97 protein-coding genes and 2 pseudogenes (2 of these 99 cut by a window edge) are annotated in these 114,065 nt (G+C 71.3%); 51 read left to right on the forward strand and 48 right to left on the reverse strand.

Going from position 1 to position 114,065, the window contains the following annotated elements; genetic code table 11:
* The 3 genes from ACFVUT_RS12420 to ACFVUT_RS12430 all read right to left on the reverse strand — a co-directional run.
* On the reverse strand, positions 1-224 hold the 5' portion of the coding sequence (locus ACFVUT_RS12420) for a thiamine-binding protein (RefSeq protein WP_389652068.1). It extends 28 nt beyond the left edge of the window; 224 of the gene's 252 nt are visible here — the first part of the coding sequence; the start codon lies at positions 222-224; its stop codon lies off the left edge, out of view.
* Between the two features lie 155 nt (positions 225-379).
* Positions 380-1,051, reverse strand: a complete 672-nt coding sequence (locus tag ACFVUT_RS12425; RefSeq protein WP_389652065.1) for a response regulator — start codon at positions 1,049-1,051, stop codon at positions 380-382.
* Complete coding sequence (locus ACFVUT_RS12430) at positions 1,048-2,451, reverse strand: sensor histidine kinase (RefSeq protein ID WP_389652062.1); 1,404 nt, start codon at positions 2,449-2,451, stop codon at positions 1,048-1,050. The genes ACFVUT_RS12425 and ACFVUT_RS12430 overlap by 4 nt, the downstream gene beginning before the upstream one ends.
* 598 nt (positions 2,452-3,049) lie before the next feature.
* Between ACFVUT_RS12430 and ACFVUT_RS12435 the strand changes: the two genes are divergently transcribed.
* Together ACFVUT_RS12435 and ACFVUT_RS12440 are read left to right on the forward strand one after the other, a co-directional pair.
* Complete coding sequence (locus ACFVUT_RS12435; protein ID WP_389652325.1) at positions 3,050-3,778, forward strand: hypothetical protein; 729 nt, start codon at positions 3,050-3,052, stop codon at positions 3,776-3,778.
* Between the two features lie 313 nt (positions 3,779-4,091).
* The gene (locus ACFVUT_RS12440; RefSeq protein WP_389652059.1) at positions 4,092-4,313 is read left to right on the forward strand and encodes a hypothetical protein; all 222 of its coding nucleotides are present in this window, start codon (positions 4,092-4,094) and stop codon (positions 4,311-4,313) included.
* A gap of 21 nt (positions 4,314-4,334) precedes the next feature.
* Here the strand turns inward: ACFVUT_RS12440 and ACFVUT_RS12445 are convergent, their stop codons facing one another.
* Both ACFVUT_RS12445 and ACFVUT_RS12450 read right to left on the reverse strand, forming a co-directional pair.
* Positions 4,335-5,942, reverse strand: coding sequence for an AMP-binding protein (locus ACFVUT_RS12445; protein WP_389652057.1), 1,608 nt, complete (start codon positions 5,940-5,942; stop codon positions 4,335-4,337).
* Positions 5,939-7,615 (reverse strand): AMP-binding protein, encoded by a 1,677-nt coding sequence (locus tag ACFVUT_RS12450; protein WP_389652054.1) that lies wholly within the window; start codon positions 7,613-7,615, stop codon positions 5,939-5,941. Before ACFVUT_RS12450 ends, ACFVUT_RS12445 begins: the two co-directional genes overlap by 4 nt.
* A 139-nt stretch (positions 7,616-7,754) precedes the next feature.
* Here ACFVUT_RS12450 and ACFVUT_RS12455 point away from each other — a divergent pair, with 139 nt between their 5' ends.
* Positions 7,755-8,597, forward strand: a complete 843-nt coding sequence (locus ACFVUT_RS12455) for a response regulator transcription factor (protein ID WP_389652051.1) — start codon at positions 7,755-7,757, stop codon at positions 8,595-8,597.
* A gap of 62 nt (positions 8,598-8,659) precedes the next feature.
* On the opposite strand, the gene ACFVUT_RS12460 is transcribed toward ACFVUT_RS12455, so the two are convergent.
* Entirely contained in the window at positions 8,660-9,817 is a 1,158-nt protein-coding gene (locus tag ACFVUT_RS12460; protein ID WP_389652048.1) for a winged helix DNA-binding domain-containing protein, read from the reverse strand.
* A gap of 131 nt (positions 9,818-9,948) precedes the next feature.
* Between ACFVUT_RS12460 and ACFVUT_RS12465 the strand changes: the two genes are divergently transcribed.
* The gene (locus ACFVUT_RS12465; RefSeq protein ID WP_389652045.1) at positions 9,949-10,824 is read left to right on the forward strand and encodes a DMT family transporter; all 876 of its coding nucleotides are present in this window, start codon (positions 9,949-9,951) and stop codon (positions 10,822-10,824) included.
* 218 nt (positions 10,825-11,042) lie between these two features.
* Complete coding sequence (locus ACFVUT_RS12470) at positions 11,043-11,462, forward strand: cold-shock protein (protein WP_389652042.1); 420 nt, start codon at positions 11,043-11,045, stop codon at positions 11,460-11,462.
* A 138-nt stretch (positions 11,463-11,600) separates the two neighbouring features.
* On the opposite strand, the gene ACFVUT_RS12475 is transcribed toward ACFVUT_RS12470, so the two are convergent.
* Positions 11,601-11,831: a DUF6296 family protein gene (locus ACFVUT_RS12475; protein ID WP_389652040.1), complete on the reverse strand. Its 231-nt coding sequence runs from the start codon at positions 11,829-11,831 to the stop codon at positions 11,601-11,603.
* A 365-nt stretch (positions 11,832-12,196) separates the two neighbouring features.
* On the opposite strand from ACFVUT_RS12475, the gene ACFVUT_RS12480 reads away from it, so the two are divergent.
* Positions 12,197-12,655 (forward strand): DUF5709 domain-containing protein, encoded by a 459-nt coding sequence (locus ACFVUT_RS12480; RefSeq protein ID WP_389652037.1) that lies wholly within the window; start codon positions 12,197-12,199, stop codon positions 12,653-12,655.
* A 113-nt stretch (positions 12,656-12,768) separates the two neighbouring features.
* Here the strand turns inward: ACFVUT_RS12480 and ACFVUT_RS12485 are convergent, their stop codons facing one another.
* Together ACFVUT_RS12485 and ACFVUT_RS12490 are read right to left on the reverse strand one after the other, a co-directional pair.
* Entirely contained in the window at positions 12,769-15,120 is a 2,352-nt protein-coding gene (locus tag ACFVUT_RS12485; protein ID WP_389652035.1) for an ABC transporter permease, read from the reverse strand.
* Positions 15,117-15,899 (reverse strand): ABC transporter ATP-binding protein, encoded by a 783-nt coding sequence (locus tag ACFVUT_RS12490; protein WP_389652032.1) that lies wholly within the window; start codon positions 15,897-15,899, stop codon positions 15,117-15,119. Before ACFVUT_RS12490 ends, ACFVUT_RS12485 begins: the two co-directional genes overlap by 4 nt.
* A gap of 160 nt (positions 15,900-16,059) precedes the next feature.
* Between ACFVUT_RS12490 and ACFVUT_RS12495 the strand changes: the two genes are divergently transcribed.
* From ACFVUT_RS12495 to ACFVUT_RS12510, 4 genes are all read left to right on the forward strand, one after another.
* Complete coding sequence (locus ACFVUT_RS12495; protein ID WP_389652029.1) at positions 16,060-17,424, forward strand: sensor histidine kinase; 1,365 nt, start codon at positions 16,060-16,062, stop codon at positions 17,422-17,424.
* A complete protein-coding gene (locus ACFVUT_RS12500) occupies positions 17,421-18,158 on the forward strand; it encodes a response regulator (protein WP_389652026.1) in 738 nt (245 codons plus the stop codon). Before ACFVUT_RS12495 ends, ACFVUT_RS12500 begins: the two co-directional genes overlap by 4 nt.
* A 164-nt stretch (positions 18,159-18,322) precedes the next feature.
* Complete coding sequence (locus tag ACFVUT_RS12505; RefSeq protein ID WP_389652023.1) at positions 18,323-18,691, forward strand: nuclear transport factor 2 family protein; 369 nt, start codon at positions 18,323-18,325, stop codon at positions 18,689-18,691.
* A gap of 245 nt (positions 18,692-18,936) precedes the next feature.
* Positions 18,937-21,351, forward strand: a complete 2,415-nt coding sequence (locus ACFVUT_RS12510) for an endonuclease/exonuclease/phosphatase family protein (protein WP_389652020.1) — start codon at positions 18,937-18,939, stop codon at positions 21,349-21,351.
* A gap of 100 nt (positions 21,352-21,451) precedes the next feature.
* Here the strand turns inward: ACFVUT_RS12510 and ACFVUT_RS12515 are convergent, their stop codons facing one another.
* The 4 genes from ACFVUT_RS12515 to ACFVUT_RS12530 all read right to left on the reverse strand — a co-directional run bounded on the left by ACFVUT_RS12515 (position 21,452) and on the right by ACFVUT_RS12530 (position 24,635).
* Entirely contained in the window at positions 21,452-22,369 is a 918-nt protein-coding gene (locus ACFVUT_RS12515; protein ID WP_389652017.1) for an alpha/beta fold hydrolase, read from the reverse strand.
* Between the two features lie 21 nt (positions 22,370-22,390).
* A complete protein-coding gene (locus ACFVUT_RS12520; protein ID WP_389652014.1) occupies positions 22,391-23,641 on the reverse strand; it encodes a beta-ketoacyl-[acyl-carrier-protein] synthase family protein in 1,251 nt (416 codons plus the stop codon).
* Positions 23,638-23,871 carry an acyl carrier protein gene (locus ACFVUT_RS12525; RefSeq protein WP_389652012.1) on the reverse strand — a complete coding sequence of 78 codons (234 nt, stop codon included), beginning with the start codon at positions 23,869-23,871 and terminating at the stop codon, positions 23,638-23,640. The genes ACFVUT_RS12520 and ACFVUT_RS12525 overlap by 4 nt, the downstream gene beginning before the upstream one ends.
* Positions 23,872-24,230: 359 nt before the next feature.
* A complete protein-coding gene (locus ACFVUT_RS12530) occupies positions 24,231-24,635 on the reverse strand; it encodes a nuclear transport factor 2 family protein (protein ID WP_389652009.1) in 405 nt (134 codons plus the stop codon).
* A gap of 181 nt (positions 24,636-24,816) precedes the next feature.
* Here ACFVUT_RS12530 and ACFVUT_RS12535 point away from each other — a divergent pair, with 181 nt between their 5' ends.
* The 9 genes from ACFVUT_RS12535 to ACFVUT_RS12575 all read left to right on the forward strand — a co-directional run bounded on the left by ACFVUT_RS12535 (position 24,817) and on the right by ACFVUT_RS12575 (position 36,298).
* Positions 24,817-25,545: a nitroreductase family protein gene (locus ACFVUT_RS12535; protein WP_389652007.1), complete on the forward strand. Its 729-nt coding sequence runs from the start codon at positions 24,817-24,819 to the stop codon at positions 25,543-25,545.
* Between the two features lie 268 nt (positions 25,546-25,813).
* A complete protein-coding gene (locus ACFVUT_RS12540; RefSeq protein WP_389652004.1) occupies positions 25,814-27,364 on the forward strand; it encodes a peptidoglycan-binding protein in 1,551 nt (516 codons plus the stop codon).
* Between the two features lie 360 nt (positions 27,365-27,724).
* On the forward strand, positions 27,725-29,179 hold the full coding sequence (locus tag ACFVUT_RS12545; protein WP_389652001.1) for an MFS transporter: 1,455 nt from the start codon (positions 27,725-27,727) through the stop codon (positions 29,177-29,179).
* Positions 29,180-29,273: 94 nt separating this feature from the next.
* Positions 29,274-30,848 (forward strand): FGGY family carbohydrate kinase, encoded by a 1,575-nt coding sequence (locus ACFVUT_RS12550; protein WP_389651998.1) that lies wholly within the window; start codon positions 29,274-29,276, stop codon positions 30,846-30,848.
* Positions 30,849-30,923: 75 nt separating this feature from the next.
* A complete protein-coding gene (locus tag ACFVUT_RS12555) occupies positions 30,924-32,597 on the forward strand; it encodes an FAD-dependent oxidoreductase (RefSeq protein ID WP_389651994.1) in 1,674 nt (557 codons plus the stop codon).
* Complete coding sequence (locus ACFVUT_RS12560; protein WP_389651992.1) at positions 32,594-34,147, forward strand: FAD-binding oxidoreductase; 1,554 nt, start codon at positions 32,594-32,596, stop codon at positions 34,145-34,147. Before ACFVUT_RS12555 ends, ACFVUT_RS12560 begins: the two co-directional genes overlap by 4 nt.
* A gap of 43 nt (positions 34,148-34,190) precedes the next feature.
* Positions 34,191-34,853, forward strand: a complete 663-nt coding sequence (locus ACFVUT_RS12565; protein ID WP_389651989.1) for a glycerol-3-phosphate responsive antiterminator — start codon at positions 34,191-34,193, stop codon at positions 34,851-34,853.
* Between the two features lie 6 nt (positions 34,854-34,859).
* Positions 34,860-35,162, forward strand: coding sequence for a putative quinol monooxygenase (locus ACFVUT_RS12570; RefSeq protein ID WP_389651986.1), 303 nt, complete (start codon positions 34,860-34,862; stop codon positions 35,160-35,162).
* Positions 35,159-36,298, forward strand: a complete 1,140-nt coding sequence (locus ACFVUT_RS12575) for a zinc-binding dehydrogenase (protein ID WP_389651983.1) — start codon at positions 35,159-35,161, stop codon at positions 36,296-36,298. The genes ACFVUT_RS12570 and ACFVUT_RS12575 overlap by 4 nt, the downstream gene beginning before the upstream one ends.
* 126 nt (positions 36,299-36,424) lie before the next feature.
* Here the strand turns inward: ACFVUT_RS12575 and ACFVUT_RS12580 are convergent, their stop codons facing one another.
* The 14 genes and pseudogenes from ACFVUT_RS12580 to ACFVUT_RS12645 all read right to left on the reverse strand — a co-directional run bounded on the left by ACFVUT_RS12580 (position 36,425) and on the right by ACFVUT_RS12645 (position 52,257).
* On the reverse strand, positions 36,425-36,838 hold the full coding sequence (locus ACFVUT_RS12580; RefSeq protein ID WP_389651981.1) for a nuclear transport factor 2 family protein: 414 nt from the start codon (positions 36,836-36,838) through the stop codon (positions 36,425-36,427).
* 105 nt (positions 36,839-36,943) lie between these two features.
* Complete coding sequence (locus tag ACFVUT_RS12585) at positions 36,944-37,522, reverse strand: dihydrofolate reductase family protein (protein WP_389651978.1); 579 nt, start codon at positions 37,520-37,522, stop codon at positions 36,944-36,946.
* A gap of 210 nt (positions 37,523-37,732) precedes the next feature.
* Positions 37,733-38,247: pseudogene (locus tag ACFVUT_RS12590) on the reverse strand (DinB family protein).
* Positions 38,248-38,325: 78 nt separating this feature from the next.
* Entirely contained in the window at positions 38,326-39,081 is a 756-nt protein-coding gene (locus tag ACFVUT_RS12595; protein ID WP_389651976.1) for an urease accessory protein UreD, read from the reverse strand.
* Positions 39,078-39,752 carry an urease accessory protein UreG gene (gene ureG, locus ACFVUT_RS12600; RefSeq protein ID WP_389652322.1) on the reverse strand — a complete coding sequence of 225 codons (675 nt, stop codon included), beginning with the start codon at positions 39,750-39,752 and terminating at the stop codon, positions 39,078-39,080. The genes ACFVUT_RS12595 and ureG overlap by 4 nt, the downstream gene beginning before the upstream one ends.
* 73 nt (positions 39,753-39,825) lie before the next feature.
* Positions 39,826-40,491: an urease accessory protein UreF gene (locus ACFVUT_RS12605; protein ID WP_389651973.1), complete on the reverse strand. Its 666-nt coding sequence runs from the start codon at positions 40,489-40,491 to the stop codon at positions 39,826-39,828.
* Positions 40,491-42,194, reverse strand: a complete 1,704-nt coding sequence (locus tag ACFVUT_RS12610; RefSeq protein ID WP_389651970.1) for an urease subunit alpha — start codon at positions 42,192-42,194, stop codon at positions 40,491-40,493. The genes ACFVUT_RS12605 and ACFVUT_RS12610 overlap by 1 nt, the downstream gene beginning before the upstream one ends.
* 1 nt (position 42,195) lies before the next feature.
* The gene (locus ACFVUT_RS12615; RefSeq protein ID WP_389651967.1) at positions 42,196-42,516 is read right to left on the reverse strand and encodes an urease subunit beta; all 321 of its coding nucleotides are present in this window, start codon (positions 42,514-42,516) and stop codon (positions 42,196-42,198) included.
* Complete coding sequence (locus tag ACFVUT_RS12620) at positions 42,513-42,815, reverse strand: urease subunit gamma (RefSeq protein WP_389651964.1); 303 nt, start codon at positions 42,813-42,815, stop codon at positions 42,513-42,515. The genes ACFVUT_RS12615 and ACFVUT_RS12620 overlap by 4 nt, the downstream gene beginning before the upstream one ends.
* 242 nt (positions 42,816-43,057) lie before the next feature.
* On the reverse strand, positions 43,058-46,816 hold the full coding sequence (locus tag ACFVUT_RS12625) for a S8 family serine peptidase (RefSeq protein WP_389651961.1): 3,759 nt from the start codon (positions 46,814-46,816) through the stop codon (positions 43,058-43,060).
* A 160-nt stretch (positions 46,817-46,976) separates the two neighbouring features.
* Entirely contained in the window at positions 46,977-48,128 is a 1,152-nt protein-coding gene (locus tag ACFVUT_RS12630) for an XdhC family protein (RefSeq protein ID WP_389651958.1), read from the reverse strand.
* Between the two features lie 256 nt (positions 48,129-48,384).
* Complete coding sequence (locus ACFVUT_RS12635; RefSeq protein ID WP_389651955.1) at positions 48,385-50,769, reverse strand: xanthine dehydrogenase family protein molybdopterin-binding subunit; 2,385 nt, start codon at positions 50,767-50,769, stop codon at positions 48,385-48,387.
* Position 50,770: 1 nt separating this feature from the next.
* Positions 50,771-51,364 carry a (2Fe-2S)-binding protein gene (locus ACFVUT_RS12640; RefSeq protein ID WP_389651952.1) on the reverse strand — a complete coding sequence of 198 codons (594 nt, stop codon included), beginning with the start codon at positions 51,362-51,364 and terminating at the stop codon, positions 50,771-50,773.
* A gap of 2 nt (positions 51,365-51,366) precedes the next feature.
* A complete protein-coding gene (locus ACFVUT_RS12645; RefSeq protein ID WP_389651949.1) occupies positions 51,367-52,257 on the reverse strand; it encodes an FAD binding domain-containing protein in 891 nt (296 codons plus the stop codon).
* Between the two features lie 257 nt (positions 52,258-52,514).
* On the opposite strand from ACFVUT_RS12645, the gene ACFVUT_RS12650 reads away from it, so the two are divergent.
* The 3 genes from ACFVUT_RS12650 (at position 52,515) to ACFVUT_RS12660 (ending at position 55,814) form a co-directional block, all read left to right on the forward strand.
* A complete protein-coding gene (locus ACFVUT_RS12650) occupies positions 52,515-54,260 on the forward strand; it encodes a PucR family transcriptional regulator (RefSeq protein WP_389651946.1) in 1,746 nt (581 codons plus the stop codon).
* 163 nt (positions 54,261-54,423) lie between these two features.
* Positions 54,424-55,209: a hypothetical protein gene (locus tag ACFVUT_RS12655; RefSeq protein ID WP_389651943.1), complete on the forward strand. Its 786-nt coding sequence runs from the start codon at positions 54,424-54,426 to the stop codon at positions 55,207-55,209.
* A 275-nt stretch (positions 55,210-55,484) separates the two neighbouring features.
* The gene (locus tag ACFVUT_RS12660; RefSeq protein ID WP_389651940.1) at positions 55,485-55,814 is read left to right on the forward strand and encodes a hypothetical protein; all 330 of its coding nucleotides are present in this window, start codon (positions 55,485-55,487) and stop codon (positions 55,812-55,814) included.
* Positions 55,815-56,026: 212 nt separating this feature from the next.
* Here the strand turns inward: ACFVUT_RS12660 and ACFVUT_RS12665 are convergent, their stop codons facing one another.
* Positions 56,027-56,878, reverse strand: coding sequence for a GntR family transcriptional regulator (locus ACFVUT_RS12665; protein WP_389651937.1), 852 nt, complete (start codon positions 56,876-56,878; stop codon positions 56,027-56,029).
* Between the two features lie 145 nt (positions 56,879-57,023).
* On the opposite strand from ACFVUT_RS12665, the gene ACFVUT_RS12670 reads away from it, so the two are divergent.
* Positions 57,024-57,872, forward strand: coding sequence for a (2Fe-2S)-binding protein (locus ACFVUT_RS12670; protein WP_389651934.1), 849 nt, complete (start codon positions 57,024-57,026; stop codon positions 57,870-57,872).
* Between the two features lie 192 nt (positions 57,873-58,064).
* Positions 58,065-59,132, forward strand: coding sequence for a DUF2637 domain-containing protein (locus ACFVUT_RS12675; protein ID WP_389651931.1), 1,068 nt, complete (start codon positions 58,065-58,067; stop codon positions 59,130-59,132).
* A gap of 42 nt (positions 59,133-59,174) precedes the next feature.
* Here the strand turns inward: ACFVUT_RS12675 and ACFVUT_RS12680 are convergent, their stop codons facing one another.
* The gene (locus ACFVUT_RS12680; RefSeq protein WP_389652320.1) at positions 59,175-59,537 is read right to left on the reverse strand and encodes an ATP-binding protein; all 363 of its coding nucleotides are present in this window, start codon (positions 59,535-59,537) and stop codon (positions 59,175-59,177) included.
* 341 nt (positions 59,538-59,878) lie between these two features.
* Here ACFVUT_RS12680 and ACFVUT_RS12685 point away from each other — a divergent pair, with 341 nt between their 5' ends.
* The 3 genes from ACFVUT_RS12685 (at position 59,879) to ACFVUT_RS12695 (ending at position 64,103) form a co-directional block, all read left to right on the forward strand.
* Positions 59,879-60,262 (forward strand): ribonuclease domain-containing protein, encoded by a 384-nt coding sequence (locus ACFVUT_RS12685; RefSeq protein WP_389651928.1) that lies wholly within the window; start codon positions 59,879-59,881, stop codon positions 60,260-60,262.
* Between the two features lie 93 nt (positions 60,263-60,355).
* Entirely contained in the window at positions 60,356-60,745 is a 390-nt protein-coding gene (locus ACFVUT_RS12690) for a barstar family protein (protein ID WP_389651925.1), read from the forward strand.
* A gap of 226 nt (positions 60,746-60,971) precedes the next feature.
* Positions 60,972-64,103, forward strand: coding sequence for an alpha-mannosidase (locus ACFVUT_RS12695; RefSeq protein ID WP_389651922.1), 3,132 nt, complete (start codon positions 60,972-60,974; stop codon positions 64,101-64,103).
* 76 nt (positions 64,104-64,179) lie between these two features.
* Here the strand turns inward: ACFVUT_RS12695 and ACFVUT_RS12700 are convergent, their stop codons facing one another.
* From ACFVUT_RS12700 to ACFVUT_RS12710, 3 genes are all read right to left on the reverse strand, one after another.
* Entirely contained in the window at positions 64,180-65,922 is a 1,743-nt protein-coding gene (locus ACFVUT_RS12700; RefSeq protein ID WP_389651919.1) for a pyruvate dehydrogenase, read from the reverse strand.
* Positions 65,923-65,987: 65 nt separating this feature from the next.
* A complete protein-coding gene (locus ACFVUT_RS12705) occupies positions 65,988-67,784 on the reverse strand; it encodes a protein phosphatase 2C domain-containing protein (RefSeq protein WP_389651917.1) in 1,797 nt (598 codons plus the stop codon).
* Positions 67,785-67,910: 126 nt separating this feature from the next.
* The gene (locus ACFVUT_RS12710; protein WP_389651914.1) at positions 67,911-71,675 is read right to left on the reverse strand and encodes a S8 family serine peptidase; all 3,765 of its coding nucleotides are present in this window, start codon (positions 71,673-71,675) and stop codon (positions 67,911-67,913) included.
* Positions 71,676-71,885: 210 nt separating this feature from the next.
* On the opposite strand from ACFVUT_RS12710, the gene ACFVUT_RS12715 reads away from it, so the two are divergent.
* The 3 genes from ACFVUT_RS12715 to ACFVUT_RS12725 all read left to right on the forward strand — a co-directional run bounded on the left by ACFVUT_RS12715 (position 71,886) and on the right by ACFVUT_RS12725 (position 76,022).
* Positions 71,886-72,875 carry a helix-turn-helix domain-containing protein gene (locus tag ACFVUT_RS12715; protein ID WP_389651911.1) on the forward strand — a complete coding sequence of 330 codons (990 nt, stop codon included), beginning with the start codon at positions 71,886-71,888 and terminating at the stop codon, positions 72,873-72,875.
* A gap of 128 nt (positions 72,876-73,003) precedes the next feature.
* Positions 73,004-73,486 (forward strand): DUF456 domain-containing protein, encoded by a 483-nt coding sequence (locus tag ACFVUT_RS12720; protein WP_389651908.1) that lies wholly within the window; start codon positions 73,004-73,006, stop codon positions 73,484-73,486.
* Positions 73,487-73,880: 394 nt separating this feature from the next.
* Entirely contained in the window at positions 73,881-76,022 is a 2,142-nt protein-coding gene (locus ACFVUT_RS12725; RefSeq protein ID WP_389652318.1) for a glycoside hydrolase family 95-like protein, read from the forward strand.
* An 8-nt stretch (positions 76,023-76,030) separates the two neighbouring features.
* Here the strand turns inward: ACFVUT_RS12725 and ACFVUT_RS12730 are convergent, their stop codons facing one another.
* Together ACFVUT_RS12730 and rsgA are read right to left on the reverse strand one after the other, a co-directional pair.
* Complete coding sequence (locus ACFVUT_RS12730; RefSeq protein ID WP_389652316.1) at positions 76,031-77,380, reverse strand: DNA-3-methyladenine glycosylase 2 family protein; 1,350 nt, start codon at positions 77,378-77,380, stop codon at positions 76,031-76,033.
* A 70-nt stretch (positions 77,381-77,450) separates the two neighbouring features.
* Positions 77,451-78,632 carry a ribosome small subunit-dependent GTPase A gene (gene rsgA, locus ACFVUT_RS12735; protein WP_389651905.1) on the reverse strand — a complete coding sequence of 394 codons (1,182 nt, stop codon included), beginning with the start codon at positions 78,630-78,632 and terminating at the stop codon, positions 77,451-77,453.
* A gap of 391 nt (positions 78,633-79,023) precedes the next feature.
* On the opposite strand from rsgA, the gene ACFVUT_RS12740 reads away from it, so the two are divergent.
* A complete protein-coding gene (locus ACFVUT_RS12740; RefSeq protein ID WP_389651902.1) occupies positions 79,024-79,524 on the forward strand; it encodes a DUF5949 family protein in 501 nt (166 codons plus the stop codon).
* Positions 79,525-79,687: 163 nt separating this feature from the next.
* Here ACFVUT_RS12740 and ACFVUT_RS12745 read toward each other — a convergent pair whose 3' ends face one another.
* The 6 genes from ACFVUT_RS12745 to ACFVUT_RS12770 form a co-directional block, all read right to left on the reverse strand.
* Positions 79,688-80,098, reverse strand: coding sequence for a rodlin (locus ACFVUT_RS12745; RefSeq protein WP_389651898.1), 411 nt, complete (start codon positions 80,096-80,098; stop codon positions 79,688-79,690).
* Between the two features lie 119 nt (positions 80,099-80,217).
* Positions 80,218-80,418 (reverse strand): hypothetical protein, encoded by a 201-nt coding sequence (locus ACFVUT_RS12750; RefSeq protein WP_389651895.1) that lies wholly within the window; start codon positions 80,416-80,418, stop codon positions 80,218-80,220.
* Between the two features lie 312 nt (positions 80,419-80,730).
* The gene (locus ACFVUT_RS12755) at positions 80,731-81,141 is read right to left on the reverse strand and encodes a rodlin (protein WP_389651892.1); all 411 of its coding nucleotides are present in this window, start codon (positions 81,139-81,141) and stop codon (positions 80,731-80,733) included.
* Positions 81,142-81,327: 186 nt separating this feature from the next.
* Entirely contained in the window at positions 81,328-81,618 is a 291-nt protein-coding gene (locus ACFVUT_RS12760; protein ID WP_389651889.1) for a hypothetical protein, read from the reverse strand.
* 313 nt (positions 81,619-81,931) lie between these two features.
* Complete coding sequence (locus tag ACFVUT_RS12765) at positions 81,932-82,165, reverse strand: chaplin (protein ID WP_389651886.1); 234 nt, start codon at positions 82,163-82,165, stop codon at positions 81,932-81,934.
* Positions 82,166-82,463: 298 nt separating this feature from the next.
* On the reverse strand, positions 82,464-82,865 hold the full coding sequence (locus ACFVUT_RS12770; protein ID WP_389651883.1) for a rodlin: 402 nt from the start codon (positions 82,863-82,865) through the stop codon (positions 82,464-82,466).
* Positions 82,866-83,286: 421 nt separating this feature from the next.
* Here ACFVUT_RS12770 and ACFVUT_RS12775 point away from each other — a divergent pair, with 421 nt between their 5' ends.
* Positions 83,287-84,030: a chaplin family protein gene (locus ACFVUT_RS12775; protein WP_389651880.1), complete on the forward strand. Its 744-nt coding sequence runs from the start codon at positions 83,287-83,289 to the stop codon at positions 84,028-84,030.
* 142 nt (positions 84,031-84,172) lie between these two features.
* On the opposite strand, the gene ACFVUT_RS12780 is transcribed toward ACFVUT_RS12775, so the two are convergent.
* From ACFVUT_RS12780 to ACFVUT_RS12800, 5 genes are all read right to left on the reverse strand, one after another.
* Positions 84,173-85,108 carry a dihydrodipicolinate synthase family protein gene (locus tag ACFVUT_RS12780; RefSeq protein ID WP_389651877.1) on the reverse strand — a complete coding sequence of 312 codons (936 nt, stop codon included), beginning with the start codon at positions 85,106-85,108 and terminating at the stop codon, positions 84,173-84,175.
* Complete coding sequence (locus tag ACFVUT_RS12785) at positions 85,105-86,103, reverse strand: oligopeptide/dipeptide ABC transporter ATP-binding protein (RefSeq protein ID WP_389651874.1); 999 nt, start codon at positions 86,101-86,103, stop codon at positions 85,105-85,107. The genes ACFVUT_RS12780 and ACFVUT_RS12785 overlap by 4 nt, the downstream gene beginning before the upstream one ends.
* Positions 86,100-88,067: a dipeptide/oligopeptide/nickel ABC transporter permease/ATP-binding protein gene (locus ACFVUT_RS12790; RefSeq protein WP_389651871.1), complete on the reverse strand. Its 1,968-nt coding sequence runs from the start codon at positions 88,065-88,067 to the stop codon at positions 86,100-86,102. The genes ACFVUT_RS12785 and ACFVUT_RS12790 overlap by 4 nt, the downstream gene beginning before the upstream one ends.
* Before the next feature lies 1 nt (position 88,068).
* Positions 88,069-89,019 carry an ABC transporter permease gene (locus ACFVUT_RS12795; RefSeq protein WP_389651868.1) on the reverse strand — a complete coding sequence of 317 codons (951 nt, stop codon included), beginning with the start codon at positions 89,017-89,019 and terminating at the stop codon, positions 88,069-88,071.
* A 156-nt stretch (positions 89,020-89,175) separates the two neighbouring features.
* Positions 89,176-90,771: an ABC transporter substrate-binding protein gene (locus ACFVUT_RS12800; RefSeq protein ID WP_389651865.1), complete on the reverse strand. Its 1,596-nt coding sequence runs from the start codon at positions 90,769-90,771 to the stop codon at positions 89,176-89,178.
* Between the two features lie 171 nt (positions 90,772-90,942).
* Here ACFVUT_RS12800 and ACFVUT_RS12805 point away from each other — a divergent pair, with 171 nt between their 5' ends.
* From ACFVUT_RS12805 to ACFVUT_RS12820, 4 genes are all read left to right on the forward strand, one after another.
* A complete protein-coding gene (locus tag ACFVUT_RS12805) occupies positions 90,943-91,674 on the forward strand; it encodes a FadR/GntR family transcriptional regulator (RefSeq protein WP_389651862.1) in 732 nt (243 codons plus the stop codon).
* Positions 91,675-91,857: 183 nt separating this feature from the next.
* Positions 91,858-92,868 carry an acetylxylan esterase gene (locus ACFVUT_RS12810; RefSeq protein WP_389651859.1) on the forward strand — a complete coding sequence of 337 codons (1,011 nt, stop codon included), beginning with the start codon at positions 91,858-91,860 and terminating at the stop codon, positions 92,866-92,868.
* 14 nt (positions 92,869-92,882) lie between these two features.
* Positions 92,883-94,178 carry a GDSL-type esterase/lipase family protein gene (locus ACFVUT_RS12815; protein WP_389651855.1) on the forward strand — a complete coding sequence of 432 codons (1,296 nt, stop codon included), beginning with the start codon at positions 92,883-92,885 and terminating at the stop codon, positions 94,176-94,178.
* A gap of 113 nt (positions 94,179-94,291) precedes the next feature.
* Positions 94,292-95,731: an exo-alpha-sialidase gene (locus ACFVUT_RS12820; protein ID WP_389651852.1), complete on the forward strand. Its 1,440-nt coding sequence runs from the start codon at positions 94,292-94,294 to the stop codon at positions 95,729-95,731.
* A 100-nt stretch (positions 95,732-95,831) separates the two neighbouring features.
* Here the strand turns inward: ACFVUT_RS12820 and ACFVUT_RS12825 are convergent, their stop codons facing one another.
* Positions 95,832-96,524: a FadR/GntR family transcriptional regulator gene (locus tag ACFVUT_RS12825; protein ID WP_389651849.1), complete on the reverse strand. Its 693-nt coding sequence runs from the start codon at positions 96,522-96,524 to the stop codon at positions 95,832-95,834.
* Positions 96,525-96,678: 154 nt separating this feature from the next.
* Between ACFVUT_RS12825 and ACFVUT_RS12830 the strand changes: the two genes are divergently transcribed.
* From ACFVUT_RS12830 to ACFVUT_RS12860, 7 genes and pseudogenes are all read left to right on the forward strand, one after another.
* Positions 96,679-97,638, forward strand: coding sequence for a dihydrodipicolinate synthase family protein (locus ACFVUT_RS12830; protein ID WP_389651846.1), 960 nt, complete (start codon positions 96,679-96,681; stop codon positions 97,636-97,638).
* A complete protein-coding gene (locus ACFVUT_RS12835; RefSeq protein WP_389651843.1) occupies positions 97,635-98,630 on the forward strand; it encodes an ROK family protein in 996 nt (331 codons plus the stop codon). Before ACFVUT_RS12830 ends, ACFVUT_RS12835 begins: the two co-directional genes overlap by 4 nt.
* Positions 98,627-99,307, forward strand: a complete 681-nt coding sequence (locus tag ACFVUT_RS12840; RefSeq protein WP_389651840.1) for an N-acetylmannosamine-6-phosphate 2-epimerase — start codon at positions 98,627-98,629, stop codon at positions 99,305-99,307. The genes ACFVUT_RS12835 and ACFVUT_RS12840 overlap by 4 nt, the downstream gene beginning before the upstream one ends.
* 64 nt (positions 99,308-99,371) lie before the next feature.
* Positions 99,372-100,838 (forward strand): sialate:H+ symport family MFS transporter, encoded by a 1,467-nt coding sequence (locus ACFVUT_RS12845; RefSeq protein ID WP_389651837.1) that lies wholly within the window; start codon positions 99,372-99,374, stop codon positions 100,836-100,838.
* A gap of 130 nt (positions 100,839-100,968) precedes the next feature.
* Positions 100,969-101,592, forward strand: a pseudogene (locus tag ACFVUT_RS12850) (CoA-transferase subunit beta); the annotation flags it as partial.
* A gap of 71 nt (positions 101,593-101,663) precedes the next feature.
* Positions 101,664-103,223, forward strand: coding sequence for a 3-hydroxyacyl-CoA dehydrogenase (locus tag ACFVUT_RS12855; RefSeq protein ID WP_389651834.1), 1,560 nt, complete (start codon positions 101,664-101,666; stop codon positions 103,221-103,223).
* Between the two features lie 155 nt (positions 103,224-103,378).
* Complete coding sequence (locus ACFVUT_RS12860; RefSeq protein WP_389651831.1) at positions 103,379-103,771, forward strand: VOC family protein; 393 nt, start codon at positions 103,379-103,381, stop codon at positions 103,769-103,771.
* Positions 103,772-103,790: 19 nt separating this feature from the next.
* Here ACFVUT_RS12860 and ACFVUT_RS12865 read toward each other — a convergent pair whose 3' ends face one another.
* Entirely contained in the window at positions 103,791-104,498 is a 708-nt protein-coding gene (locus ACFVUT_RS12865; RefSeq protein ID WP_389651828.1) for a DUF6597 domain-containing transcriptional factor, read from the reverse strand.
* Between the two features lie 100 nt (positions 104,499-104,598).
* Positions 104,599-105,774 carry a YihY/virulence factor BrkB family protein gene (locus ACFVUT_RS12870; protein WP_389651825.1) on the reverse strand — a complete coding sequence of 392 codons (1,176 nt, stop codon included), beginning with the start codon at positions 105,772-105,774 and terminating at the stop codon, positions 104,599-104,601.
* Between the two features lie 17 nt (positions 105,775-105,791).
* Between ACFVUT_RS12870 and ACFVUT_RS12875 the strand changes: the two genes are divergently transcribed.
* The 8 genes from ACFVUT_RS12875 to cysD all read left to right on the forward strand — a co-directional run.
* On the forward strand, positions 105,792-107,429 hold the full coding sequence (locus ACFVUT_RS12875; RefSeq protein WP_389651822.1) for an acyl-CoA dehydrogenase family protein: 1,638 nt from the start codon (positions 105,792-105,794) through the stop codon (positions 107,427-107,429).
* A 258-nt stretch (positions 107,430-107,687) separates the two neighbouring features.
* Complete coding sequence (locus tag ACFVUT_RS12880; protein ID WP_389651819.1) at positions 107,688-108,968, forward strand: GAF domain-containing protein; 1,281 nt, start codon at positions 107,688-107,690, stop codon at positions 108,966-108,968.
* A gap of 197 nt (positions 108,969-109,165) precedes the next feature.
* Entirely contained in the window at positions 109,166-109,756 is a 591-nt protein-coding gene (locus ACFVUT_RS12885) for a GNAT family N-acetyltransferase (protein ID WP_389651816.1), read from the forward strand.
* Between the two features lie 368 nt (positions 109,757-110,124).
* Positions 110,125-111,822 (forward strand): nitrite/sulfite reductase, encoded by a 1,698-nt coding sequence (locus ACFVUT_RS12890; RefSeq protein ID WP_389651813.1) that lies wholly within the window; start codon positions 110,125-110,127, stop codon positions 111,820-111,822.
* Positions 111,819-111,998, forward strand: coding sequence for a hypothetical protein (locus ACFVUT_RS12895; RefSeq protein WP_389651810.1), 180 nt, complete (start codon positions 111,819-111,821; stop codon positions 111,996-111,998). Before ACFVUT_RS12890 ends, ACFVUT_RS12895 begins: the two co-directional genes overlap by 4 nt.
* Positions 111,995-112,711 carry a phosphoadenylyl-sulfate reductase gene (locus ACFVUT_RS12900; RefSeq protein WP_389651807.1) on the forward strand — a complete coding sequence of 239 codons (717 nt, stop codon included), beginning with the start codon at positions 111,995-111,997 and terminating at the stop codon, positions 112,709-112,711. The genes ACFVUT_RS12895 and ACFVUT_RS12900 overlap by 4 nt, the downstream gene beginning before the upstream one ends.
* 23 nt (positions 112,712-112,734) lie before the next feature.
* The gene (cysC, locus tag ACFVUT_RS12905; protein WP_389651804.1) at positions 112,735-113,280 is read left to right on the forward strand and encodes an adenylyl-sulfate kinase; all 546 of its coding nucleotides are present in this window, start codon (positions 112,735-112,737) and stop codon (positions 113,278-113,280) included.
* A protein-coding gene (gene cysD, locus ACFVUT_RS12910) for a sulfate adenylyltransferase subunit CysD (RefSeq protein WP_389651801.1) crosses the window boundary here: on the forward strand, positions 113,277-114,065 show its 5' portion. 147 nt of this gene lie beyond the right edge of the window; 789 of the gene's 936 nt are visible here — the first part of the coding sequence; it begins with the start codon at positions 113,277-113,279; its stop codon lies off the right edge, out of view. Before cysC ends, cysD begins: the two co-directional genes overlap by 4 nt.

A 114,065-nucleotide genomic window follows, 5' to 3' on the forward strand; every position in this document is an offset into this window, starting at 1 on the left:
ACCTGGAGTGACACCCGCGTGGCACCTGATGCCAGGGTGCTGCGCAGCAGCGACTGCACCGCGCCGAGCACGTCGTCCACGCCGCCCTCCGCCGTGTTGCCGAAGGGGCCGACGTCCACGGCGTCCAGACCGGCGGTCCGGATGACCTCACGGGCCACGACCGCGTGGGCGGGCGCCTCGTCGAGATCGAAGGGTTCGGTGGTGAACTCCACTTTCAGGCGCACTGTGTCTCCCTCACGCGTTCGCCACGTCTCTGCGGAGCCGCGGCCCGGGCCCGACCCTAACGGACGGCGTTTCGCGGGATCGTCCGGTGGCGGTTTCACCCTCGGCCGCCGACGGGCACGGTGTCGATCAGGCACAGCGCGGGCCCGTCGCCCGCTCAGTAGCCGGTCGGGCGGACCAGGCCCGTCTCGTAGGCGAAGACCGCGGCCTGGGTCCGGTCCCGCAGCCCCAGTTTGGCCAGGATCCGGCTCACATGGGTCTTCGTCGTCTGCTCCGCCACCACCAGGCGCACGGCGATCTCCGCGTTCGACAGACCCTGTGCGACGAGGGACAGCACCTCGGTCTCCCGCTCCGTCAGGTCTCCGACACGGTCCATGAGCGGGGCGCGGGGTTTCGCGGTCACCCGGGAGAACTCGACGATCAGCCGCTTGGTGATGTTCGGGGCGAGCAGGGCATCGCCGGCCGCCACCACCCGTACCGCCCGCGCGAGTTCCTCGACCGACGCGTCCTTGAGCAGGAAGCCGGACGCCCCCGCGCGCAGCGCCTCGTACACGTACTCGTCGAGATCGAAGGTGGTCAGGATGAGCACCTTGGCCCGGGAGCCGGGCTGCGACGTGATGCGGCCGGTCGCCTCGATGCCGCCCAGCTCGGGCATGCGCACGTCCATCAGGACGACGTCCGGGGCGAGTTCGGCCACCTTGGCGACCGCGTCGAGGCCGTCCACGGCCTGTCCGACGACCTCGATGCCGGGTTCGGCGTCGAGCAGCACCGTGAAGCCCTGGCGAACCATCACCTGGTCGTCGGCTATCAGCACACGGATGGTCGTCACAGAAGGTCCTCGACAGGATCGGCAGCCGGGCCGGGACCGGCGGGACGACCGGGACCAACGGCCGTGCCGGGACCGGGGGTCGGTGCGGTTGCGGTTGCGGTTGCGGTTGCGGTTGCGGTTGCGGTTGCGGTTGCGGTTGCGGTTGCGGGCAGGATAGCCGTCACTTCGTAGCCGCCGTCCGGGGTGGGCCCGGTGACCAGTTCGCCGCCCAGCATGGCCGTGCGTTCACGCATCCCCAACAGGCCGTGTCCCATGGACCGCGCGGGCGCGGTGGGCCCGGCAGCGGTGTTGGCGATCCGGACAGTGAGGGCGTCCGCCCCGTAGGTGATCTCCACACGCACCCGGGCCCCGGACGCGTGCCGCATCGCGTTGCTGAGCGCCTCCTGGACGATGCGGAACGCCGACAGTTCGACGCCCGGCGGCAACGGGCGCTTCGCACCGATGAGGGCGACGGTGACCGTGAGCCCGGCGCCGTGCACGTTGGCGATCAGTTCGTCGAGCCGGTCGAGCGTGGGCTGCGGGGTGTGCCTCACTCCCTGCGACAGAGCGTCCTCGGAGCGCAGGACGCCGAGGACGTGGCGCAGCTCGGCGAGCGCCTCCACGGCGTTCTGCCGGATGCCCGCGAGGTTCTCCTTCAGCTCGTCGGACGGGTTCTCGACGAGGTGCGGGGCGACCTGTGCCTGGATGGAGATCACCGACATGTGATGGGCGACGACATCGTGCAGTTCGCGGGCGATGCGGTTGCGCTCCTCCAGGAGGGTGCGCCGGGCCCGCTCACCTGCGGTGAGCTCCTCCTGGACGACCAGTTGGGAGCGGGCCACGCGCAGAGCGCGCTGCGCGCTGCCGAGTACGACGGCGGCGACCAGGAGCGGAGTGCCGCGGCCGATGTCGTAGTTGTGCCCGCTGGTGAAGGCGGTGCAGGCCGGCCCGGAAAGGAGGGTGATCACGAGCGCCGAGGCCGCACGGCGCGGCGGCACCCGCAACGCGAGCAGGAACAGCGCTCCGCCCTGGAGGATCAGTCCGGGGATGGTCCAGGGGAAGAGCACATCGGGGCCGACGTCGGGCTCGGTGAACCGCATGGTGACGACCAGGAGGATCGTCGACACCCACCAGGCGGCCACCGGGCGGAACATCCCCGCGACGAGCGCCGCGCCCTGGGCCGTGCCGAGCAGCACCACGTACGTGGGCATGCCGCCGCCGTCGACCGGGCTCAGCACGCCCACGTGGAACGCGGTGAGGACCACCGCACAGATGAACAGTGCCATCGCGAACACCGGCCGCCAGACCGGCCACCCCGGCTGCCCCATGGCCGGCATCGGATCGGCGGGCGCCGTCAGATCCTCGAACACGGCGCGCGGCGCCTTCCGCAGGGCGGCCTTCAGCCGCTTCCCGTCTCCCATCGCCTCCCACCTCATCCGGCTCAGCCCAAGGACAGCCCAAGGACAGCCGATGGACAGCCGATGGACAGCCCTTGGACAGGGTGCCTCACGGACGCCGGCGGTGGATGCCCCTCACCGGACGGTCCGGCCGTCTGCCGTGCCTCCGGTGCAGACGTTAAGGAGCGCACCCTCTCGTCGGCATCACCCCAGGGAGGGCACCTTCCGCGTAGCTCTCACGTACTACGCGTAGGGGGAGGCGGCTCTTGCGGCCGGGGCGGGGCACGGTGGCGCGGCGGGGTGGTGGTGCGGACACGAGTGCGCGGGGGCGCGGGGCCCAGTGGCGCAGGGGCGCGGACCAGGGACTTCCCGTGGTCCGCCCCAGGTTCCGGTGGTCCGTCCCCCGCGAAGGCCGGCCGCACCGGGCCCGGCCCGGTGACGCGGATCGCCCCACGAAGTACGCCAAGTCGCCCCCAGAACCTCGCTCTTGGTGGACCATGGGGATACGGAGCGGAGCCGGCCCGTATCAGTCGGCGTCGGCGCGTTTCGGTGCGCCGCCGCGTCTCGGTGCGCCGGTACGGCCCGTCGCCCGGGGCGCGTCCGAAGCCGGAGGGAGTTCATGGTGGAGTCGGTGCCGGTACGCTGCCCGGCCTGTCGCCGCGACCACACGTACAGCCCGCCGGTCTACCCCTGCCCGTGCGGTGCGCCGACCGCCCCGCCCGTGCTGCGCGGCGCCCCGATCGTCCCGATCACGCACCGCACCTGGAACGACGACTGGGTGGCGGTGCGCTGTCACGCCTGCGGGCGCGAGGACCAGTGGCCGCAGCCGGAGCTGTGCTGCCCGTGCGGGGCGGTGCTGCGGATACCGGTCAGGCCGGTGGCGGAGACCGACAGCGCCCCCGAACCCGGTGGCCGGGCCCGGCCCGGCCGGCCGTCCCACATCCCCCTGCCGCGTACGGCGCCGCCGCCCAGACCGGCGTTCCGGCCCCTGCCCGTCCGTACGGCGGGCGACGCGGTCGCGAGCGCCGCCCGGTATCTCGAATGGCTGGGCTACCGCGATGTCGTACAGCCTGCGGAACGCACTCCCGCGCGGATCGACCTGCGGGCCGCCGGGCTGATCGCCCAGGTCGACACGGAGACCCGTCCGACCACTCCGCGCGATGTCGAGTGCCTCTGGCTGAACGCGCAGAGCGCGTCGGTCACGAGCGTCCTCTTCTCACTGGCGGGGTACGCGCCGGACGCCGAGGAACGGGCGGACGGCCTCGGCATCCCGCTCTTCCTCATGGACCTCACGGGAGCGCCGCGACCGGTCAACAGTCCGGCGGACGAGCTGATCAGCACCGGCGCCTGAGAGCCTGTCGGGTGGCCTCTGGCCGGAAAGCCTCTCGCACGTAGCGTGGAACGCGCCGGACCACGCCCGGCTCGGCCTCCGCACGCCGGGCGAGGCCGAACTGACCGACGGACTGCGGAAGATCAGGGCTGAGAAGGCCGAACACGGCCTGGACCGCCGGCCGAGGGTCTGCACGCGGTGCGGTCTTCGGGCCGCCGGGCGCGGCCCACTCCTCAGCGGAACCGAACGGCAACAGTGAGTGTTATCGGTCACGTTCGAGCCGTGGGCCACAAATGTTCGGTTGGTTGTCAGTGGCGGGCCTTAAGGTAGGGCCATGGTTTTAACTCCACGACACACCCCGCCTTTCGGCCCGTCGCGCACGACCCGTCCGACGTCCTCGTCCGCCGCCGAGGCGAACGAGGCAATACGGGCGCTGGTCGACGCACGAGCCGGACAGGACTGGTCCGCCGTGGAGTCCGCCGCCTATGAGGTTCTGCTGATCGAGTGGGCCGCGGCGACCCGGGGCGACGCCGGCGACATCATCGAGGCCGCCTGACGGCGCCCCTTCGCCCGGGTCCTACTGGCCGTAGCGCTCACGTAGTTCGATCTTGCGGACCTTCCCGCTGACCGTCATCGGGAAGGCGTCCAGGATCTGGAGCCGTCGCGGGACCTTGTAGTGTGCCAACTGTTCGTGGCAGAAGTCCGCCACCTCCTCCAGGGTCGGCGGGGCCGCCGGATCCACCGGGATGACGCAGGCCAGGATCTCTTCGCCGTAGGTGTCGTCCGGTATACCCACCACCTGCACATCCGCGACCTTCGGATGGCTGTGGAGGAACTCCTCGACCTCCCGCGGATAGACGTTCTCACCACCGCGGATGATCACGTCCTTGATCCGGCCGACGATCTGCACATAGCCGTCCTCCCGCATCACCGCGAGATCCCCGGTGTGCATCCAGCGGCCCGCGTCGATCACTTCCCTCGTGCGCTCGGGCTGCTCCCAGTAGCCGAGCATCACGCTGTAGCCCCGGGTGCAGAGTTCGCCCGCCGCGCCCCGCTCCAGAGTCACCCCGGTCACCGGATCGACGACCTTGACCTCAAGATGCGGCATGACACGGCCGACGGTCCCCGTGCGGCGCTCCAGGTCGTCGTCACGACGGGTCTGCGTGGAGACCGGCGAAGTCTCCGTCATGCCGTAGCAGATGGACACCTCGGCCATGTGCATCTCGGCGACGACCCGCTTCATCACCTCGGCGGGGCAGGGCGATCCGGCCATGATGCCGGTGCGCAGCGAGGACAGGTCGTACGAGGCGAAGTCGGGGAGGTTCAGTTCCGCGATGAACATGGTGGGGACGCCGTAGAGCGAGGTGCACCGCTCCTGCTGCACGGCTGCCAGCACCGCTTTCGGCTCGAAGGCGGGGGCCGGGATCACGATGCAGGCACCGTGCGAGGTGATGCCGAGGTTGCCCATGACCATGCCGAAGCAGTGGTAGAAGGGGACGGGCAGGCAGACCCGGTCCTGTTCGGTGTAGGTGACCAGTTCACCCACGAAGTAGCCGTTGTTGAGGATGCTGTGGTGGGAGAGCGTGGCGCCTTTGGGGAATCCGGTGGTGCCGGAGGTGTACTGGATGTTGATCGGGTCATCGCAGGACAACTCGGCTTCCCGTGCCGCGAGTTGTCGGTCCGTCACGGATATGGAGGATGCCAGCAGTTCGTCCCAGGACGGGTCGCCGATGTAGTGCACGGCACGCAGGTCCGGGCAGTTCACGCGGACCCGGTCGACCAGGGCGCGGTAGTCGCTGGTGCGGTGCGAGAGCGAGGAGACCAGGAGCGATATCCCGGCCTGGTTCAGTACGTACTCCAGCTCGTGCGCCCGATAGGCCGGATTGATGTTGACCATGACGGCGCCCATGCGGGCCGTGGCGTACTGCACGAACACCCACTCGGGGCAGTTGATCGCCCAGATCCCGACCCGGTCCCCCTTGGCCACCCCCGACGCCATCAGCGCGCGGGCCAGTTCCTCGACCACCGCGCCGAATTCGGCATACGTCCAACGTCGCCCCGAGGCGACGTCGACCAGCGCCTCGCGCTCACCGAACGCCTCGATCGCGCGGTCCAGATTGCGTCCTATGGTGTCGCCGAGCAGTGCCGTGGTGCCGGTGCCGTGCGCGTAGGACGGTTCACTCATCGCAGCTCCCCCTCGTCGTACTCGGTGCCGGTGCCCCGGGCCGTGCGCTCGCGCAGTTCGATGCGGCGGATCTTGCCGGAGACGGTCTTGGGCAGCTCGGCGAACTCCAGCCTGCGGACCCGCTTGTACGGGGCGAGGACCGCCCGGGAGTGCTCGAACAGCACCTTCGCCGTGTCCGGGCCGGGCTCCCAGCCCTCCGCGAGCACGACGTACGCCTTCGGCACGGCGAGCCGTACCGGATCGGGGGCCGGGACGACGGCCGCCTCGGCGACCGCCTCGTGCTCCAGCAGGGCGCTCTCCAGCTCGAACGGCGAGATCTTGTAGTCGGATGCCTTGAAGACGTCGTCGGCACGGCCGACATACGTGATGTAGCCGTCCTCGTCGCGGGAGCCGATGTCTCCGGTGCGGTAGTAACCGCCCGCCATGGCCTCGGCGGTCCGCTCCGGGTCGCCGTGGTAGCCGGTCATCAGACCCACCGGGCGCTCCGACAGGTCGAGGGAGATCTCGCCCTCGGTCGCGCCGGGCTCGCCGGTGACCGGGTCCAGGAGCTCGACCTTGAAGCCGGGGGTGGGCCGGCCCATCGATCCGGCCTTCAGGAGCTGCCCCGGGGTGTTGGCCACCTGGACGGCGGTCTCGGTCTGGCCGAAGCCGTCCCGGATGGTGACGCCCCAGGTGCGCCGCACCGTTTCGATGACCTCCGGGTTCAGGGGCTCACCGGCCGCGACGACCTCACGCGGCGGGGTCTTCAGCTGCGAGAGGTCGGCCTGGATCAGCATCCGCCAGACCGTGGGCGGGGCGCAGAAGCTGGTGACGCCGGAGCGGTCCATCTCGGCCATCAGCCGGCCCGCGTCGAAGCGGGTGTAGTTGAAGATGAAGACGGTCGCCTCGGCGCTCCAGGGCGCGAAGAGGTTCGACCAGGCATGCTTGGCCCAGCCGGGCGAGGAGATGTTGAGGTGGACGTCCCCGGGCTTGAGACCGATCCAGTACATCGTCGACAGGTGACCCATGGGGTAGGAGACGTGGGTGTGCTCGACGAGCTTGGGGCTGGCGGTCGTACCGGAGGTGAAGTAGAGCATCAGCGGCTCGTCGGCGTCGGTCTCGCGGTCCGCGGCGTACGTCTCCGGCTGGTCGTCCGCTCCGGTGTACGAGAGCCAGCCGGGCACGTCCGCGCCGACCGAGATCCGGGTGTAGTCGCCGGGCACCTCGTCGAACTTGGCGGCGTCGGTGTCCCGCACCAGGACGTGCCGGACCCGGCCGCGGTCCACCCGGTCACGCAGATCGACCGGGCCGAGGAGCGGGGTGGCGGGGATGACGACGGCGCGCAGTTTCATCGCGGCGAGTGCCGTCTCCCACAGTTCGACCTGGTTGCCGAGCATGACGAGGATGCGGTCCCCGGCACGCACCCCCTGGGCGCGGAGCCAGTTCGCGGCCTGGTTGGAGCGCGCGGACATCCGGGCGAAGGACACCTCGGTGCGACCGCCGTCCTCCTCCACGATGTGCAGCGCGGTGCGGTCGTTGTTCTCGGCGATGGCGTCGAACCAGTCGAGGGCCCAGTTGAAGTGGTCGGTCCGGGGCCAGCTGAAGCCTTCGTAGGCCGCGCGATAGTCCTCGCGGTGCTGGAGCAGAAAGTCCCGGGCGGCCCGGAACGTCTCCGTCGCGCTGGTTGCCGACATATGCCCTCCTCATTGCGGACCGGACCGGTCGCTTAACATGATGTAAACAGTGACTCAGGTCTCACCACCCCCGAACGGGGGGTGCGGCACGAGGGCCCGTCGAGCTCCCGCGGCCTGGACCGGGCAGAGAGGCGTCAGCGTGCCGGAATCCGTCGACGCGGTCGATATGCAAGCGGCGCTGCTGCGGCTGCGCCGGACCAGTGGACTGCCCGTGGCCTTCGGCGGACTGCTCTCGGACGCCCGTCATGCCCGGATCGCCGAGCTGAACGGGGCGCAGACCACCGCCCTGCGCGGGCTCGTCATCTCGGCGGGCAGCGGGCTCGGCGGCAAGTCGATCGCCCTGTCCCGGCCGTGTGCGGTGACCGACTACCACTCCTCCCGTCACATCAGCCACGAGTACGACATGGCGGTGGCGACGGAGGGCCTGCGCTCGGTGGTCGCGGTGCCCGTCGTCGTGCGACGCAAGGTACGCGGCGTCCTGTACGGGGCGCTGCGCGAGCCGCTGACGCTCGGGGACCGCACCTTCGACGCGGCGGTCGCCGCCGCCCGCGATGTGGAGCAGGCCCTGGTCGTACGGGACGAGGTGCAGCGGCTTCTCGCCGTGACCCGGGAGCAGGTCACGGATCCGAGCGCGGCGCCGGGGGCCTGGGAGGACGTCCGCGAGGTCCACCGTGAGCTGCGTGCCCTGATCCCGAAGGTCGCCGACCCGGCGCTGCGCGACGAGTTGCTTTCGGTGTGCGGGCGGCTCGCGTCGGCGGCCGGAGCGCGTACGCCGCGGGCCTGCGGGGTGCACCTGGCGCCGCGTGAGGTGGACGTGCTGGCCTGTGTGGCCGCCGGGGCGACGAACGCGGTGGCGGCGCAGCGGCTGGGGCTGCGGCCCGAGACGGTGAAGGGGTATCTGCGGGCGGCGATGCGCAAGTTGGGCGCGCGCACACGCCTGGAGGCGGTAGTGGCGGCACGACGCGCGGGGCTGCTGCCCTGAGAGATGGCGGCCGGACAGCCGGCCGCCGTATACATGTACGGCTCAACGGTTACGTGCGCGGCTCAACGGTCGAAGTCGACGAACGCCGCGAACCGGATGTCGTATTCATGCGTGTCGGCGGCTTTCGGCGTCATCGTGGAGAGCATCCGGACGGCCTCTTCCGTGACGGCGTCGCGATCGGCCGGGCTCATTCTGCCGAGCGGCTGCACGGTGAGGCCCGTCGTTCCCGGTCCGGTGGCGTCGGCGCCGCTCCCGAGCCGCCAGACCGCCGCGAGGAATCCGTCGACCAGCACCGTGCCGTACGCCTGGTTGCCGTTCCCGTTGCGCCCCCGGTACTGCGGCGGGATGACGCGTGTGCGGTCCGCGTGGCCGAGCAGCACGTTGTCGAACTCGGGCAGGAAGCGCGGCGGGGCGGGCGTGTCCTCGTCGGGGCGCGGGGCGTCGGGCAGGTCGAAGAGCTCGACGCCGTTCTCGTCCCGGAAGGTGATGAGCTGCGGCCGCAGCCGTTCGAAGACCTCCCGCAGCCGGGTCAGTCCGGCCCATGTCTGCATGTCCTGCACGGAGGCCGGCCCGAAGGCCCCGAGATAGCGCAGCACGGTGGCGTCGGGGGCGGGGACCGGCTCCGACGGGCTGCCCAGCCAGTGCTCCGCGGTGGTCAGCGCCACCTGACCACTCCTCCCCCACACCCCTCGCGGCGTGACCTGGACCAGCGGCAGCAGACAGCGTGCGGCCACGCCCAGGGCCTGCGGGTCGGCGTCGGGCCACTCGGCGTGCAACGCCTCGCGGAGCTCCTTGGGGGTACGGGGCCGCTCCTCGACGAGTTCTCTGCCGAGCGCCCGGAGCCGGTCCGTGTCCACCCCGACGAGCCCCTTGCGGAACGTCCTGAGCTCCCGGTCGCGCGCGGCCTGGACGAGCGGGCGCAGGGTGAGCGCGTCGGCCGCGGTGTGCAGGTGGATGGTGGAACGCAGGGTGACGATCCGGACCACTTGGCGGGACTCCATCAGCCCGGCGAGCTCGGCCGGGACGAAACCGTCGAGGCGGGCGAAGAGCTGGTAGTACGGCGGCTTGGTGTTCTGCGCCTGGAGACCGAGCAGGTGCCCGACGGCGTCCTGCGCGGACATCGCGGTCCGGCGGAGCAGCAGCTGACGCTCCAGCGTGGCGCGGCCCAGCGCGCGCGGCGAGAGTACGGCGGGTGCGGCGGAGTTCGTGTGCGCGACCATGGACGGCAGGCTACGGGGACTTGCGGACATCTTCTGTCCTCATTGCGGGCCGTGCTCCGGTTCGCGCGTGCCGCCATGCCGTCGGCACGCGGCAGCCCGGATCGTGGGCGGTCCGCCCGCATCATGGACGGGTGATCAGTGTCCTGTTCGCCATCCTGACCGCGATCAGCAACGGCGCCGCCTCCGTTCTCCAGCGCCGTGCCGCCCGCACCGTGCCCGACAGCCAGGCGATGCACCTGTCGCTGATCAGGAATCTGCTGCACCGGCGGCTGTGGCTCGCCGGGATCGGCCTGGTGATCGTCGCGGCCGTGTGCCAGGCCGTGGCACTGGCCACCGGACCGATCGCCCTGGTTCAGCCGATCTTCGTGATCGAACTGCCGGCCACACTGCTCCTGGCCGGCTTCGTCATGCGGGTCCGGATCTCCCGGGAGATCTGGCACGCGGTGATGGCCGTGACCCTGGGGCTGGCCCTCGGCATGGCCTCGGCGGCCCCGGGCGGCGGCAGCAGCTCCGTACCGGGCACGGCCTGGATCACGACGCTGATCCTGACCGGAATCTTCGAGGCCGTGCTGATCGGGACCGCCCTGAGCACACGCGGCAACCTCCGTGGAGCGTTGCTCGGTCTCTCCGCCGCCTGTGGGTACGCCCTCACCGCCGCGCTCATGAAGGACGCCATGGCACAGCTCGAAGGGAGCGGTGGAGGAATGGCGCTCCTGACGTCCTGGCAGCTGTACGCCACCGCCGCGGCCGGAGTGGGTGCGCTGTTCCTCCTCCAGAACGCCCTCCAGGCGGGCACGCTCGTCGCCGTCCAGCCGCCGCTCACCCTCGGCGACGCGCTGATCAGCGTTCTGTACGGGGTGATGCTGTTCGGCGAGGACGTGCGCACCGGGTGGTGGGTGCTGCCCGAGCTGGTGGCGCTCACCCTGATCACGGTGGGGTGTGTCCAACTGGCCCGCTCCCCGCTCGCGTCAGGAACCGCGCCGCTCCCCGAACGCAAGCTGCGGTGAGCCCGCCGCGGCCGCGCCGGGAGTCCGGGGCCGGCCCGGACGGTGAATCCCCGCTCGACCCGGACGATGAATCCCGGCTCGATCCGGACGGCGAATCCCGGCTCGATCCGGACGATCCCCCTCGCCGGGGTCGCGCCGCGCGGCCCCGCGGGACTATTCTCCGGACCAGCCTTGTGTGGCAGACGAGCAAGGGGCTCGTTTCTTTCTTGGGGGTTGGTGTGGTTTCTGGTCGCGTGGTGCGGTTCGACGGCGCACGGGGATATGGCTTCATCTCACCCGAACACGGCGGTGAGGATGTGTTTCTCCATGTGAATGATTTGTTGATCCCGGAGTCGTATGTACATACGGGTACGGCGGTCGAGTTCGAGATCGAGGACGGTGACCGAGGACTGAAGGCGTCGTCCGTACGGCTCGCCGAGGGGCCCGACGGGAAGCCACTGACTCCTCCGAGGCATGGCACGCTCCATTCCGGGGCGGACGACGACACCCTGTGCGACGTGCTCAGTGCGGCCGAGTTCACCAGGGACGTGACCGACGTCCTGCTGGAGTCGGCGCCCTCGCTGACAGGTGCTCAGATCCTGCAGATCCGGAGCGGGTTGCTGCAGTTCGCCAAGAACCACAGCTGGACCGAGGGCTGACGGGGCGGAGCGCGACAAGCCCGCTGTTCCGCGACACCCGGGCCGTTCCGGTCACGCATGGGCGCCCGGGTGTCCGTCCTGCTGCGGCACGAGCATGGGGGCCGTCCGGATCACGATCCGGACGGCCCCCATGCCACGTCACACACTCGGCTCCCGCACCACCAGCGGCGTCCCGAGCACCTGGTGCCCGCCGCTGGCCAGCATGCGCACCTCTCCCCGGTCGCTGATCTCGGCGCGCACGATTCCGGTCTCGTCCTCGTAGACCGGGTATCCACCCGCCCCCGACTGCGCCGTACGCCGGACGATCACCGTGTCGTCCTCCACTGCGGACGACTGAAATACCAGCTGGTAGCTCTCCGGGTAATCCATGGTGGATGTCCCTCGTCGCACTCCGGGCCGGGAAAGAGGCACCCCGGCCCGTCGGGATTTCGGATTCCTTCCACTCGTCGCGGACGATTCCGCCTCACCTCCAGTTTCCTCCGGCGCCCCTCGCACCGCATCCAGGAGATCCGGCGTCCGCCCGCCTCCGGTCCAGGAGATCCGGCGTCCGCCCGGACGGGCCCCCGCGCCCGGTCTGCGCCCCACGGCTGCGGGCTCGTACCCCGGCCATCTATCCTGAAGCCATACGGCCGGTTCGACGGCACTCGGGCGCATACCGGAGCTTTGCCCCCTTTCCCCGAGTCGCGTGTGCGGCGTGCACGCCCGGGATCCCCGAATCCGGGAAGGGACACACCATGAAGGATGCCGACATGGGAGACGATGTCTACCAGCCCCAGCGCCCTGAGGCCTCCGACCTCACCGAGCAGCTCGACATCGAGGACACTCTGGAGAACCGGGCGGGTCTGACCGACCTGCTCGATGAGGGCTACTCACCCCCCGAACGGCCGTGGGCGGTCGAGGACCAGGGCACCACGGCCGCCGAACAGCACAGGGGCGAACCCCTGGAGCGCCGTCTGGAGCGGGAGCTGCCCGAGGTGGACGAAGCCGACGGCGACGACCTGGGGGATCTGTCCGACGGTGACGGCGAACTCTGGGACGCGGAGGTCGGTACGGTACGCGCCGGCCGTCTCACCCGGCAGCTCGACATCAACGAGCCGGACACCCTGGCAGCCGAGGATGTCGGGATCGACGGTGCGGCGGCGTCGGCCGAAGAAGCGGCCGTGCATGTCATCTCTGACGCCCAAGGGCAATGAGCTCCGGAACTCCCGCTTCCCGCACGCCAGTTGGAGGGAACCGGCCGACCGGCCCCACCGCTCCCTGCGGTGGGGGTCGATGGCACGAGCTCTGAACCTGCCCTCCTGTTCGGCTATTCGGTGCGCAGGGCCGTGGCGGTCCGGGTCCTGGCGGCCCAGCCGGCGGGCAGGAGCGCACCGAGGGTGGCGATGAGCAGGCCGCCGAGCGCGAGCGGGAGCAGTTCGGCCCCGTGGTAGACGGCGATGACGGAATCGGGCAGGCGGAGCCCCACGCTGTCGCCCATCGCGGGCATGACCCAGCCGTGCAGGGCCACGCCGAGCGGCACGCCCAGCGTTCCCGCGACCAGTCCGGTCACGACGACCGAGGTGATGACCATCGCGACAGTCTGCCGGGGGGTCATGCCGAGCGCCTTGTGGACACCGAGTTCCCGGACGCGCTCGCGGGTGTCGAGCAGCACACCGATGAACACACCGAGCGCAGCGACGGCGACGAGCATCAGGGTGAGGAGCACGGACAGCGCGTTGAGCGTGACGACCACGTCGCCGCCGGCGTGGAGTCCGCCGGCCCGAGCTGTGGCCCCCAGCGGTGCCAGGTCCTTGTTCAGCGCGTCGACGTAGCCGGTCACGTCGGTGCCTGACGTGACCGCGATGTGATGGCTCGTCTCCGTCAGGTCGGGATGTGCGGCGGTGAGGGTCGAGGCGTCGGTGAAGACCTGCATGCCGTTGTTGCGGGGGTCGAGGACCTCACCGACGATCCGGACCGCGACCGGCTCGACCAGACCGTTCAGGGTGACGGTGTCGCCGACGCGGGTGCCGGTGGCGGCCAGGAAGGGGGTCGGGACCACGGCCTCGCCGGGCGTGTCGATCCAGCGGCCCGAGACCATCGTGTAGCCACCCCAGGAGGCGTCGCCGGTGAAGGCGACCACGTCGATGGTGCCGGTCAGGCCGGACACGGTCGCCCGTACCGTCGCGGCTCTGTAGTACTTCCCGGTTCCGGCGGCGGCCTCGATGGCCGCGGCGACCGCGGCGGGATCGACCTCGGGCTGCTTCTCGCCGGGGCCAGGGCCTTGGGGGCCGAAGTCCGGCAAGGGCGCAGGCACGACGACATCGGCGGCGTCGTGGGCCTTGGCTTTCATCACCTGGCCGAGCGAGGCGCCCATCCCCACGGTGAACGTGACGGCGATGGCGCCGAGCAGGATCGCCGTGCCCATGGCCAGCGCGCGGGCGGGCCGCGCGAAGGGCCGGGTCAGGCCCAGGGCGAGCGGCTGCGGCAACGGCAGCAGCCCGGCCAGGCGGGCCGCCCACCGGCCGCGCCCCGCCGAAGCGTTACGCCCGACGGCGAGTGCGTCGACCGTGCGCAGCCGCCCGGCCCGCCAGGCACTCGCCCACGCGGTCGCCGCCACCAGGCCGAGCACCCCGGCGATCACCGCCAGGTCGACCCAGGGGGCGATGGCCAGGGACGAGGTGCCGTAGACCTCCTCGGTCTCGGCCAGGACGGGCACGGCGAGCAGGTGGCCGGCGAAGATCCCGAGAGCCGTGCCGACGGCGGCCGGAATCAGTGCCTGGCCCACGTAGGCCCGCACGACCTGGGCCGGGGTGAGGCCGACGGCCTTGAGGATGCCGATGCGGCGCGTTCCCGAGCCGACGGCCGACGCGACGACGTTCCCGACGATGAGCACCGACATGACCAGGCCCAGGACACCGAACGCGATCAGGAAGGGAACGTAGAGGGCGGTGTCGCGCTCGGCGCTCTTCCTGACGGTGAGCCATGACTGTTCGCCGACGGCTGTTCCCGGCGGCAGGGATTTCGTCACGGCCTTGCCGCCCGCGGTGATCTGCGCGGCGGTGCCCGCGTCGGTGAAGCGGTAGAGCATCTGGTAGCCGCCGCTGCCGGGCGCGGTGAGCGCCGGCATCTGGGACGGAACCACCCAGGCGTCAGCGGTCCGGGTGACCGAGCGGGCCACACCGACCACCGTCAGTGCCGGGTCGCCGGGCAGATCGGGAAAGGCGAGCTTCATGCCCATGGTCGGGAAGAGCGAGGAAGCGGCGGACAGCACGATCTCGCCGGAGTGTGTGGGCCACCGCCCGTCCAGGAGTGCCACCCCATCCACGTCCCGGCCGGGATCGCCCCGGCCGACCACGGTCATCGGCCACCCGGGGCCCGCCCCGTCCGACCGCGGCGTGACCGTCGCCGTACGGAACGGCCCGGCCGCCCCGCTCACCCCTCCGGCGTCCTTGGACTTCGACAACTGCCCGGCACTCACCTTGCCCGCGTCGAACTGCACGGACAGATGCGCGCCGTGCTGCTTGGCGAAGGCGTCGTCGAAGGGCGCGCCGGACACCACGAGCAGCGATCCGCCGAGGACGGAGGCGGCCACCGCCATCATCGTGGCGAGCCCGATCACCAGCGTCTGCACCCGGCGTCGTCCCACCCCCGAGCGCACCACCTTGCCGAGCGCGCTCATCGGACGGCCTCCGAGGCGGCGGCCTGCGGATCGACGGACTGCGGGGCGACGGACTGCGGATCGACGGACTGCGGGTCGACGGACTGCGGGTCGACGGACTGTGACCGGACGTCTTCGGTGATCCGGCCGTCGGCGATCCGGACGGTACGGTTCGTGCAGGACCGGGCCAGAGCCAGGTCGTGGGTGACCACGACGATGGTCTGGCCCTCGGCGTTGAGGCCGGTGAGCAGCCTGCTGGCGTCCTGTCCCGCGGCCGTGTCCAGAGCCCCGGTCGGCTCGTCGGCCAGGAGCAGCGCCGGCCGGTTCATCAACGCCCGGGCCACCGCGACGCGCTGCCGCTCACCGCCGGACAGCCGCCCCGGGTAGGCGCGGGCGTGCCGGTCGATGCCCAGCTGTTCCAGGAGTTCCGCCGTCCGGCGGTCCGCCTCGCCACGTGCCATACCCGCAAGGCGCGCGGGCAGGACGACATTGTCGGTGACGGTCAGGTCGTCGAGCAGGTTGAAGAACTGGAAGACCATGCCGATCTTCGACCGCCGGTAGAGCGCCGATCCGGCTTCGCCCAGCTGGTCCACCCGCACCCCGTCCACGGTGACGGTTCCCGTATCGGGCCGGTCCAGGCCCGCGATCAGATTGAGCAGCGTGGACTTGCCGCTGCCGGAAGGGCCGAGGATCGCGACGGCCTCGCCGGGCCGCACGGTCAGCGACGCCTCGTACAGAGCGGGCGGGCCGTCGTCGTATCGGCGGCTCACCGCGCGCAGCTCGATCACCGGCGTGGTCATAAAGGACTCCTCAGGTACGGGCAGCTGGCTCCGCGAACGCTAGGAGCGGGCCCGCCCCGCACGCGTCGCCCGCCCGAACCCCTTGCGGTACCGCGCCGGGACGATCCCCGGAAACGTCATCCCTGCGATGTAGGCGGGTGATGTATCCGGTGCGGCGGGAATGGCCACCGGGACGGACTCGACGGGGCCGGGCGGCGGCGACAATGAACCGGTGAGGGACGTACGTACGACGCTGGGGCTGCTGCGGGAAGCCGCCCGCCGGACGGTCCGCGACGCCGGGCTTCCGAGTGGTCCACCGCTGCGGCCGTCCCGGCGCGCCTGGCAGTTCGACGTGCTGGTGGCACTGGTCATCGGCATCAGCACCGTCTACTACGGCATCGACAATGCCAACAACTTCGTGGTGCGTGAGATCGCACCCGGCGTGGAGCGCGTCATAGCGCGTCCGTCCGGCCCCGGCGGCCTGGCCTTCATGGTGACCCTCGCGGCCATCGCCTCGGGTGCCCTGGCGCTGCGCCGCCGCTACCCGCTCGCCGTGCTGTGCGTCGTGACGGCCGCGACACTGGCGACACCGCAGAGCGTCCTGCGGCTGACCTTCTACGCGTTCGTCATCGCCGTCTACAGCGCCGCTGTGTACAGCCCGTACCGGGTGGCGACCCTGGTGGCGCTGCCGGTGTCGGTCGTCCTGGTCGGCACCTCGGGGAACTCGGTGACACCGATCGTCCCCAACGAATACATCGCCCTGTTGATCCTGGTCCCGATGGCCGTGGCCGCTGTCGGCCTGCGTACCTGGAAACTCCGGACCGACGAGGGCCGCACCCGGCTCTCCGTCCTGGAACGCGAACAGGCCGAGGCGCTGCGCCGGGCCGTCGAGCATGAGCGGGCCAGGATCGCCCGCGAACTGCACGACGTCGTGACGCACAACGTCAGCGTGATGATCATCCAGGCGGGCGCCGCCCGCACGATCATGAGAACCTCCCCCGAGCAGGCCGGTGATGCGCTGCTCGCCGTCGAGGCGGGCGGGCGTGCGGCCATGACCGAACTGCGCCACGTCATGGGACTGCTCACCATGGCCGACGAGGACGAGGGGACGGGTGGAGGCGCGGACCGGGCCGATACGGCGGCGGAGCTGGCCCCGCAACCCGGCCTGGACCAGCTGGAAACGCTGGTCGGACGGGTCCGGGACACCGGGCTGCCCGTCGACCTGGCCGTGACCGGCCCGCCCCGCCCCCTCCCGCCCGGCCTCGAACTCGCCGCCTACCGCGTGGTCCAGGAAGCCCTGACCAACACCGTCAAGCACGCGTCCGGTGCCACCGCCGCCGTGACCGTCGAGTACGGTCCGGAACGGCTCCGGGTGGAAGTCACCGACACCGGTGGGCATCCGAGCGGGGGCGCGACTGCCGGAAACGGCCGGGGCCTGATCGGGCTGCGCGAGCGCCTCGCCGTCCACGACGGATCCCTGAACACCGGCCGACGCCTGACCGGCGGGTACCGTGTGGAAGCGCTGATCCCCCTGGAGGCACCGTGACCGAGCCGCTGCGTGTGCTCCTCGCCGACGACCAGACCCTGGTCCGCACCGGATTCCGGTTGATCCTCGGCGCTGACGGCATCGACGTCGTCGCCGAGGCGGCCAACGGGACCGAAGCGGTCGAAGCGGTCCGCCGCACACGTCCCGACGTGGTCCTGATGGACGTCCGGATGCCCGAGATGGACGGCCTGGAGGCCACCCGCCGCATCCTCACCGCTCCCCGGGCTCCCCACTCCGTTCGAGCAGGGGAGACCGCGTTCCCCGGCGAACCCCGCGTCATCATCCTGACCACCTTCGACCTCGACCGCTACGTCTACGCTGCGCTGTCCGCCGGGGCCAGCGGCTTCCTCCTCAAGGACGTCACCCCCGAGCATCTGACCGCGGCCGTCCGCACGGTCCGTACCGGCGACGCCCTCCTCTCGCCCGCCATCACCCGCCGCCTCGTGCAGCGGTTCGCCCGGCGCGGCAGCGACGCCGACGCCCTCCACCGCGACCTCGCCTCGCTCACCCCGCGCGAACTGGAGGTCCTCGGCCTGCTGGCCCGAGGGCTGAGCAACGCCGAACTCGCCACCCATCTCCACCTGGCCGAGGCGACCGTCAAGACGCACGTCGCCCGCATCCTCGCCAAGCTCAAACTCCGTGACCGTGTCCAGGCCGTCATCGTCGCCTACGAGACAGGGCTGGTCAGCGTCGGCGCACACGACGCCGCCCAGCAGCCGACCGAGCGGATGTAGACCGCGGCGGTGACGTGGGATCAGCAGGTCCGCGCACGCCCCGACAGGCCAACGGCCATGACCTCGGAGGTAATCGACGCCCTCGGCGGCATCGGACATCGTGTTCCTCGTCAGCGCATCGGAGCCCGGCCGCAGGGGCGGGAGGCGAGGAGAGGAACACCACGATGACCGCATATGAGGACGCCGTTCAGCGCTACTTCGCCGCCTGGAACGCGGCCACTCCCGAGGATCTGGAAAAGGCCGTCGCGGCCGCCTTCACCGAGTCGGCCACCTACACCGACCCGCTGGCGGACGTGCGTGGTCACGAGGAGCTGGCGGCCACGATCAACGGGGTCCACCAGCAGTTCCCCGGCTTCGAGTTCCGGCCGGCCGGCAGCCCGGACGGGCACCACGACATCGTCCGCTTCAGCTGGGAGCTGGCCTCCACCGCCGACGGCTCGGCGCCCGTCGCCGGCTCGGATGTGCTCGCCCTCGCCGACGACGGGCGCATCGCTTCGGTCAGCGGCTTCCTCGACCGGGTGCCCGGAGCCTGAACAACGAGTCGGTTGCCCTGGCCACTTCGCGTTCCCGGTCCTCTTCCACCCTCCACGGTAGGCAACCTTTCGGTTGCCCGGCGAACGGGCCCGGCCCGGTGTCTCCCCCACCGCACGTCCCGCCCCTCGCCGCAAACCCCCTCCCGGTCGCCGGAACGATTTCTCGAATTAACTTCTGATCTCTTGTCACCACTGGTTCTACGCGCATAGCTTTTGCTCTCACCACACTTCGGGAGCAGCTCACCGTGTACCTTTCCAGACCCCGTTCCGTCCTGCTGGCCTGCGCCGTCGCCGTGACGCTCTCGGCCACCGCGCTGCCCGCCGCCCTCGCGGCTCCGTCCTCGACCGCCGTGATCTCCGAGGTGTACGGCGGTGGAGGCAACTCGGGTGCGACATTCACCCACGACTTCATCGAGCTGGCCAACGCCGGTTCCGCCGCCTACGACCTGTCCGGTCTGACCGTGCAGTACCTGCCGGCCTCGCCTTCCGCGAGTTCGCTGTGGCAGGTCTCCGCGCTGAGCGGGTCCGTCGCCCCCGGCGGCCGCTACCTCGTCGCCGAGGCCGCGGGCACCGGCGGCACCGTGGCCCTGCCGACTCCGGACGCCGGCGGCTCGATCGCGATGGCGGCCGGCGGCGGAACCGTCGCGCTCGTCTCCGGCACGACTCCGCTGACCTGCAAGACGGCGGCCGACTGCGCGGCCGACACGCGGATCGTGGACCTCGTCGGCTACGGCTCCGCCGTCGTACGGGAGGGCAGCGGCCCGGCGGCCGGAGCGTCGAACACCTCATCGGTGGCGCGCGGTACGTCCCTCGCCGACACCGACGACAACGCCGCCGACCTGACCGCGGGAACCCCGACACCGGTCAACGCGGCGGGCGAGACATCCGGCTCCGGCCCGGAGGACCCCGGCGGTCCGACCGAGCCCGGCACCGTCCGGATCCACGACATCCAGGGCACCACCCGGGTGTCGCCGCTGGACGGCCGATCGGTGACCGGCGTCCCCGGCATCGTCACCGGAGTACGCACCACCGGTTCGCGCGGCTTCTGGATCCAGGACACCGAGCCGGACGCGGACGCCCGCACCTCCGAGGGCGTCTTCGTCTACACCGGCTCGGCCGCACCGGAGGTCGCCGTGGGCGACTCGGTGCTGGTCAGCGGCACGGTGGACGAGTACTACCCGTCGTCCACCACCCAGTCGGTCACCGAGATCACCGCCCCGAAGACGACCGTCGTGTCCTCGGGCAACACGCTGCCCGAACCGGTCGTGCTCGACGCGGCCTCGGTGCCGGACGCGTACGCCCCGTCGGCGGACGGCGGCTCAATCGACGCGCTGTCCCTCGATCCGTCGGCGTACGCACTCGACCTCTACGAATCGCTCGAAGGCGTCCGGGTCCAGATCTCCGACACCCGGGTGACGGGTGCGACGACCGCGTACGACGAGGTCTGGGTGACCGTCAAGCCGGACCAGAACCCGACCCGGCGCGGCGGCACGCTGTACTCCTCGTATGTCGACCAGAACTCCGGCCGCATCAAGGTGATGTCGCTCGACCCGGCCCAGCCGGTCCCCGTCGCCAATGTGGGCGACGTGCTGTCCGGGCAGACGACCGGCATCGTGGACTACGCGTCGTACGGCGGCTACAACCTCCAGGCGACCGAGCTCGGCACACTCACCGACCACCACCTCCGGCGCGAAGTCACCCGGAAGCAGAAGGGCGGCGAGCTGGCCGTCGCCACGTACAACGTGGAGAACCTGGACGCCCTCGACGAGCAGGCCAAGTTCGACACCCTCGCCGAGGGCATCGCGGTCAACCTGTCCTCCCCGGACGTCGTGTCGCTGGAGGAGATCCAGGACGACAACGGCGCGGTGAACGACGGCACGGTCGGTTCCGAGGCGACGCTGAAGCGGTTCACCGACGCGATCGTCGCCGCGGGCGGCCCGCGGTACGACTGGCGCTACATCGCTCCCGAGAACAACAAGGACGGCGGCGAGCCCGGCGGCAACATCCGTAACGTCTTCCTCTTCAACCCCAAGCGCGTCGACTTCGTGGACCGCGCGGGCGGCGACGCGACCACCGCCGTGACCGCGGTGAAGACGAAGAAGGGCGTGACGCTTTCCGCGTCGCCCGGCCGGATCGCCCCGACCAGCGACGCGTGGGCCGACAGCCGCAAGCCGCTCGTCGGCGAGTTCCGCTTCCACGGCCAGTCGGTCTTCGTCATCGGCAACCACTTCGGGTCCAAGGGCGGCGACCAGCCGCTGCACGGCCGGTACCAGGAGCCGCAGCGCAGCTCGGAGACCAAGCGGGTGAAGCAGGCGGCGGAGGTGAACACCTTCGTCAAGTCGCTGCTGGCCGCCGACGACTCGGCCCGGGTCATCACGCTCGGCGACCTCAACGACTTCGCGTTCTCCCCGACGATGGACGCGCTGACACAGGGCAAGGTGCTCAAGCCCCTGATCACCACGCTGCCCGCGAACGAGCAGTACAGCTATGTGTACGACGGCAACTCGCAGACGCTGGACCACATCCTGACCAGTCCCGGCATTCGCCGCTTCGACTACGACGTGGTGCACATCAACGCGGAGTTCGCCGACCAGGCGAGCGACCACGACCCGCAGATCGTGCGGGCGAACGTCAACGCCGAGGGCAACGGCGGGCACTGACCTCCGGGTCCGCGGGTGGGGTCGGCCGGTCGCCGGACGGCTCCACCCGCGTCATGCCCCGGTGGACCGGGGCGAGAGCGTGACCGCGTGGCTCCGTCGGTCATCCCTCGCGCACCGGCCGCACCCCCGCCGACTGGCGCGGGAGTGCGGCCGGGCCCGGCTCCGGCTCCGGCTCCGGCTCCGGCTCCGGCGCGCGGTCGGTGAAGAAGCGGGCCACGAGCTCCGCGACATGGTCCGGGCGTTCCAGGACGACCCAGTGGTCGGACTCCCCGATCGTGACGAACCTGCTGCCCTCGATCGTGTCGGCGAACGCGCGCTGTCGCTCGGGTGAGGTCACCGTGTCGTGCTCGCCCGCGAAGACGAGGGCCGGTACGCCGGCCAGTCCGCCGGAGAAGTCCGGCCGGTGCTCCAGCGCCCGGTGCAGCGACCGCGCCGCGTGCGGGGAGTGCGTCAGGGCGTACAGGAACGAACGGCGGACGTAGCGCTGCGCCAACTCCCGGCGGTGGACCGTGCGTTCCGGGTCCAGACACATCAGCTGCGCGGCGGCCAGGGTGGCGAGCCCCGCCATGTCACCGGCCGCCAGCCGGGCGACGGCGCGGCCCCACTGGATCCGCTGCCCTTCGCTGATGTGGGCCGGTACGCCTCCGAGTGCCAGCCGTGCGATGCGGCCGGGGTGCCGCTGCGCGCAGGCGAAGGCGATCGACGTGCCGTAGGAGAACCCGAAGAGGTTGACCCTGGGGACCTCCAGGTCGTCGATGATGCCGGTGACGGCGGCACGCAGGATCTCGTCCCCGGCGCCGGCCGGCAGCGGGTCCGCACCTCCCATACCGGGCAGGTCGGCGGTGACGACGGAGGCGAACGGGCCCAGGTGGTCGTCCATCTGGGGCCACCCGTACATCCCCTGGAGCGCGCCGCCGAGAACGACGACCGGCTCGGTGCACGGCGAGGGCTGCCGCAGCACCCGGTAGCCGTAGCGCAGTCCGTGCACCGTGAGGGTCCGGACGATCTCCTCGGCCATGGTGGTTCCCTCGCTTCCGGGTCAGGCCCTGGTCAGGACGAGTGCGGCGTTGTGGCCGCCGAATCCGAGCGAGGTCTTGACGGCCGCGTCGAACGCTCCCGGCCTGGCCTCCTTGCGCACCACGTCGAGGGGAATCCCGGGGTCGGGCACGTCGAGATTCACGGTGGGCGGGACCAGCCGCTGCTGGAGCGCGAGCACGGTCAGCGCGGTCTCGATGCCGCCGGCGGCGCCGAGGGTGTGCCCGGTCATCGCCTTCGTCGAGGTGACCAGGGGGTGCTCGCCGAGAACCCGGCGCAGCATCGTCGCCTCGATGAGGTCGTTGGAAACGGTTGAGGTGCCGTGGGCGTTGACATGCCCGATGTCCGAGGCGCCGACCCCGGCGTCCGCGAGCGCGGTGCGCAGCGCCCGCTCGATGCCGAGGCCCTCGGGGTCCGGGGCGACGGCGGAGTAGGCGTCGCTGGAGGCCCCGTATCCGGCGATGTGCGCGCGGACGGTGGCGCCCCGGGCCCGGGCGTGTTCCGGACGTTCCAGTACGAGGAGTCCGGCTCCCTCGCCGACGACGAAGCCGTCCCGGTGGGTGTCGAACGGCCGGCAGGCCGTCTCGGGGTCGTCGCGCCGGGTGGAGACGGCCTTCAGCTGGCAGGCGCTCGCGATCAGGAGCCGGGAGCAGACCGATTCGGCGCCGCCCGCGATGGCGATGTCGCAGGCTCCGGTGCGGAGCATCTGGTGTGCGGTGCCGAGGGCGACGGTGCCGGACGAGCACGCGGTGGAGACGGCCTGGCTCGGACCTCGGGCGCCGAGGTCCGTGGCGACGCTGCTGGCCGCTCCGTTGACGACGGTGAGGGGGGCGAGCTTCGGGGAGACGCGGCGTGCGCCGCGTTCGGCGAGGACGGCGTGCTGCTCGTCATGGAAGGGCAGTCCGCCGTGCGCGGAGCCGATGACGACGGCCACCCGGGCGCTGTCCCAGACCGAGGGGTCGAGGCCGGCGTCGGCGACGGCCTCGCGGGCCGCGAGGACAGCCAGTTGCGAGAAGCGGTCCATCAGCCGGGCAACGGCCACCCCGAGCAGGGCTCTCGTGTCCAGACCGGTGATGGTGTACATGAAGTCGCAGGGCAGGTCGTGGAGTTCGGGCCGTCGCAGGACAGAGGGCGGGGTGTCCGCCTCGCAGACCGCGCGCCAGGTGGCGTCCGCGCCCGCACCCGCGGCGGTGACCATCCCGATCCCGGTGACGGCGGCGGCGAACGGCGCGGGGCGCCACGGACGGGCCGTCATGCCGCCGCCTTGCCGTGCACCGCGGACACGAGTTCCTCGACGGTGTTCCGGGACGTCAGCTGGACATCGTCCAGATCGATGCCCATGCGGTCCTCGATGAGGAGCCGAAGTTCTTCCAGGGCCAGTGAATCCAGACTGAGTTGACGGAGCGACACCTCTGGCCGGACGGCGAGGGGGTCGGTTCCGAAGTTCGCCACCAGCAGGGTGGTGATCTTTTCCGCCGTGCTCATACGGCACTCCTGCGCTCTCGTACGCGGCGACGCCCTGCCGCGTGAGGTGTGAGTGCCGTTCGGGGGACGCCGGCTGATCCGGAGGAACCCTTTATACGCCTTCGTGAAGAGGACACCGGTCCGCGTTCCCCCGTGCGGAGGCGGTCCGGCCAGGTGTGCGAATTACCCGGTGTCTCAGGGTGCCGCCTGCCGCTTCGGTGGTGCCTGTGGTTCGGGTGTCGCCAGTGGTGCCGGTGGTGCCCTTGTCCTTCAGCGGGGGAGCCCGGCGGATTCGCTTCACTCTGCAGGCACCGTCGGTATCGACCCGGACGAGCCATGACCCGAGTGGGTGCGGTTGCGGCGCGGCCTTCGGCGCTGGGTCAGGTTCCGGCGATATTCCTGCCCGGCATCGGCTCCGCGAGTGCTGTCCGCCATTCAGGCGCACCGAAGGCGTCCGCGAAGTACTGCGTCTCGTGCACCACGTGCCCGTGGGCGAATTCCATGATGCTCACGGAGTAGCTGGGCACGCCGTCGTACGTGATGACACACTCGCTCACCCACAGATCGCCGCTGCCGACGATCCGGTGGACGGTGAAGTGCCGGTTGGCGGGGTGACCGCCCCGTTGCGCCGAAATCGTCGCGCGGCCCCGGAATCGTTCACCTGACTGGGGGTAGTCGAGGATCGCGTCCGCAGCGTAGATGGCGTGCTCGGCCTCGGTATCTCCACGCTCCGATGCCCGCCAGTGTTCCGCGAGTGCGGCCCTGGTCCGGATATCAGCATCCATCACGTTGTCCCTTCTGCAGACGACCGGAGCGATCCGGGCCTCCGGGACATGTCGTCGTGTCCCGGAGCCCGGACTGCGCCTTCTCTGTCTACGGGGCCGGTGGCGACCTGGCGACCTGGCGACCTGCTGGACTTTGTGGACGCTCACGAACCGTTGAAGACGGCAGGTAGGCTCCGCGATCATGACAACGGATATACCGACGCCTGCGACCGGTACCGACGCACCCGCGCTCTTCCCGACGATGTCCACCATGCGCGCCATGCGCCGTCTCAAGCCGGAGCCGGTGCCGGACGAGACGCTGGAGCAACTCGTCCAGGCCGCCGTCTGGGGCCCCAGCGGCGGCAACATGCAGTGTTACGAGTACGTGGTGGTGACCGACCGCGAGGTGATGGCGCGTCTCGCTCCGCTGTGGAAGCGGTGCGTGGACGCCTATCTGGCGACGACCGGGAAGTACGCGCCGAAGGGCATGGACGACGCGGCCTACGGCCGGATGGTCGCCGCGATCGAGTACCAGCGTGACCACTTCGCCGATACGCCCGCGCTGGTCATCCCCTGCTACCGGTTCCCGGAGCCGCGACTGGACGAGGAGGGCCTCCATGCCTCCGCGCAGGCGCTCGGCCCGGCCGGGACCGCGCACATGATGAACACTCAGACGCGGTTCCAGGCGCTCGCCGAGGGCTCCTGCGTCTACCCGGGCGTGCAGAACCTCCTGCTGGCCGCGCGGGCACTGGGACTGGCGGCGAACATCACCATCTGGCACCTGATGCTGGAGCAGGAATGGAAGGCGGCCCTCGGCATCCCCGAGGACATGCAGACCTTCGCCGCGATTCCGGTCGGGTGGCCGCAGGGCAATTTCGGCCCGGTCAGGCGACGGCCGGTGGCGGACGTCATCCACCGCGACCGCTGGTAGGACGGCGAGCACCCGCCCCGGGGGGCCGTCCCCGCCCAACCCCCGGGGCGGGGACCGCCCGATGAGTGAACGTGCCGACCGCTTCGTCACCGCCCCGGCGGAGTTCCGCTCCGTTCCTCAACCCCATTGGGGTGAACGGAAGTTCAACACGCCAGAAGATTGTTGTCATGCCCCGACCAGATCGATACTCTGAGCGGGCTTCGGCCCCTCGGCCCACCCCACTCGGGCCCGGGGGCCGTTCTCCTCCCCCCACAGAGCAGGAGCAGGTATGCCCAGACGAGCCGCCGTCCACACCAAGGCCGGTGCATCCGTCCTCGCAGCCCTCACCGTCACGGCCCTGGCCGCGACCGGCAGCCCGGCCTTCGCCGCTCCGGACACCGACCACTCCATGAACCGGGCGTTCGCGCGGGCGGCCGCGCAGTTCGACGTACCGCGTGATCTGCTCGCCGCCGTCGGGTACGGCGAGACGCGTCTCGACGGCCACTCCGGGCGTCCCAGCCAGGCGAACGGCTACGGCGTGATGCACCTGGTGAGCCGGCCCTCGAACCCGATGCTGGAACGGGCCTCCGCCCTCACCGGCGAACCCCTCGCCGACCTCCGCACCGACACCACGGCCAACATCCTGGGCGGCGCGGCAGTGCTGCGCGCCTACGCGGACAAGCTCGGTCTCGACGACCGGGAGCGCGACGACGTCAACGCCTGGTACCCGGTGGTCGCCCGGTACAGCGGCACCACGGGCAGCGCCGCGGCTCTCTACGCCGACACCGTGTACACGTTCCTGGCCAACGGTCTCTACACCGCCGTCCCCGGCGGCGAGAAGATCACGGTGACGGCCCGTCCGGTCTCGCCGCAGAAGGGCGATTCGGCCACCGCCGGCGTAAGCGCCCAGAGCGCCGACTACCCGTCGGCCCTCTGGGTTCCGGCCGACTCGCACAACTTCGCCGCGGGCCGGTCGGCCGCGATCGACAAGGTGATCATCCACGTCACGCAGGGCTCGTACGCGGGCTCGATCAGCTGGTTCCAGAACCCGACGGCGGAGGTGAGCTCCCACTACGTGGTGCGTTCCTCCGACGGCCAGATCACCCAGATGGTGCGCGACAGCGACACCGCCTACCACGCGCGGAGCCAGAACTCCTCCAGCCTCGGCATCGAGCACGAGGGATTCATCGACGACCCGTCCTGGTTCACGGACACGATGTACCGCTCCTCGGCGGCCTTGACGGCGTACCTGTGCGACCGGTACGGCATCCCGAAGGACCGGGCGCACATCATCGGGCACAGCGAGGCGCCGGGCAACGACCACACGGACCCCGGCCCTTACTGGGACTGGAACCGCTACATGGAGCTGGTCGGCGGGGACAGCGGCGGCGGCACCACCGGCGACGCCCTGAGCTTCACCGCGTACGCGACCCAGCGCAACGGCTCGACGGGCGCCCAGGTCAAGGCGGTGCAGCAGCTGCTGAGCGAGCAGGGCTACGCGGTGGCCGTGGACGGCAGCTTCGGCCCGGCCACGCAGAGCGCGGTGAGCGCCTACCAGACGACCCACGGCCTGACGGCCGACGGCGTCGTGGGAAGCAGGACCTGGACCGCGCTGCTGTCCGCCGGCACGACGACGCCCCTCGCCCAGGGCGACTCGGGCGACGCGGTGAAGCGGCTCCAGCGCTCACTGACCGCGGCTCTCGGCTCGACGGTCGGCATCGACGGAAGCTTCGGCCCGGCGACGGCGACAGCGGTGCGCAGCTACCAGACGGGCCGGGGCCTGACGGCCGACGGCATCGCGGGGCCCAACACGTGGGCGGCGCTCCAGTCGGGAAGCTGACCCCGGCACGGCACGGCACGGCACGGCACGGCACGGCACGGCACGGCACGGCACGGCACCAGGACGAACGGTCCGGTGCCGGGAGGATGCGGCGGCGGCTGTCACAGGCTGCCGCGGCACCCTGCCTCCCGTACCGTGGGGTTCCGCGTCACATTTAGGTAACCTGCCGGAAACCCTTGACGATTCTCCTGACTCGTTCTTAACCTCACTGCGTAGTTCGCACTTTTTGCAGTTCACGTGCTGCGGCGCTTTCCGCAGTGTTTTGACAGGCACAGACATAGACCACCTGTCGGTGGTTTCGTCATGCCTGTTTTTTTGTGCTCCCCGTGCCGCCGACGGGTCTTCCTCGAAGGCGGATTCATGGCACAACGTCCGAGCGTCAAAGGCGTCGCCGACGTCGTTGCGCTCATCGATGGGCTGGGAAAGATCACCGGCCGGGCGCAGGTCATCTGGTTCCTGGTGTTCGGTGGGCTGTTCCTCGATGCCTATTCGAACGCCGCGCTGAGCGCCGGTCTGGGGCCGATGACGTCCCAGATGGAGCTGACCAGTACCCAGGTCTCGATCCTCACGGCCACCGCTCCGGCCCTGGCGATCGTCTTCAACCCGGTCGGCGGCTGGCTCGCCACCCGGATCGGCCGTGTCCCTCCGCTGCTGCTCGCCAAGGTGTTCGCCATCGCGGGCGCCCTGCTCGCCGCCTTCGCCGGTGACTTCACGGTCGTCTGGTTCGGCCGGGTCCTGGTGGGTGTGGCGTACGGCATCGACTTCGCCGTCGCCATGGCACTGCTCGCCGAGTACACGCCCGCGAAGCTGGGCGGCCGGCTGAACCTGTGGCAGGCGGTCTGGTACGTCGCCACCACCAGCAACCTCGCGCTCGCACTGCTCTTCTTCAACCTGGACGTCGGTGCGGACATCTGGCGCTGGTCGGTCGGTTCGGCCGCGGTCGTCGCCGTCGCCCTGCTGCTGGGTCAGTGGCTGATGCTGCGGGAGAGCCCCACCTGGCTGGCGAGCAAGGGCCGGCTGGACGAGGCGGTCGTCAACCTGGACAGGATCTACAAGATCAAGGCCGTCGCCGGGAAGCCCGACGAGGCGACCCGCGCCGCCGCCGAGGCCCCGGCTGTCGGATTCCGCCAGGCCGGACTGCTCTTCAAGGGCGAGTACCTGCCGCGCACGGTCCTCTCCTCGGTGATCTCGCTCGGACAGTCGATGCAGTACTTCGCGGTCGGCTGGTACCTCCCGCTGATCAGTCTGACGATCTTCGGCGAGAGCTTCGAGAAGGCCACCATCGGCTCGATGGTCTTCAACGCCTTCGGTATCGCGGGCGGCCTCCTTTCCGCGTACTTCGGCCGCCGGCTCGGGCTGCGGCTCAGCTCCGCCGCCGGTTTCGCCGGGGTCTTCGTCGCCCTCCTCGCGATGGGGCTGACCTTCGAGAAGGTCCCCACGGCCGTGGCGTTCCTGCTGCCGGTCCTGTTCATCCTCTGCCACTCCGCGGGCCCGGGTGCCAACGGCAAGTCCATCGCCGCGCTGTCGTACAGCAGTGATGTCCGCGCGCTCGGCACCGGTGTCACCGGGATGGTCGGCAGCTTCGGCAGTGTCGTCGGCCTGTACGTCTTCCCGCAGATCAAGGACTCGCTCGGGCTCGCCGACACGTTCCTGGTGCTCTCCGTCGTACCGCTGCTCGGCCTGATCACCTGCCTGGCGATCAAGTGGGATCCGACGAAGGCCGCCTCGCCCGACGAGGCCGCCGGACAGGACCGTGCCACGGGCGGCGTCCTGGCCGGATCGACGGAATCCGCCGAGTCCGCGACCGCGCGCTGACCGGCCGCCGGACCTGCCGCATCACACGATGGTCCCCTCCCCTCCGTATCCCTATCCCTCCGCACAGCGCGATGCTCGCGATGAAAGGGCTGCAATGACGCAGACGTTTTCCGGCGCCCCCCGGCGCGGTGTGCTGTCCATCGACGAGGGCACCACGGGCACCCGGGCCGGAGTCGTCCTCGACTCGGGCGCCGCCCACGAGGTGTTCTACCGGTCGATCAAGGTCGGCCACCCGGACGACCTGTCGGTCGAGCAGGACCCGATGGAGATCTGGACCGCCACCGTCGAGGTGGCGCGCCGGGCCGTCGGCCGGGCCCGCGAGGAAGGCATCGAGATCACCGCGGTGGCGCTCTCCACCCAGCGGGCCACCGCGATGCTGTGGGACCGGATCACCGGGCGGCCGCTGCTGCCCGCCGTGGTGTGGCAGGACCGGCGGTACGCGCACGAGCTCACCGCGTACGAGGCGGAGTGGGACGCCGCGCTGCTGGCCCGCCAGGGCCGGCCGGTCGGCGCCCGTGCCCCGTTCCTCTGGGCGGCCCGGCAGATCGCCGCGCACCCGGAGGTGGCCGCCGCCCACCGTGCGGGCCGGCTGCTCTTCGGCACCGTCGACACCTGGCTGATCTGGCGTCTCACCGGCGGCGCCGTGCACGCCACCACCCCGACCAACGCCGCTTCCAGCGGTGGCTACCTGCTGGAGCGCCACGCCTGGGACGAGGAGTGGATCAGCCACCTCGGCTTCCCCCTCGACCTGCTGCCGGAACTCCGCTCCGACGACGCCGGATTCGGGACGACCGATCCGGCGGCCCTCGGGATCGCCGTCCCGCTGGCCGCCTCCATGGGCGACCAGCACGCCGCGCTCGTCGCGCTCGGCGGCCTCTCCGCCGGGCAGGGCATGTGCGTGTACGGGACCGGCGCCTTCGTCGACGCGGCGACCGGCACCACGCCCGCCCTGCCCCGGCCGGACATCTCCGGGGTGCTCGCCCAGCCCGGCCGGCGGCAGGGCGACATCAGCCACTACAGCCTGGAGGCCTACACCTCCACGGCGGGTTCGGCGCTGCGCTGGCTCTGCGACGACCTGGGTCTTTTCGCATCGCCGAAGGAGCTCGGCGAGGAGGCGGGCCGGGTTCCCACCCGGCCGGGCCGCACCCCGCGTTTCGTCCCGGCACTCGCCGGGGTCCGTACGCCGGTCTGGCACCCGGAGGCCACCGCGTCCCTCACCGGGCTCACCCTCGCCACCACCCGCGCCGATCTCGCGCGCGCCGTGCTCGACGGGATCGCGCACTCGGTGTGCGACCTGATCGACGGCGTCGCCGACACCATGGGTACCCCGTTCACCCGGCTCCGGGTCGGTGGCGGGGTCTCCGGCAGCGACCCGCTCATGCAGATCCAGGCCGACCTGACCGGTCTGCCGTTGGAGCGGGTCTCCGACTCCGCGACCGCCAGCCTGCGCGGCACCGCCTATCTGGCCGGTGTCGCCCAGGGCCTGTGGTCCTCGCTCGAAGAGGTCGTCGAAGCACAGCCGCACGGCCGGACCTTCGAGCCCGCGATCACGGCGGCCGACCGCGCGCAGCAGCGGTCCGCCTGGCGCGACGTACTGATCGCCCATCTGGACGACCCCGCGCTGCTCCCCCTGAAGAACCCCCCGAACGGACCTCGCACCCCCCACTGACGGCACCTCACCGTCGCACCGGCGGCCCGTACCCGACCACGCGGCCGCCGCATCGAAACACCAGGAGTTGATGTTGTGATCACCATGCCCGCCCGGAAACCGCGGCGCAGCGCCGCGGCGACCCGCCGAACGCCCCTGCTGCTCGACCGGGCAGCCCTCAAGCGCCGACTGGCCGACGACACGTACGACGTGCTCGTCATCGGAGGCGGCATCACCGGGGCGTACGCCGTGCTCGACGCGGCCTCGCGCGGGCTGCGCGCGGCGCTGATCGAGAAGGACGACTTCGCCTCCGGTACGTCGTCGAAGTCCTCGAAGATGGTGCACGGCGGCCTGCGCTACATCGAGCAGGGCAACGTCAACCTGGTACGCCACTCGCTCCTGGAGCGCCACCGCTTCCGCAAGAACGCCCCGCACCTGGTGCACCGCCTGCCGTTCCTCTTCCCGATCCTGGAGAAGGAGGGCATCTTCGACGCCCGCCTCGCCAAGGGCTTCGAGGGTCTGCTGTGGACGTACGACCTGGTCGGCGGCTGGCGGATCGGCAAGCTCCATCAGCGGCTCACCGTCCCCGAGGTGCTCGCGCAGGCGCCGACGCTGCGCGCGGAGAACCTCAAGGGCGGGCTGATGTACTTCGACGCCCGTACCGATGACGCCCGGCTCGTGCTGACCATCGTCCGCACCGCCGCCGCGCTCGGTGCGACGGTCCTCAACGGTGCCAGGGCCGAGGGTCTGCTGATGCAGATGGGCAAGGTCGCCGGCGCCCGGGTCTCGGCGGACGGCGACACCCTCGACATCCGCGCGCGGGCCGTCGTCAACGCGACCGGGGTGTGGACCGACGAGCTCGACGCGAAGGCCGACGACGGTCACAAGCCGCAGGTACGGCCTGCCAAGGGCGTCCACATCGTGGTGCCGTGGGACAAGGTCCGGATCAACTGCACGGTCACCGTGCCGATCCCCGGACGGGCCCGCCGCGCGACCTGCACCCGCTGGGGAAACAGCGTCGTGCTGGGCACCACGGACGAGGACTACCAGGGCTCCCCCGACGACGTGCACTGCACCCGCGAGGAGATGGACTTCCTGCTGGAGGGCGCCAACACCGCCTTCGAGGGGAGGCTCACCCCGGACGACGTGGTCGGCTCCATCGGCGGTCTGCGCCCGCTGGTCGGCGGCAAGGAGGGCGCGACGCTCGACATGCGCCGCGACCACCACATCGCCGTCGGCCGCACCGGCATGGTGACGGTGACCGGCGGCAAGCTCACCACCAGCCGGCACATGGGCGAACTCGTCATCGACAAGGTGATGACGGTCCTCGGCCGCAGGGGAAAGAGCCGCACCACCGACCTTCCCCTGCTCGGCGGCGCCGGTTACGACGCCGAGGCCGTCGCCGCGTCCGGAGGCATCGCCGCGCACCTGGGCGAGCGCTTCGGCACCGAGGCCCGCTTCGTCGGCGACCTGATCCAGGACGACCCGACGCTGGCCGAGCCCATCGTCGCGGGACTCCCGTACACCAAGGCGGAGGTCGTGTACGCGGCCCGCGCCGAACTGGCCCGCTCTGTCGACGACGTGCTCGCCCGCCGGACGCGCGCCCGCCTGTTCGCCCGGGACGCCTCCGCCGACGCCGCCGAGGCCGTCGGCGCGATCCTCGGCCAGGAGCTCGACCTCACCCAGGCGGAGGTCGACCGCTCGGTCTCCGACTACCTCGCAGCCGTCCGTCACGAAAAGTCCGTCCTCCTCGAAGGGGCAGCAGCATGATCAGCCGTCAGACCATCACCCACCCGTTCAACCGGGGCAACTACACCGTCGGCGCCCCCAGCTTCGCCAAGTGGGCGCAGAACACTCCGATCGGGGACGGCGAGGCCGCGCTCCAGGTGGATCCGGTCGAGGTCCCCGAGGCCGTGATCGAGGCGCTGCGCGGGGCCGCGCACGCGGTCCACACCTCCCGCGACGAGGTCGTCACCCGGACCCGTGACTGGTGGGCCGGTTCGATGATCGGCGAGACCGAGGGCCGTCCCGCGACGCCGAACGCCGTGGTGGTCGAGGCCGCCGACGCCGACCAGGTCGCGGCCGTGCTGCGGATCTGCCACGAGGCCGGCGTCCCGGTCACCCCGTCCGCGGGCCGCTCCAACGTCACGGGCGCGGCGCTCCCCGTGTTCGGCGGCGTCGTCCTGGACGTGTGCGGGCTGAACAGGATCACCGGCTTCGACGCCGAGTCGAACGTCGTGGACGTCCAGGCCGGCATGTTCGGCGACCTGTTCGAGAAGCAGCTCCAGGAGGAGTACGGCGTCACCACCGGCCACTGGCCGTCCGCGTTCGCCGTCTCCACCGTCGGCGGCTGGATCGCCTGCCGCGGTGCCGGTCAGCTCTCCACCCGCTACGGCAAGATCGAGGACATGGTCGTCGGCGTCGACGTCGTGCACGCGGACGGCACCCGCGCCACGTACGGCGACTACGCCCGCGCCGCGATCGGCCCGGACCTGCGTCAGCTGTTCATCGGCTCCGAGGGCACCCTCGGCGTCATCGTGTCGGCGCGGCTGCGGGTCCACCCGCTGCCGGAGTACGCGAGGGCCGTCGCGTACGGCTTCGCGTCCTTCGCCGAGGGCCTGGACGCCTGCCGCAGGATCATGCAGCGCGGTGCCACGCCGGCCGTCCTGCGGCTGTACGACGCACTGGAGTCGGGCACCCACTTCGGCCACCCGGAGACCAACCTCCTGCTCGTCGCCGACGAGGGCGACCCGGCCGTCGTCGACGCCTCGATCACGGTGGCGAAGGAGGTCTGCCAGGAGTACGGCCCCGAGCTGGACAGCCAGGCGGTGTTCGAGCGCTGGCTGGACGAGCGGATGCTGGTCGGCAAGTCCGCCGACGGCTTCGAGCCGGGTCCGGGTTTCGTCGCCGACACCCTGGAGATGGCCGCGTCCTGGACCGACCTGCCGGTGATCTACGACGAGGTGGTGGCCGCGATCCAGTCGGTGGACGGCACCCTGGCCGCCTCGGCGCACCAGTCCCACGCGTACACCGACGGTGCCTGTGTCTACTTCTCGCTGCGCGGCGACGTGGCGCCCGAGTCGCGCCGCGACTGGTACCGCTCGGTGTGGGACGCGGCCAACGCCGTGCTCATCGAGCACGCGGCGGCGCTCAGCCACCACCACGGCTGCGGTCTGCTGCGCGGCCCCTACCTGGAGGAATCCCTCGGGGCGGGCTTCGCGACGTTCGTCGCGGTGAAGAAGGCCCTGGACCCGGCCGGCATTCTCAACCCTGGCAAACTGGGCCTTCCCAGCCGATTCGGTACGTCTCCGCTGAAGTGACCTCAGCCACCACGGACCCTCCTTCTCCAGGCAGGCCCTTGCCATGAGCCCTTCCCCGTCCCGGTCCGGCGCCGCACTCGACCCCCGGCTCGCCTCCGCGCTCGCCGAGATCCCGGTCGTCGCGTCGGTCGTCGGCACCCAGCCGCTGCGGCAGTTCCTGACCGCACCGGCCAGGGTGTGCATCGTCGCGTCGCTCGCCGTGGGACAACTGCCCCAGGTCGTGCCCGCGCTGAGCCGGGCGGGAAAGACGGTGTTCGTGAACGTGGACAGCAGCCCCGGTCTGGCCCAGGACCGGGGCGCGCTGGAGTTCATCAAGAACATGGGCGCCCACGGCGTGGTCAGCACGCGCCTCTCCCTCATAGAGAAGGGGCGCCCGTTGGGTCTGCTGACGATGATGAAGGTGTTCGTCACCGACCGGTCCAACCTGCGCCGCTCCACGGACGCGATCGCGCGCGGGGCGCCGGACCTGGTCGAGATCATGCCCGCCCCGATCGTCGCCCGGATGAGCGCGCAGGCGCAGCGCGCGATGTCCCCGTCGATCGCCGCGGGGTTCGTGGAGACCCCCGCGGACGTGGCGCTGGCCCTGGCCCTCGGGTCCGTCGCCGCCGCCACCTCCGACCCCCGCCTCTGGCACCTGCGCCGGGACCAGCTGCCGCCGGTCCCGCCCACGGCGCTGAAGAGGCCCACCGCACCACCCCAGGAATGAGCCCCCATGAGTTACGTCGTCGTCGCCCGCTACCGCACCAAGGAGGGTGAGGAGCCCACCGTTCTCCCTCTGCTCGACACCATGGCCGCCGCCTCCCGCCAGGAGCCGGGCAATCTCGCCTACCGGGTCCACCAGGGCACCGAGGACCCGCGCGCGGTCGTGCTGTACGAGGAGTACGTCTCCGAGGCCGACTTCACCGCGCACTGCGCCACGCCGCACTTCCAGGACATCGTGCTCGGCAAGGTCGTCCCCCTGCTGGAAAGCCGTGACGTGCTGCGCTGCGCCCCGCGTCCGGAGGTGCGGGCATGAAGACCCGCGCGGTGGTGCTGCGCGGTGTGTCGACCGCCCGCCCGTACTCCCGAACCCGCCCGGTGGAGGTGGAGGAGCTGGAACTGGGCGCCCCGCGCGAGGGCGAGGTGCTGGTCCGGATCGCCGCCGCCTCGCTCTGCCACTCGGATCTGTCCGTCGTCAACGGCGACCGGGTCCGCCCGCTGCCGATGGCGCTCGGTCACGAGGCCGTGGGCGTCGTCCAGGACACGGGGCCGGGCGTCCGCCGCGTCCGCCCCGGCGACCATGTGGCCCTGGTCTTCGTGCCCAGCTGCGGATTCTGCGGCGACTGCGCTGCGGGCCGCCCGGCCCTGTGCGCGCAGGCGGCCAAGGCCAACGGCTCGGGCGCGCTGCTGCACGGCCCGTCGCTGCTGACGGATGCGTCGGGCGCCGTGGTCCACCACCAGTTGGGAGTCTCCGCGTTCTCCGAACACGCGGTGCTGGCCCAGGAGTCGGTGGTTCCCATCCCCCGGGACATCCCGTTCACCGTGGCGTCGATGTTCGGCTGCGCGGTCCTCACCGGCGCGGGTGCCGTCATCAATACGGCGGCACTGCGTCCCGGCCAGTCGACGGTGGTCTACGGCCTGGGGGGCGTGGGTCTTTCCGCGGTCCTGGGTGCCCGTGCCGCGGGGGCGTACCCGATCATCGCGGTCGACCCGGTCCGCGAGAAGCGCGACCTGGCCGTCCGGCTGGGCGCGACGCATGTCTTCGCCCCCGACGAGGCGGTGGAAGCGATCCGTGAACTCACGGGAGTTGGCGCCGAGTTGGCGGTGGAGGCAGTGGGCAGCCCGCAGGTGATGGCCGCCTGCCTGACCGCCGTGGCCCGGGGCGGCAGGGTGGTGTCGGTGGGCCTGCCCGCCCCCGACCGGATGCTGGAGGTCCCGGCGCTGGCGTTCGCGGGCGAGGGCAAGTCCCTGCTCGGCTCGTACATGGGCGACGCGGTGCCGCGCCGCGACATCCCGAGGTTCCTGGATCTGTGGCGGGCGGGCCTGATGCCGGTCGAGCAGATGCACACGGGGACGCTCCCGCTGACGGACATCAACGCGGCGATGGAGGAGCTGGCCTCGGGCCGGGCGATCCGTCAGGTCATCGACACCTCGGGGATGCTGGGCGCCTGACGGGCCGTCCCCTGCGACCGGCCGACGGTGCGGCCCGCCGTTCGCAGGGGCACCGTCGGTGGCCGTCGACGGCACGCGGGGACAGGCGCACCGTCGCCGCGGGCCGCCCCGGTCGAGCCGTCCGGGTCACGCCTGCTCGTCCGGGCCCGGCGGCTTCCGGCGGGCCGTGATCGTGCGACGGCTGATGCGCCATCCCTGTGCGCCGCGCACGACCAGGTCCTCGTACGTCACGCTTCCGCACGTGCCGTCCGCCCTGATGCCGATCCCCTTGGACCGGGCCCGCACCTGGCCGTCACCGTCCTCGGTGAGCACGATGTTGGTGACGTGGTGGGCGACGGGGCCGTGTCCGCCCATCGACCGGGCCGCGTCCCGGACGGCGTCCGGCCCGTGCATCGATCCGTGCCCCAGAGCCGAGGCGTCGTAGACGACATCGGCGGTGAACAGCTCCTCCAGCCGGTCGAGTTCACTCTCATCGACCAGGTGTCCGTGCAGGCCGATCAGTTCCGTGATGGCCATGCGGTCCTCGGTGCCGAGTGTCATCGCCGGTCCTTTCGTCAGTTCTCGCGACGGTGTGGCAGTGCTACGGACAGCAAACCCAGTCCTGGCCCGGTGGAGCGGCGAGGAGGTGAGCGCGGCTGGTGGGGTTCATTCCGCTGGAGCAGCTTCGGGGCGCTCGTGGCGCAGGAGTACGACTCCGTTGCCGAAGGTCCGCGTCTCGGCCAGACGGAGGGAGGTGCGGGCATCCGTGTCCGGGAACAGGCGCTTGCCCCGTCCGATGAGGACCGGGTGGACGTAGATGCGGTACTCGTCGATCAGGTCGTGCCGCACGAAGGACGCCGCGAGATCGGCGCCGCCGAGCGCCAGGTCGCCACCGGGCCGGGCCTTGAGAGCCCTGATCTCGTCGATGTCGACCTCGCGCATGAGGGTGGCGTTCCCGCCGGCCCGCTCCAGTGTCCGGGAGAAGACGAACTTGGGTGTGTTCCGCCAGATGGGGGCGAACTCCGCGACAGGTCCGGCGTTCGCCGGGTCGGCGTCGGCGGTCGGCCAGAAGTCCTCCATCAGCTCGTAGGTCACCCGGCCTTCCAGGAAGGCGCCCACGGTGCTGAGGTAGGCGTTGAAGTGCCGGTGCAGTTCGTCGTCGACGACGTGCCAGTCGATCTCGCGGTCCGGTCCCTCGATGAAGCCGTCGAGGGACACCGACAGCATCAGGACGATCTTTCCCATCTCGTTCCGCTCTCTCGGCGAGGGCCGCGCCGGACGGATGCGCGGCATCAGAACAGTCGACACCCGCGCCGCGCCGCGGGCAACACCCGACGCACCTCTCAAAGGGGCCGTCGAAGGACTCCCGCCGCGATCCGGCGGATCGGCCACCGCGCACGGGCGCACCGTCGCGCCGCGCGAGGCCGTCTCCCCGGCCCGCAGGACGCGCGCTGATCAGTAGTGGCCCGTCGCACCGTCCAGGATCTCCCTGATCGCGTCCAGATGCCCCGCGTGCCGCGCGGTCTCCTCGATCATGTGGAACGTGATCCAGCGCAGGGTCGCCGCCGAGGCATCGTAGTCCGGGTGCCGGCCCACGTCGTCGAGCGACCGCGACGCGATGATCTCGTTCGACACGACGATCTGCCGGTCGTACCGATCGAGGAGTTCCGCGAGCGGTACGCCCTCGACCATCATGTCGGCGTCCTCCGGCCCTTCGAACACGGCCCCACGGCCGGCCGGCCCAGCAGCACGACCTCGTACCAGAGGTGTTCGGCCCATCGGAGGTGCGACAGGAGACCCGCCACCGTCATCAGGGGCGACGCCGGGAGGACCGCCCGATGGGCGTCCGCCTCCGACAGTCCTTCGCACTTCCAGCGGGCGACGGCCCGTTGCATGTCCAGCCAGCCGACGAGCTGAGTCCGCTCGTCCGCGTCGTAGGCAGGGCGATGACGGGAAGGTGAGGGCGACATGGGCGCCGAGGCTACCCGCCGTACCGTCATGTCTTCGAGCGGATTTCCCGCCGCTGCGGTTCCGGTGCGCCCTTGTCCCTACGTGGTCCGACGGCCGCAGTCGGCGGTCCAGTCCTCCCAGACCGCCGCCAGTTCCGCTTCGACCGGCGGCGCCACCGTGTCCAGGAGCCTCACCTGGGCTCCCGGACCCGCCAGTTCCATGCGGTACGGGTGGACCGGGCCTCCCGGACGCACGCCGAGGGCGGTGACCGAGCCGATGACGCGGTTCGGGCCCAGCACGCCGGGGAGTTCACGCATCTCCGGGTCCGCGAGGTCCAGGTCCTCGACCAGCAGGTCGCGGCCGTCGTACGTGGCCCGCGTCGTCGCCCGCACGGCGCCGCCCCGTTCGCCCGAACGCCCCAGGACCAGGGTGTCGCGCCACAGCATCCGGGCACCGGCCGCCAGTGCGACCTCCATGGTGCGTTCGACCCGGGCGCCGTCGGAGATGACGAACGGCCGGGCTTCCCAGCGCAGTTCACCGCCCTCCGCGATGTCGACCCGGGCCCGCCAGGTCGACGTCCCGCCGCGATGGTCGTACGCGACCAGACCGGCCGGCTCGACCAGGTCCAGGCGGGCCCCGGGGCCGAGCGAGAGGTGCAGCAGCAGATCGTCGCCCGCCAGCAGCCCCGCCCGGGTGCCGACCAGGGCGATCCGCAGCCGGTCGGGCGACGGCAGCAGGGGGCGGGGGGCGAGGAAGGCGCCGGGGCGCAGGACCCGGGCGACGTGACGGCCGGCACTGTCACGCTCCACGGAGACGACGGTGGGGTCGGTGGGCGCGTCCGTCCGGCCGGTCACGCGTGGTCGTGGCTGTGGCTGTGGCTGTGGCTGTGGGGTGCCATCGGGCCCGGGTCGGTGGGAACGTGGCTGCCGGAGCGGTGACGCAGGAGCACCGCGCGTACCCAGTCGGCGAGTTGCGCGACCGACACCGGGTCGTTCTTGGAGAGCGCGAGAACCGGCAGCCCCTGGCGGGCGTTCCCGGCGTCGGCGACCATCGCGTCCACGTCGACCTCGACGTAGGGCGCCAGGTCCGTCTTGTTGATGACCAGCAGGTCGGCGCCGGTGATGCCGGGGCCGCCCTTGCGGGCGACGTCGCCGCCGCCCGCGACGTCGATGCAGAAGAGCTGGGCGTCGGCGAGGGCGGGGCTGAAGGTGGCGGTGAGGTTGTCGCCGCCGCTCTCGATGAGGACCAGGTCGAGCGGCCCGTACGCCTCCTCCAGGTCCTCGACGGCGTCGAGGTTGGCGCTGACGTCGTCACGGATCGCGGTGTGCGGGCAGGCGCCGGTCTCGACGGCGCGGATGCGCTCGGTCGGCAGGACGCCCGCCGAGCGGAGGAAACGGGCGTCCTCGTCGGTGTAGATGTCGTTGGTGACGACGGCCATGGCGAGTTCACCGGCCAGTTCGCGGCACAGGGTGGCGAGGATCGAGCTCTTGCCCGTGCCGACCGGGCCCGCGACGCCCAGGCGCAGGGCGCGTGGCTGGTTGAGCGGCTGGTGGTGGTGCTCGTTCGGGCCGTCGGTGGGCCGCGGGTCGCGCTGCTGGTCAGGCAAGGAAGAGTCTCCGTTCTCGTTGTGCGTGTTCGAGCGCCCACTGTTCGGTGAGCGGGGGTGTGCGGGCCGGCAGTCCGGCCGGTGTCCGTACCGCGAGGGCCTCGGCGACCGCGGCCGCGGCGTCCGGCTCGGCGGCCAGGATCCAGGCCACGCTGTCCAGCGGGTCGCCGGGCAGGAGTTTGAGCGCCGCGGAGGTGATGGTCTGGAGCTCGTCGTAGACGACGGCCCGTGCCAGCTCCTCCTCCGACACCTTCATGACGGCCCCGAGCGCGCCGAGCGTGACCGGCCGCAGCGGGCGCGGGCGGACCTCGGACAGGGCGGTGACCGCGGGATGGTCCGGGCTCAGCCGGCGCGCCAGTCGGTGCACGCCGCGGCCGAGTGCCGCCGATGCCTCGCGCAGCGGGGCGGCGGGGGTCCGGGCGGCGAGGGCCTGTTGTACCGGGCCGTAGTCCACCGCGTCCTGCCCGGCGGCCCGCAGCGCGAGTACGGCCGCTGCCGCCTCGGTGACGGCCGCGGTGTGCAGCCGGGCGCGCAGCAGTGCGGGCACGCGGTCACGGGTGAGGCCGGCCGCGACGGCCGGTTCCAGCCCCGCGCTGTAGGTGTACGCGCCGACCGGGAGCCTGCCGTCGCCGAGCAGGAGGGGTGCCAGGCCCGCCATCAGAACATGGAGTACCGCTGGGCGAGCGGCAGTTCGGTGGCGGGGGCGGGCTCGACGAGCTCTCCGTCGATCCGGATGGCGAAGGTCTCCGGGTCGACGTCGATGTCCGGGAGGGCCGTGTTGTTGGGCAGGTCCGCCTTGGTGAGGTGGCGGGTGGGCCGCACGGCGACCAGTTCACGTACGAGTCCGAGGCGTTCGGCGAGTCCGTCCTCCAGCGCCGCCGGGGCGACGAAGCTGACGGAGAGGTGCGGGGCTGCGTCGGCCGCGGCGGTGGGTCGCAGCAGGACGGGCTGGGTGGTGGGGATCGCGGCGTTGGCGTCACCGAGGGGCGCGTACACCACCATCCCGCCCTTGATCACGGCAGCGGGCCGGATACCGAAGAAGGCGGGATCCCAGAGCACCAGGTCGGCGAGCTTGCCCGGTTCGACGGAGCCCACGACATGGTCGATGCCGTGGGCGACGGCGGGACAGATCGTGTACTTGGCGACGAAGCGGCGGGCGCGTTCGTTGTCGGCGGGAAGTTCGCTGCCACGGTCGCCGAAGCGCTGCTTCATGACGTGGGCGACCTGCCAGGTCCGGCAGACGACCTCGCCGATGCGGCCCATCGCCTGCGCGTCGGAGGAGGTGATGGAGAGGGCGCCGATGTCGTGCAGGACGTCCTCGGCGGCGATGGTGGTGGCGCGGATGCGGGACTCGGCGAAGGCGAGGTCCTCGGGGACGCGCGGGTTGAGGTGGTGACAGACCATCAGCATGTCGAGGTGCTCGGCAACGGTGTTGACGGTGTGCGGGAGCGTCGGATTGGTCGATGCCGGGAGGATGTGGGGGTGGGAGGCGACGGTGATGATGTCGGGAGCGTGACCGCCGCCGGCACCCTCCGCGTGGAAGACGTGGATGCCGCGCCCGGCGATCGCGTCGAGGGTTCCTTCGACGTATCCGGCCTCGTTGAGGCTGTCGGCGTGCAGGGCGACCTGGAGACCGTAGGCGTCGGCCGCCTTCAGTGCGGCGTCGATGGCGGCGGGGGTGGCGCCCCAGTCCTCATGGACCTTGTAGCCGCCGGCGCCGCCGAGCGCCGCCTCGCGCAGGGCGTCCTCGCCGACGGTGGAGCCCTTGCCGAACAGCATGATGTTGAGGGGGATCCGGTCCAGGGACCGGTGCATCATCGCGAGGTTCCAGGCGCCGGGTGTGACCGTGGTGGCCTTGGATCCCTCGGTGGCGCCGGTGCCTCCGCCGATGACGGTGGTGGTGCCGGTGGCGAGGGCCTCGTGCAGGGTCTCCGGCATCAGGAAGTGGACATGGGTGTCGATGGCGCCCGCGGTGAGGATGCGGCCCTCGCCGGAGACGACGTCGGTGCCGGGGCCGATCACCAGGTCGGGGTGGACGCCGTCGGCGATGTCGGGGTTGCCGGAGCGGCCGAGGGCGACGATCCGCCCGGCCCGGACACCGACGTCGGTCTTGACGACGCCCCAGTGGTCGAGGACGACGACGTTGGTGATGACGAGGTCGAGGGCGCCGTCGGCGCGTGAGGTGGTGGCCTGTCCCATGGATTCGCGGAGGGACTTCCCGCCGCCGAACACGGTCTCGTCGCCGCCGAAGCAGCGGTCCTCCTCGACCTCGATCCAGAGGTCCGTGTCGGCGAGGCGGACACGGTCGCCGGTGGTGGGTCCGTAGAGCGACGCGTAGGCGGCGCGAGTCAGTTGCGCCATGTCAGATGCCGTCCGTTCGTGCGGTCCGGGTACCGGGCACGACGATGCCGGGCACCTTCCGGCGGCCTCCCAGCTCGACCAGGGTGACTTCGGCGCCGACTCCGGGCTCGAAACGCAGGGAAGTCCCGGAGGGGATATCGAGCCGGAATCCTTTGGTCAGCGACCGGTCGAAGGAAAGCGCGGGATTAGCGTCGGAGAAATGCAGATGCGACCCTATTTGAATGGGACGATCACCGTCATTGACCACGGTCACCTGAAGTCGAGCACGGTTCTCATTGATTTTCAGTACGCCGGATCCGGTCCGGACCTCGCCCGGGATCACGGGATGGGCGAGGTGATCGTGACGAGCTTGCGCCCGTCCGGGAAGGTTGCCTCGACCTGGACGTCACGCAGCATCTCGGGAACACCTTCGAGCACGTCAGCGCGGGTGAGAACCGTCCGACCCGCCGTCATCAGGTCACTGACCCGGGCGCCCTCGCGGGCGCGTTCCACGGCCCAGCAGGCGAGCAGGGCGACGGCCTCGGGGTAGTTGAGCCGCACCCCCCTCTCCCGCCGGTCACGGGCGATCATTCCGGCAACACTCAGCAGCAATTTCTCCGTGTCGGACGGAGTCAAAAACATGGGAAACCTCCATGGCGGCAGTCCCCGGAATTCCCGGAATCGCCTCGACCACGCTCCTCTTATAAGCCTCTCGGAGTCACCGTGGCAACTCGCACCGCACCGCGATAAGTCCCTTTCTCTCCTTATCGCCCGCCATATACGGGCAAAGCAGACAAATTTTGGTCATCAAGGGGGCACAAAAAGAGGCGGCCGCGCACCCCGGCCAGGGATGCGCGGTCGCCTCAGGAGCGGATCTCAGCAGGTCACTTCAGGCCGAACGCCCGGGTGATCTCCTGATCGATGCCCAGTCCGTCGGACGCCTCGGCGTGTGCCTTCAGCGAGACGAACGAGCTGCCCTTCTTCGGCGTCTTGAAGCGAGCGGTCCAGGAACCGGCCGCGTCCTTGCGCAGCTCCGCCGCCTCCCAGGACTTGCCGTCGTCGTAGCTGACCGACAGGGACGCCTTGGTGGCCTTCACGGCACCGTCCAGCCACTCCTGGGTGCCGGAGGTGAGCCCGACCTCGGTCCACTGCCCGGCCTTGACGTCACCGGCGAGGTCGGTGTCGACCTTGTAGTCCAGCTGAAGCATGGGGATGTCGGCCTGGTACGGGCCGTTCTCGTCCATGGCGCCGGAGACGAAGTTCCACTCGGTGTGCGTACGGGTGGAGGTCTTCCACACGTCGCCGTCCCGGGCGGAGTCGAGCACGAAGCGGTACGGCAGCTTCTCGGGTGAGACGTCCCAGGCGAATCCGGCCCGGCCCTTGACCGTCTTGATCAGGGTGTCGCCCTGGTAGAAGGCGGTGCTGGTGGTGTCGTACTCGTCCTGCGGCATGGCGCCCGAGTGGCCCGCGCCCGAGTCCGTCCACGGGGTGAAGTTGAACTGGATGTCGTTGTAGACGGAGCGGAACGGCCCCCAGTACCCGGTGCCCAGACGCGGCCGGGTGATCGGTGCGAACCACGCGGCGGGGTAGGTGCGTCCCGCCGTGTAGTCCAGATCGCCGCTGCGCATCTCCTGCGCGGTCTCTGATTCGGTGGCGTCGAAGATCGAGTGGTTCTCGTACCAGAAGGAGGCTCCCGGAAGCGGGGTGACCCACTCGTCGCGGGTGCCGGGGAACTTCTCGTACTCCTCGAAGCCGATGCCCGGTCCGTAGTCCGGGATGTCGTAGCGGTAGCCGGCACCGAGCGTGTCCTTGTGGCCGTAGAAGGTGTTCTCCACCTTCGCCAGCTGACGGGCCGACGGGGCGAATTCGAGGGAACGGTCCGGAACGGTGCCGTCGTGGCGGTCGACCAGGTCGTAGACGTAACGGGCGAACTTGCGCTGATCGACCGTCAGCTTGCCGCCGGCCTGTACGGACTTGATCAGTGTCTCGCCCGCCAGGCGCTGGACCGAGGCGACCGGGATGGCGGTCTTGGTCCCGTAGGGGGCGTAACTCTCCAGCAGCCGGCCGTCGCCGTCGTTGACGACGAACAGCGCCTCGGCTCCCGCGGCCACCGCGTTCGCGACCCGGTCGGCGGGGGCGACGGCGTCGCTGCGACGGATCACGACGGCCTTGCCCTTGACGTTCAGCTTGTTGTAGTCGGCCTCGGCGCCGTTGCCCGCGAAGACGGCGGCCAGCTTCTTGCTGCTGCTCTCGGCGACCGGTGAGCCCCCCTGCACGGTGACCGGCACGTCCCGGCCGTCCGCCGTCAGGTCGATGAGCTTCTCGCCCTGCCGCCAGCGGGTCAGGAAGGAGAAGCTGCCCTGGGTGACCTTCTTGGTGGGACTCGCCCACAGCTGGTCGTAGATCAGCGGGATCTGGTACGCGTCGCGCTGGACGGTGCCGTCCGGAGCGGTACGTGCCATGTCGTACCGCAGCTGCCGGGTCTCGGTCTCCTTCGGGGTGCGCACGTCGACCTTGTGGGCCTTGGACGCGTCGAGGGTGACCGTGGTCGCCTTCTCCAGGATCGTCTCGGGGGCCGAGAGGAAGGCGAGTGCCTTGGAGTCGGCGCGGTCGCCTGCGATCTCGGCGGTGGTCCACGCGGTGTAGTTGCCCGGGGGCAGCCGGAGCGTGGTCTCACCGGACACCTGGACGACGTCCAGGTTCGGGTCGCCGAGCGCGGCGATCACGACCTGGCCGTCCATCGGCTTGCCCGCCCGGTCACGGAGCCGGAGCGTCAGGTCGTACAGCTCGCGCTCCTTGTTCAGCGCGAAGCCGGTGTGCGCGACGACGGTGCCCGCCGCGTCCTTGGCGACGACCTGGCCCGAGAACTGGGTGTCGGAGGCGACCTTCGACGGGTCCAGCGAGAGCACGGCCTCGGCGGTGGAACCGGCCGGGACGGTCAGCTGCTCCACCGACAGGGTGTAGGCGTCGGCGTCCGTGTCCGTGGCCAGGTCGAGTGTGACGTCCTTCGTACCGGTGTTCCGGTACGTGATGGTCCGCTGGGCGACCGGGTCGGAGGCGGAGTGCGGCCAGTTGTAGGAGGCGACCGCGACGGATCCGGTGGCCTCGACGGTGGTGTCGACCGCCGCCTTCACGTCGAGCCGGCCGGTCCCCTGCTCGTACGGGGTGTAGTCCGGCAGTTCCTTGGACGAGCTCATCAGCGCGTCCTTGATCCGCTGACCGGACCAGTCGGGGTGACGCTGTTTCAGGATGGCGGCGGCACCGGCGACATGCGGGGTCGCCATCGACGTACCGGACATCGACTGGTACATCCCGCTGATGCCCGGCACCGCCTGCGAGGCGGCCGCGTTGATGTCCACACCCGGCGCGGAGAGATCGGGCTTCAGGCCGTGGGACCTGACGAGCGGCCCCATGGAGGAGAAGGCCGCTCGGTTGTCCTTCTTGTCGACGGCGGCGACGGTGAGCGCTTTGTCGGCCGAACCGGGCGATCCGATGGTGCCGGCGCCGTAGGAGTTGCCCGCGGCGATCACGAACAGCGGTCCGCCGTCGGCGGAGAGCGCGTCGACCGCCTGGGACATCGGGTTGGAGCCGTCGTCCGGGATGTCCGAGCCGAGGCTCATGGAGATGACGTCGGCACCTTCGGCCTTGGCCCACTCCATCGCTTCGATGATGCCGGAGTCCTCGCCGTAGCCCCCGTTGCTGAGCACCTTGCCGATGAGCAGGTCGGTGCCCGGGGCGACGCCCTTGTTGACGCCCTCCGACGCGGCGCCGGAGCCCGCGATCGTGGAGGCGACGTGCGTGCCGTGCCCGTTCTTGTCCAGGACCTCCTCGCCCGGCACGAAGCTCTTGCTTTCGAGAACGCGGTCCTTGACGTCCGGGTGGGTGGCGTCGATACCGGTGTCCAGGACGGCGACCTTGGTGCCCTTGCCGTCGTAACCCTCGGCCCATGCCTGCGGCGCGTTGACCTGCGGCACGGAGTCCTTCAGCGCGGCCTCGACCCGGCCGTCCAGCCAGAGCTTGGCGATGCCGTTGTCCAGCGAACGGGCCGTGGAAGTACGAGCGATGTCGCTCCAGAAGGTCCGGGCGGTGTCCTTGTCGGCCTTCAGCGCGGCACCGTGGATGCTCTCCAGGGTGTGGGTCTTCTCGGCGCCCCGAGGAGCGGCGGGCAGGGAACGGCCCTGGCTCGCCGCGTAGGTGGCGATCAGGGGTATGCCACCCGAGCTCTTGTCGTCGTAGCCCATCCTCGCGAGGGCGGAGACGTTGAACAGCCGACGGTCCAGCTTCCCGGCTGCGAGCAGGGATTCGGCCTCGTCGGGCAGGACGTAGAGGTCGTCACCGGCCTGCTGGACATGCACGCCGCCGACCGCACCGTCGGGGCGGTCCACGGTGACGGTGTCCTGCTTGCCGACGCCGTCCGTGTAGTGCACGACATCGCCCGTGACCAGAGTGATGTCGTAATCCTTGACGAGCCCGGCGGCCTGACGGTCGACGGGCCCCGACCGGCCCGCGGCGGCGGACGCGGAGCCCGCGGCGGGCAGCATCGCACCGCTCATCAGGGCGACCGAAGTCGCCAGGAGCAGAGCCCTGCGTCCGGCACGGGCGGGTCTGGCCCGGCCGGTGGCGGAGGAAGGTGTAAATGTCATGCAGCAGATCTAAGAGCCAAAAGCGCCTCCGCGGCTGGGTTCAGACCTGGCGTGAAGCCGCCGTGGCGGCAACCCGCCGAGGGCCCCCTCGGTTCGCGGAACGGTTCGGAGCCAGTCGGGAGGCCCTCGGTCGCCCGGTCAGAGGTCACCCGACAGGCGCTCAGGCCACGGACGCGGCCAGTCCGGCCACCGGCCGTCCGCCCTCGTGGTGGATCGGGGTGTGCGCACCCTTGAGCGGTACGCCGCTTCCGCCGCGCCGGTCGGCGACGATTTCGGCGGCGATGGACAGCGCGGTCTCCTCGGGGGTACGGGCGCCGAGGTCGAGGCCGATCGGCGAATGCAGCCTGGTGAGTTCGAGCTCGGTGACGCCGACGGAGCGCAGCCGTTCGTTGCGCTCCAGATGGGTGCGGCGCGATCCCATCGCCCCGATGTACGCCACCGGCAGTCTCAAGGCCAGTTCCAGCAGCGGGACATCGAACTTGGCGTCGTGGGTCAGGACGCACAGGACGGTCCGCGCGTCGACACCGGTCGTCGCGAGGTAGCGGTGCGGCCAGTCGACGACCAGTTCGTCTGCCTCAGGGAAGCGGGCCTTCGTGGCGAAGACCGGGCGCGCGTCACACAGGGTGACGTGGTATCCGAGGAACTTTCCCGCCCGGACCAGCGCCGAAGCGAAGTCGATGGCTCCGAAGACGATCATCCGGGGTGGTGGGACGCTCGATTCGACGAGCAGGGTGAGCGGTTGTCCGCAGCGCGAGCCCTCGGCGCCGACGGTGACGGGGCCCGTGCGGCCCGCGTCCAGCAGGGCGCGGGCGTCGGCCGCGGCGGTGCGGTCGAGTTCCGGGTGTCCGCCGAACCCGCCCTCGTACGAGCCGTCGGGGTGGACGAGAAGGGGACGGCCGAGGAGTTCCGCGGGGCCGTCGGTGATCCGCGCGACCGCCGCCGCCTCCCCCCGTGCGGCGGCACTGAGCGCGGCGGCGAACACCGCCCGCGCGGGGTCGTCCGCACGAACCGGTGTCACCAGGACGTCGATGACGCCGCCGCAGGTCAGTCCGACCGCGAAGGCGTCCTCGTCGCTGTAGCCGAACCGCTCGCGCACGGTGATGCCGTCGTCCAACGCCTGCCCGCACAGTGCGTACACCGCGCCTTCCACACACCCGCCGGAGACCGATCCGATCGCCGTGCCTTCGCGGTCGACGGCGAGCGCGGCTCCCGGCTGCCGGGGCGCGCTGCCGCCGACCGCCACGACGGTGGCCACGGCGAAGTCGCGGCCCTGCTCGACCCACCGGCTGAGCTCTTCGGCGATGTCCAGCATGGCGTCTCTCCTTCTGCGGGGGTGCGGACGGGCGAAGGAGCCGAGTCCGGCGGATCCTGTCCGGCTCCCGACGGGGCCGGGCGCGACGTGCACGGCGGACACACCGGTCAGCACCCGCAGGAGCGAGCCGACTTCACGGACCTTCCCCGCGCCGCGCCGATCGCGGCGCGGGAGATCACTCCGCGTGGTGCGCGCCTTCCGGGAACGTCACACGTCCACCGCCGGCACCGCCCGGGCTCCGGGAGGGAGCCGTGGCTCAGGTGCCCGTGATGTGTTCGGGGCGTACCGGCGTCCTGTTGAGTTCCAGGCCCGTCGCGTTCCGGATCGCCGCGAGGACGGCCGGGGTCGACGAGAGGGTGGGTGCCTCTCCTATACCGCGCAGCCCGTACGGGGCGTGGTCGTCGGCGAGTTCGAGCACGTCCACCGGGATGGTCGGCGTGTCGAGGATGGTGGGGATCAGGTAGTCCGTGAAGGACGGGTTGCGCACCTTCGCGGTCTTCGGGTCGACGAGGATCTCCTCCATGACGGCGACGCCCAGGCCCTGGGTGGTGCCGCCCTGGATCTGCCCTTCGACGGACAGCGGGTTGAGGGCCTTGCCGACGTCCTGCGCGCAGGCCAGCTCGATGACCTTGACCAGGCCGAGTTCGGTGTCGACCTCGACGACCGCCCGGTGGGCGGCGAAGGAGTACTGGACATGGCCGTTGCCCTGTCCGGTACGGAGGTCGAACGCCTCGGTGGGCCGGTGCCGCCACTCCAGCTCGACGTCGACCGCCTCGTCCTCCAGCACGTCCACCAGGTCGGCCAGTACCTCGCCGCCGTCGGTGACGACCTTGCCGCCTTCCAGGAGCAGTTCGGCGGTGGCCCAGGCGGGGTGGTACGAACCGAACTTGCGGCGGCCCCTCTCCAGGACCTTTTCGCGGACGGCCTCGCAGGAGTGCTTCACGGCTCCGCCGGTGACGTACGTCTGCCGGGAGGCGGAGGTGGAGCCGGCCGAGCCGACCCGGGTGTCGGCCGGGCGGATGGTGACCTGGGCGACACCGAGTTCGGTGCGGGCGATCTGCGCGTGGACGGTGACGCCGCCCTGCCCGACCTCGGCCATCGCGGTGTGCACCGTCGCGACGGGCTCGCCGCCGACGACCTCCATGCGCACCCGGGCCGTGGAGTAGTCGTCGAAGCCCTCGGAGAAGCCGACGTTCTTGAGACCGACCGCGTAGCCGATGCCGCGGACGACTCCTTCGCCGTGGGTGGTGTTGGACAGCCCGCCGGGCAGGGCCCGTACGTCGGGCTGCTCGCCGGCCACCTCCCACTGGCACTCGGGCGGCAGCGGTCTGGCCTTGACGCGGCGCAGCAGCTCGGCGACCGGGGCGGGTGAGTCGACGACCTGCCCGGTCGGCAGGGTGCTCCCCTGCTCCATGGCGTTGAGCTGCCTGAACTCGACCGGGTCCATGCCGAGTTCGGCGGCGAGCTTGTCCATCTGCGCCTCGTAGGCGAAGCACGCCTGGACCGCGCCGAAGCCGCGCATCGCCCCGCACGGCGGGTTGTTGGTGTAGAGCGCGATGGCCTCGATGTCGACGTCGTCGACGACGTACGGGCCGATTCCGAGCGACGCGGCGTTGCCGACGACGGCCGGGGAGGACGAGGCATAGGCCCCGCCGTCCAGCACGATGCGGCATTTCACATGGGTCAGCTTGCCGTCGCGGGTGGCGCCGTGCTCGTAGCGGAGCCTGGCCGGGTGACGGTGCACATGCCCGAAGAAGGACTCGAACCGGTTGTAGACCATCTTGACCGGCCTGCCGGTGCGCAGGGCGAGCAGGCAGGCGTGGATCTGCATCGACAGGTCCTCGCGTCCGCCGAAGGCGCCGCCGACCCCGGAGAGCGTCATGCGGATCTTGTCCTCGGGCAGGCCGAGGACGGGGGCCATCTGGCGGAGGTCGGCGTGGAGCCACTGGGTGGCGATGTACAGGTCGACGCCGCCGTCCTCGGCCGGCACGGCGAGCCCGGACTCGGGGCCGAGGAACGCCTGGTCCTGCATGCCGAAGACGTACTCGCCGCTCACGACGACATCGGCGCGGGCCGCCGCCGCGTCCGCGTCGCCGCGCACGATGGGCTGGCGGTGGACGATGTTGGGGTGCGGTACGTGCCCCACGTGGTGGTCGGTGCGGCCCTCGTGGACGAGCGGGGCGCCGGGGGCGGTGGCGGAGACCTCGTCGGTGACGACGGGCAGTTCGCGGTAGTCGATCCTGATCTTCGCGGCGGCGCGGCGGGCCGTCTCCGGGTGGTCCGCGGCAACGAGCGCCACCGGTTCGCCGTGGTGCCGGACCTTGCCGTGGGCGAGGACGGGGGTGTCCTGGATCTCCAGGCCGTAGTTCCGCACCGGGGTGGGCAGGTCGTCGTAGGTGAGTACGGCGTGGACACCGGGGGTGGCGAGCGCCTCGGAGAGGTCGATCGAGACGATCTCGGCGTGCGCGACCGTGGAGCGCAGGGTGTGGCCCCAGAGCATGTCCTCGTGCCACATGTCGGAGGCGTACGCGAACTCGCCGGTGACCTTCAGGAGGCCGTCGGGGCGCAGGGTCGACTCGCCGATGCCGCCCTTGGTGCGGGTGCCCTGGTTGATGCCGACGGGGTGGCCGGTGACGCCCATCTCAGACCGCCTCTTCCGCGCGGGCGGCCGCGAGGCGGACCGCGTCGAGGATCTTCTCGTAGCCGGTGCAGCGGCAGAGGTTGCCGGACAGCGCTTCGCGGATGTCCGCGTCGGACGGTTCCGGGTTGCGTTCCAGCAGTTCGTCGGCGGCAACGAGCAGGCCGGGGGTGCAGAAGCCGCACTGGACGGCTCCGGCGTCGATGAACGCCTGCTGGATCGGGGAGAGTTCGCCGGGTTCCCGGCTCTCCGCGGCGGCCGGCCGGGCCTCCCACTGCCGGGCCTTCTCGATCGGAGTGCCGCAGCCACCCGTGGCACAGCCGTGGCCGGGGTGTGCCCGGGAGCGGTGGGCGGCGAAGTCGGCGAGTCCTTCGACGGTGACGATGTCGCGGCCCTCCGCCTGGCCTGCGGCGACCAGGCAGGAGCAGACCAGGTCACCGTCCAGCCGGACCGTGCAGGAGCCGCACTCGCCCTGCTCGCAGGCGTTCTTGGAGCCGGGCAGGCCCATGCGCTCGCGGAGCACGTAGAGGAGGGACTCGCCCTCCCATACGTCGTCCGCCTCGTGCCTGCGTCCGTTGACCGTGAAAGTGACGCGCATGATCAGGCGGCTCCTTCGGTGCTGCGGCCGTTGCCTCGGTACGACTCCCAGGTCCAGCCGAGGGTGCGGCGGGCCATGATGCCGACGGCGTGCCTGCGGTAGCTCGCGGTGCCGCGCACGTCGTCGATCGGGTTGCAGGCACCGGCTGCGAGGTCGGCGAACTGCTTGGCGATGGACGGGGTGATGATCGCGCGGCTGTCCCAGAATCCGCCGTCCTCCAGGGCGGCGTCGAGAAATTCCTCGGCCGCCTTCGCCCGTACGGGCGTCGGCGCGGCCGAGCCGATGCCGGTACGGACCGTGCGGGTCTCGGGGTGCAGGGCCAGTCCGAAGGCGCAGACCGCGATGACCATCGCGTTGCGGGTGCCGACCTTGGAGTACTGCTGCGGCCCGTCGGCCTTCTTGATGTGCACGGCCCGGATCAGTTCGTCCGGCGCGAGGGCGTTGCGCTTGACGCCGGTGTAGAACGCGTCGATCGGGATCATCCTGGTCCCGCGCACGGACGCGGCCTCGACCTCGGCGCCCGCGGCAAGCAGCGCGGGATGGGCGTCCCCGGCGGGCGAAGCGGTGCCCAGGTTGCCCCCGACGCCGCCGCGGTTGCGGATCTGCGGCGAGGCGACGGTGTGCGAGGCGAGCGCGAGGCCGGGCAGCTCGGCGCGGAGATGCTCCATGATGCGGCTGTACGGGACGGAGGCGCCCAGCGTGACGTTCTCCCGGCCCACCTCCCACTCGTACAGCTCCGCGATGCGGTTCAGGTCCAGGAGGTATTCGGGCCGCCGGTGGTCGAAGTTGATCTCGACCATCACGTCGGTGCCACCCGCGATGGGCACAGCCGTCGGATGCTCGGCCTTGGCGGCGAGCGCTTCCTCCCAGCTGGCGGGGCGAAGGAAGTCCATGAGTGGCTCTCTTCTCGATCGGGTTGGTTCACCGGGGCCGGGTGCGGCCTGCCCTCGTCGGGTCGTTCATTTCTTGTTAACGCGATATGGGCCCCAGTACACAAGCCGTCCTCCAGTCGGTGCAGTCACCGAAACCATGAAGGAGTTGGCTGGTCGATCTCCTCGTCTTGTAGATTCGAACGAATGGCGGGGGTCAGTAACCTCACCGCAATACCCAGTTTTCACCCGCACCAACGAAAGAGATCGGCGGCGACGAGATGCGGCTGCGCGCACTGCTGGAGACCGATGCGCTGGGCCTGCGGCTGCTCGGCGGCGAGGACGAGCTGGACCGTTCCGTACGCGGCGTGATGACCACCGACCTGCGGGATCCCAGCCGCTATCTGTCGGGCGGGGAGCTGGTCCTGACGGGGCTGGCCTGGCGCCGGGACGCGACGGACTCGGAGCCGTTCGTACGGATCCTGGCGGGTGCCGGGGTCGCCGGACTCGCGGCGGGAGAGGCGGAGCTCGCCGACATACCCGGCGATCTGGTGGAGGCGTGCGGGCGGCACCGGCTGCCGCTGTTCGCCGTCCATGAGAGCGTTGCGTTCGCGACGATCACCGAGCACGTGGTGCGCCAGGTGTCCGGCCAGCGGGCGGGGGACCTGGCGGCGGTCGTGGACCGGCACCGCAGGCTCATGACGTCGGGCCCGGCGGGCGGCGGCCCCGAGGTGGTCCTCGATCTGCTCGGTTCCGACCTCGACCTGCACGCCTGGGTGCTCTCCCCCACTGGCCGGCAGATCGCGGGCGCGAGTGACGCCCCGCTGCCCGGAGAGGTCGCCGCGGCGCTCGCCGGCCATCATCTGGCCGCCACCCGCACCGGCCGCCGGGCCCCGCACCGGGCCGCGGTCGGCGACACCACGTATTCGCTCTTCCCGATCCGGAACGCCGGTCGGGGTGCGGTCCCGGCCTCCCGCGATGTGCGCGAGTCGCTGCTCTCCGACTGGCTGCTGGCGGTCGAGGCGGACGCGGGCGACTGGCCGCCCGCCCGGATCGACCTGCTCCAGGGCGTCACCCAGTTGATCGCCGTCGAACGGGACCGGCGCGACGCGGCCCGCACCGTCCGCCGCAGGCTGGCCCAGGAAGTCCTGGAGCTGGTCCAGACCGGCGCCGCGCCCGCCGAGATCGCCGCCAGGCTGCGGGTCGCCGCCCCGGTGCTGCTCCCGGGCCTGGAGACCGCGCCGGACTGGCAGGTCGTGGTGGCCCGGGTCGAGTGGTCGGACGCGGAGGATTCCTCCGCCGCCGGAGCCCCGGCCGGCGGCCCCGGCTCCGCCGTCGCGGGCGGCCCGGTCGCCCAGGCGCTGCTGGAGGAGATCCTGGTCGACCCCGCGGTCACCGGACCCGATGTCGCGGACCGTATCGCGGTCGCCCACACGGGTGACGAGGCCGTGGCCCTCGTACCGCTGCCCGTGGTCACCCCGCCCGCCCAGACCCCGGCACCCGGTGCGGAGCACGACGCCGGGACGGGCCCCGCGCTCCACGCCGAGGTGCTGCTCGCCGCCGTCCGCGAACCGCTCTCCGCGGGCCTCGCCGACGACGGCCGGCTGACCCTGGGTGTCAGCGCGGCCGTGCACTCCCCCGAAGGTCTGCGCGGCGCCCTGGAGGAGGCCCGGCACGCCCGCCGGGTGGCGGCGGCCCGGCCCGGCCGGGTCTGCGCCGCCGGGCACCACGAGCTCGCCTCGCACGTCCTGCTGCTGCCGTTCGTCCCCGACGACGTGCGCCGCGCGTTCACCGCGCGGCTGCTCGACCCGCTGCGCGACTACGACCGGCGTCACCGCGCGGAGCTGATCCCGACGCTGGAGGCGTTCCTGGACTGCGACGGTTCCTGGACCCGCTGCGCGTCCCGGCTCCATCTGCACGTCAACACGTTGCGCTACCGAGTCGGGCGAATCGAGCAGTTGACGGGACGTGACCTTTCGCGCCTGGAGGACAAGCTCGATTTCTTCCTCGCCCTGCGCATGAGCTGACTTCCGGCCCTGCCAAGGCTCCCGGCGGGCCCGGTGCGTTTGTGAAATATTTCACCTGACATTGACCCGACCCCTTGGCCCCGCGTGCCATTCCGTGCTGAGATGCGGCCAGACTCAACAGCTCAATGGCGCGCTCGGGGAGGGCAATGTGGCGCATACCGCCATGTCTGGTTCCGGAACGACAGCAGATGACGATCCGCCGCTCCAGACAGCGGTATGGCGGCTGCGGTCACGCGCCTGCTGGACGGACGCCGCCGCGCTGCTCGAACACGACGCCGCCACCGACCCGGCGGCGGCACTCCAGCGCACCACTCTGCTGACCGAGCGCTGTCTCTACACCGGCGAGGGCTGGACCGACGCCGAGGACGCCCTGCGCACCGCCGAGGCGCTCGCCCACGACGACGCCGAACGCGGCGCGGCCGCCTGCGAGCGCGGCCATCTCGCCTACGCGTCGACACTTCTGGGCGTACGGGACCGGGCGGACGAGGCCAGTGTCGCCCTGAGCCGGGCCGCCGCCCTGCTCGCCCCGTCCGCGCCGGGCCGGCCGCTGCTGGACTACCGCCGGGGTCTGATCGCACAGAACATCGCCGACTCGCCCCAGGCGGCGCGTGCCGCGTACCGCAGGGCCCACGCCGGTGCGACCGCCCAGGGCGACGCGCTGCTGCTCTCCTCGACGTGGCGCCATCTCGCCCTGCTCGCCCTGCGCGAGGGCGAGCTGGCGGAGGCACGGCACGGTTTCGCCGAGTGCCTGCGCATAAGGGAGGAGCTGGGCTACCTGATCGGTACGGCTCCGGCCCTCATCGCACTGGCGGACTCCGAACCGGAGCCCGAGACGGCGGCTCGGCTGCGCGCCGAGGCGGGCCGGCTCTTCCGGCTCCTCGGGGGCGTACCGACCTGGCTGGCTCCGCACCTGGACCCGCCGCCCCCGGATGCCGCCGAGACGAACTGAGCGCCGCGCCACCGCCGCCTCACAGGGCGCACCCGTGCCGGCCCGGCGCGGCGGCGGGCGGAGCGCACCGGACGCCGTCCCCGGCCCGGCCCGACGTGCGTCAGGTGCGGTCCTCGACCGGATCGCCGGGCTTCCAGCCGGCGTCGCTCCACTCCGGGGTCGGCGTCGGCCGGGGCGGTGCGGGCGGCGGATTCGATCCCCTGTTGGGATTCTGCGGGATCGGGGGGACGGCGTCGGACGTCTCGCGCGAGCCACCGCCGTCGCGGAGCGGAGGTGTGACGGGGGACTTCGGCGGGGCGGCCTTCCTCGTCGACGGCACGGGGACGGCGACAGCCTGCGAGGCGGTCGGAGTCGGCTTCGGCGGCACGGAGGGCGTGCCCGTCGACGTCGGTGTCGCGGTCGGCTGCGCGGGCGTGGACGCGGGGCCGCCGCTCGGGACGGCCGTGCTCGGGACGGCCGTGCTCGGGACGGCCGTGCTCGGGACGGCCTCCTGCGAGCAGCCGGCCGACCCGAGTACCAGCACGGCCGTCAGCAGACCGAGCACCGGCCCCACCGCGCGGCTTCCCGCCATTCCCGCCATTCCCGCCCCCAGGATGATCATGTGATCGGAGGCGTAGCGTAACCCGGCCGCGCGTGGCTGCGGCGGGACCGTCACGGTTCGGTTCCCGGCACCGTCCGGGCACTGGTTCGCGGGACCGTGCGGACCTCGGCACCGTCCGGATGCCGGCTTCCGGTACGTCAGCTCCCGGAACCAGGGGCGCCGGCCCTCGGCACTCGTCCAGGCGCCGGTCCCCGGCCCACCGTCCCGATGTCGGCGTCAGCTCGCGGCGCCGGTGAAGTGTCCCCTCACGAGCGACTGCACGGCGGCCAGGTCCTGGGCGATGAGCGCGTCCAGCAGGGCCGTGTGCTCCGCGGCGTCGGCCGGCAGGTCGGCACGCCGGACCGCGGGGCTGTCCCCCAGGGGCCACTGGGAGCGTCGGAGCAGGTCGTCCGCGACCATCACCAACTGCTCGTTGCCGCACAGCGCGAGGACCGCGCTGTGGAAGGCACGGTCGGACTCGGCGTAATCCGCCCGGTCGCCCGCGGCCGCTGCCGCGACCGTGGCGTCCGCCAGCGGACGCAGCGCACACCAGCGGGCCGCCGGGACGCTGCGGGCCAGCTTCAGCATGACCGGGATCTCGATCAGGGCCCGTACCTCGGCCAGTTCGGCCAGCTCGCGCGGGCCCCGCCGGGACACCCGGAAACCGCGGTTGGGCACCACCTCGACGGCGCCCTCGGCGGCCAACTGCTGCATCGCCTCGCGCACCGGCGTCGCGGAAACCCCCAGACGGGCGCCGAGCACCGGTGCGGAGTAGACCTCCCCCGGGACCAGTCGGCCGTCGACCAGGGCGGCGCGCAGGGCGTCGAGGACCTGACCGCGTACGGAATGGCGCTGCACGACGGGCCGAGGGGCGGGCGCCTCGCCAGGCGAAAGCTCGCCGTTCGAGCGCTCGCCGTGGGTGTGCTCACCACGCACCCGGTCGCCGCACGCCCGCCCGTCACGCGTCTGCCCGTCACGCGTCTGTTCGCCACGCGCCTGTTCCGGCACACGTACGGCCGCCGGGGTGATCGCGGAGGCGGCGGACGGGTACGACGGCCGTGCCTGCTCAAGCCCTCTGCCCTGCTCCACCCGGACCTCCTCGGCCTGCCGCGGGCGCGGCTCGCGTGCGCCGTGCTCCTGTGCACGATAGGCGGCACAGCCCGCAGTTCAAACATCGATCCGCTCGGGTAAGGTAAGGCTTACCTGCTGACGTTCGCGATTCGGTGGTTCCTGCATGACACTTCCCGTTCTCCTCCCCGGCGTCACCGCGTCCGCCGTGACAGGCGCGTACGCGCGTCTGGCCGAGGTCTTTCCCGGGCTGCGCACGAAGGTGCTGGCGGACGGCGAGACCGCCCCCAGCGGTGCGGGCTGGGTGCGCGCGGAGGATCTCGCGGAGGGCGGGGCCGCGCTCGACGCCTTCCTCGCCTGGGACCACGCGCAGGTGCTGCGGGACTACGGGCAGGAGCCCCGCCCCGATGTCGTCGCCAGCTTCGGACTGCACCGGTACGCCTGGCCCGCCTGCCTGCTGGTGACGGTGCCGTGGTTCCTGTACCGGCGGGTGCCGCGGATCCCCGTCGAGGACGTGGCGTTCCAGCGGGCGCTGGGCCACCTGACCCTCCGCGTGGCGGAATTCTCCTGCCTTCCGGACGATCCGGCGGCCGCGCTGCCGGGTGCCCGGGTGGTTCCCGACGAGGCGGCACTGCGGGCCGAGGTGCTCGCGGCCGTGGCCGACCACATCGGTCCGGTGCTGGACGGGTTCGGGCCACGCATGCGGCGCGGCCGGCGGGCGCTGTGGGGCATGGCGACGGACGAGGTCGTCGAGGGCCTCTGGTACATCGCCCATCTGCTCGGCGAGGAGCGCCGGGCGATGGCCGAGCTGGAGGCTCTTCTGCCGGGAACCACCAAGCCGTACGTCGGCTCGGCGGGCTTCCGCGAGCTGACCGGTCCGAACGGCGAATCGCTGCCCACCCGCGACCGGGCGAGCTGCTGCCTCTTCTACACGCTGCGCCCCGAGGACACCTGCGTCACCTGCCCGCGCACCGGCGATGCCGAGCGGGTACGGAAACTGACGCCCACTCACTGATCAACACCGCCCGCGCGGGTAGTACTATTCGAACGCAGATCACTGGCCGTGTACGGATATTCGATCAGATCTCGGCTATCCGTATGCCCTGCCAACCCAATGGCGTTCTCTTGTCCCGAAACCCCCTTGAGCGTGCCGGGGTTTCGGCAATCATGGCGCCCGAAATGCCCTACGCGACGCAAGGGACCGCGCATGAGACTTACCGACATATCGCTGAATTGGCTGCTTCCGGGCGCCGTGCTGCTCGTGGGGGTCCTGGTCGCGATGGCGGTGGTCGCACGCGGCAAGCGCGCCGCTGACAGTGCCGCGGCCGACGACAGCTGGGAGCGCAGCGAGGAGCGCCGCAGACGCAAGGAGACGCTGTACGCCAGCGCCTCGTACGTCCTGCTCTTCTGCTGCGCCGCGGTCGCCGCGGCCCTTTCCTTCCACGGCCTCGTCGGCTTCGGCGAGCAGAACCTCGGTCTTACCGGGGGCTGGGAATACCTCGTTCCGTTCGGCCTCGACGGGGCCGCGATGTTCTGCTCCGTGCTCGCGGTGCGCGAGGCCAGCCACGGCGACGCGGCACTCGGATCGCGGCTTCTCGTATGGACGTTCGCCGGCGCGGCCGCCTGGTTCAACTGGGTGCACGCGCCGCGCGGAATCGACCACGCGGGCGCCCCGCACTTCTTCGCGGGGATGTCGCTCTCGGCCGCCGTGCTCTTCGACCGCGCGCTGAAGCAGACCCGCCGGGCCGCCCTGCGGGAGCAGGGGCTGGTGCCCCGGCCGCTGCCGCAGATCCGGATCGTGCGCTGGCTGCGTGCTCCCCGGGAGACCTTCGGCGCCTGGTCGCTGATGCTGCTGGAGGGCGTGCGCACCCTGGACGAAGCGGTCGAAGAGGTACGTGAAGACCGGCGGGAGAAGGAGCAGAACCGTCTCCGCAGGAAGGACCAGGAGAAGCTGGACCGGGCCCACATCAAGGCGCTGAACCGGCAGAACCGTGCCTGGCGCCGGGTCGGCCGGGGCGGCACCCAGGTGGACGTGCAGGCGCTCCCTCCCGTGGCGGGCTCCGCACAGACCGCCGTGGAGCCCGCCATATCCGAGCCGGGACAACTGCCCCTGCGCGCACGGCCTTCCCTTCAGGCCGTGACGGGGCCGGGCTCCGGCGCTCGCACCAGTGACCCCGTCACCGTCGACCTCACCGCGGAGGACGACACCCAGGCACTGCCGCGACTCGACTCGCTGGAGCGCAAACTGAAGGATCTGGAGCAGCAGTTCGGCTGATCCGCCACACAAGGCCCTGACGGTCCGGTCACTCCCGGACCGTCAGGGCCTTTCGCTGTCCAGCTCGAACCAGACGACCTTGCCCAGCGGGTGTGCGCTGACGCCCCAGGCGTCCGCCAGGCGCCGCACCAGGATCAGCCCTCGGCCGTGCGTGCCGTCGTCGGCGTGCGGCACGTACGGCAGGGGCATGCCGGGGACGAAGTCCCGGACCTCCACCCGGAGTCGGGCGGGAACCACGCTGACCGTGACGACAGCCCCGTGCGTCGTATGGATCAGCGCGTTGGTGGCCAGCTCACTGAGCAGGAGCTCCGCCACCTCGGTCGGCTCGACCGCCCATCGGTACCGCAGGAACTCCCGTACTGCACACCGCACTTCGCCCACCGACGCCAGATCGGCCGGCGCCAGTCTGCGCCGCAGCCGGACCGGCTCCCGCCGCCAGGCGGCCGCCTCGTGCGCCGCCTCTTCCGGCCTGGAATCGGCATCTCCCTGACGTTCCATCATCTCCCCCGCCCGCACAGTGAATCGCCCCCTTCTCGACTGCTCGATTTCTCGTCGTCCCGGGATGCATGCCCCGCAGGAGAGGCGCCACGCTTGTCGACTCATCAATAAGCAAACAGGGAAGCCCGTTCCGTCTCCCGGGCGCCCGAAACATGGGCGACACATTTTCGCTCCTTTGGTTAACTTCCAAAAAATTCACATCGGTTGCCGTTGACGAGACCGGGTCTACGCGCGTCATCATGAGGGTCATGCGAATCCCCCCACGGATCACCACACTCGGCGGAGCTGCCGCCCTCCTGTCGGTCCTGCTCGTCGGCGCCCCGGTCGCCACCGCTGCCACCACCTCGGTCGGCAGCATCTGCTACTCGGCGCTGCCCGCCCAGGCGTACGACACGCTCGACCTGATCGACGCGGGCGGCCCGTTCCCCTACTCGCAGGACGGTGCCGTCTTCCAGAACCGCGAGGGCGTCCTGCCCGGTCAGAGCCTCGGCTACTACCACGAGTACACGGTCGTCACCCCGGGCGCCCCGACCCGGGGCGCGCGCAGGATCGTCACGGGCGAAGAGACGCAGGAGGACTACTACACCAGCGACCACTACGCCACGTTCGACCTGATCGACCAGGGCTGCTGAAGCCCGAACCCCCCGAGCCGATCCGCGCCGTAGCCCCCCACCTGCGGCGCGGATCACACCCTGTCAGGAACGGCCGGCTTGTACCCTCCCCCCATGACCGTGACCTATGTGATCGACGGCTCCCGGGTCACCGGCCTGGAACAGTTCTGGAGCCTGATCGGCGAGGCCGTGAACGGCCCCGGCGGGTACTTCGGCCGCAACTTCGACTCCCTCGCCGACTGTCTCGGCGGAGGAATGGGCACTCCGGACGACGGCGACTTCGTCTTCGAGTGGCGGGACCACGCCCGGTCCGCGCAGACCCTGGGCCACGAGGAGACGGCGCGGTATCTGCGGCAGGGCCTGAGCCGGGCGCACCCCACCAACCGGCCCTCGTTCCAGCGGCGGCTCGACGAAGCCCTGGCCGGGCGGGGACCGACCCTGTTCGACCTGCTCGTGGACACCCTGAGAAGCGGGACGTCGCCCGGAACACTCCGGCTGCTCTGAGCCACCGCAGCAAGGCGCCGCCGGCGCTCCCGGAGGCGGTGGCCCCGGCCGGGCGGTTCCGGCCGGAACGTATACGGACAGCCGCACCTGGTTGCCCCGGGATGACCTCCGGATCCCCGCGCCGTTGACTCGCCGTCACCCTCACGCACCGCTTGCGGGATGCCGCTTGTGCCCTTGGGGAAGTGGAGCCATGGACACTCCAAGGCACCGACCCCGAGGAGCCGTGATGCACGACGACCGCACCCTGGTCGAGGACCGCCTCGAACGGGCCCTTCACCAGTTCATCCGTCCCGCCCAGTACCCGGTCCGGACCCCGCTCGCCCTCTCCGTCCGGCACATCCCCGGCGAACCCGTGCCGGTGGCAGAGGCGCTGGAGGGGACGTACGAGCCGTTCAGCACGGGTACGGAGTGGGGAAGACCGTGGTCCACCAGTTGGTTCCGGCTGGAGGGCACGGTGCCCGAGGACTGGGCGGGCCGGCGGGTCGAGGTGGTGGTCGATCCCGGTTTCTCCGGTCAGGCGCCCGGCTTCCAGGCCGAGGGCATGCTGTACGACCTCGCGGGCATCCCGCTCAAGGGCGTCCATCCGCGCAATCGGCATCTGACGATCGCGTCCCCGGCGGCGGGCGGTGAGCGGGTCGCGCTGCTCCTGGAGGCGGCGGCCAACCCGGCGGTACTGGAACACGGCTTCACGCCGACGCCGCTCGGGGACCTGACCACGGCGGGCGAGCAGCCCCTCTACCGGTTCGCCTCCGCGGACCTCGCCGTACTGGACGAGGAGGTCTGGCATCTCGTTCTGGACATCGAGGTGCTCTCCGAGCTGATGCGGGAACTGCCCGCGGACCGCTCGCGACGGCACGAGATCCTGCGGGCACTGGAGCGCATGCTCGACGCACTGGATCTGCACGAGGTGGCGGGCACGGCGCGGGCCGGCCGGGACGAGCTGTCCGAGGCGCTGTCCCGGCCCGCGTCGGCGAGCGCGCACCGGATCTCCGCCACCGGGCATGCGCACATCGACTCGGCCTGGCTGTGGCCGCTGCGGGAGACGGTGCGCAAGGCCTCGCGCACCTTCGCCAATGTCACCGCGCTGGCCGAGGACTATCCGGAGCTGGTCTTCGCCGCTTCGCAGGCCCAGCAGTACGCCTGGGTGAAGGAGCATCAGCCGCACGTCTGGGAGCGGATCAAGCGGGCTGTCGCGAAGGGGCAGTGGGCGCCCGTGGGGTCGATGTGGGTGGAGTCCGATGCCAATATGCCGGGCGGTGAGGCGCTGGCCCGGCAGATCGTGCACGGCAAGCGGTTCTTCGAACAGGAGCTGGGGGTGGAGACGGAGGAGATCTGGCTGCCGGACTCCTTCGGCTACACGGCCGCCTTCCCCCAGCTGGCGCGGCTGGCGGGGGTGAAATGGTTCCTGACGCAGAAACTGTCCTGGAACCAGAGCAACAAGATGCCCCATCACACGTTCTGGTGGGAGGGCATCGACGGGACCAGGGTCTTCACGCACTTCCCGCCGGTGGACACCTACAACGCGCAGTTCCACGGCCGGGAACTCGCCCATGCCGAACGGAACTTCGCGGAGAAGGGTCCGGCGACCCGCTCCCTCGTCCCCTTCGGCTGGGGTGACGGCGGGGGCGGTCCGACCCGCGAGATGCTGGAGAAGGCCCGCCGGCTCAGGGATCTGGAGGGTTCGCCGCGGGTCGGGATCGAGCGGCCGTCGGCGTTCTTCGCGGCAGCCGAGGAGGAGTACGGGTCACAGGCGCCCGTCTGGTCGGGTGAGCTGTATCTGGAACTGCACCGGGCCACGTACACCACCCAGGCCAAGACGAAGCAGGGCAACCGTCGCAGTGAACACCTGCTCCGCGAGGCGGAGTTGTGGGCCACGACGGCAGCTCTGCGGGCGCCCGGTTACGTGTATCCGTACGAGACGCTGGACCGGGTGTGGAAAACGGTCCTCCTGCACCAGTTCCACGACATCCTGCCGGGTTCGTCGATCGCGTGGGTGCACCGCGAGGCCCGCGACACCTACGAACGGGTGCGGGCCGAGCTCGCCGGTCTGGTGGCGGACGCGGTGGCGGCACTGGGGGGCACGGATACGCTCGCCGCCCTCAACGCCTCCCCGTACGACCGCGTTCAGGTGGCCGAGCTGGATGCCGGGGCGAGCGCGCTGCTGCCGCCCGGCGCCCGTGTGCAGCCGCTCGCCGCCGGGCGCACGGCGGTGCTCGCCGAGGCGCCCGGGCTGGGCGCGGGGGTGCTGGACGGCGCGGCGGTACCGGCACGGGACGCCGAGGCGAACCGCACGGCTGACGGGCGATGCGTCCTCGACAACGGCGTGCTGCGGGTCACCGTGGACCGCGACGGGCTGATCTCCGCGGTCCGCGACCTCCCCGCACGCCGTGACGTACTCGCTCCCGGCCATCGGGCCAACCTCCTCCAGCTGCACCCGGATCACCCCAACCACTGGGACGCCTGGGACCTCGACCGGCACTACCGCCGCACCCGGACGGATCTGACCGACGCCGACTCGGTCGCTCTGGTCGAGGAGGGGCCGCTGCGGGTGGCGGTACGCGTGGTGCGGACGTTCGGGAAGTCCCGGATCACGCAGGAGATCCGGCTGGCCGCGGGCAGCGGGCAGATCGACATCGACACCGAGGTGGACTGGCAGGAGTCGGAGAAGGTCCTCAAGGCGGCCTTCCCGCTCGATGTGCACGCCGAACGGTCCACGGCCGAGATCCAGTTCGGTCACATCCACCGGCCCACGCACGGCAACACGGGATGGGACGCGGCCCGTTTCGAGATCTGCGCCCACCGCTGGCTGCGGGTCGCCGAGCCGGGATACGGGATCGCGGTGGTCAACGACTCGACGTACGGGCACGAGGTGACCCGGACCCCGCACGCGTCGGGGCTCGGCACGACCGTGCGGCTGACCCTGCTGCGTGCCCCGCACAGCCCGGACCCGGCGGCCGACGTCGGCAGGCACCGGTTCCGGTACGCGCTGGTGCCGGGGGCGACGGTGCAGGACGCGGTCCGCGCGGGGCTGGCGCTCAATCTGCCGCTGCGGGCGGCCGTGGCCCCGGCGGTGCCGTCGCTGATCACCACGGGGCATCCCGCGGTGACCGTGGAGTCGGTGAAGCTCGCCGAGGACCGCAGCGGTGAGGTGATCGTGCGGCTGTACGAGTCGGCGGGCGGCCGGGCCGAGGCGACGCTCCGGGCCGGCTTCCCCGTCGTACGGGCGCGGATCACCGACCTGCTGGAGCGACCGCTGTACGAGGCGACTCCCGAGGGGCCCGGTCTCGCACTGGCGCTGCGACCGTTCCAGATCATGACCGTGCGGCTGACCCCGGCCCGAGCGAGGTCCCGCCCCTGAGCGGATCCCCGCCCCGGACCGGCTCAGAGCCTGTCGGGTGACCTTCGGCCGCCCGGTCGGAGGTCACCCGACAGGCTCAGGGGCGGGGCACGTTCCGCAGGTTGGAGCGGGCCATCTGGACCATCCGGCCGACTCCGCCGTCCAGCACGATCTTGCTGGCGGAGAGCGCGAAACCGGTCACCATGTCCGCGCTGATCTTCGGCGGGATGGACAGCGCGTTGGGGTCGGTGACCACGTCGACGAGCGCCGGACCCTTGTGCTTGAACGCGTCCTTGAGGGCGCTTTCGAGCTGCTTGGGCTTCTCCACCCGTACGCCGTACGCCCCGGCCGCCCGGGCGATCGCCGCGAAGTCCGGGTTCTTGTTGGTCGTACCGAACGACGGCAGGCCGGCCACCAGCATCTCCAGCTCGACCATGCCCAGCGAGGAGTTGTTGAACAGGACGACCTTCACCGGCAGGTCGTACTGCACCAGGGTGAGGAAGTCGCCCATCAGCATGCTGAATCCGCCGTCGCCGGACATCGACACCACCTGTCGGTTCCGGTCGGTGAACTGGGCGCCGATGGCCTGCGGCAGCGCGTTGGCCATCGAGCCGTGGCTGAACGAACCGATGACGCGGCGTCTGCCGTTGGGCGACAGATAGCGGGCGGCCCACACATTGCACATGCCGGTGTCGACGGTGAAGACGGCGTCCTCGTCCGCCAGGTCGTCCAGCACCGCGGCGACGTACTCCGGGTGGATCGGGACGTGCTTCTCGACCTTGCGGGTGTACGCCTTGACCACGCCCTCCAGCGCGTCGGCGTGCTTCTTCAGCATCCGGTCGAGGAACTTGCGGTCCGTCTTGGTCCTGACCTGCGGGGTGAGACAGCGCAGTGTCTCGCGGACATCGCCCCAGACGGCCAGATCCAGCTTGGAGCGGCGGCCGAGGCGCTCGGGGCGCACATCGACCTGGACGATCTTCACATCGGTGGGGAGGAACGCGTTGTACGGGAAGTCGGTGCCGAGCAGGATGAGGAGATCGCACTCGTTGGTCGCCTCATAGGCGGCTCCGTAGCCGAGCAGTCCGCTCATGCCGACGTCGTACGGGTTGTCGTACTGGATCCATTCCTTGCCGCGCAGCGCGTGCCCCACCGGAGCCTTCACGCGCTCGGCGAACTCCATCACCTCGGCGTGGGCGCCCGCCGTGCCGCTGCCGCAGAACAACGTCACCCGTTTCGCCTCGTCCACCATGCGGGCGAGCTTCGCGATCTCCTCGTCGCCCGGCCGTACCGTCGGGCGCGAGGTGACCAGGGCGTGTTCGACCGACTTCTCCGGGGCCGGCTGCGAGGCGATGTCGCCGGGCATCGACACGACGCTGACACCGCCCTGGCCGACGGCGTGCTGGATGGCCGTCTGGAGGAGCCGGGGCATCTGCTGCGGGTTGGAGATCATCTCGTTGTAGTGGCTGCACTCCTGGAAGAGCAGCTCCGGATGGGTCTCCTGGAAGTAGCCGAGACCGATCTCGCTCGACGGGATGTGCGAGGCGAGCGCGAGGACCGGTGCCATCGAGCGGTGGGCGTCGTAGAGGCCGTTGATGAGGTGCAGGTTGCCGGGGCCGCAGGATCCGGCACAGGCCGCGAGCGAGCCGGTGATCTGGGCCTCGGCCCCGGCGGCGAACGCGGCGGTCTCCTCGTGCCTGACCTGGATCCAGTCGATGGCCGCGTTGCGGCGGATGGCGTCGACGACCGGGTTGAGGCTGTCGCCGACGACGCCGTACATGCGGGTGACGCCCGCCCGCACGAGGATGTCGACGAACTGCTCCGACACGTTCTGCTTGGCCATGGGTGCGTACCCTTTCCGCGTTTCGGCTTCCGGACTCCGCATCCATCAACCCATGGCGCGGGCGGTTACGCCTCCCAGACGGCGGCACTCGTACGGTCGTCGGCGTATCCCTTCACCCTGAGCTGGGTGTCCGCCAGGAACGCCGTGAGACCGGGTGCCCGGTCGTGCGTCCAGCGTGCGGCGAGCTCCCGGGCGAGGGCGGGCTCGCCGCGCAGCGGTTCGGCGAGACCGGTGCTGCACAGCAGCAGGGTGTCCCCCGGCCGGGCCACGGACGCCCGGAACCGGAACGGCTCGGCGGGGCGGGCGGGCGCGCCCTCGGCACCGGGCGACGGGGGCGCGGTGACGCCCGGGGCCATGGTGAGGTGGTCGTCGGCGAGGGGTCCGCTCCCGGGCGGCAGGGAGCCGAAGCCGACCACGGCTTCCCCGCTGATGCCGGCCGCCGCCGGAACCTCGGGTTCGAGGTCCCGCCAGACGCCGTCGCGCAGGCGGAAGAGGCCGCCGGATCCGACGCCGAAGAAGACTCTGGTGCGGCAGTCGGGGTCCGCCGACAGCAGGAGGCAGCGCAGGTCCACCGTGTACTCCCACGGGTCGAGGCCCAGTTCGGCGGCGCGGGCGCGCAGTGTGCCGTAGCCGCGGTCGGTGAGGCGGTGCAGGCCGGACTTGAGGTCGCCGCGGCGTCCGGCCCTTATGTCCTCGGAGAGCCGTGCGTGGCTGCGGCCGACGGCACGGCCGATCCAGCGGCAGGCGTCGGCCGCCGCCAGATGCGCGTGCTCCGTGGCACGGGCCCCGGTGGCGACGGCGACCAGGACGAGCGCGCTCCTGCCGGTGCCGAAGCGGGCGGTGAGCAGTGCGTCGCGACGGGGCTCGCCCCGGAACCGTGCGGAATCCCCGCGCACGGAGGCGGCTCGCAGGGTGTACGTGCCGTACTGGGCGCCGTCGAGCACGGTGTCGGCGACGAGGTCGTCCAGCTCGTCGGGGGCGGTGGCGGGCAGCGCCGTGGGCTCGGCGTCGTAGGTGGGTGGCCGGTCACCCACATGGCCGATCACTGGGCGGTACGGGGCAGACGCGGGTGCGGTCGCCTCGTCGGGCGCGGGGGTCTGCGGCCGAGCCGGTGCGGGGGTGGTCGCGTCGTCGGGGTCGGGGTCGGGGTCGGGGGGCAGGGTCCAGGCCGGTGCGGTGGCGGGGGCCTGCGGGGCGACGGGGCTCTCACCGACCGGCCGCCTGGGCAGCGACGGAACCGGCGGAACCGGAACTTCGGCGACGGGCGGTTCGGGTGTCCGCTCGGCTTCTGCCACCGGGTCCGGCTCCGGCGGCAGGTCGGGAGCCGCCGGAGGAACGGCCGGCACGCGCGGCACGGCGAAGGTGCGCGGCTGCGCCGGGCCGGCCGGGGACGCCCCCGGGGCGCGTGAGGCCGCATCGGGCGGCTCCCACGGAGCACGCACCCGCATCGTCTCGGGCACCGCGGGCGCGGACTGCGGAGGCGGCGAAGCCCCGGCCGACTCGGCACGGACCGGAGCGGCCGGGGCGGGCGGCTCAGGCGGGGCGGGCGGGGCGGATAGCTCGTGCGGCTCAGGCGGCTCAGGCAGCGGCGGGCCGGACCAGGCACCCGCCAACACCGCCGGAGGCGGAAGCGGGGGCGCGGCCCCCTCGCCCGTCCCGTCCGCCCCGCCCCTCCCGGCCCCCTCGCCCGTCCCGTCCGCCTCCCCCGGCGCACCGGAACTCACCGCTTCCGACGCCGAGTCGAAGCGGTCGTCGAGGCTGTCGCCCGCGTGGCTCGCCCCGGTGTCCCTGGCGGTCTCGTCGTACAGCCTGCGCCACCAGTCGTCCTCGTGGGCGGCGGGCCTCTCCCCCTGCTGACTCATGCCCTTATTGTCCACGGCACGGCCCGTACGAAAACGGGTCATCCGGAAAGAGCGGCCATGAAAAAGGTCCGCCGGGCGGCCCCACCCCCCACGGGAAGGACGCCCGGCGGACCGGTCAAGGCGTGATCAACGCACGGCGTACGCGTCGGTCACGGTCTGGATGACGGAGTTGCCGTTGGCGTCCGTCAGTTCGGTCTTCAGCGTGACCGGCTTGCCGGCCGCGCCCGCGTGGTTCACGGTCGCGGTCCAGTTGCCGCCGCGCTGTGCGGTGGTGGCACGGGTCCAGGTCGCGCCGCCGTCGTACGAGTAGGAGACCGCGGCGGCGACCAGCTTGCCGGGAGTGTAGCCCGCGTGGCCGGTGGCGCTCAGGCCGATCGTCTGACCGTCCTTCGCCGGAAGGGACTTGAGCCCGTCGGATGCCAGGTCGTAGCCCGGGAAGAGCAGCGGAATCCCCTGCGAGTACACGTTCTCGTCCCGCTTCGAGCGGAACTTCCAGGTGGTCTCGGTCTGGGTGGACCGCTTCCACACGGCGGCGGGCTGACCGAACTTGAAGGTGTGCAGGGTGAGTTCGTACGCCGCGTCCTCGGCCGGGACGTCGAACACCCCGGACGGCCAGCCGCTCTCGCCGAGGACCTTGCCGCCGCTGGTGAGCGTCATGCCGCCCAGGTCTCCGAAGGAGCCCTGGATGCCCTGGTGCTCGGTGTCGCCCCAGAAGCCGGGGGCGACGCCGATCTGGTTGTCCTGACGCTCGGCCGCGAGTACTTCCTTGCCCTGGGCGTCACGCGGAGTGGACGGGCCGACGATTCCCCGGTACCAGTTCTCGGTGCGCTGCGATCCGGCCTCGTAGGTGCGGGCCGGGTCGACCATGGCCTCGCCCCACGGGAAGCTGGAGGAGAGGTAGCGCTCCCAGGCGGTGTCTCCCGCCGAGTAGTACTCGGTGCGCTTGCCCGGGACGGCGACGGTGTCGAACGCGGCGGAGAAGCGCCCGCCGTACGGCCGTTCGTAGACCATCGAGTCGATGTAGTCCGCCGCGACGCCCATCGCCTCGTACGTGGCGGTGGACGTGCCGAGCTTGCGGTCACGGACCTTGTACGTGCGGTCCGAGGTGACCGGGCCGGTCTCGGGGAAAGCGAGGTTGTAGACGAACGGGCTGGCGGCCGTGGCCTTCCAGCGCAGCTTCACCGGACCGTCGGCCAGGGCGGCGGTCAGTCCGGCGGCCTCGGCGGCCTCGACCGCGAGGGTGGGTACCGGCGCGGCGCCGTAGCCGACGGACGGCTGCCAGATGCCGGCGGACGGCCGGTGCACGATGATCGCCTTCGCTCCGGCGGCCTGGGCGTTGCGTGCCTGGGTGATCACGGATCCGGTGTCGGGGACCTTCACCAGGGCGATCTTGCCAAAGACCCCTGCGGCCGCCAGCTCTGCGGGAGTTCCGGTGCCCGCGTCGACGAGGGCGGCCTCGTCCGTCCCGTCGAGGTTGACGGCGCCGGTGCTCGCCGTCCTCGGGTGCAGCTCGGCACCGCCGACGACCGACAGCTTCTCGATCTGCGGGGCGTACGCACGCCAGAAGCTGGTGAACTCGAAGTCGCCGTCACCGGCCCGGCCCTCGACGTCGGCCAGGTAGTTCTTCACCGTGCCGGTGCCGGTGAGGGAGCCCGAGTGCAGCCAGATGCCGTCCCAGGTGCGGCCGAAGGCGAGGGTGGTGGAGCGGTTCTCGGAGGTGCGGTCCTCAGTCCTCACCTGGAGCCGGTGGGCCTTGCGGGCGTCCAGGACCAGGGTGGTGTCCTTGGTGACGTTCAGCTGCGGCCTGGCGAGGTAGCCGACGGACTCGACCATCTTGCCGGTGGCGTCGTTCAGGTCCGGCGAGGTCACGAAGCTGGAGACGAAGTACGCGCCGGGGCGCACCTGGTAGACCTGATCGGTGGCGCCGTCGTTGAAGCGGCGCTCGCCGCTGGAGGTGTCGGTGCCGATGACGTCGAGCGAGGACGAGCCCGCTGCGGGCTTGCCCGTGCGGTCGATGAGCTTGACGCGGAGGGTGACCGTCTCGGCGCCGACGTACAGGGAGAACGGGGTGGAGACCTTGACGCCGCCGGCGCCGGTGGCCAGCACGCGTCCGGTGACATCACCGTACTGGGCGGCCTTCAGCTTCGCGGTCGGGTCGATCTTCAGGGGGACCTTGACGGTGGCTCCGGCCGGGACGGTGACGGTGCTCGCGTCGAGCTGGGCCACGGAGGAGCGGACGTCCGAGCCGTCGTTGCCGGTGACGCCCTGGACCTTCAGCGACAGTTTGACCGGCTTGGTGCCGGAGTTGGTGTACGGGACGTCGACCGTGGTGCGGTCGCTCTTGTCCTGCGGCCAGTTGAACGTACCGCCCTGGACGGCGGCGACGCCGACGACCGTGGTGTCGATGGCGGCCTTCACGTCGAGCCGGCCGCCACCGGTCTCGCGTACGTCGCCGGGGATGTCGCTCTTCGCGGACGACACGAGGGCCGCCTTGATCTGCTGAGCGGTCCAGTCCGGGTGACGCTGCTTCACGATGGCCGCGGCGCCCGCGACATGCGGGGTGGCCATCGATGTACCGGACATCGTCCGATAGGCGTAGACGCCGCGTCCGCCCGCGGACGCGGCCGAGATGGCGACGCCGGGAGCGGCGATCTCGGGCTTGAGCGTGTGCGCGCCGATCGCGGGTCCGCGGCTGGAGAACTGGGCCGTGGAGTCGTCGCGGTCGACGGCGCCGACGGTCAGCACGCCGGGGGCGCAGCCCGGCGAGGAGACGGTGTTCAGCGTCGGGCCGGAGTTGCCCGCCGCGATGACGAACAGGGTGTCCTTGCTCCGGGCGAGTTCCTCGGCGGCGACGCTCATCGGGTCGGTGCAGTCGGTGGGCGTCGGGCTGCCGAGGCTCATGGAGACGACGTCGGCCTTCTGGTCGACGGCCCACTGCATGCCGGCGATGATCCAGGACTCGGCGCCGGAGCCGCTGTCGTTGAGGACCTTGCCCGCCAGCAGCTCGGCGCCGGGGGCGACGCCCTTCTTCTTGCCGTCGCTCGCCGCGCCGGTGCCGCCCACGGTGGAGATGGTGTGGGTGCCGTGACCCTGCCGGTCGTCGGTGGTGTTGGAGTCGGTGAAGTTCTTCGAGGCGGCGATCCGGCCCTTGAGGTCGGGGTGTTCGGCGTCGACACCGGTGTCGAGCACGGCGACCTTGGTGCCCTTGCCGTCGTATCCGGCGGCCCAGGCGAGGTCGGCACCGATCTGCTTGGTCGACTTGTCGAGGGTGGCCTGGACCTTGCGGTCGAGCCAGAGCTTCTTCAACCCGGAGGCCGAGCGGGACCGGGTGTTCGTGACGTCCGACCAGAAGTCGGCCGCTTTCGCCTTGTCCGCCTTGAGCGCGACACCGTCGATGGCGTCGAGTGCGAGGCCGCGCTCGGCGCCGCGCGGGGTGGCGGGCGCGGTGCGGGCCGCGCTCTCGCCGTAGACGGCGATCAGCGGAAGCGAGGTGGTGCTCGCGTCGTCGTAGCCCTGGCGGATGAGACCGGTGACGTTGAACAGTTCCTCGTCGACCGTGCCCGCGGCCAGCGCCCCGGTGGCGGTGTCGGGGTAGACGTAGAGGTCCTGGCCGGCCTGCCGGGTCTGCACGAGGGGGACGGTGCCGTCCTCGCGCGGCAGGGCGGTGACCGCCGGGTTGCCGGAACTGTCCCTGCTGACCAGGACCTTGTCGCCGGTGACCAGGGTGACGGTGACCGGCTCGGCCCCCTTGGCCGCGGCGGCCGCGCTGCCGGTCAGCGGTCTCTTCGCGGTCGCGTCGTCCTGCGGCGCTGCCGCGGACGGTGCGATCGCCGTGACGGCCAGGACGGCGGCGGTGGCCGCTCCCAGTGCCGTACGCGATATCGGACGCATCGCTCTCCCCAAGTGAAACCGGAACACCTCTCAACAAACGGTGGCATTCCGGAGGTTGTCGGTACTGCGGTGGCGCCACATTGGCAGAGCGACGGGCGATAAAGGGATGATGTACACGGCGGGTTTACGCCGTGGCCGCTTTCCGCCACGACCGGGCGCCCGACGTCAGTGACATCGCGCGGAATCACCGCGTCCGGGAGGAGTCCGGTCATGCTGGGAGCCATAGGCCTCGACGAGATACAGGAGTCGGCGTACCGCGCGCTGGTGGCGCTGGGCGCCGCGGAGGTCTCCGATCTCGCTCACCGGCTGGCCCTGCCCGAACCGGACACCGAACGGGCCCTGCGCCGCCTGGAACAGCACGGGCTGGCCGCCCAGTCGCCGTCCCGCGCGGGCCGTTGGGTGGCGGCGCCACCCGCGGTGGCGCTGGGTGCGCTGCTGACCCAGCAGCGGCACGAGCTGGAGCAGGCGGAGTTGGCGGCGGCCCTGCTCGCCGAGGAGTACCGGGCGGAGGCCACCGATTCGGCCGTGCACGATCTGGTCGAGGTGGTGACGGGTGCGAGCGCGGTGGCGCACCGTTTCCACCAGTTGCAGTTGGGGGCGACGAGCGAGGTGTGTGCCCTGGTCACCGGGAAGCCGATCGCCGTGAGCGGCATGGACAACGAGTCCGAGGAGCAGGCCGCCACGCGCGGGGTGTCGTTCCGGGTGGTGGTCGAGCGCGAGGTGCTTTCGCTGCCGTCCGGGATCATGGAGCTGTCGGCGGCGCTGAGCCGTGACGAGCAGTGCCGGGTCGTCGACCGGGTGCCCACCAAGCTGGTCATCGCCGACTCGGCGCTGGCGATGGTGCCGTTGACCGGACGTGGCGCGGAGCCGGCGGCACTGGTGGTGCACGCCTCGGGACTGCTGGAGTCGCTGCGGGGACTCTTCGAGGCCGTGTGGCGTGATGCCATGCCGCTCAGGCTCGGCGAGGACAGCCGGCTGGACGAGGAGTCCACCGGGCCCGACGCGACGGATCTGGAGATCCTTTCGCTGCTGCTGGCGGGGCTGACGGACGCGAGCGTGGCGAAACAGCTGGAGCTGGGCCTGCGGACCGTGCAGCGGCGGGTGAAGGGCCTGATGGAGCTGACCGGGGTGTCGACCCGGCTGCAGTTGGGCTGGCACGCGTACGAGCGGGGCTGGGTGTCGCGGACACCACGGCGCTGAACACGGCCCGCCGGACACCCCGGCCCGGCGTTTCCCGCCACGCCGGTGCGGCGCCGAGCCGCGTCGCGGGCCGTCGCGGCGCCCGGCGCTGACGCGCGGGACCGGCCGGACTCCGGCACCCTGGTCAGATGGGTGTGTGGCAGCTCCTCGCGGTCGGCCTCGTCATGCTTCTCGGCCTGGCCGGCGTGCTGGCGCCAGGGGTGCCGGGACAGGCGATCGTGTGGGCCGCCGTGCTGTGGTGGGCGTTGACCGAGAACACTCCGGTCGCCTGGGGCGTACTCATGGGTGCCACCGCGCTGTTGCTCCTGAACCAGGCGCTGAAGCCGCTGCTGCCGTCGCGCCGCCCGCGCGAGTCGGGGGCTCCGCGCAAGACGCTGATGCTGGGCGGGGCCGGAGCGATCGTGGGCTTCTTCGTGGTGCCGGTGGTGGGCGCGATCGCCGGATACGTGGGGGCGATCTACGGGGCGGAGCGGCTGCGGCTCGGCAGCCGCGGGGCGGGGTGGGCATCGGTCCGCTCGGTGATGCGGGCGACCGGTTACGCGGTGCTCGTCGAGCTCTTCGTCTGTCTGCTGGTGACGGGCGCCTGGCTGGGCGCGGTCGTCTGGGCCTGACCCACCCCTCCCTGATCAGTTGGATGGATGCTGTCCACGTACACAGATACACATCGGATCTCTCGCTTCCTATTGACGCAAGGATGCCCCCTGCTTACCTTCCATGCAGGAATAGCTCGGATGAATTGACACGTCAGCGTACGAGCCGCCAGGAGACGCCTTGCTCACAGCACCGGACCCCTCCCGTCTGCCCCGGAACGAAGCCCCGGCCCCCTCCCGAAGAAACGTTCTCGCCACCAGCACCGCGATCGGCGGCGCGCTCGCGGTGGGCGCCGCGTCCGCCCCTGCGCGGGCGGCCGGCCCGGCACCCGCCGCCCCGGCACCGGTCACCGTGCACTCTCCCGCGGACAGCTGGCACACGGTCCTGGACGACGCCGACCTGCTCTGGCAGAAGATGCCGGAGACCTGGTACGAGGGCCCGTATCTGGGCAACGGCCGCCTCGGCTCCGGCATCTACGCCGAACCCGGCGCCACCACCTCGGCCATCCGCTTCAACGTCCAGCACTCCGAGGTCCAGGACCACCGCCCCGAGTTCGGCTCCCTCTTCGGCCTCGCCCGCCTCCCCATCGGCCACTTCACGCTGGAACCGGCCGGCACCATCACGGGCATCGAGTGGCGTATGCGGCTGCGCACCGCCGAACTCGAAGGCACGCTCACCACCACCGCGGGGACTCTGAAGCTCCGCGCCTTCGTCCACTCCTCCGACGACGTGCTCGCCGTGGAGGTCGCCCCGAGCGAGGGCGAGCGGGACTTTCGCTGGGTCTTCCACCCGGCCGAGGCGATCAGTCCGCGCGCCGCTTTCAAACCCCTGCCGGACGGCTACACCGGCAACCCGCCCGCGGTGACCGAACAGCACGGCGGGATCACGGCCGCCGTCCAGCCGCTGCTCGCCGGCGGACGGCACGTCACCGCCTGGCAGGAACGCGCCAGGGACGCGAGCCGCACCCTGTACGTGACGGTCGCGCACTCCCACCCCGGGACGACAGCCGGTGACCGCGCGCTGCGTACCGTCAGGGCCGCCTCCGCACGCCCGTACGATCTGCTGGCCGCGCCCCATCGAGCCTGGTGGGACCGGTTCTACCGGAAGAGCTTCCTGTCCCTGCCCGACGCCCGGCTGCAGCGCTTCTACTGGATCCAGCTGTACAAGACGGCGTCGGCCGCCCGCAAGGACGCGCCCGTGATGGCCACCTCCGGCCCCTGGCTGGAGCCCACCCCCTGGCCGAACACCTGGTGGAACCTCAACGTCCAGCTGGAGTACTGGCTGATCCACGGCTCCAACCACCTGGAACTGGACGCCGTCACCCGTGCCCTGAGCGAATTCCGGGACCAGCTCTCCCGCGAGGTCGCCGCCCCCTACCGGGCCGACTCGGCCGGCATGCCCCGAACCACCGACACCCGTCTGGTCAACGGCGCTTCCGTTCCCGACGGCGGCTACGGCGTCGGCATTCCCGGCCAGGACCCGCCCACCCCCGAAGTCGGCAATCTGACCTGGGCGCTGCACAACGTATGGCTCTCCTACCGCCACACCATGGACGAGTCGATCCTGCGCGACACGCTCTTCCCGCTGCTGCGCAAGGCGGTCAACTACTACCTGCACTTCCTGACGCCCGGCGCGGACGGCAAGCTGCACCTCCCGGCGACGTTCTCCCCCGAGTACGGGGTCAACGCCCCCGACTGCACCTACGACTTGATGCTGCTGCGCTGGGGCTGCCGCACGCTGCTGGACTCGGCGCGGCAGCTCGGTGTCCGGGATCCGCTGACCGCCCGCTGGCAGGAGGTCCTGGCCAGGCTCGCCCCGTACCCGGTCGACGCCAACGGCTTCATGATCGGCGCCGGGGTGCCGTTCGCGAAGTCCCACCGGCACTATTCGCACATGCTCGCCGTCTACCCGCTGTACGAGCTGACGGGCGCGACGCCCGACGAGCGCGCCCTGATCGAGAGGTCCCTCGCCCACTGGGTGGGCTTCGAAGGCGCCCTGCAGGGCTATACCTTCACCGGTGCCGCCTCGATGTCCGCGCTGCTCGGCAAGGGCGAGGACGCACTCACGTACCTCGGCGAGCTGATGAGCCGCTTCATCCAGGCGAACACGATGTACAAGGAGTCGGGACCGGTCATCGAGACCCCGCTCTCGGCGGCCCAGTCACTGCACGACATGGTGTGCCAGTCGTGGGGCGGCACGATCAGGGTCTTCCCTGCCCTGCCCGCCGCCTGGCGGGAGATGACCGTCCATGACTTCCGTACGCAGGGCGCGTTCCTGCTCAGTGCGGTGCGTGAGGAAGGCCGGACCCGCTGGGTGCGGGTGACCAGCGAGGCGGGCGCGCCCTGCGTCGTACGCCATGGCATCGAGGGCTCCGTCGAGATCCGCGACCGGCACGGACACCCGCTGGCCCATGAGGAGTTGGCCGACGGCACGGTACGCATCCCGCTCCGCAAGGGCGACTCGGCACTGATCACGGCGCGGGGCGACCGCCCGGACCTGACCGTCCGCCCGGTCACGGCGAACGGACCGGCGCCACGCTGGGGCCTGCCGGCCTGAGCGAGCGCTCAGAGGCTCAGGTGACGTACGGCGTACGAACGCCAGGGCCGCCACCGGTCCGCGCCGGGCCTCCCGTCCGGATCCACATCGGGGTCGCCGAGCGCACGCATCCTGATGAGCGCCGCGGCTGCCGGGCCGATCCCCGGCAGCCGCAGCAGTGCCTGTTCGGCCTCTTCGCGGTCGGCCCCGGCGTCGAGCCGTACGTCCCCTTCGGCGAGCGCCGTCGCCAGGGCCCGCACCGCCGGGTCCTCCACCGCACCGGCCAGCGCACCCGGCTCGGGAAACACATGCGTGAGCCCACCGCTGGGAACGTCGAGGACCTTTCCGTACGCCTCGACGAGCCGCCCGGCCCCGTCCCCGCCCACCAGCGTCCGCACGGCGAACTCCTCCGGATCCGCGGCACCCGGCGAGCGCAGCCCCGGCCGGGCGGCGACCCCCGGTGCGAGCCGCGGGTCGGCGCCGAGGCGCTCGTCGACGGCGTACGGATCGGCGTCCAGGTCGAAGAGGCGCCGCAGCCGCTGCACCGCCGTCGTCAGGTCCCGCAGGTCCGTGAGGTGGATGCGGGCGTCCAGCCAGGACCCGGCGGACCGCTCGTCGACGGCCACGACGCCCGTGCCGTAGGGGAGGTTCAGGGTGCGCCGGTACGTGCGGGCGCCGGGTGCGCCGACGACCTCCTCGATCCCGGCGACCGTCTCGCCCGCCAGGAGGTCGAAGACCTCACGGGCCGCGTACGGCCCCCGGTGCGCCAGCCGCAGCGGGATCCCGGTGGTGTGCGCCGGCTCCGGTGCCCTTTCCGGTCGCGTCCCGGCCTCGGCGCGCAGCGCGCTCGGCGTGCGGGCGTAGATCCGCCGGATCGTGTCGTTGAACTGGCGCACGCTGGCGAACCCGGACGCGAACGCGATCTCGGTCACGGGCAGCCCGGTCGTCCGGAGCAGCACCCGTGCGGTGTGGGCCCGCTGGGCGCGGGCGAGCGCGACGGGGCCGGCGCCCAGCTCCGCGGTGAGCTGCCGCAGCACCTGGCGTGAGCTGTAGCCGAGGCGTCGGGCGAGGCCGGCCACCCCTTCCCGGTCGACCACGCCGTCGCCGATCATCCGCATCGCACGGCCGACGGCATCGGCCCGGACGTTCCAGGCGGCGGAGCCCGGCACGGCGTCCGGGCGGCAGCGACGGCACGCCCGGAAACCGTTGCCCTGGGCGGCGGCCGCGGTCGGGTAGAAGCGGACGTTCTTCCGCCGGGGAGTGACGGCGGGGCAGCTCGGCCGGCAGTAGATACCGGTCGTTTCGACGGCGAAGAAGAACTCCCCGTCGAAACGGGCGTCGCGGCTGCTCACTGCCTCGTACCTGGTCTCTTCGTCCATCACACCGTCCAGTGTGCGGCACCTCCGGGTGCCGCACCGGCGGTTTTCGGACGCCGTACCGGGGCCGCGGTCAGCGGATCCGGCCCCGCTTCGCGTCCATCGCGGCCCGGCCCTCGGCGCCCTTGCGCTTCCACTCGCGCAGTATTTCCGACCGCACCCGGGCATCGGTCTTGGCGACGATGCGCTGGTTCTCGCGAAGCAGTTTGCGGAAGCTGTCGAGGCGCCGCTCGGGCAGCGAGCCGTCCTCGATCGCCGCATGTACCGCGCAGCCGGGTTCGGACTCGTGGGAGCAGTCGTGGAACCGGCACTGCTCGGCCAGCTCCTCGATCTCGGAGAAGACCTGTCCGACGCCGGTCTCCGCGTCCCAGAGGCCCACCCCGCGCAGTCCGGGAGTGTCGATCAGCACGCCCCCGGAGGGCAGGACCAGCAGATTGCGGGTCGTCGTGGTGTGCCGGCCCTTGCCGTCGACGTCACGGGCGGCCTGCACCTCCATCACGTCACGGCCCAGGAGGGTGTTGGCGAGGGTCGACTTGCCCGCGCCGGACGCGCCGAGCAGCACGCTCGTGCCGCCCGAGACGAGGGCGGCGAACACGTCGAGCCCCTCCCCGGTGGTCGAGCTGACGGGGAGCACCTGCACGCCGGGCGCGACGGCCTCGATGTCCTGGACGAGGTACGCCAGCGTGGCGGTGTCGGGCACCAGGTCGGCCTTGGTCAGGACGACGATCGGCTGGGCGGTGCCGTCCGCGGAAGCGGCGGGCGCCCGGTCGCGCAGCAGTGCATCGCCGCCGGCGCTGGACATGGCGAGCGCGAGGAAGCGCTCCACCCGCCCCAGGTCGAGCTCCACGGCGAGCGAGACACAGATGGCGATGTGGTCGACGTTGGTGGCGAGCACCTGGCCTTCGGAGCGCTGCGACGACGTCGAGCGGACGAAGGCCGTGCGCCGCGGCAGCAGGGTCCGTACGAACTGCGGATCACCGTCGGGGTCGACGGCGACCCAGTCGCCCGTGCAGACGATCCGCATGGGGTCGCGCGGCACGACGAAGGCGGTGTCGGCGCGGAGCGTGCCGTGCGGGGTGACGACATCGCACTGCCCGCGGTCCACACGCACCACACGGCCGGGCAGCAGACCCTGTGCGGCGTACGGGGCGAACTCCGTGGCCCAGTCGTCGTCCCAGCCGTACGGGGACAGCGGGTGCGAGACGGAAGAGCCCTGAAGAGAGGAAGCGGAGGACGGAGAAGACGGGAAAGACAAGGGAAACCCTTCAAAGGGTGGCCCCGGCAACGCGCACACGGGCGCGGAAAGTCACACAGAGGTAGGTCAGCCGGCGACCACGGGGGTGGGAACGATGCTCTTCTGCTTGTGGGCCACGCCCACCGCGACGACAGTCATCAATGTCCTCACCTCCTGGTTCACGCACGGGGCCGGCACCGGCGGTTGTTGTCCGCCGTCCGGAACGCCGCTCACAATAGCCCGCGGCCGTCAGGTGGCGTCAACACATTTTCCCGGGGCGTCCGGACAGGCATCCGAGCAGCCACCGCACGGCGCACCTCACGACCGTATTCATGGGAGATATTCCTGAATCTCCCTCGATCAGGTGATACGCATGCACAACGACCGTTCCCGGCCCGTTAGGGTGCCGAGCATGACCTCACCCCAGACCGCCACCGGCACGTTCACACAAGCCCAGTTGGGCACGATCACGCTGATCGGGTGGAGCGGCGAACACCCCGATGGCAGCCACGACGTCGCCTTCCTTCTCGTCTACTCCCTGGGCGACGGAACGGACGGCCCGGCCGCCGGTGAGGCCGCCATGCGCGTGGCCCTGGACCGCAGCGGACTGCCGGCCGGTGCCGGTCCGGTGTACGCCGCCGAGACCCCGGGTCTCCCGGTGAAGCTGCTCGTCCAGGCCGGCCAGGCGGTCCTGACGCTTCCGCACTTCACCGCGCAGTACACCGCACCGTCCGAGTGGCTGGCCGCGGCAGCCGCGCGCGGCGAGGTGCACGCGATGTTCGCCACCCGTCCGTGGCCCCAGGGTGCACCGGGCCGCCCGGTCGACGAGGACCTGTTGCGGTCCTTCGCGGGTGACCCCGAGGTCATCATGACCTCCGCCCACTGCGTACTTCCGGTGCGCAGCCTGGGCTGAGCCGCCCCCGAACACCAGATGCCCACCGCCCCCCGTGGAGCGGTGGGCATCGTCATGTGCGAAGCCCTGGGGACATGCCCCGGGTTCTGCGCTGCGGTGCCGTACACCGCAGTGCGGGCGACCGCGCGACGGATGCGCGCGATCGCCCGCACTCAGGTGCGCGTCAGTTGTTGGCGATTCCGTTGCCGGCGAGCACCGGGATGTTGCTCAGGATGTGCGACAGCGGCTCGTCGCCCTTGGCCTGGGTCGAGTTCTCGGCGCACTGCTGGTTCTGCGGCGAGGCCAGGACGTTGACGTCCTGGACCGCGACCGGCACCAGCACGCCGACGAGCGCACCGGCGTTGGCCTTGAGGGGCAGGCCGACACACGCCTTGTTCAACGTGCCCTGCACGAGCTGCACCTGCGGGCTGCCGTCGCCCCGGGTCACGCTGTTGCCGAACGAGTCCACGGCGCCGTTGCCGTTGACCGACGTGGTGCCCTCGTCGTTGCCGACCGCCATGGCCGAGGGGGCCGCGGCGGCCGACAGGCCGACCAGGGACACGGCCACAGCTGCGCCGGCCATCATCTTCTTCATCACGCTTCACCTTTCGGAGCGTTCCTTGTGGAACGTAGTGATCAACCCACTATGGAAGCGTCGGTTCCGCTATACCACTCAAATGGGTTCGATCCGGCATGAGTTCGAAGCTTCTTCCGTCATCCGTCGGCTGTCTCGTCGGAAGTGCGGGCGCCGGGAACGCGACGTCCCGCGCAGGGGGCGTCCGGCTGTGCGGACGGCTCCGCCGCCGGCCCGCCGCGGGCCGCCTGCCATTCGGCGAGCAGCCGGTCGTAGATGGGCGTGGCGTCCGGTGCGTGCCGCTGTCGACCGCGGGGGCGTTGGCTGTCGTACTGGTCCATGATCTGCCCCTACCCGGTGCGACGGGTGACGCCTGCCGCCACTACGGCAACCAGCCCAGTGCGCCCGCCCGTTCGAGGGGCCGACGACGCGCCGGACGCACGACGTGGGGCCGGCGCATCCGGGCCGCCGCATGGCTGCCGCGTGGATGTGCCGACCCCACGGTGTCTCACATACTTCGGACAGGTGCGCTCGAAGCCGCCCGCACCGCTGTCCTCGATGCTGTCGAGGAGACGGTGACGAGCGACCGGAGCGCGACGCTGCTAAGGGCTGTCCCGGCCCTGTGTGCCGGGAGGGGCACTGAGGGACAGCACTTAGTTGTTGCCTGCGCCGTTGCCGGACAGGACCGGGATGTTGCTCAGGAGGTGCGAGAGCGGCTCGTCACCCTTGGCCTGGGTGGAGTTCTCCGTGCACTGCTGGTTCTGCGGCGAGGCCAGGACGTTGATGTCCTGGACCGAGACCGGGACGAGGCCGAGGACCGAACCGACGTTGGCCTTGGCCGGCAGAGCGATGCAGGGCTTGTTCAGCGAGCCCTGGATGAGCGCGAACTGCGGGCTCCAGTCACCGTGGGTGGCGGAGTTGCCGTACGACTGGGCGGCGCCGTTGCCGTTGACCGACGTGGTGCCACCGTCGTTTCCGACGGCCATGGCCTGCGGGGCGATCGCCGCGGAGACACCGACGACCGAAGCAGCGACGGCTGCCGAGGCCATAATCTTCTTGATCATGCACATAGCCCTTCTGGGTTTTACGTTGCCCGCCTGTCCGGAGCGTTCTGATCAACTCACGGCCACGGGGATGGTTGTGCTTTTTCACTCGAACGGGGATCTTGCTTTCCGGCCGTTCGCTGAATACGCCGCACCGGAAGAACGTGGAATTCTTCCTACGAGCGGGGAACTGCGAGGGCGCGAAGGTCAGCCGCCGATCGGCAGCCCGCCCATCAGCGGGGCCGCGTCCCTGGCCGCGCCGGTGGCCGCCCCCGCCAGCTTGGTGACGGTGCCGTCCTTCTGCACCGATTCGGCGGCGCGGCCGACCGTTCCGACGATCGGGTCGACAGCCTGCGGAGCGCTTTCCACCACCTGGTTGACGCCGCCGTTGAGGCTGAAGTTGGGGGCCGTGGCGGTGGTAACGGCGAAGGCGGGAGCAGCCGTTCCCAGAGCGACCACGGAACCGGCAACGAACGCAGCGGTCTTCGCGTACTTCACTTTCGGGTTCCCTTCTGCAGCGGCATATCTGTCGCGTCGCGTACCCGCGCCGCATCAGCCTTGTTGGCTGTATCGTCTACCGCTTTCGCCCTGAGTAACGATGTGGTTGCGACACGGCAACTGGACGGTGCCGCTTTTTCTCCGGTTTTTCTCCGGCACCACTCGATCGATACCGCCCCATCAGTACCGCCCGATCAGTACTGCACGATCGGTACCGCTCGGTCGATGACCGGGAACGAGGAAAGGCCCCGCCACGCATTGCATGCGTGCCGGGGCCTTCCGGTCATGAGCGCTCGGCTCGGACGACCGGAGGTCAGACGTTGGCGCAGGAGTTGCCGAAGGTGGGGTTGAGCAGGCCGATCACGTTCACGCTGTTGCCGCAGAGGTTGACCGGAATGTGGACCGGAACCTGGACGACGTTGCCGGACAGCACGCCGGGGGAGTTGGCGGCGCCGCCCTCGGCACCTGCGTCGGCGAATGCGGGCGCGGCGGCCCCCATGGCCATCAGAGTTCCGGCGGCGATGGCGGCAACCTTGGTGTACTTCACTTTGATCCCTTTCTTCGACGGAGTCCGAAGCGGCCACGTCTTTCGTGCCGCACGAGCGCGGTCCTGATGACTCGTAACTCCGCCGCTGCAATTCGTAACGATTTAGGACCGCAGGTGAAACTCTTCAGGAAGAAAATTCCTGAAAAACCGCCCGAATGACGCAATGTCGATCACTCGATGTCACGGACGGGATCGTCCGGGCATCCGGCATGCCGATGCCGGAGACGGGAAGGCAGCAGGAGGCCCGGGCCGCGCGGAGGAGGAACGCCGGCGGCCCGGGCCTTTCATGGCGGCTGGATCAGCTGTTGCCGGCGCCGTTGCCGGAGAGCACCGGGATGTTGCTCAGGATGTGCGAGAGCGGCTCGTCACCCTTGGCCTGGGTGGAGTTCTCGGTGCACTGCTGGTTCTGCGGCGACGACAGAACGTTGACGTCCTGGACCGCGACCGGGATGAGACCGATGAGCGAGCCGACGTTGGCCTTGGCCGGCAGGCCGATGCACGGCTTGTTCAGGCTGCCCTGGACCAGGCCGAACTGCGGGCTGCCGTCACCGTGGGTCTCGGCGTTGCCGAACGACTGCGAGGCGCCGTTGCCGTTGACCGAAGTCGTTCCGCTGTCGTCGCCGATCGCCATGGCCTGCGTCGCGCCCAGACCGAGGATGGAGGCGGCGACGGCACCCGTAGCCAGAACCTTCTTGATCACGATTAACCCTTCTCGTACTGGATACCCCGTACCGGAGCGCCCTGCCCAACTCTCGACCGGGCGTTTGGTTCTCTCCATTCACCCGAATGCCAAGACTCCTGGACAGGAGTACGAAGCGGCACCACGGGGCCGCAAGGGAATTCGGTTGCTCGATTCTTCCTTTCGATCGTCAACGGACCGCGACCCAAACGGAGTTGAGCCACCGACCCCATCGCGGGCACCGTCAACTCAAACGCGCATGCGTAATCCGTCCGGGTGGTCACAAAACTTCCACGATCTTTCGGGTTTCCTCACCAATTCCTCCTCGTTATCGCTTTATCAGGCGTGAAGTTCTGGCGTTCGCCGAGCAAGGTTTCCGCACCGCCTGCTGAATGAACCGCGAGCGTTCCGCTCGCACGGAATGTCCTAGGAAGGGCAACCAATGCGAAAAGCCTTGAGTAAGAGCGTGCTGGTCGTGGCGGCGGCGTCAGGCGTCCTGACCGCGGCCGGCGGATTCGCGTTCGCGGACGCGTCCGCCGATGGTGCTGCCATCGGTTCGCCGGGGGTCGGCTCGGGCAACGCCGTTCAGGTGCCGGTACACGTTCCCGTCAACGTGTGCGGCAACACGGTCGATGTGATCGGTCTGCTGAATCCCGCGTTCGGCAACGCGTGCGCGAACGAGGGTGGCAGCGGCGGTGCCGGGGGCCAGGGGGCGAGTGCCGAGGGTGTCGCGGCCCAGTCCCCCGGTGTGCTGTCCGGCAACCTCGTCCAGGCTCCGGTGGACGTTCCGGTCAACGCCTGCGGCAACAGCGTCGACGTCGTGGGCGCGTTGAACCCGGCGTTCGGCAACGAGTGCGCCAACGAGAGCGGGCCGCGTCAGGAGCCGCCGGTCGTCACACCCCCGGTGAACGAGCCCCCGGTCGTCACACCGCCCGTGAACGAACCGCCGGTCGTCACACCCCCCGTGAACGAACCGCCGGTCGTCACACCCCCCGTGAACGAGCCCCCGGTGGAGGAACCCCGGACGGTCACGCCCGCTGTGGACGAAGCCTCCACGAGCACGCACGCCATCGGGCAGCTGGCCCACACCGGGGCCGACGGCCTCGGCGCGGCTGCCGGTGCGAGCGCCGCGCTGATGCTCGGCGGTGCGGTGCTGATGCGCCGGGTCCGCCGCTCGCAGGGCTGATCCGCACAGCATCGACCGCATGACGAACAGGTCCGGTCGGACAGCCGATGCTGTCCGACCGGACCTGCCGCGTTCATGGCACGAGAAACGTGCGGCCCGGCACGCCGGTCCGGCGTCGCCGGACACCGGGCTCCGGGGACGCTCAGACCCGGCCGAGACCCGCGCGGTCCAGGCAGTCCGCGATCGTGGCGGTTTCGGCGGCGTCCAGGCGGCGCATCGGCGCGCTCATCGCATTGGTGTCGATGATCCCGCGCAGCATCAGGGCCGTCTTGAAGGCGCCGAGACCCGCGGCGGTGGCGGACGCCGTACCGGGGCGGGCCGCGCGGACGATGTCGAAGAGCTCCACAAGGCGGTCCTGCTCGGCTCCGGCGCCCGTCCAGTCACCGCGGAGCGCGGCCCGGTGGAGACGTACGTATCCGTGCGCGTCGACATTGCCGAGCCCGGGGACGGAGCCGTCGGCGCCGACGAGCATCATCGCGTCGACGACCAGTTCATGCCCGGTGAGCACGGAGAACTCCGGCAGGTCACGGGCGCCCATGGCCAGGCGGCGGAACGAGCCGTCGTCGCCGCTGGAGTCCTTGACCCCGGCCAGTACACCGTCCGCGGCAAGCGGCAGCAGCAGCTCCGGGTCAAGCTTGCTGTGGACACAGACCGGAACGTCGTAGGCCAGGACCGGCAGGTCGAGCGCGGCGGCGACGTCCCGGAAGTGGCGGTCGATCTCGGTGTCGTGCGTACGCGTGTAGAAGGGTGCGGTGACGACGACGGCGTCGGCGCCGAGCCGCTCCACGGCACGGGCCCGCTCGATCGCCCGGTCGGTGGTGGTCTCGATCGCTCCGACGAGAACCGGGACCTGTCCGGCACAGGCGCTCGTGATGATCTCGACGACCTCGTCCTGCCGGCCCGGTGTCAGATAGGCGGTCTCGCCCGAGCTGCCGAGGGCGAACAGGCCGTTGACACCGCCGTCGAGCAGATGCCCCACGACCCGCTCCAGGGAGGACCGGTCGATCTCGCCGTCCTCGGTGAGCGGGGTGACGACGGGCGGGATCACTCCGTGGTAGCGGGGGTTTCGGGTGGTCATGCGGTGCTCCTTGCGGACGGTACGGAGGTCGGACCCCCGGCGGGGCTCTGGGGGTGGACGCAGTGCCAGCGGTGCTCGTGCCGGCCGAGGGCCGGCGCGGGAAAGACCGTGGCGCAGGCCTCGTCCGCCTTCCAGCAGCGGGTGCGGAACGGGCAGCCGGTCGGCGGGTTGGTCGCCGAGGGCACGGGGCCGGTGAGGACGATGCGTTCGGTGGTCTCCAGCAGGCTGGGAGTCGCGGAGAGCAGCGCCTCGGTGTAGGGGTGCGCGGGGGCGCTCGCCACATCGGCCGCGCGCCCTTCCTCGACGATCCGGCCCAGGTAGAGGACGGCGAGGCGGTCGGCGAGATAGCGCACGGTCTGGATGTCGTGCGAGATGAACACCATGCCGAGGCCGAGTCGTTCGCGCAGGTCGACGAGGAGATTGAGGACCTGGGCGCGGACGGACACGTCGAGGGCCGAGGTCGGCTCGTCGGCGACGATCAGTTCCGGTTCGAGGGCCAGGGCCCGCGCGATGGCGACGCGCTGGCGCTGCCCGCCGGAGAGCTGGCCGGGCAGCGCCGCGAGGGTGTGGCCGGGCAGGCCGACCAGGTCGAGGAGTTCCTCGACGCGTGCCTCGCGCGCCTCCCGGGTGCCCCGCCGGTGCACGTCGAGGGGGTCGCGGAGGATGTGACGCACCGTGAGCCGGGGGTTGAGGGCGGTGGCCGGGTCCTGGAAGACGACGCCCACGGCGGAGCCGAAGTCGTCGCGGCGCTGCGCCGCGGACATCTCCCACAGGTCGCGTCCGCGGAAGCGGACCTCGCCCTCGGTGGGCTTCTGGAGTCCGGTCAGGACCCGGGCGAGGGTGGACTTGCCGCAGCCGGACTCGCCGACCAGGCCGACGATCTCGCCCTTCTGGACCTCCAGCGTGGCGTCGGTGAGGGCGTGCACCGCGTCCCGGCGGAAGACTCCGCCGCTGCGTGCCTTGTGGCGTACGTGGACGCCGTCGAGCCTGATCACGGCGTGCTCCCTTCCAGCTGTGCGGACTTCGCCGGGTGGTGGCAGGCGAAGCCGTGGTCGTTCGTGGTGCCGCGCGCGGTGAGTCGGGGCGCGGTGGTGCGGCACAACTCGGTGGCGGCGGCGCAGCGCGAGGCGAAGCGGCAGCCGGTGCCGAAGCCCTGGGGTGCGGGGACGATGCCGCGGATCTGGTGCAGCCGGTCGGCTCCTGCCTCCAGGGAGACCACGGAACCGAGCAGGCCGCGGCTGTAGTGGTGGGTGGGGTCGGTGAGTACGGAGCGAGTGGCGCCGATCTCGGCGAGACGGCCGGCGTACATCACGGCGACGCGGTGCGAGAGGTCCCCGACGAGTGCGAGGTCGTGCGAGACGAGCACCATGGCGAAGCCGAGTTCGTCGCGCAGCCGGACGAGGAGTTCGACGACCTGGGCCTGGACGGTGACGTCGAGGGCGGTGGTCGGTTCGTCGGCGATGAGCAGGCGGGGGTCGCGGGAGAGTGCCATGGCGATCAGGACGCGCTGGCGCTGGCCGCCGGAGAGCTCGTGCGGGTAGCTGCGCAGGGTGCGTTCGGGTGCGAGTCCGACGAGTTCGAGGAGTTCGGCGGGGGTCTTCGTGCCGCCGCGCGAGGTGAGCTGCTTCAGTTGCGTGCCGACGAGGACGGACGGGTTGAGGGAGGAGAGCGCGTCCTGGTAGACCATCGCGATCTCCGGGCCCATCAGTGCGCGGCGCTCCTTCGGCGGGAGTTTCAGCAGGTCCCGGCCGCGATACAGGATCTCGCCGCTGACCTCGGCGTTCCGGGCGAGCAGGCCCATGACGGCGAGGCTGGTGATGGACTTGCCGCAGCCGGACTCACCGACGAGGCCGAGGGTTTCGCCCTCGTGGACGGTGAAGTCCAGTGAGTCGACGACGGGGATGTCCCCGTAGCGGTCGGGGAAGCGGATCGCCAGGTCCCGTACGACGAGCAGTTCGGCGGCGTCCTCCCGTACCGGGGTGAGGGGCGGCTCGGTGGCGTTGACGCGGTCGGCGAGCTTGGTGAGGGCTGCGTCGATGTCCACGGTCGAGGCCGCTTCGACCGGGTCGGTGGCGGTGGCCGGGGCCGGGTCCGCGGATGCCTTGGCTCGCTTGGGCGCGGCGGAGGCGTCGGTGAGGCCCTCGGAGAGGATGTTGAGCGCGAGGACGGTGACCAGCAGCGCGAGGCCGGGGAAGAAGGTGGCCCACCAGCCGCCGGCGAGCAGGATCTGCCGACCGTAGGCAAGGACGCTGCCCCAGCTGGGGTCGGGGTCCTGCACTCCGGCTCCGATGAAGGAGAGGCTGGCCTCGAAGATGATCGCCTCGGCGACCATGACGGTGGCGAACACCATGACCGGCGCCATGCAGTTGACGGCGACGTGACGGAACACGATGTAGCCGCGCCGGGCCCCGATGACCTTCTCGGCCGCGACGTAGTCCTCGCCGTACTGGGACAGCACGTTGGCGCGCACCACCCGGGCCAGCGACGGGGTGTACACGAACGCGATGGTGAAGATGATCACGGGGATGCTGGTGCCGAAGACCGAGACGAGCACCGCGGCCAACGCGATCGGCGGGAAGGACATCACGATGTCGAGGGTCCGCATCACCGACTCGTCGCCGAGCTTGCGGGACGTGGCGGCGACGGAACCGAGCAGCGCGCCGGCGACCAGTGCCACGGCGGTGGAGCCGAGGCCGATGGTCAGGGAGTAGCGCGAGCCGTGCACGACCCGGGCGAAGACGTCGCGGCCGGCCCGGTCGGTGCCGAACCAGTGGGCGCCGCTCGGGGCCTGGACCGGGGTGCCGGTGGTCAGCGGGTCCTGGGTGAGCAACGGGGCGAGGACGGCGCCGAGTATGACGACCAGCAGCACGCCGAGGGCGATGCGGGAGGTGACCGGGAGGGCGCGGAAGGCGATGCCCGGTCGGGAGAGTTTCGTGGCCAGACGGCCGGTGGCGAACATGTCACACCGTCCTGATGCGCGGGTTGACCAGCAGGTAGAGCAGGTCGACGATGACGTTGACCACCAGGAACGCGATGGCGATGGTCAGCACGGTGCCCTGGACCAGGGCGACGTCGCCACCGGTGACACCTTCGAGGATGAGCTTGCCCATGCCGGGCAGGTCGAAGATCGCTTCGATGACGACCGCTCCGCTGAGCATGTAGCCGACCTTGATGCCGAGCACGGTCAGCGGGGTGACGAGCGCGTTGCGCAGCACCGAGCGGATCACCAGCAGCGGCGGGAGGCCGTTGCCTCGGGCGGTGCGCACGTAGTCACGGTCGAGTTCGGCGACCATCGAGGTGCGTACGAGGCGGGCCAGGGAGGCCGAGACCGGGAGCGCGAGGGAGATCGCGGGCAGCGCCATGGTGGTGAGCCAGCCGCCGAAGGAGTCGGCGGGGTTGGTGTAGCCGCCGGTCGGGAAGATCCGGGTGTTCAGTGCGAACTGCTGGATGAGCAGCACGCCGAGCCAGAACGACGGGATGGCGACCCCGGCCATGGACACCACCCGGAAGAGCTGGTCGGGCCAGCGGTCCCGGTACATCGCGCCGACCACGCCGAAGAGGACGGCCAGCACGACCGCGAGGATCAGTCCGAGGACGGTGAGCTGGAGGGTGAGCGGGAAGGCCGCCGTGATCCGGTCAAGGACGGGCTGGCTCGGCGGAACGGTCATCCCGAGGTCGAGGTGGAGCAGTTGGCCGATGAAGTGGACGTATCTGACGGGGAGCGGGTCGTTGAGGCCGTTGGCCTCGGCGAAGGCCGCGCGGGCCTCGGGGGTGGCGCTCTCCCCGAGCGCGTTGAAGGCCGGGTCGACCGGCGAGAACTGCAGCACCACGAAGACGAGCAGCGCGATGCCGAGGATCATCACCGGCATCATCGCGACGCGGCGCAGCGCGAGCCGGAGAAAAGCAACCATCGTCGGGTTCCTTGCGGTTGGGCGGTTCGGGGCCCGGGTCTCCTGGGGCCGGGTGTCCCGGGCCGGGCTGTCGGGCGCCGGGACCTGCCGTCGGGCTGCCGGCCGCGGTGAGGCGGTGCGGCACGTGGGCGGCGGGCCCCGGACGCCGGCGGGCGGTCAGGCGCGGCTGACGTCCAGGAAGGACAGGCCCGTGGTGGGCAGCGGCTTGAAGCCGGGGAGGGCCTTCTCGTTCCAGGCGGTGGGCAGCTTGCGGTGGAGGATCGGGTAGAGCGCGGCCTCGTCGGCGACCAGGTCGGTGACCTCGCCCCAGAGTTCCTTGCGCGTGGCCTCGTCGGCGGCCTGGGCGGCCTTGTCGAGGGTCTGGCGGACCTTCTTGTACGCGGCGGACTTGCCCCAGCCGTAACGGCTCTCGGGCCAGAAGCCGTAGTAGAACCAGCGCAGCAGGAGATCGGCGTCGTTGCCGAAGACGGACGGGTCGCCGGGGGCGACCAGCACGTCGAAGGCGCCCTTGTCGATCTTGGCGTACTGGGCCGGGGACTGGGCGATGTCGAGGGTGACCTTGACGCCCGCCGCCTCCCAGCTCTCCTTCAGCAGCGGGGCGATGTCCTTGACCCAGCCGGTGTCGGTGGTGAGCACGGTGAAGGAGAGCTTCTCGGCGCCCGCGTCGGCGAGCAGTTGCTTGGCCTTCGCCACGTCGTGGGTGTAGACCGTGGCGGCCTTGCGGTAGTCGGGGTGGGTGGCCGGGACGTATCCGGTGGCGGGGGCGGCGTTGCCGACCATCGCGGTGGAGATGATCTTCTCGGTGTCCAGGGCGTAGTGCAGCGCCTGGCGCACCCGCTTGTCGGCGAACCGCTTGTCGGCGGTGTTGAACATGAGGAAGAGCAGGCCGAAGGACTGGACGGACTCGGTCTTCGACGAGCCCGCGAGGCGTTTGACGTCGATGTAGGGGACGTCCTCGATGGCCTGGACCCGGCCGGACTCCATGGCGCTGACGCGCGCGGACTGGTCGGACATCAGGCGCCAGATCATCTTCTTGGCCTTGGCTGGGTGCGCGCCGTTGTACTTGTCGTACGCCTCGAAGACGATCTTGTCCTCGCGGGTCGCCTCGACGAACCTGTACGGGCCGGAGCCGACCGGCTTTGCGTCGAAGGCCTTGGGGTCCGGCTCGACGATCTTCTTCGGGACGATCCGGGCCACGGCGATCCGGGACGGGAAGAGCGCGAAGGGGTACTTCAGCTTGAACTCGACCGTGGCGGCGTCGACGGCCTTCACCGTGTCGATGAAGGGCACGAACTGCGCCATGAGCGAGGCGTTCTTCGGGTCCAGGATGCGTTCGAAGCTGAACACCACGTCGTCGGCGGTGACCGTGGATCCGTCGTGGAAGGTCGCGCCCTCGCGGAGCGTGGCCCGGTAGGTGGTGGCGTTGATCTTCTTCGGCATCTCGGTGGCCAGCGCGGGGCGGGCGACGAGCGTTGCCGGATCGAGGTCCACGAGGCCCTCGAAGATGTGCATGTTGGCGGCGTACGGGGTCGCACCCGAGGTGATCATCGGGTCGAAGCCGGTCGACAGGGGGTACGAGAGACCGGCCTCGATGAGGCCGTTGCCCTCACCCTTGCCCGCCGTGCCGTCGGCGGTCGAGGACGGGCCGCCGCAGGCGGAAAGGCTCGCGGTGATGGCGGCTGCCGCGCCTACGGCGCTGGTGTAGCGAAGGAAGGTACGGCGCTCGACACCGGCTGGTCTCAGCTCGGGCACGGGTCCTCCAGGGACGTCGAAAGTGGGACGGGGCGTGGGGTATCGGACGGGGGAACGCGGGGATTCCGCAGACCGGGAACCTGAAGCATCAGACGTCAGATGTCTGATGCCTTGATAGCGTGGGAACGTAGCTTGACAATCGAGAGGGGTCAAGAGGTGGGGAGTTCACATATGTCCGGCGCGAAGCCCGGTCGGCAGCTGCTCCGGCAGGAAGTCGTCGAGGGAATCAAGCGCTACATCCTCGAAGAGCGGCTCCGTCCCGGAGACCCGCTGCCCACCGAGCCGGCCCTGTGCGAGGCGCTCGGCGCCAGCCGCTCCAGCGTGCGCGAGGCGGTGAAGATCCTCGCCGCGCTGGACATCGTGGAGGTGCGGCACGGGCACGGCACCTACGTGGGGCGGCTGAGCCTGTCGGCCCTGGTGGAGAGCCTGACCTTCCGCGGGCTGCTCTCCCCCGACGACGACTTCCAGGTGATGGCCGACCTCGTCGACGTGCGCGAGCTGTTCGAGCGCGGGATGGCGGACCGGATCGTCGCGCTGCTCAGCAAGGACCAGCTCGACACCCTGGACGGGCTGGTCGCCACCATGCGCGAGACCGGCGCCCGGGACGGACACGGCTTCGTGGCGGCGGACCGGGCGTTCCACGCCCTGCTGGTGGCCCCGCTCGGCAACGACCTGATCGGCCAGCTCTCGATGGCCTTCTGGGACGTGTACACGATCGTCGCGCCGCATCTCGACGGCTTCACCCACGCCGACGAGACGGAGACGATCGCGGCGCACCAGAACATCGTGGACGCCGCGCGCGACGGCGACATCACCGGATTCCTCAAGGCGCTGGGCGACCACTACGCCCCGGTCAGGCGCCGGATCTCGGAGGCCCGCGCCCGCGAGAACTCCCGGGACTGACCCTTCCGCCCGCCCCTCCCGAGGAAGCGGCAGGCCCCCTGCCGGGACGGAACGCGGCCCGGCGGGGGCCCTTGACGGCCGCCGCGAGTGCTGCTTAGGGTCCGTGTGCCGCCAGGACATCTGACGTCTTCTGTCCTGATGCCCGGCGTTCACCACCCCGGTTCACCCCAGGAGGGCACCTCCATGCCGTTGACGGACCTCTCGCTCGCGGACTGCCGCGCTTTCCGGCCCGACCTGCCGGTTCCGGCCGGCTTCGACACCTTCTGGTCGAGCACGTTGAGCAAGTCGGCCGCGGGCAGCCGGGACTCGGCACGGAAGCCCGTGTTCACGCCCGTGGACACCGGGCTCGCCCTGATCCGTACCTACGACGTCACCCTGCCCGGCTTCGCCGGACGACCGGTCCACGGCTGGCTGCACCTGCCGGTCGGGGCCACCGAACCACTGGGCTGCGTCGTCGAGTTCCTCGGGTACGGACGCGGGCGGGGACTCGCCCACGAGAATCCCCTCTGGGCGTCGGCCGGATACGCACACCTGATCATGGACACCCGCGGTCAGGGCTGGTCGGCCGCGGAGGGCGCCACCGCCGACACGGACGCCGGCGCGGCCGGCACCGTACCCGGCTTCCTCACCCGCGGCATCGAGAGCCCCGAAACGTACTACTACCGGCGGGTGTTCACCGACGCGGTGTGCTGCGTCGAGGCGATGCGCGACCACCCCGAGGTCGATCCGGAGCGGATCGTCGTCACCGGGGTCAGCCAGGGCGGTGGCATCGCCCTGGCGGTGGCGGGGCTCGTGCCGGGGCTGGCCGGGGTGATGCCGGACGTGCCGTTCCTCTGCAACTTCCGCCGGGCCGCCGAGATTTCGGGCGTTCCGCCGTACACCGAGATCGCCGAGTACCTGAAGCTCCACCGCGACCGCACCGAGACGGTGTTCGCCACCCTGTCGCACTTCGATGCCGCACTGCTCGCCACCCGCGCCACCGCTCCCGCGCTGTTCTCGATCGCGATGATGGACGAGGTCTGCCCGCCCTCCACCTGCTTCACCGCCTACAACCACTACGCGGGGCCCAAGGCCGTACGGGTCTACGCGTTCAACGGGCACGAGGGCGGCGCGGCATATCAGCAGCGGGAGCAACTGGCCTGGGTGCGTGACCTGTTCGCGGGCCCGCCGTCGGGGCGGGTCCGTCACTCCTGACCGGAGGTTCTTCCGTGCGCAGACGATCCATGCTTCTCGCCGCCGGCGCGGCGGCTCTGGGCACCCAGCTCGGCGGCCGCGCCTTCGCCGCCGTGCGCGGCGGCCCGCTCCTGGACCACGACACCCCCGTGGACCTGGACGGCAGCGAGTACGTCGACCTGTCGAACCAGGTCGGCGCACTCGCCCCGCTCACCACGGGAACCATCGTCGTCACCTTCCGCACCACCAGTCACAACGAGGCGATGACGTTGCTCAGCGCCTCCGACCCGACCGTTCCCTCCTCCAACATCACGCTGAACCTGTCCGGCGGAGCCCTGCAGTTCTCGGTGCGCGAGAAGGGTGCGGTGCTGATGAATGTCATGAGCAGGACACGCTACGACGACGGACTGAGCCATACCGTCGCCGTCACCGTCGACTCCTCGGGCACCCGGCTCCACGCCGGCGGGCGCACGGTGTTCGAGACGGCCCAGCACTCCTTCTTCGGCGATTCCTCCGGGCTGAGCGCACTTGCCCTGGGGCGCAACCTGGACAGCGACCACCCCGGCGGCGAGTGGTTCTGCACCGGCACGATCGAGCGGGCCGCAGTCTGGGACCGGGTGCTCGACGAGGCCGAACTCGTCGAACAGAGCCCCCGGCCCGATCTCCCCGACCTGGGCCGGATCTCCACGATCCTCAACAGCGACTCGCCCGCCACCTGGGTCATCACCGGCGACAGCATCACCCACGGGGCCCTGCACACCAACGGCTGGCGCAGCTACCCGGAGCACTGGACGGAACGGGTCCGCTGGGAACTGGGCAAGCCGAAGAACCGTGATTTCGTGATCGACTCCGGAGTGAGCGGCGCCACCAGCGCCGAGCTCACCGCCCAGTTCGGGGAGCGGGTCACCGCCTTCTCGCCGCACGTCGTCTCGATCATGATCGGTACCAACGACATCGCGACGTCCGGTCTCGGCCCCGAGGTCTACCGGTCCCATCTCGTCTCGCTGGTCCGCTCGGTACGCGCACTGCCCGGCTCACCGGTCCCGGTACTCCAGTCACCCAATCCGGTCGATCCGGCGAAGTGGCCCGGCAGGGTGGGGCTTTCGCGGTACGCGCAGGTCATGGGCGAGGTCGCGGCGCAGGAGAACGCCGTGTTCGTCGACCACTACACCGACTGGCTGAGCGGCAACGACGGCCAGGTCCCGCTGTCCCTGCTCAATGACGGGCTCCACCCCAACGAGCGCGGCCACCACCGCCTCGCCCTGAAGATGATCAAAGATCTGCGGGTCTTCGACATCGGCAGCCGGGTCTGCTCGCTTCGCGTCCCGTAGCGCGGCACCGGCTGCTCCCCGCACCCTCGCCGGCGGGCGTACCCCCGCAGGGTGTTCCCCCGAGTCTCCACCCTTCCGCGAAGCACCACACCTTCCGAGAAGAGAGATCCTCCATGCAGCGAAAAGTCTCTGTCGCCCTGCTCTGCGCCACCCTGCTGGTGGCCACCGCGACCGGCACCGCCCACGGCGCCTCCCCCGCACCCGGTGAACTGACCTTCCAGGACCTGAGCGTCGACGGAGTGGGCTCGCCGCACTACCGCATCCCGGCGCTCACCACTTCGGTGAACGGCACGGTCCTCGCGGCCTACGACGCCCGCCCCACCCTCGGCGACCTTCCGGGCAACATCTCCGTCGTGCTGCGCCGCAGCACGGACGGCGGTGTGACCTGGCAGCCGCAGCAGGTGGTCCGCGAGGATGCCGCTCCCCAGGGCTACGGCGACCCGAGCCTGCTCGTCGACCGCACCACCGGCCGGATCTTCCTCTTCTACGCGGCCTCGGTGAACCAGGGCTTCTTCGGCTCGGGCACCGGCAACGACGAGAACGACCCGAACGTCCTCCAGGCCGACTACAGCTACTCCGACGACGACGGGCTGACCTGGACCCACCGCCGGATCACCCAGCAGATCAAGAACCCCGCCTGGGCGGGCATGTTCGCGGCCTCCGGTGAAGGCATCCAGGTGCGGCACGGCGCGTACAGGGGCCGGCTGATCCAGCAGTACGCCGTCCGCATCAACGGCGCCAACTACGCGGCCAGTGCCTACAGCGACGACCACGGCGAGACCTGGAAGATGGGCAACCCGGTCGGTCCCGGGGGCGACGAGAACAAGACGGTCGAACTGTCCGACGGCAGGATCATGCTCAACAACCGTTCCAAGCCGTACCGGACGATCGCCCACTCCACCGACGGCGGGGTCACCTACACCCCGTTCACCCAGGACACCCAGCTGACCGACCCGGCCAACAACGCGTCGGTGATGCGCTACAACGCCGACGCCGACGCGTCGAACCCGCAGTCCTCCTGGCTGCTGTTCAGCAACACGGACGACTCCTCGGCGCGGCGCAACCTCACGGTGAAGATGTCCTGCGACAACGGGAAGACCTGGCCGATCAAGAAGGTCGTCGACCCGGGCGCCGCGGCCTACTCGACGCTCACCCGGCTGCCCGACGGGCGCCTCGGTCTGCTCTACGAGCGGGCCGACTACACGCACATCACGTACGCGTCGTTCGATCTGAAGTGGCTGGGCGGCACCTGCGCGGACATCACGATCACCCCGCCCACGACTCTGAAGGCGGGCACGGACGCGCAGGTGACGGTCCGTGTCGTCAACCGGATGGACGTGCGGCGCGGGGCGGGCACCGTCGATCTGACCGTGCCGTCCGGCTGGACGGCGAAGCAGACGACCGTCCCCGCGCTGAACCCCGGCCAGGGCGCGAACGTCAAGGTTCCGGTCACCGTGGCGGCCGGAGCGTCGGGCAGCGCCGCACTCACCGCGACGTACCGCACGGGCGGGCTCCAGGCGTCCGGCAGCGGGACGGCGACCGTGACTCCGTAACACCCGATCCGGTCCTCGGAAGGTCTCCGCGCTCGTCGTCCCGCCCGCGTCCGGGCGCGACGACGAGCGCGGTCGGCTGTCGTTCGACGGCCGCGTGCGGTCACGGTGCCGGCGCGAGGCGTGTGCGGATGCCGTCGAAATGGGTGCGCATGGCACGCACCGCACGGTCGCCGTCGGCCGCCGCGAGCGCCGCGACGATCTCGCGATGCTGCGCGCAGGTGGCCGCGGGGTCCTGATGGCCGTCGTCGAAGTCCTCGCGCACCCGGTCCATGGCTGCCCAGAAGGCGTCCAGCACTTCGCTCAGCAGGTGGTTGTCGAGCGAGGCGTAGAGCGCGAGGTGGAAGGCACGGTCGGTGCCGCGCGCCACCCGGCCCTCGTCACGGACCTCGGCATCCATCGTCGCGACGAGACCGCGCAGCACGTCGAGGTCCGCGTCCGGGACACCGGCCGTGACGGCGCCGACCAGACCGGTCTCCAGCGCCTCGCGTACCTTCATCAGCTCGAAGAGACCCGGCTCGCCCTGCCGGTGCCGGACGGCGGCCCGGAAGGCGAGCGCCTCGGCGAAGGGTGACAGCGAGAGCGACCCGACGAAGGTGCCGTAGCCACGGCGGATCTCCACGACGTTGACGGCCTGGAGCGCCTTGAGGGCCTCACGCACCGACACCCGGCCGACCCCGAAGAGCTCCATCAGCTCCGCCTCGGTGGGCAGGGCGTCACCGGGGGCGAGCCTGCGTTCCAGGATCAGTTCCTTGAGCCGGCGCTCGATGTCCTGAGCCATGGTGGGCCTCGCCACAACGTCCTCCTGAGGTGCGATTGCCCCTTGACCGGTCGCAGGAGCATCTGTTTAAGGTGAGGTCAGACATAGGACATCTTACGTCTCACGTCCCGATCGGTGCAGCCTCTCGGAGCACCGATCGGCGCATCACACCCAAGCTGGAGCCCTCACCATGTCTCTGACCGCACCGTTGCGCGGCGTCGTCCCGCCGGTCTGCACCCCGCTCGACGCCCAGGGGGAGGTCGACACCACGTCCCTCGCCCGCCTCGTCGAGCACCTCATCGGCGGTGGCGTGCACGGCCTGTTCGCGCTCGGCTCCACCAGCGAGGTCGCGTACCTCACCGACGCGCAGCGCGCCACGGCGCTGAAGACCGTGATCGAGGTGACCGGCGGCAGGGTTCCGGTGCTCGCCGGTGTCATCGACACCACCACCGCGCGCGTCATCGAACACGCCAGGTCCGCCGCCGAGCTGGGCGCGGACGCCCTGGTCGCGACGGCGCCGTTCTACACCCGCACCCACGGCAGGGAGATCGCCCAGCACTTCCGGCGGCTGCGCGCGTCGGTCGACCTGCCGCTGTTCGCGTACGACATCCCGGTCGCCGTGCACAGCAAGCTCTCCCCCGCGCTGGTGCGTGAACTCGCCGAGGACGGCACGCTGGCCGGGCTCAAGGACAGCAGCGGCGACGAGGGCGGCCTGCGCAGGCTGCTGGTGGAGCTGGGTGGCCGCGACGGCCGCGAGAACGGCCCCACGCCGCTGTTCAGCGTGCTCACCGGATCGGAACTCACCGTGGACTCGGCCCTGTTGGCCGGGGTCGACGGGGTCGTGCCGGGTATCGGCAACGTCGACCCGGCCGGATACGTCCGGCTGTACGACGCCGCGCGGGCCGGTGACTGGAAGCAGGCCGCCGAGGAGCAGGAACGGCTCGTCGAGCTGTTCGCCATGGTGGACGTCGGTCCGGAGGCGGACATGGGCCGCAGCTCCTCGGCGCTCGGCTCGTTCAAGGCGGCGCTCCAGCTGCTCGGCGTCATCGGTTGCGGCGACACCGCCTTCCCGCAGATCCAGCTGAGCGCCGAGTCCATCGCCCTGGTCTCCCAGCGCCTGCGCGCCGCCGGTCTGCCGCCGGTCCGATGAACGCTCCCTCGCAGCCGCCGGCCGCCGGTGCCGGACCCCAGCCCGGCACCGGCGCCGACGGCGCGGTGATAGGTCTCGATCTCGGCGGTACGAAGATCGCCGCCGCGCTCTTCGGCGCCGACGGCACGGTCCTGGCCCGGTACTCCCGGCCCACCCCGGCCCGGGACGGCGCGGCGGCCGTACTGGACGCGCTCGCCGAAGCCGCCGCCGCCGTCGATCCGGGGCGGCTGGCCTCGGCACTCGGCATCGCGGCGGCCGGGGTCGTCGACCCGCGTTCCGGCATGGTCACCAGCGCCACCGACTCCATCCGCGGCTGGGCCGGCACCGCGCTGGGCGCCGGACTCGCGGACCGTACGGGATACCCGGTGGCCTGCGACAACGACGTGCGCGCCACGGCCGGGCCGGAACTCGCGGCGCTGACGTCGGACGCCCCGGGCCGGGGGTCGCTGCTGTTCGCCGCCGTGGGTACGGGCGTGGGCGGCGCGATCGCCGTCGACGGACGGATGCTGCACGGCGCGTCCGGCGTCGCCGGGCATCTCGGCCACCTGGCCAGCGCGGAGGCGGCCGGACTGCCCTGCACCTGCGGGGCCACCGGGCACCTGGAGGTCATCGCCTCCGGCCCCGGCATCGCCGCCCACTACGAGCGCCTGACCGGCACCCCCGTGGACCGGCTGGAAACCGTGGCCGCACGCGCGGCGCGGGGCGAGGCCGCCGCCGTCAGCGCCATCACCACCGGCGCGACCGCCGCCGGCCGGGTGCTCGGCGGACTCGCCAACGCCCTGGGGCCCGACCGCGTCGTCGTCGGCGGCGGCGTGCCCCGGATCGGCCCCCTGTACGGGGACGCCCTGGCCGCCGCGTTCACCGCCGAACTGATGCCGCCGCTGCGCGGGCTCGTACCCGAGGCGCCGCGGTTCGGCGCCGACGCGGCCGTACACGGTGCCGCCGCCCTGACCACCACACTTCCCCTCCATCACCCGGGAGCCACTCGATGACCCCGCAGGAACTCGCCCTCTCGCTCCGAGGCAGTCTGATCGTGTCGTGTCAGGCGCCTCCCGGCGATCCGATGCGCGAGACCGGCACGCTGGTCCGGCTCGCCCGGTCGGCCGTCGCCGGCGGCGCCGCCGCCGTCCGCGCCAATGAGCCGGAGGTCGTCGCCGCGATCGTCGAGGCCGTGGACCTGCCGGTCATCGGGCTGTGGAAGGACGGCGACACCGGCGTCTACATCACCCCGACCGTCCGTCACGCCCTGGCGATCGTCGAGGCGGGTGCCGCTGTCGTCGCGGCGGACGCCACCGACCGGCCGCGCCCCGACGGCTCCACCTTCGCCGAGCTGGTCGCGGCCGTCCACAGGGCCGGCGCCCTGGTGATGGCCGATGTCTCCACCCTCGCCGAAGGCATCGCGGCAGCCGGGCAGGGGGCGGACTTCGTCTCCACCACCCTCTCCGGCTATGTGCCCGGCACACCGAAGCAGACCGGGCCCGATCTCGGCCTGGTCGCCGAACTGTCCGCCGCGATCGACGTCCCGGTGGTCGCCGAAGGCCGCATCAACACCCCCGGGGACGCCGCCGAGGCCCTGGCGCGTGGCGCCCACAGCGTCGTCGTCGGCACCGCCATCACCGCCCCCACCGCCCTGACCGCCCGCTTCGTCGCAGGCATCGCCCGGCCCTGACCTGCCCCCCGCTACGCGGGCCGGCGGCTCAAAGGCGACTGCCGTCCCGCATCCTGGAGTCACCGTGCAGACCACATCACCCCCGACGCTCCCCTGGTACCGAGAAGTGAGCGGCACCCAGTGGAAGTCGTTCCTCGCCGCCTGGATCGGCTACGTCCTCGACGGCTTCGACTTCGTGCTGATCACCCTCGTGCTCACCGAGATCAGCGACGACTTCGGGCTGAGCACGGTGCAGGCGGCCAGCCTGATCTCCGGAGCGTTCATCACCCGCTGGCTCGGCGGTGCGGTGCTCGGCGCGATCGGCGACAGGTACGGCCGCAAGCTCTCCATGGTCCTCAGCATCCTGCTGTACTCGCTGGGCACCTTCGCCTGCGGATTCGCCTGGAACTACCAGAGCCTGTTCGCCGCCCGCCTCGCCATCGGCATGGGCATGGCCGGTGAGTACAGCGCCAGCGCCACCTATGTCATGGAGAGCTGGCCGGCCCGGCTGCGCAGCCGGGCCAGCGGCTTCCTGATCTCCGGCTTCTCGGTCGGCTCGGTGCTCGCCGCGCAGGTCTACAACTGGGTGGTGCCGTCGCTCGGCTGGCGGTGGATGTTCTACCTCGGCCTGGTACCGATCGCCATCGCGCTGTGGATGCGGCGCGCGCTGCCGGAGGCCGAGGAGTGGACGGAGACCGTCGCGGACAAGGAGGCCAGGCCGAACCCGTTCCGGCCGCTGTTCCTGACCCGGAGCCGGACCGCCGTCAACACGGCCCTGGTCGTCGCGGCCACCGTGTCGCTGTTCCTGGTCTTCACCCCGGGCGGCGCCGGAATGGTCCCGGTGCTGTCGGTGGTCGCGGGACTGGCGCTCGCCGCCTTCGCCGTGCAGCTCGGCGGGAAGCGCGGCTGGGTGCTGTACTTGTCGATGATCGTGACGCTGTTCTTCGCGTTCCTGTACTCGTGGCCGATCCAGGCGCTGCTGCCCACGTATCTGAAGACCGAACTCGGCTACACCACCGGCCAGGTCACCGACGTCCTGTACTTCGCGGGCTTCGGCACCATGGCGGGCTGCTGGACCGCGGGCTTCCTCGGTGACTGGATCGGGGCGAAGAAGGCGTACGCGCTGACCCTGCTCGCCTCGCTGGCCTTCGTTTATCCGGTCTTCGCGGTGCACGACAACCTGCTGCTGCTCGGCATCCTGCTCTTCCTGCTCCAGGCGACCAGCTTCGGCATCTCCGGGCTGCTGCCCCGCTACATCGGCGGACACTTCCCGACCGGGAGCCGGGCCGCGGCGCTGGGCTTCACGTACAACGTGGGAGCACTGGGAGGCGCCGTGGCGCCGGTCCTGGGTGCGCATCTGGCGTCCGGGATGGATCTGGGGCGGGCGCTGGCCGTCCTGACCTTCGCGGGCACGGTGATCGTGGTGCTGCTCGTCGGATTCGACGTACCGGCCCGGCTGAACCGGCTGATCGACCCGGACGCGGTACGGGACCATCTCGCGGCGCCGCCGGAGGCGGAACCGGCCCCGGCCACGCGCGGCGCATCCGGCTGACGGCACCCGACCGGGCCGCGGAGACGGGACCGGGGCGGACCGGGGCGGTTCCTCAACCGCCCCGGCCCGCCCCGGTGCCACGGGCAGAGCCGCTCCTACGGGGAGAAGCGGGTCAGCGACTCCGCGACGGTCGGGTGTCTGCGGCGCCCACCCCTCGCATCTGCCGGAGACCATCGCCGACGCCGTCCTGATCACCGGTGCCGAGGCGGTGCTCCCGATGACCGCGCTCTTCGGCTGCGTCCTCCAGGGCGGCCATATCGACGTGGGGTTCCTCGGCGCCGCGCAGATCGACCGGTGGGGCAACCTCGACACGTCCGTGATCGGCGACTGGGAGAACCCCTCGGTCCGGCTGCCGGGTTCGGGCGGCGGCGTCGAGGTCATGGCCAACTCCCGCGAGGTCTTCGTCGTGATGCGCCGCCACCATCCGCGCTCCTTCACCGAGACCCTGGACTTCTGCACCTCCCCCGGCCCCGACCGGGCGCTGGCCGAAGGCATCCGGCCCCTGGGCGCCGGTGTCACCCGGGTCATCACCGAGCTGGGCATCCTGGCCCGCGCGGGTGTCGGCGAGGAGCTGCGGCCGGTCGCCGTCCACCCGGGCGTCACCGTCCACCCGGGCGTCACCGTCGACCGGGTGCGGGCCGCGACCGGCTGGGATCTCCAGGTGACCGACGCGGTCGGGACCGTGCCGCCGCCGACCGCGGCCGAACTGCGGCTGCTGCGCGAGGACGTGGACCCGCGCGTCTATCTTCGCTGAGACGGATCACACGCTTCGCCGAGACGGATCAGACGGATCACATGACACACGCCGAGAGGACCGCTACCGCCATGCGTATCAGGATCGTCGGCGCCGGGGCCATGGGCCGCGGCATCGCCCAGTGGGCGGCGACCGCCGGACACACCGTCGAGCTGTGCGACGTGCGCACGGAAGCGGTGACGGCCGCCGTGGACTTCGTACGGTCCATGCTCGAACGGGCCGTGCAGAAGGGCCGGATGTCCGCCGAGGACTCCGCCGCCGCCCTGGACCGGCTGCTCCCGCTGGAGGACCCGTGGGGGCCGGGCCCCGACGTCGAGCTGGTGATCGAGGCGGTGCGGGAGGATCTCGACACCAAGGCGGAGGTCTTCGGCCGGCTGGAGCGGGCGCTTCCCGCGACGGCCGTCTTCGCGACCAACACCTCGTCCCTGTCGGTCACCCGGATCGCCGCGGCGCTGAAGGATCCGACGCGCCTGGCCGGGCTGCACTTCTTCAACCCCGTACCGCTGATGAAGGTCGTCGAGGTCGTGCCGGGTGCGGCGACCCGTCCGGAGATCGTGCCAGCCCTCACCGCGCTCGTCGAGAGCTGCGGGCACCGTGCGGTCACGGTCGCCGACACCCCGGGATTCCTGGTCAATCACGCCGGCCGCGGCCTGGTGACGGAGGCCCTGGCCCTGCTGGAGGAGACGGTCGCCGATCCGGCGGAGATCGACCGGATCGCCCGTGACGTGCTGGGCCTGCGCATGGGCCCGTTCGAGCTGATGGACCTGACCGGTCTGGATGTGACGGCCACGGTGATCGACTCGATCTGGGAAGGCTTCCGGTACGCGGACCGGCTCCGTCCCTCCTACCTCACCCCGAACCGGGTGGCCGCCGGCCTGCACGGCCGCAAGACCGGACGCGGCTGGTTCGCGTACGGTGCCGACGCGCCGGCCCCGGCACCGGAGCCGCCGGTCACGGGCGACGCGAACCGCCCCGTGTTCGTCCACGGGACCGCGCCCCGGGACCGGGACGCGGCCGTGCTGCGCGAGGCGCTGGCCGCTGCGGGCCGCGTCGTCGAGACAAGCCCGGAGCCGTCCGCCGGCGCCCTCGTCCTCGTCCCGGTCTGGGGCACCACGGTCGCCTCCGCCGTCGCCGGGCACCGGCTGCCCGCCGAGCGCACCTTCGGCGTGGATCCGCTGCCTCCGGCCGGCCGGCGCCGGGTGCTGGCCGTGACCCCGGCGGCGGACCCGGCCGCCGCGCGCGACGCCCGCGCGGTGCTGGCCCGCGCGGCGCACGGCGAGAAGCCCCACACGGTCTCGGTGGTGCGGGACACGGCGGGCTCGGTCGCTCAGCGGCTGCTTGCCTCGATCGTCTCGGTCGCGGCATCGATCGCGGAACGCTCCCTCGCCACCCCCGCCGACATCGACCTGGCCGTCACGACCGGCCTCGGATACCCCGTCGGCCCACTGGCCTGGGGCGACCGGGTCGGCGCCGGGAACATGCTGGAGCTGCACCGGGCGCTGTACCGCACGACCGGGGATCCGCGCCACCGCCCGAGCCGCTGGGTCACCGAACGCGCCCAGCTCGGCCTCGCACTGACGGACCCGGGGACGTCACCCGCCGACTGCGCGGCGGGCCCCGCGTCGCCGTGACGGCGCGGCGGGGCCTGCCGGGCAGCACGGTCCCGGGCAGGCCCCGCCCCGAGGGGGCCCGCCCGGGACCGCGGTTCGGTGGCCGGGCCCGGGGCTCGCGGCCCCTGTCCGATTCCTGCAAGACCCGTGGCCCGGGCCCGGCCTACGGTCGGCACATGACTCCACGTATGGACGCGATCGGCATCATCACCGCGGATCTGGCCGCATCGCTCACCTTCTACCGCCGGCTCGGTCTCGACATCCCGGCCGGTGCGGAATCCGCACCTCATGTCGAAGTGACGCTCCCGGGCGGGCAGCGCCTGCTGTGGGACACCGAGGAGGTGGTCCGCTCGTTCGACCCGGGCCGGACCGCACCGCGCGGCGGCGAACGTCTCGGGCTCGCGTTCCTCTGCGACAGCCCGGCGGAGGTGGACGCGGTGTACGACGATCTGACCGGCGCCGGGTACCGGGGGCATCTGAAGCCGTGGGACGCGGTATGGGGGCAGCGTTACGCGATGGTCCTCGACCCGGACGGCTGCGTGGTGTCGCTGTTCGCGGGCAACGGCTGAGAGCCTGCCGGGTGACCTGTCACGAGGGCGCGAGGTGGGCGGTCAGGGTCGTTCCGGCCAGGTCGCGCATCTCCCGTGCGAGATGGGCCTGGTCGGCGCAGCCCGCCTCGACCGCCGCCTCGGCGTACGGCATTCCGGACCGTGCCAGGGCGAGCGCGCGCTGCAACCGCAGGACCCGGGCGAGCGTCTTGGGCCCGTAGCCGAAGGCCGCGAGTGAGCGGCGGTGCAGTTGACGGACGCCGAGGCCGACCGTACGCGCGGTGTCCGCGACCGGCCGTCCCGCGCCGAGCAGTGCGGCGACGGACCGCATCGCGGGGTCGGGCGGCACGGAACCGGCCGCCCGCCGCAGGGCCACGGCCTCCAGCGCGGCAGCGGGGTCGCAGGCTTCGGCAAGGCGCTCGTTGAGCTCGCGGACCGCGGCACCCGGCCACACGTCCGCCAGGTCCACCCGGCGGTCGCGCAGTTCGTGCGCCGGTACGCCGAGGAGTGCGGGGGCCGTGCCGGGCGCGAAACGGATGCCGGTGCACCGCCCGCCCGTCCAGGCGGCCGGTGTCACGGCCTGGGTGTCCGGGCCCGCGACGAGCAGCCGTCCGCCAATCCAGATCAGGTCCATGCAGCCGTCGGGCAGCACCGGACGGACCGGCCCTTCCGGCACGGCCAGTGTCCACACGGTGGCGCCGTCGAACCGCGACGCCCACTCCTCGTATCCGTCGCCCGTGCCGCCCAAGCCCCGTCCCTCCGCTCGACACCGCCGCCTCGCCCGAGGACGTCCGCACGGGCCGCAGCCGTCCGACGGACTGTCCGGCTCGTCCGCCCTGTCCGTCCTGTCAGTCCTGTCCGTCCTGCTTGTCCGTCCTGCCTGTCCTGTCCGTCTCCTTGTCGCGGCCCGGCTGGAGCCGGGACTTCACGTCGTCGGGCGGCAGGAACCTCGACCAGCGCTCCGGGAACTCGGACGGCATGTAGGGGCTGTCCCCTTCGTCGTCGTCCTCGTCGTCCTCGTCGTCCCGGTTGTCCGCCTGGGCCCGCGCGACGAGTTCCGCGGCCTGGGCCGTCCGGACCCGGTCGTTGGCCGCGCGTGCCGCGGCCGTCGCCAGCGAGGGCCACACCCGGTCGATGGCGGCGTTCACCGCGGCTCCGACCAGCACCGCGAACGCGGAGATACCGATCCACAGCAGGACGGCGATCGGGGCCGCCAGCGAACCGTAGATCGTCGGCCCCTCGACCGTACTGGTGAGGTAGATCCGCAGCAAGAAGCTGCCGAGCACCCACATCGCGAGCGCCACCAGCGCACCCGGCATGTCCTCGACCCACGGCGAACGGACCGGTACGGACACGTGGTAGAGCGTCGTCAGGAACGCGATCGACAGCAGGATCACCAACGGCCAGTACAGGACGCTGATGACTTCGGTACCCCACGGGATGAGCTCCACGACCCGGTCGGGGCCGACGACGAGCAGCGGCAGCACGACGGCACCGAGCAGCAGCGCGACGACGTACAGCAGGAAGGAGAGGAGCCGCGTCTTGACGATGCCGCGATGGCCGTCGAGGCCGTACATCACCGTGATCGTGTCGATGAAGACATTGACCGCGCGGGAGCCGGACCAGAGCGCGATCGCGAAGCCCAGGGAGATGACGTCGGGCCGGGCGCCGGTGGTGACGTCCGCCAGGAGCGGTTTGGCGAAGTCGTTCACACCCCGTTCGCTGAGCACCGTCTGCGCCGCGTTGAGGATGTTGCGTTCGAGGGAGGCGACCGTGGTGGTGTTGGTCCACTCGTCGACGTATCCGAGCAGGCCGATCAGGCCGAGGAGCAGCGGGGGCAGGGACAGCAGGGTGAAGAACGCCGCCTCGGCGGCGAGTCCCAGAATGCGGTACTCCATGCACGAGTTGACGGTGTCCTTGAGCAACCGCCAGGCCATCTGCCGCATGGATACGTTGCGGTAGAGGACTCGGGCCCGATGGAGCCGACCCGGTGGCCGCTCGGGTGTTTCATTTGCTGCCTGCACATCCTTACCGTATCCGCATGGCAGCCACCACCCACACAGTGTCCAATCAGGTACCGCCGCTGGTCGGCTACGACGTCTTCGGCGCCGACCGTGCGCTCACCGAGGCGGTCCGGCGTCATCTGCCGGCCGAGCTCCACGCCGAGGTCCGGGACGAACTCGGCGAACTGGGCAGAGCCGCGGGCTCTGCGCAGGCGCAGGCGTGGGGGGCGCAGGCGAACGAGAATCCGCCGGTACTGCACACCCACGACCGGTACGGGAACCGCATCGACGAGGTGGAGTTCCATCCGGCCTGGCACCGGCTGCTGGGCCATGCGGTCTCCGCGGGTCTGACCGACGCCTGGGGCAGGCCCGGCGGCCATGTGCGGCGGGCGGCCGGTTTCCTGGTGTGGACGCAGGCCGAGGCGGGGCACGGCTGCCCGTTGTCGATGACCCACGCGGCGGTGCCCGCGCTGCGCACCGATCCGGCGCTGGCGGCCGAGTGGGAGCCGCTGCTGACGTCCACGGTGTACGAGCAGGAGCTGCGGCCCGCCGCGCAGAAGGCCGGTGCGCTGTTCGGGATGGGCATGACGGAGAAGCAGGGCGGCACGGACGTACAGTCCAACTCGACGCGCGCCGAGCCGCTGGCGACCGAGGGTGAGTATCTGCTCACGGGGCACAAGTGGTTCTGTTCCGCGCCGATGTCGGACGCCTTCCTGGTGCTGGCGCAGGCGCCCGGGGGCCTGACGTGTTTCCTGCTGCCCCGGGTGCTGCCCGACGGCACGCGCAACACGTTCGCGATCCAGCGGCTGAAGGACAAGCTCGGCAACCGGTCCAATGCGTCGAGCGAGGTCGAGTTCGACGGTACGTGGGCCCGCCGGGTCGGCGACGAGGGGCGCGGGGTGCGCACCATCATCGAGATGGTGGCGGCGACCCGGCTGGACTGTGTGGTCGGTTCGGCGGCACTGATGCGGCAGGCGGCGGCGCAGGCGATCCACCACTGCGCCCATCGCAGCGCGTTCGGCGGGCTGCTGATCGAGAAGCCGCTGATGCGCAACGTACTGGCCGATCTTGCGCTGGAGTCGGAGGCGGCCACGGTGCTGGCGCTGCGGCTGGCGGCGGCGTACGACGCCGGGTCGGAGAGCGAGTCGGCCTTCCTGCGGATCGCGGTGCCGGCGGCGAAGTACTGGGTGACGAAGCGGTGCACTCCGATGGTGGGTGAGGCGCTGGAGTGTCTGGGCGGCAATGGTTACGTCGAGGAGTCGTCGATGCCTCGGCTGCTGCGCGAGGCCCCGCTCAACTCGATCTGGGAGGGCTCGGGAAACGTACAGGCGCTGGACGTGCTGCGGGCGCTGCAGCGGGAACCGCTCGCGCTGGACGCGTTCCTCCAGGAGGTGGGCAGGGCGCGCGGCGCCGATCACCGGCTGGACGGAGCGATCAAGGACATGCTGACGGAGCTGGCCGATCTGAGCGGCATCGAGGCGCGGGCCCGTCGGCTGGTCGAACGGATGGCTCTGGTGCTCCAGGGCTCACTGCTGGTGCGCTGGGCGCCGCCCGAGGTCGCCGACGCGTTCTGCGCGTCACGGCTCGGCGGGGACTGGGGCGCGGCCTTCGGGACGCTGCCGCACAGCCTCGATCTGGCATCGGTCGTGGAACGGGCGCGGCCCGTGGAGGACTGACACGCGTCGGGCCACCGGGGTCCAGCAACGGAGGGTGGTGCTGCGCCGACACGGCACCACCCTCCATGCTGTGCGCACCGAACGGCGGAGCACAGGCGCCGCTGTACGGTGTTCCGTCACTCTCGTACGGACCCGCACTCTCTCGCCAGAGTTGCAAAGGGTTGCAACCATTGTGCGGAGTGCGCAGTATCGGGCTCCGAGCAGCGGGCAGGATGGACCCGAGGGCCGTCGAGCGGCCCCGGCATCTGGGGGGATGAAGTGGAGACAAGCGCCGCCGAGGTGACGCGGCCGGTCGCGCCGCAGTCCGCCCAGGCCCTCCGCCTGAACCACCGGGCCAGGGAGGCGGCGTTGGCGGGCGAGGATGCGCCGAGTGCTCCGCGGGCGGAGATCGGCGCCTCGTGGGCGCGGGCGGTGCGCAGCGGTGTCGACCCGGATCAGTCCGTCGAGAGCACGCTGCTGAAGACGGACGAGATCGAGCACCGGCGCCGGAGCTCGACGCTGGGCGAGGTGATGTCGCTGCTGAGCGAGAGCCTGGTCTCCCTGGTGGACGCCGCGCAGCAGATCGTGGTGGTCACCGATGTGGAGGGCCGGGTGCTGTGGCGCCAGGGCAACACGGGGGTGCTGCGCCGGGCCGACAGCATCTGTCTGGCGGAGGGCGCGGCCTGGGCCGAGACGAGCATGGGAACGAACGCGATCGGTACGGCGATCGTCTCGCGCACACCGGTCCAGGTCCATTCGTCGGAGCACTTCGTGCGCCGTCTGCACAACTGGACGTGTGCGGCGGCCCCGGTCCGTGATCCGCGGGACGGCCGGCTGATCGGCACCGTCGACATCAGCGGTGCGGTGTCCACGTTCCATCCGACCTCGCTCGCGCTGGTCGGTTCGGTCGCACGGCTGGCCGAGAGCGAGATCAGGAACCGTCATCGGCAGGCGATCGACCGGCTGCGGTCGGTGGCGGCGCCGCTGCTGTGCCGGCTGGGCGGGCGGGCCCTGGCGGTGGACGCCCATGGCTGGATCGCCGCGGTGACGGGGATGCCGCCGACCGACCGGCTGCCGCTGCCCAAGTCGTTACGGCCGGGGCCGGTGTGGCTGCCGTCCCTCGGCATGTGCCGGGTCGAGCCGCTGCCCGGCGGCTGGCTGGTGCAGGTCACGGACGCGCTCGCGGACGGTCCGCCGCGGCGGGTGGTGCTGGATCTGAGCCGGCCGCGCGGACTCACGGTCAGCGTCGTGAGCGCGGCGGGCACCTGCACGCAGCGTCTCTCCCCGCGCCATGCCGAGATGCTGTACGCCCTGGCGCTGCACCGCGAGGGGCGGACGGCGTCCGAGCTGGCCCAGGACATCTTCGGCGACGCGTCCCGGACGGTGACGGTGCGGGCGGAGATCTCCCGGATACGCCGCCGTCTCGCGGAGGTCCTCGCACACCGCCCGTACCGCTTCGGCGAGGGGGTCGAGGTGGAGGTGATCCACCCGGATCATCCGGCCGATCTGCTGCCGCGCTCGACGGCTCCGGTGGTGGTCGGTGCGCGTACGGCCGTGTAGCGGCGCGCGGGGCGGTGCGTACGGCCGCGTGGCGGCGCGCGGGGCGGTGCGTACGGCCGCGTGGCGGCGCGCGGGGCGGTGCGTACGGCCGCGTGGCGGCGCGCGGGGCGACGGGCTCCGCCGCTCGTGGGGCGTCCGCTGTCCGGCCCCCGGTAACGGCTTGGTTCCCGGCCGCGCGGCATGGTTGCCTGGCAGCCATGAACAGCCCCGCGCACACCGCCCCCACCACCGAGGTGACCGTCTGGTCCCTGGAACAGACCTCCCCCGACGACCTGCGCCCCGCCGCGGTCCCGGACGGGGACGTGACGATCGTCCGGTCCGGAACCCCGCTGCCCGAGTTCAGCCGGTTCCTCTACACGGCGGTCGGCGGCGACATCCAGTGGACGGACCGGCTCACGCTGACGTACGGGCAGTGGCGGGAGGTCCTGGACCGGCCCGGGGCGGAGACCTGGGTGGCGTACGAGAACGGCACCCCGGCCGGATACATCGAGCTGGACCCGCAGGACGACGGCGTGGTCGAGATCATGTACTTCGGGCTGATACCCGCCTTCCGGGGGCGCCGGATCGGCGGCCATCTGCTCGCGCACGGCGTCGCCCGCGCCTGGGACCTGGCGGACCGGTGGCCGGAGCGGACGCCGACGAAGCGGGTGTGGCTGCACACGTGTTCCAAGGACGGCCCGCACGCCATGGACAATTATCTGCGGCGCGGCTTCACACTCTTCGCCACGAAGGTGGAGGTGGAGCCGGAGGTGGCGACGCCGGGACCGTGGCCGGGGGCGGCACGGTAGCCGCGGACGGCGATCGGCGGCGACAGGTGGGGGGATTGCGGGCATTAAGGATGGGACGACCCCGGCAGGACGAGTGACGGCCACCACAGCGTCTCGCATCACGGGACGCCTCCGTCCACATCATGGATAGTGGTGGACTGCTCCGAGACTCGCGTGACACGCTTCCGTCATGTCTGGAACTGGAATTGCCTTGGTGAGTCGACGCCACGTCGACTTCGGCCGCATGTCCAGCGCCATCTGTCCGGCGAGCTGAGAGTCCCAGCACCGCCGCGATCCCCCTTTCCTCTGCACCCACCGCGCACCGCCGCGCCTCCGCGCGAGTGTGCGGCTCAGAGCCGCCCACCTGCAGTCCCGAAGGACGTACTGTCATGGCCGCCACCCCGGAACAGCCTGCGACCACCACGCCCCGCCGCAAGGCCGGACGCCACCGTGGCGAAGGCCAGTGGGCCGTGGGGCACCACACCCCGCTCAACGGCAATGAACAGTTCAAGAAGGACGACGACGGTCTCAACGTACGGACGCGCATTGAGACGATCTACTCCAAGCGCGGCTTCGACTCGATCGACCCCAACGACCTCCGTGGACGCATGCGCTGGTGGGGGCTCTACACCCAGCGCAAGCCCGGCATCGACGGCGGCAAGACCGCGATCCTGGAGCCGGAGGAGCTGGACGACCGGTACTTCATGCTGCGCGTCCGGATCGACGGCGGGCGGCTGACCGCCGCGCAGCTGCGGGTGATCGGCGAGATCTCGCAGGAGTACGCGCGAGGCACCGCGGACATCACCGACCGGCAGAACATCCAGCTCCACTGGATCCGCATCGAGGACGTCCCGGCGATCTGGGAGAAGCTGGAGGCCGTCGGGCTCTCCACCACCGAGGCGTGCGGCGACTGCCCCCGCGTGATCATCGGCTCCCCCGTGGCGGGCATCGCCGCCGACGAGATCATCGACGGAACCCCGGCGGTCGACGAGATCCACGACCGCTACATCGGCAACAAGGAATTCTCCAACCTGCCGCGCAAGTTCAAGACCGCGATCTCGGGCTCGCCCGTGCAGGACGTGGTCCACGAGATCAACGACATCGCGTTCGTCGGCGTGGTCCACCCCGAGCACGGCCCGGGCTTCGACGTCTGGGTCGGTGGCGGGCTCTCGACCAACCCGCGGCTCGCCGAGCGGCTGGGCACCTGGGTGCCGCTCGACGAGGTTCCTGACGTCTGGGCCGGAGTCGTCGGCATCTTCCGTGACTACGGGTACCGGCGGCTGCGCAACCGTGCCCGTCTGAAGTTCCTGATGGCCGACTGGGGGCCGGCGAAGTTCCGCCAGGTGCTGGAGGACGAGTACCTGAAGCGCCCATTGCTCGACGGTCCCGCTCCCCAGCAGCCCAGCTCCCGCTGGCGCGACCACGTCGGCGTCCACCAGCAGCAGGACGGCCGTTTCTACGTCGGGTTCGCCCCCAGGGTCGGCCGCGTGGACGGCTCCACCCTGGCCAAGATCGCCGACCTCGCCGCCGCGCACGGCTCGGACCGGCTGCGCACCACCGTCGAGCAGAAGATGCTCATCCTGGACGTGGCGCAGGACCAGGTGGACTCCCTGGTCGCCGGTCTGGAGGCGCTCGACTTCCAGGTGAAGCCCTCCCCGTTCCGCCGCGGCACGATGGCCTGCACCGGCATCGAGTTCTGCAAACTGGCGATCGTCGAGACGAAGGCGCGCGGCGCGGCGCTGATCGACGAACTGGAGCGCCGCCTGCCGGACTTCGAGGAGCCGCTCACCATCAACATCAACGGCTGCCCCAACGCCTGCGCCCGCATCCAGACCGCGGACATCGGTCTCAAGGGCCAGCTCGTCCTGGACGCCGACGGCAACCAGGTCGAGGGCTACCAGGTGCACCTGGGCGGCGCGCTGGGCCTGGAGGCCGGGTTCGGCCGCAAGGTCCGTGGCCTGAAGGTCACTTCGGCCGAACTGCCGGACTACGTCGAGCGGGTGCTGAAGCGGTTCCAGGAGCAGCGCGAGGACGGCGAGCGGTTCGCGACCTGGGCGGCCCGGGCCGGTGCGGAGTCGCTGTCATGAGCGAACGCGCCGCCCCGTTCCACTGCCCGTACTGCGGCGACGAGGACCTGCGCCCGCACGAGAGCGGGCACGGGGCCTGGGAATGTGCTTCCTGCAACCGCGCGTTCCAGCTGAAGTTCCTCGGGCTGCTGACCCGGGGACTGACGCGCAACGACGTGGAAGGGGACGCGACATGACGGACACCCTGCAGACCGGAGAGCTCACCTCGGACGCCCTCCAGGAGCTGGCCGGGCGCGCGGGCCGGGAGCTGGAGGACGCCTCCGCGCCGGAGATCCTCCAGTGGGCCGCCGACACGTTCGGCAAGCGCTTCTGCGTCACCTCCTCGATGGAGGACGCGGTCGTGGCGCACCTCGCCTCCCGCGCCCTCCCGGGCGTCGACGTGGTCTTCCTCGACACCGGCTACCACTTCCCGGAGACGATCGGCACCCGGGACGCGGTCGAAGCGGTGATGGACGTCCACGTCATCACCCTGACCCCGCGGCAGACCGTGGCCGAGCAGGACGCCGCGTACGGACCGAAGCTGCACGACCGCGACCCCGACCTGTGCTGCAAGCTGCGGAAGGTCAAGCCCCTTGAGGAGGGCCTGACCTCGTACGCGGCCTGGGCGACCGGGCTGCGCCGCGACGAGTCCCCCACCCGGGCGGGCACCCCGGTCGTCGGCTGGGACGCGAAGCGGCAGAAGGTGAAGGTCTCCCCGATCGCCCGCTGGACGCAGGACGACGTCGACGCGTACGTGGCGGAGCACGGCGTTCTCACCAACCCGCTGCTGATGGACGGTTACGCCTCCGTGGGCTGCGCGCCCTGCACCCGCCGGGTGCTGGAGGGCGAGGACGCACGCGCCGGACGCTGGGCCGGCCGGGGCAAGACCGAGTGCGGGCTGCACGGCTGATGACGACTGATCAGGAGATATCGATGAGCGTGACGGAGACGGGTGCCACCATCTGGCTGACCGGTCTGCCGAGCGCGGGCAAGACCACCATCGCGTACGAACTCGCCGGGCGGCTGCGCGGCGAGGGCCACCGCGTGGAGGTGCTCGACGGCGACGAGATCCGGGAATTCCTCTCCGCGGGGCTCGGCTTCTCCCGCGAGGACCGCGACACCAACGTCCAGCGGATCGGTTTCGTCTCCGAGCTGCTGGCGGCCAACGGCGTGAAGGTACTGGTTCCCGTCATCGCCCCGTACGCGGACAGCAGGGACGCGGTGCGGGGGCGGCACCAGAGCGAGGGCACCGCATATCTGGAGGTGCATGTCGCGACGCCGGTCGAGGTGTGCTCCGCACGCGATGTGAAGGGGCTCTACGCGAAGCAGGCGGCGGGCGAGATCAGCGGTCTCACCGGGGTCGACGACCCGTACGAGACGCCCGAGTCGCCCGACCTGCGGATCGAGTCGCACCGGCAGACCGTGCAGGAGTCCGCGGCGGAGCTGTACGCGCTGCTGAGCGAGAGGGGTGCAGTGTGACGAGCGTCGCGACCGTGTCGGAGGGCACCGGCCATCCGTACGCCCTCAGCCACCTGGACTCCCTGGAGTCCGAGGCGGTGCACATCTTCCGTGAGGTGGCGGGTGAGTTCGAACGGCCGGTGATCCTGTTCTCCGGCGGCAAGGACTCCATCGTGATGCTGCATCTGGCGCTGAAGGCGTTCGCGCCCGCGCCGGTGCCGTTCGCGCTGCTGCACGTCGACACCGGGCACAACTTCCCCGAGGTGCTGGACTACCGCGACCGGGCGGTGGCCCGGCACGGGCTGCGGCTCCACGTCGCTTCCGTGCAGGAGTACATCGACGCCGGGAAGCTGCGCGAACGCCCGGACGGCACTCGCAACCCGTTGCAGACCGTGCCGCTGACCGAGGCGATCCAGCAGCACCGCTTCGACGCCGTGTTCGGCGGCGGACGGCGGGACGAGGAGAAGGCCCGCGCCAAGGAGCGGGTCTTCTCGCTGCGCGACGAGTTCTCCCAGTGGGATCCGCGCCGCCAGCGCCCCGAACTCTGGCAGCTCTACAACGGGCGGCACGCCCCCGGTGAGCACGTCCGGGTCTTCCCGATCTCCAACTGGACCGAGCTGGACGTCTGGCAGTACATCGAGCGCGAGGGCATCGAGCTGCCGGAGATCTACTTCGCCCATGAGCGCGAGGTCTTCAACCGTTCCGGCATGTGGCTGACCGCCGGTGACTGGGGCGGCCCCGGGGAGGGCGAGCGGGTCGAGACGCGGCAGGTGCGCTACCGCACGGTCGGCGACATGTCCTGCACC

This window comes from Streptomyces sp. NPDC058051, assembly GCF_042885475.1.
GTDB lineage: Bacteria > Actinomycetota > Actinomycetes > Streptomycetales > Streptomycetaceae > Streptomyces.

What these genes read in the sequence shown, in the direction of transcription:
- ACFVUT_RS12430 (WP_389652062.1), bottom strand. Translation starts at nt 2,451, where the DNA reads ATGGGAGACGGGAAGCGGCTGAAGGCCGCCCTGCGGAAGGCGCCGCGC.
- ACFVUT_RS12440 (WP_389652059.1), top strand. Translation starts at nt 4,092, where the DNA reads ATGGTTTTAACTCCACGACACACCCCGCCTTTCGGCCCGTCGCGCACG.
- ACFVUT_RS12445 (WP_389652057.1), bottom strand. Translation starts at nt 5,942, where the DNA reads ATGAGTGAACCGTCCTACGCGCACGGCACCGGCACCACGGCACTGCTC.
- ACFVUT_RS12450 (WP_389652054.1), bottom strand. Translation starts at nt 7,615, where the DNA reads ATGTCGGCAACCAGCGCGACGGAGACGTTCCGGGCCGCCCGGGACTTT.
- ACFVUT_RS12460 (WP_389652048.1), bottom strand. Translation starts at nt 9,817, where the DNA reads ATGGTCGCGCACACGAACTCCGCCGCACCCGCCGTACTCTCGCCGCGC.
- ACFVUT_RS12475 (WP_389652040.1), bottom strand. Translation starts at nt 11,831, where the DNA reads ATGGATTACCCGGAGAGCTACCAGCTGGTATTTCAGTCGTCCGCAGTG.
- ACFVUT_RS12480 (WP_389652037.1), top strand. Translation starts at nt 12,197, where the DNA reads ATGAAGGATGCCGACATGGGAGACGATGTCTACCAGCCCCAGCGCCCT.
- ACFVUT_RS12485 (WP_389652035.1), bottom strand. Translation starts at nt 15,120, where the DNA reads ATGAGCGCGCTCGGCAAGGTGGTGCGCTCGGGGGTGGGACGACGCCGG.
- ACFVUT_RS12490 (WP_389652032.1), bottom strand. Translation starts at nt 15,899, where the DNA reads ATGACCACGCCGGTGATCGAGCTGCGCGCGGTGAGCCGCCGATACGAC.
- ACFVUT_RS12495 (WP_389652029.1), top strand. Translation starts at nt 16,060, where the DNA reads ATGGCCACCGGGACGGACTCGACGGGGCCGGGCGGCGGCGACAATGAA.
- ACFVUT_RS12505 (WP_389652023.1), top strand. Translation starts at nt 18,323, where the DNA reads ATGACCGCATATGAGGACGCCGTTCAGCGCTACTTCGCCGCCTGGAAC.
- ACFVUT_RS12515 (WP_389652017.1), bottom strand. Translation starts at nt 22,369, where the DNA reads ATGGCCGAGGAGATCGTCCGGACCCTCACGGTGCACGGACTGCGCTAC.
- ACFVUT_RS12520 (WP_389652014.1), bottom strand. Translation starts at nt 23,641, where the DNA reads ATGACGGCCCGTCCGTGGCGCCCCGCGCCGTTCGCCGCCGCCGTCACC.
- ACFVUT_RS12525 (WP_389652012.1), bottom strand. Translation starts at nt 23,871, where the DNA reads ATGAGCACGGCGGAAAAGATCACCACCCTGCTGGTGGCGAACTTCGGA.
- ACFVUT_RS12530 (WP_389652009.1), bottom strand. Translation starts at nt 24,635, where the DNA reads ATGGATGCTGATATCCGGACCAGGGCCGCACTCGCGGAACACTGGCGG.
- ACFVUT_RS12535 (WP_389652007.1), top strand. Translation starts at nt 24,817, where the DNA reads ATGACAACGGATATACCGACGCCTGCGACCGGTACCGACGCACCCGCG.
- ACFVUT_RS12540 (WP_389652004.1), top strand. Translation starts at nt 25,814, where the DNA reads ATGCCCAGACGAGCCGCCGTCCACACCAAGGCCGGTGCATCCGTCCTC.
- ACFVUT_RS12545 (WP_389652001.1), top strand. Translation starts at nt 27,725, where the DNA reads ATGGCACAACGTCCGAGCGTCAAAGGCGTCGCCGACGTCGTTGCGCTC.
- ACFVUT_RS12550 (WP_389651998.1), top strand. Translation starts at nt 29,274, where the DNA reads ATGACGCAGACGTTTTCCGGCGCCCCCCGGCGCGGTGTGCTGTCCATC.
- ACFVUT_RS12560 (WP_389651992.1), top strand. Translation starts at nt 32,594, where the DNA reads ATGATCAGCCGTCAGACCATCACCCACCCGTTCAACCGGGGCAACTAC.
- ACFVUT_RS12565 (WP_389651989.1), top strand. Translation starts at nt 34,191, where the DNA reads ATGAGCCCTTCCCCGTCCCGGTCCGGCGCCGCACTCGACCCCCGGCTC.
- ACFVUT_RS12570 (WP_389651986.1), top strand. Translation starts at nt 34,860, where the DNA reads ATGAGTTACGTCGTCGTCGCCCGCTACCGCACCAAGGAGGGTGAGGAG.
- ACFVUT_RS12575 (WP_389651983.1), top strand. Translation starts at nt 35,159, where the DNA reads ATGAAGACCCGCGCGGTGGTGCTGCGCGGTGTGTCGACCGCCCGCCCG.
- ACFVUT_RS12580 (WP_389651981.1), bottom strand. Translation starts at nt 36,838, where the DNA reads ATGACACTCGGCACCGAGGACCGCATGGCCATCACGGAACTGATCGGC.
- ACFVUT_RS12585 (WP_389651978.1), bottom strand. Translation starts at nt 37,522, where the DNA reads ATGGGAAAGATCGTCCTGATGCTGTCGGTGTCCCTCGACGGCTTCATC.
- ACFVUT_RS12605 (WP_389651973.1), bottom strand. Translation starts at nt 40,491, where the DNA reads ATGGCGGGCCTGGCACCCCTCCTGCTCGGCGACGGCAGGCTCCCGGTC.
- ACFVUT_RS12610 (WP_389651970.1), bottom strand. Translation starts at nt 42,194, where the DNA reads ATGGCGCAACTGACTCGCGCCGCCTACGCGTCGCTCTACGGACCCACC.
- ACFVUT_RS12620 (WP_389651964.1), bottom strand. Translation starts at nt 42,815, where the DNA reads ATGTTTTTGACTCCGTCCGACACGGAGAAATTGCTGCTGAGTGTTGCC.
- ACFVUT_RS12625 (WP_389651961.1), bottom strand. Translation starts at nt 46,816, where the DNA reads ATGACATTTACACCTTCCTCCGCCACCGGCCGGGCCAGACCCGCCCGT.
- ACFVUT_RS12630 (WP_389651958.1), bottom strand. Translation starts at nt 48,128, where the DNA reads ATGCTGGACATCGCCGAAGAGCTCAGCCGGTGGGTCGAGCAGGGCCGC.
- ACFVUT_RS12635 (WP_389651955.1), bottom strand. Translation starts at nt 50,769, where the DNA reads ATGGGCGTCACCGGCCACCCCGTCGGCATCAACCAGGGCACCCGCACC.
- ACFVUT_RS12640 (WP_389651952.1), bottom strand. Translation starts at nt 51,364, where the DNA reads ATGCGCGTCACTTTCACGGTCAACGGACGCAGGCACGAGGCGGACGAC.
- ACFVUT_RS12645 (WP_389651949.1), bottom strand. Translation starts at nt 52,257, where the DNA reads ATGGACTTCCTTCGCCCCGCCAGCTGGGAGGAAGCGCTCGCCGCCAAG.
- ACFVUT_RS12650 (WP_389651946.1), top strand. Translation starts at nt 52,515, where the DNA reads ATGCGGCTGCGCGCACTGCTGGAGACCGATGCGCTGGGCCTGCGGCTG.
- ACFVUT_RS12655 (WP_389651943.1), top strand. Translation starts at nt 54,424, where the DNA reads ATGTCTGGTTCCGGAACGACAGCAGATGACGATCCGCCGCTCCAGACA.
- ACFVUT_RS12670 (WP_389651934.1), top strand. Translation starts at nt 57,024, where the DNA reads ATGACACTTCCCGTTCTCCTCCCCGGCGTCACCGCGTCCGCCGTGACA.
- ACFVUT_RS12675 (WP_389651931.1), top strand. Translation starts at nt 58,065, where the DNA reads ATGAGACTTACCGACATATCGCTGAATTGGCTGCTTCCGGGCGCCGTG.
- ACFVUT_RS12685 (WP_389651928.1), top strand. Translation starts at nt 59,879, where the DNA reads ATGCGAATCCCCCCACGGATCACCACACTCGGCGGAGCTGCCGCCCTC.
- ACFVUT_RS12690 (WP_389651925.1), top strand. Translation starts at nt 60,356, where the DNA reads ATGACCGTGACCTATGTGATCGACGGCTCCCGGGTCACCGGCCTGGAA.
- ACFVUT_RS12695 (WP_389651922.1), top strand. Translation starts at nt 60,972, where the DNA reads ATGCACGACGACCGCACCCTGGTCGAGGACCGCCTCGAACGGGCCCTT.
- ACFVUT_RS12700 (WP_389651919.1), bottom strand. Translation starts at nt 65,922, where the DNA reads ATGGCCAAGCAGAACGTGTCGGAGCAGTTCGTCGACATCCTCGTGCGG.
- ACFVUT_RS12705 (WP_389651917.1), bottom strand. Translation starts at nt 67,784, where the DNA reads ATGAGTCAGCAGGGGGAGAGGCCCGCCGCCCACGAGGACGACTGGTGG.
- ACFVUT_RS12710 (WP_389651914.1), bottom strand. Translation starts at nt 71,675, where the DNA reads ATGCGTCCGATATCGCGTACGGCACTGGGAGCGGCCACCGCCGCCGTC.
- ACFVUT_RS12715 (WP_389651911.1), top strand. Translation starts at nt 71,886, where the DNA reads ATGCTGGGAGCCATAGGCCTCGACGAGATACAGGAGTCGGCGTACCGC.
- ACFVUT_RS12720 (WP_389651908.1), top strand. Translation starts at nt 73,004, where the DNA reads ATGGGTGTGTGGCAGCTCCTCGCGGTCGGCCTCGTCATGCTTCTCGGC.
- ACFVUT_RS12725 (WP_389652318.1), top strand. Translation starts at nt 73,881, where the DNA reads ATGCCGGAGACCTGGTACGAGGGCCCGTATCTGGGCAACGGCCGCCTC.
- ACFVUT_RS12730 (WP_389652316.1), bottom strand. Translation starts at nt 77,380, where the DNA reads ATGGACGAAGAGACCAGGTACGAGGCAGTGAGCAGCCGCGACGCCCGT.
- ACFVUT_RS12740 (WP_389651902.1), top strand. Translation starts at nt 79,024, where the DNA reads ATGACCTCACCCCAGACCGCCACCGGCACGTTCACACAAGCCCAGTTG.
- ACFVUT_RS12745 (WP_389651898.1), bottom strand. Translation starts at nt 80,098, where the DNA reads ATGAAGAAGATGATGGCCGGCGCAGCTGTGGCCGTGTCCCTGGTCGGC.
- ACFVUT_RS12750 (WP_389651895.1), bottom strand. Translation starts at nt 80,418, where the DNA reads ATGGACCAGTACGACAGCCAACGCCCCCGCGGTCGACAGCGGCACGCA.
- ACFVUT_RS12755 (WP_389651892.1), bottom strand. Translation starts at nt 81,141, where the DNA reads ATGATCAAGAAGATTATGGCCTCGGCAGCCGTCGCTGCTTCGGTCGTC.
- ACFVUT_RS12775 (WP_389651880.1), top strand. Translation starts at nt 83,287, where the DNA reads ATGCGAAAAGCCTTGAGTAAGAGCGTGCTGGTCGTGGCGGCGGCGTCA.
- ACFVUT_RS12780 (WP_389651877.1), bottom strand. Translation starts at nt 85,108, where the DNA reads ATGACCACCCGAAACCCCCGCTACCACGGAGTGATCCCGCCCGTCGTC.
- ACFVUT_RS12790 (WP_389651871.1), bottom strand. Translation starts at nt 88,067, where the DNA reads ATGTTCGCCACCGGCCGTCTGGCCACGAAACTCTCCCGACCGGGCATC.
- ACFVUT_RS12795 (WP_389651868.1), bottom strand. Translation starts at nt 89,019, where the DNA reads ATGGTTGCTTTTCTCCGGCTCGCGCTGCGCCGCGTCGCGATGATGCCG.
- ACFVUT_RS12805 (WP_389651862.1), top strand. Translation starts at nt 90,943, where the DNA reads ATGTCCGGCGCGAAGCCCGGTCGGCAGCTGCTCCGGCAGGAAGTCGTC.
- ACFVUT_RS12810 (WP_389651859.1), top strand. Translation starts at nt 91,858, where the DNA reads ATGCCGTTGACGGACCTCTCGCTCGCGGACTGCCGCGCTTTCCGGCCC.
- ACFVUT_RS12820 (WP_389651852.1), top strand. Translation starts at nt 94,292, where the DNA reads ATGCAGCGAAAAGTCTCTGTCGCCCTGCTCTGCGCCACCCTGCTGGTG.
- ACFVUT_RS12830 (WP_389651846.1), top strand. Translation starts at nt 96,679, where the DNA reads ATGTCTCTGACCGCACCGTTGCGCGGCGTCGTCCCGCCGGTCTGCACC.
- ACFVUT_RS12835 (WP_389651843.1), top strand. Translation starts at nt 97,635, where the DNA reads ATGAACGCTCCCTCGCAGCCGCCGGCCGCCGGTGCCGGACCCCAGCCC.
- ACFVUT_RS12840 (WP_389651840.1), top strand. Translation starts at nt 98,627, where the DNA reads ATGACCCCGCAGGAACTCGCCCTCTCGCTCCGAGGCAGTCTGATCGTG.
- ACFVUT_RS12855 (WP_389651834.1), top strand. Translation starts at nt 101,664, where the DNA reads ATGCGTATCAGGATCGTCGGCGCCGGGGCCATGGGCCGCGGCATCGCC.
- ACFVUT_RS12860 (WP_389651831.1), top strand. Translation starts at nt 103,379, where the DNA reads ATGACTCCACGTATGGACGCGATCGGCATCATCACCGCGGATCTGGCC.
- ACFVUT_RS12875 (WP_389651822.1), top strand. Translation starts at nt 105,792, where the DNA reads ATGGCAGCCACCACCCACACAGTGTCCAATCAGGTACCGCCGCTGGTC.
- ACFVUT_RS12885 (WP_389651816.1), top strand. Translation starts at nt 109,166, where the DNA reads ATGAACAGCCCCGCGCACACCGCCCCCACCACCGAGGTGACCGTCTGG.
- ACFVUT_RS12890 (WP_389651813.1), top strand. Translation starts at nt 110,125, where the DNA reads ATGGCCGCCACCCCGGAACAGCCTGCGACCACCACGCCCCGCCGCAAG.
- ACFVUT_RS12895 (WP_389651810.1), top strand. Translation starts at nt 111,819, where the DNA reads ATGAGCGAACGCGCCGCCCCGTTCCACTGCCCGTACTGCGGCGACGAG.
- ACFVUT_RS12900 (WP_389651807.1), top strand. Translation starts at nt 111,995, where the DNA reads ATGACGGACACCCTGCAGACCGGAGAGCTCACCTCGGACGCCCTCCAG.
- cysC (WP_389651804.1), top strand. Translation starts at nt 112,735, where the DNA reads ATGAGCGTGACGGAGACGGGTGCCACCATCTGGCTGACCGGTCTGCCG.